The 115,343-nt window shown below is 53.2% G+C and carries 106 protein-coding genes, 1 tRNA gene, 1 other RNA gene, 1 pseudogene and 1 other annotated feature (2 of these 110 cut by a window edge); of the genes and pseudogenes, 50 read left to right on the plus strand and 59 right to left on the minus strand.

Annotated elements, in window-relative coordinates; all coding sequences use genetic code 11:
* The 9 genes from AC07UY_RS03190 to AC07UY_RS03230 all read right to left on the minus strand — a co-directional run.
* Positions 1–222: the 5' end (the start) of an ankyrin repeat domain-containing protein gene (locus AC07UY_RS03190; protein WP_494700754.1), read on the minus strand. The gene continues 2,223 nt to the left of window position 1, outside the view; the window shows 222 of its 2,445 coding nt (coding positions 1–222); it begins with the start codon at positions 220–222; the stop codon falls past the left edge of the window.
* Between the two features lie 67 nt (positions 223–289).
* Positions 290–1,495: a glycosyltransferase family protein gene (locus tag AC07UY_RS03195; protein ID WP_494700753.1), complete on the minus strand. Its 1,206-nt coding sequence runs from the start codon at positions 1,493–1,495 to the stop codon at positions 290–292.
* Positions 1,496–2,062 carry a hypothetical protein gene (locus AC07UY_RS03200; RefSeq protein ID WP_494659298.1) on the minus strand — a complete coding sequence of 189 codons (567 nt, stop codon included), beginning with the start codon at positions 2,060–2,062 and terminating at the stop codon, positions 1,496–1,498. It abuts the gene before it with no gap.
* Entirely contained in the window at positions 2,059–3,183 is a 1,125-nt protein-coding gene (locus AC07UY_RS03205) for a glycosyltransferase (protein ID WP_494700752.1), read from the minus strand. The genes AC07UY_RS03200 and AC07UY_RS03205 overlap by 4 nt, the downstream gene beginning before the upstream one ends.
* Positions 3,174–4,145: an NAD-dependent epimerase/dehydratase family protein gene (locus tag AC07UY_RS03210; RefSeq protein ID WP_494700751.1), complete on the minus strand. Its 972-nt coding sequence runs from the start codon at positions 4,143–4,145 to the stop codon at positions 3,174–3,176. Before AC07UY_RS03210 ends, AC07UY_RS03205 begins: the two co-directional genes overlap by 10 nt.
* A 64-nt stretch (positions 4,146–4,209) precedes the next feature.
* Positions 4,210–5,496, minus strand: coding sequence for a F390 synthetase-related protein (locus AC07UY_RS03215; protein ID WP_494659295.1), 1,287 nt, complete (start codon positions 5,494–5,496; stop codon positions 4,210–4,212).
* Positions 5,493–6,299 (minus strand): MBL fold metallo-hydrolase, encoded by an 807-nt coding sequence (locus AC07UY_RS03220; protein WP_494659294.1) that lies wholly within the window; start codon positions 6,297–6,299, stop codon positions 5,493–5,495. The genes AC07UY_RS03215 and AC07UY_RS03220 overlap by 4 nt, the downstream gene beginning before the upstream one ends.
* The gene (locus AC07UY_RS03225) at positions 6,277–7,293 is read right to left on the minus strand and encodes an NAD-dependent epimerase/dehydratase family protein (RefSeq protein WP_494659293.1); all 1,017 of its coding nucleotides are present in this window, start codon (positions 7,291–7,293) and stop codon (positions 6,277–6,279) included. Before AC07UY_RS03225 ends, AC07UY_RS03220 begins: the two co-directional genes overlap by 23 nt.
* A complete protein-coding gene (locus AC07UY_RS03230; RefSeq protein WP_494659292.1) occupies positions 7,290–8,297 on the minus strand; it encodes a 3-oxoacyl-[acyl-carrier-protein] synthase III C-terminal domain-containing protein in 1,008 nt (335 codons plus the stop codon). The genes AC07UY_RS03225 and AC07UY_RS03230 overlap by 4 nt, the downstream gene beginning before the upstream one ends.
* Positions 8,298–8,727: 430 nt before the next feature.
* Here AC07UY_RS03230 and AC07UY_RS03235 point away from each other — a divergent pair, with 430 nt between their 5' ends.
* The 5 genes from AC07UY_RS03235 to AC07UY_RS03255 all read left to right on the plus strand — a co-directional run bounded on the left by AC07UY_RS03235 (position 8,728) and on the right by AC07UY_RS03255 (position 15,265).
* Positions 8,728–10,395: an ATP-binding protein gene (locus AC07UY_RS03235; protein ID WP_494700750.1), complete on the plus strand. Its 1,668-nt coding sequence runs from the start codon at positions 8,728–8,730 to the stop codon at positions 10,393–10,395.
* Positions 10,373–11,074, plus strand: a complete 702-nt coding sequence (locus AC07UY_RS03240) for a response regulator (RefSeq protein WP_494659290.1) — start codon at positions 10,373–10,375, stop codon at positions 11,072–11,074. Before AC07UY_RS03235 ends, AC07UY_RS03240 begins: the two co-directional genes overlap by 23 nt.
* Positions 11,075–11,252: 178 nt before the next feature.
* The gene (locus tag AC07UY_RS03245) at positions 11,253–12,341 is read left to right on the plus strand and encodes an ABC transporter substrate-binding protein (protein WP_494700749.1); all 1,089 of its coding nucleotides are present in this window, start codon (positions 11,253–11,255) and stop codon (positions 12,339–12,341) included.
* Positions 12,342–12,432: 91 nt separating this feature from the next.
* Positions 12,433–14,202 (plus strand): ABC transporter permease, encoded by a 1,770-nt coding sequence (locus AC07UY_RS03250; protein WP_494659288.1) that lies wholly within the window; start codon positions 12,433–12,435, stop codon positions 14,200–14,202.
* Entirely contained in the window at positions 14,195–15,265 is a 1,071-nt protein-coding gene (locus tag AC07UY_RS03255; RefSeq protein WP_494700748.1) for an ABC transporter ATP-binding protein, read from the plus strand. Before AC07UY_RS03250 ends, AC07UY_RS03255 begins: the two co-directional genes overlap by 8 nt.
* Positions 15,266–15,526: 261 nt before the next feature.
* On the opposite strand, the gene AC07UY_RS03260 is transcribed toward AC07UY_RS03255, so the two are convergent.
* The 3 genes from AC07UY_RS03260 to AC07UY_RS03270 are packed head-to-tail and all read right to left on the minus strand — an operon-like array spanning position 15,527 to position 18,109.
* Complete coding sequence (locus tag AC07UY_RS03260) at positions 15,527–16,591, minus strand: DUF2955 domain-containing protein (protein ID WP_276292507.1); 1,065 nt, start codon at positions 16,589–16,591, stop codon at positions 15,527–15,529.
* Complete coding sequence (locus AC07UY_RS03265) at positions 16,581–17,648, minus strand: HlyD family secretion protein (protein ID WP_276292508.1); 1,068 nt, start codon at positions 17,646–17,648, stop codon at positions 16,581–16,583. The genes AC07UY_RS03260 and AC07UY_RS03265 overlap by 11 nt, the downstream gene beginning before the upstream one ends.
* Positions 17,645–18,109 carry a MarR family transcriptional regulator gene (locus AC07UY_RS03270; protein WP_494659287.1) on the minus strand — a complete coding sequence of 155 codons (465 nt, stop codon included), beginning with the start codon at positions 18,107–18,109 and terminating at the stop codon, positions 17,645–17,647. The genes AC07UY_RS03265 and AC07UY_RS03270 overlap by 4 nt, the downstream gene beginning before the upstream one ends.
* Positions 18,110–18,373: 264 nt before the next feature.
* Here AC07UY_RS03270 and AC07UY_RS03275 point away from each other — a divergent pair.
* Positions 18,374–18,523 (plus strand): annotated as a pseudogene (locus AC07UY_RS03275) (DUF4942 domain-containing protein); the annotation flags it as partial.
* Positions 18,524–18,618: 95 nt separating this feature from the next.
* On the opposite strand, the gene AC07UY_RS03280 reads toward AC07UY_RS03275, so the two are convergent.
* Positions 18,619–18,695: transfer RNA gene (locus AC07UY_RS03280), tRNA-Arg, on the minus strand.
* A gap of 254 nt (positions 18,696–18,949) precedes the next feature.
* Here AC07UY_RS03280 and fimW point away from each other — a divergent pair.
* The 4 genes from fimW to fimZ all read left to right on the plus strand — a co-directional run bounded on the left by fimW (position 18,950) and on the right by fimZ (position 22,411).
* A complete protein-coding gene (gene fimW, locus AC07UY_RS03285) occupies positions 18,950–19,543 on the plus strand; it encodes a fimbria biosynthesis transcriptional regulator FimW (RefSeq protein WP_494659548.1) in 594 nt (197 codons plus the stop codon).
* A 177-nt stretch (positions 19,544–19,720) separates the two neighbouring features.
* The gene (locus AC07UY_RS03290; RefSeq protein WP_494700747.1) at positions 19,721–20,446 is read left to right on the plus strand and encodes an EAL domain-containing protein; all 726 of its coding nucleotides are present in this window, start codon (positions 19,721–19,723) and stop codon (positions 20,444–20,446) included.
* An 18-nt stretch (positions 20,447–20,464) separates the two neighbouring features.
* On the plus strand, positions 20,465–21,175 hold the full coding sequence (gene fimY / locus AC07UY_RS03295) for a fimbria biosynthesis regulator FimY (RefSeq protein WP_494700746.1): 711 nt from the start codon (positions 20,465–20,467) through the stop codon (positions 21,173–21,175).
* A 603-nt stretch (positions 21,176–21,778) separates the two neighbouring features.
* Entirely contained in the window at positions 21,779–22,411 is a 633-nt protein-coding gene (gene fimZ / locus AC07UY_RS03300; RefSeq protein WP_203358593.1) for a fimbria biosynthesis transcriptional regulator FimZ, read from the plus strand.
* Between the two features lie 48 nt (positions 22,412–22,459).
* Here the strand turns inward: fimZ and sfmF are convergent, their stop codons facing one another.
* The 6 genes from sfmF to fimA form a co-directional block, all read right to left on the minus strand.
* A complete protein-coding gene (gene sfmF, locus AC07UY_RS03305; protein ID WP_494700745.1) occupies positions 22,460–22,978 on the minus strand; it encodes a fimbria assembly protein in 519 nt (172 codons plus the stop codon).
* A gap of 9 nt (positions 22,979–22,987) precedes the next feature.
* Complete coding sequence (fimH, locus tag AC07UY_RS03310; protein WP_203358595.1) at positions 22,988–23,995, minus strand: type 1 fimbria D-mannose specific adhesin FimH; 1,008 nt, start codon at positions 23,993–23,995, stop codon at positions 22,988–22,990.
* A gap of 13 nt (positions 23,996–24,008) precedes the next feature.
* A complete protein-coding gene (locus AC07UY_RS03315) occupies positions 24,009–26,621 on the minus strand; it encodes a fimbrial biogenesis usher protein (protein WP_494700800.1) in 2,613 nt (870 codons plus the stop codon).
* 14 nt (positions 26,622–26,635) lie between these two features.
* Complete coding sequence (gene fimC, locus AC07UY_RS03320; RefSeq protein WP_494700744.1) at positions 26,636–27,328, minus strand: type 1 fimbria chaperone FimC; 693 nt, start codon at positions 27,326–27,328, stop codon at positions 26,636–26,638.
* A 44-nt stretch (positions 27,329–27,372) separates the two neighbouring features.
* Positions 27,373–27,906 carry a type 1 fimbrial protein subunit FimI gene (gene fimI / locus AC07UY_RS03325; protein WP_203358597.1) on the minus strand — a complete coding sequence of 178 codons (534 nt, stop codon included), beginning with the start codon at positions 27,904–27,906 and terminating at the stop codon, positions 27,373–27,375.
* Positions 27,907–27,981: 75 nt separating this feature from the next.
* Positions 27,982–28,536, minus strand: a complete 555-nt coding sequence (gene fimA / locus AC07UY_RS03330) for a type 1 fimbrial major subunit FimA (RefSeq protein WP_203358598.1) — start codon at positions 28,534–28,536, stop codon at positions 27,982–27,984.
* 573 nt (positions 28,537–29,109) lie between these two features.
* Here fimA and folD point away from each other — a divergent pair.
* The 3 genes from folD to AC07UY_RS03345 all read left to right on the plus strand — a co-directional run bounded on the left by folD (position 29,110) and on the right by AC07UY_RS03345 (position 30,842).
* Positions 29,110–29,976, plus strand: coding sequence for a bifunctional methylenetetrahydrofolate dehydrogenase/methenyltetrahydrofolate cyclohydrolase FolD (gene folD / locus AC07UY_RS03335; protein WP_203358599.1), 867 nt, complete (start codon positions 29,110–29,112; stop codon positions 29,974–29,976).
* A gap of 1 nt (position 29,977) precedes the next feature.
* Entirely contained in the window at positions 29,978–30,190 is a 213-nt protein-coding gene (gene ybcJ, locus AC07UY_RS03340) for a ribosome-associated protein YbcJ (RefSeq protein ID WP_494659279.1), read from the plus strand.
* Positions 30,191–30,320: 130 nt separating this feature from the next.
* A complete protein-coding gene (locus AC07UY_RS03345) occupies positions 30,321–30,842 on the plus strand; it encodes a metal-dependent hydrolase (RefSeq protein WP_494659278.1) in 522 nt (173 codons plus the stop codon).
* Between the two features lie 90 nt (positions 30,843–30,932).
* Here the strand turns inward: AC07UY_RS03345 and cysS are convergent, their stop codons facing one another.
* Positions 30,933–32,318 (minus strand): cysteine--tRNA ligase, encoded by a 1,386-nt coding sequence (gene cysS, locus AC07UY_RS03350; protein ID WP_494659277.1) that lies wholly within the window; start codon positions 32,316–32,318, stop codon positions 30,933–30,935.
* A 173-nt stretch (positions 32,319–32,491) separates the two neighbouring features.
* On the opposite strand from cysS, the gene ppiB reads away from it, so the two are divergent.
* The 5 genes from ppiB to mnmH all read left to right on the plus strand — a co-directional run bounded on the left by ppiB (position 32,492) and on the right by mnmH (position 36,584).
* Positions 32,492–32,986 carry a peptidylprolyl isomerase B gene (gene ppiB, locus AC07UY_RS03355; RefSeq protein ID WP_203358602.1) on the plus strand — a complete coding sequence of 165 codons (495 nt, stop codon included), beginning with the start codon at positions 32,492–32,494 and terminating at the stop codon, positions 32,984–32,986.
* A gap of 2 nt (positions 32,987–32,988) precedes the next feature.
* Positions 32,989–33,711, plus strand: coding sequence for a UDP-2,3-diacylglucosamine diphosphatase (gene lpxH / locus AC07UY_RS03360; RefSeq protein ID WP_494659276.1), 723 nt, complete (start codon positions 32,989–32,991; stop codon positions 33,709–33,711).
* A 118-nt stretch (positions 33,712–33,829) separates the two neighbouring features.
* Complete coding sequence (gene purE / locus AC07UY_RS03365; RefSeq protein WP_203358604.1) at positions 33,830–34,339, plus strand: 5-(carboxyamino)imidazole ribonucleotide mutase; 510 nt, start codon at positions 33,830–33,832, stop codon at positions 34,337–34,339.
* Positions 34,336–35,403, plus strand: coding sequence for a 5-(carboxyamino)imidazole ribonucleotide synthase (gene purK, locus AC07UY_RS03370; RefSeq protein WP_301696598.1), 1,068 nt, complete (start codon positions 34,336–34,338; stop codon positions 35,401–35,403). The genes purE and purK overlap by 4 nt, the downstream gene beginning before the upstream one ends.
* A gap of 98 nt (positions 35,404–35,501) precedes the next feature.
* On the plus strand, positions 35,502–36,584 hold the full coding sequence (gene mnmH / locus AC07UY_RS03375; RefSeq protein WP_494700743.1) for a tRNA 2-selenouridine(34) synthase MnmH: 1,083 nt from the start codon (positions 35,502–35,504) through the stop codon (positions 36,582–36,584).
* An 86-nt stretch (positions 36,585–36,670) separates the two neighbouring features.
* On the opposite strand, the gene AC07UY_RS03380 is transcribed toward mnmH, so the two are convergent.
* From AC07UY_RS03380 to ybbA, 3 genes are all read right to left on the minus strand, one after another.
* Positions 36,671–37,804, minus strand: coding sequence for a porin (locus AC07UY_RS03380; RefSeq protein ID WP_494659547.1), 1,134 nt, complete (start codon positions 37,802–37,804; stop codon positions 36,671–36,673).
* 252 nt (positions 37,805–38,056) lie between these two features.
* Positions 38,057–40,471 carry a putative ABC transporter permease subunit YbbP gene (gene ybbP, locus AC07UY_RS03385; RefSeq protein ID WP_494659274.1) on the minus strand — a complete coding sequence of 805 codons (2,415 nt, stop codon included), beginning with the start codon at positions 40,469–40,471 and terminating at the stop codon, positions 38,057–38,059.
* Positions 40,468–41,154 carry a putative ABC transporter ATP-binding protein YbbA gene (gene ybbA / locus AC07UY_RS03390; protein ID WP_203358608.1) on the minus strand — a complete coding sequence of 229 codons (687 nt, stop codon included), beginning with the start codon at positions 41,152–41,154 and terminating at the stop codon, positions 40,468–40,470. The genes ybbP and ybbA overlap by 4 nt, the downstream gene beginning before the upstream one ends.
* On the opposite strand from ybbA, the gene tesA reads away from it, so the two are divergent.
* Genes tesA through AC07UY_RS03405 form a run of 3 tightly spaced genes read left to right on the plus strand, consistent with a single transcriptional unit; the run spans position 41,122 to position 43,462 of the window.
* Entirely contained in the window at positions 41,122–41,748 is a 627-nt protein-coding gene (gene tesA / locus AC07UY_RS03395; protein WP_494659273.1) for a multifunctional acyl-CoA thioesterase I/protease I/lysophospholipase L1, read from the plus strand. The genes ybbA and tesA overlap by 33 nt on opposite strands.
* A 28-nt stretch (positions 41,749–41,776) precedes the next feature.
* Positions 41,777–42,547: an SDR family oxidoreductase gene (locus AC07UY_RS03400; protein ID WP_494659272.1), complete on the plus strand. Its 771-nt coding sequence runs from the start codon at positions 41,777–41,779 to the stop codon at positions 42,545–42,547.
* Between the two features lie 60 nt (positions 42,548–42,607).
* Positions 42,608–43,462: a co-chaperone YbbN gene (locus AC07UY_RS03405; RefSeq protein ID WP_203358611.1), complete on the plus strand. Its 855-nt coding sequence runs from the start codon at positions 42,608–42,610 to the stop codon at positions 43,460–43,462.
* Positions 43,463–43,537: 75 nt separating this feature from the next.
* Here the strand turns inward: AC07UY_RS03405 and fetB are convergent, their stop codons facing one another.
* Both fetB and fetA read right to left on the minus strand, forming a co-directional pair.
* Positions 43,538–44,317, minus strand: a complete 780-nt coding sequence (fetB, locus tag AC07UY_RS03410; RefSeq protein ID WP_494659271.1) for an iron efflux ABC transporter permease subunit FetB — start codon at positions 44,315–44,317, stop codon at positions 43,538–43,540.
* Positions 44,304–44,981 carry an iron efflux ABC transporter ATP-binding subunit FetA gene (fetA, locus tag AC07UY_RS03415; RefSeq protein WP_494659270.1) on the minus strand — a complete coding sequence of 226 codons (678 nt, stop codon included), beginning with the start codon at positions 44,979–44,981 and terminating at the stop codon, positions 44,304–44,306. Before fetA ends, fetB begins: the two co-directional genes overlap by 14 nt.
* 149 nt (positions 44,982–45,130) lie before the next feature.
* Between fetA and AC07UY_RS03420 the strand changes: the two genes are divergently transcribed.
* The 4 genes from AC07UY_RS03420 to AC07UY_RS03435 are packed head-to-tail and all read left to right on the plus strand — an operon-like array spanning position 45,131 to position 49,413.
* Positions 45,131–46,048, plus strand: coding sequence for an SPFH domain-containing protein (locus tag AC07UY_RS03420; RefSeq protein ID WP_203358614.1), 918 nt, complete (start codon positions 45,131–45,133; stop codon positions 46,046–46,048).
* Positions 46,045–46,509 carry an NfeD family protein gene (locus AC07UY_RS03425; protein ID WP_494659269.1) on the plus strand — a complete coding sequence of 155 codons (465 nt, stop codon included), beginning with the start codon at positions 46,045–46,047 and terminating at the stop codon, positions 46,507–46,509. The genes AC07UY_RS03420 and AC07UY_RS03425 overlap by 4 nt, the downstream gene beginning before the upstream one ends.
* A gap of 22 nt (positions 46,510–46,531) precedes the next feature.
* Positions 46,532–48,685: a PA5441 family protein gene (locus AC07UY_RS03430; RefSeq protein ID WP_494700742.1), complete on the plus strand. Its 2,154-nt coding sequence runs from the start codon at positions 46,532–46,534 to the stop codon at positions 48,683–48,685.
* Positions 48,655–49,413, plus strand: a complete 759-nt coding sequence (locus tag AC07UY_RS03435) for a DUF3142 domain-containing protein (RefSeq protein WP_494700741.1) — start codon at positions 48,655–48,657, stop codon at positions 49,411–49,413. Before AC07UY_RS03430 ends, AC07UY_RS03435 begins: the two co-directional genes overlap by 31 nt.
* Here the strand turns inward: AC07UY_RS03435 and cueR are convergent.
* Both cueR and AC07UY_RS03445 read right to left on the minus strand, forming a co-directional pair.
* Positions 49,367–49,777: a Cu(I)-responsive transcriptional regulator gene (gene cueR, locus AC07UY_RS03440; RefSeq protein ID WP_494659266.1), complete on the minus strand. Its 411-nt coding sequence runs from the start codon at positions 49,775–49,777 to the stop codon at positions 49,367–49,369. The two genes, AC07UY_RS03435 and cueR, sit on opposite strands and share 47 nt — an antisense overlap.
* A gap of 172 nt (positions 49,778–49,949) precedes the next feature.
* Positions 49,950–50,606: a FadR/GntR family transcriptional regulator gene (locus AC07UY_RS03445; RefSeq protein WP_494659265.1), complete on the minus strand. Its 657-nt coding sequence runs from the start codon at positions 50,604–50,606 to the stop codon at positions 49,950–49,952.
* Between the two features lie 145 nt (positions 50,607–50,751).
* On the opposite strand from AC07UY_RS03445, the gene AC07UY_RS03450 reads away from it, so the two are divergent.
* Positions 50,752–52,065, plus strand: coding sequence for an anaerobic C4-dicarboxylate transporter family protein (locus tag AC07UY_RS03450; RefSeq protein WP_494700740.1), 1,314 nt, complete (start codon positions 50,752–50,754; stop codon positions 52,063–52,065).
* A 101-nt stretch (positions 52,066–52,166) separates the two neighbouring features.
* Here the strand turns inward: AC07UY_RS03450 and AC07UY_RS03455 are convergent, their stop codons facing one another.
* Together AC07UY_RS03455 and argH are read right to left on the minus strand one after the other, a co-directional pair.
* A complete protein-coding gene (locus AC07UY_RS03455; RefSeq protein WP_494659263.1) occupies positions 52,167–53,483 on the minus strand; it encodes an anaerobic C4-dicarboxylate transporter family protein in 1,317 nt (438 codons plus the stop codon).
* Positions 53,484–53,546: 63 nt separating this feature from the next.
* Complete coding sequence (gene argH, locus AC07UY_RS03460) at positions 53,547–54,923, minus strand: argininosuccinate lyase (protein ID WP_494659262.1); 1,377 nt, start codon at positions 54,921–54,923, stop codon at positions 53,547–53,549.
* Between the two features lie 457 nt (positions 54,924–55,380).
* Here argH and copA point away from each other — a divergent pair, with 457 nt between their 5' ends.
* The 4 genes from copA (at position 55,381) to AC07UY_RS03480 (ending at position 60,449) form a co-directional block, all read left to right on the plus strand.
* Entirely contained in the window at positions 55,381–57,882 is a 2,502-nt protein-coding gene (gene copA, locus AC07UY_RS03465; RefSeq protein WP_494700739.1) for a copper-exporting P-type ATPase CopA, read from the plus strand.
* Between the two features lie 102 nt (positions 57,883–57,984).
* Positions 57,985–58,779 (plus strand): TraB/GumN family protein, encoded by a 795-nt coding sequence (locus AC07UY_RS03470; RefSeq protein ID WP_494659260.1) that lies wholly within the window; start codon positions 57,985–57,987, stop codon positions 58,777–58,779.
* 200 nt (positions 58,780–58,979) lie between these two features.
* Positions 58,980–59,459, plus strand: coding sequence for a Cys-tRNA(Pro)/Cys-tRNA(Cys) deacylase YbaK (ybaK, locus tag AC07UY_RS03475; RefSeq protein WP_192611429.1), 480 nt, complete (start codon positions 58,980–58,982; stop codon positions 59,457–59,459).
* Positions 59,460–59,564: 105 nt separating this feature from the next.
* Positions 59,565–60,449 carry an AraC family transcriptional regulator gene (locus tag AC07UY_RS03480; RefSeq protein WP_494700738.1) on the plus strand — a complete coding sequence of 295 codons (885 nt, stop codon included), beginning with the start codon at positions 59,565–59,567 and terminating at the stop codon, positions 60,447–60,449.
* Between the two features lie 194 nt (positions 60,450–60,643).
* Here the strand turns inward: AC07UY_RS03480 and ushA are convergent, their stop codons facing one another.
* A complete protein-coding gene (ushA, locus tag AC07UY_RS03485) occupies positions 60,644–62,296 on the minus strand; it encodes a bifunctional UDP-sugar hydrolase/5'-nucleotidase UshA (RefSeq protein ID WP_494659258.1) in 1,653 nt (550 codons plus the stop codon).
* A gap of 177 nt (positions 62,297–62,473) precedes the next feature.
* Between ushA and AC07UY_RS03490 the strand changes: the two genes are divergently transcribed.
* Positions 62,474–63,694 (plus strand): MFS transporter, encoded by a 1,221-nt coding sequence (locus tag AC07UY_RS03490; protein WP_494700737.1) that lies wholly within the window; start codon positions 62,474–62,476, stop codon positions 63,692–63,694.
* Between the two features lie 235 nt (positions 63,695–63,929).
* Positions 63,930–65,606, plus strand: coding sequence for a YbaL family putative K(+) efflux transporter (gene ybaL / locus AC07UY_RS03495; protein ID WP_203358625.1), 1,677 nt, complete (start codon positions 63,930–63,932; stop codon positions 65,604–65,606).
* A gap of 114 nt (positions 65,607–65,720) precedes the next feature.
* On the opposite strand, the gene AC07UY_RS03500 is transcribed toward ybaL, so the two are convergent.
* The gene (locus AC07UY_RS03500; protein ID WP_494700736.1) at positions 65,721–67,025 is read right to left on the minus strand and encodes an inosine/guanosine kinase; all 1,305 of its coding nucleotides are present in this window, start codon (positions 67,023–67,025) and stop codon (positions 65,721–65,723) included.
* 153 nt (positions 67,026–67,178) lie between these two features.
* On the opposite strand from AC07UY_RS03500, the gene aes reads away from it, so the two are divergent.
* The gene (gene aes / locus AC07UY_RS03505) at positions 67,179–68,153 is read left to right on the plus strand and encodes an acetyl esterase (protein ID WP_494700735.1); all 975 of its coding nucleotides are present in this window, start codon (positions 67,179–67,181) and stop codon (positions 68,151–68,153) included.
* Here aes and hemH read toward each other — a convergent pair.
* From hemH to AC07UY_RS03525, 4 genes are all read right to left on the minus strand, one after another.
* Complete coding sequence (gene hemH, locus AC07UY_RS03510) at positions 68,144–69,106, minus strand: ferrochelatase (protein WP_494700734.1); 963 nt, start codon at positions 69,104–69,106, stop codon at positions 68,144–68,146. The genes aes and hemH overlap by 10 nt on opposite strands.
* A 118-nt stretch (positions 69,107–69,224) precedes the next feature.
* Positions 69,225–69,869 carry an adenylate kinase gene (gene adk / locus AC07UY_RS03515; protein WP_276292543.1) on the minus strand — a complete coding sequence of 215 codons (645 nt, stop codon included), beginning with the start codon at positions 69,867–69,869 and terminating at the stop codon, positions 69,225–69,227.
* 177 nt (positions 69,870–70,046) lie between these two features.
* A complete protein-coding gene (locus AC07UY_RS03520) occupies positions 70,047–70,952 on the minus strand; it encodes a glycyl-radical enzyme activating protein (protein WP_494700733.1) in 906 nt (301 codons plus the stop codon).
* A gap of 8 nt (positions 70,953–70,960) precedes the next feature.
* Complete coding sequence (locus AC07UY_RS03525; protein WP_494700732.1) at positions 70,961–73,252, minus strand: pyruvate formate lyase family protein; 2,292 nt, start codon at positions 73,250–73,252, stop codon at positions 70,961–70,963.
* 241 nt (positions 73,253–73,493) lie between these two features.
* On the opposite strand from AC07UY_RS03525, the gene AC07UY_RS03530 reads away from it, so the two are divergent.
* Both AC07UY_RS03530 and AC07UY_RS03535 read left to right on the plus strand, forming a co-directional pair.
* Positions 73,494–75,407 (plus strand): PTS fructose transporter subunit IIABC, encoded by a 1,914-nt coding sequence (locus AC07UY_RS03530; RefSeq protein WP_494700731.1) that lies wholly within the window; start codon positions 73,494–73,496, stop codon positions 75,405–75,407.
* A gap of 37 nt (positions 75,408–75,444) precedes the next feature.
* A complete protein-coding gene (locus AC07UY_RS03535) occupies positions 75,445–76,131 on the plus strand; it encodes a GntR family transcriptional regulator (protein WP_203358633.1) in 687 nt (228 codons plus the stop codon).
* Between the two features lie 59 nt (positions 76,132–76,190).
* Here the strand turns inward: AC07UY_RS03535 and htpG are convergent, their stop codons facing one another.
* The 6 genes from htpG to AC07UY_RS03565 all read right to left on the minus strand — a co-directional run bounded on the left by htpG (position 76,191) and on the right by AC07UY_RS03565 (position 82,288).
* Entirely contained in the window at positions 76,191–78,065 is a 1,875-nt protein-coding gene (gene htpG, locus AC07UY_RS03540; RefSeq protein ID WP_494659250.1) for a molecular chaperone HtpG, read from the minus strand.
* Between the two features lie 111 nt (positions 78,066–78,176).
* Complete coding sequence (gene recR / locus AC07UY_RS03545) at positions 78,177–78,782, minus strand: recombination mediator RecR (protein ID WP_192611416.1); 606 nt, start codon at positions 78,780–78,782, stop codon at positions 78,177–78,179.
* Entirely contained in the window at positions 78,782–79,111 is a 330-nt protein-coding gene (locus AC07UY_RS03550; protein ID WP_003021764.1) for a YbaB/EbfC family nucleoid-associated protein, read from the minus strand. Before AC07UY_RS03550 ends, recR begins: the two co-directional genes overlap by 1 nt.
* 53 nt (positions 79,112–79,164) lie before the next feature.
* Positions 79,165–81,093: a DNA polymerase III subunit gamma/tau gene (gene dnaX / locus AC07UY_RS03555; RefSeq protein ID WP_494659249.1), complete on the minus strand. Its 1,929-nt coding sequence runs from the start codon at positions 81,091–81,093 to the stop codon at positions 79,165–79,167.
* Positions 79,768–79,832, minus strand: a sequence feature (DnaX frameshifting element). Its footprint overlaps the gene before it by 65 nt.
* Before the next feature lie 114 nt (positions 81,094–81,207).
* Complete coding sequence (gene apt / locus AC07UY_RS03560) at positions 81,208–81,759, minus strand: adenine phosphoribosyltransferase (RefSeq protein ID WP_192611414.1); 552 nt, start codon at positions 81,757–81,759, stop codon at positions 81,208–81,210.
* 151 nt (positions 81,760–81,910) lie between these two features.
* Positions 81,911–82,288 carry a DUF454 family protein gene (locus AC07UY_RS03565; protein WP_494700730.1) on the minus strand — a complete coding sequence of 126 codons (378 nt, stop codon included), beginning with the start codon at positions 82,286–82,288 and terminating at the stop codon, positions 81,911–81,913.
* Positions 82,289–82,357: 69 nt separating this feature from the next.
* Here AC07UY_RS03565 and priC point away from each other — a divergent pair, with 69 nt between their 5' ends.
* Positions 82,358–82,885, plus strand: coding sequence for a primosomal replication protein N'' (priC, locus tag AC07UY_RS03570; RefSeq protein ID WP_494659248.1), 528 nt, complete (start codon positions 82,358–82,360; stop codon positions 82,883–82,885).
* A 14-nt stretch (positions 82,886–82,899) separates the two neighbouring features.
* Positions 82,900–83,055: a pleiotropic regulatory protein RsmS gene (gene rsmS, locus AC07UY_RS03575; protein WP_276292553.1), complete on the plus strand. Its 156-nt coding sequence runs from the start codon at positions 82,900–82,902 to the stop codon at positions 83,053–83,055.
* A 30-nt stretch (positions 83,056–83,085) separates the two neighbouring features.
* On the opposite strand, the gene mscK is transcribed toward rsmS, so the two are convergent.
* Both mscK and acrR read right to left on the minus strand, forming a co-directional pair.
* Positions 83,086–86,448: a mechanosensitive channel MscK gene (mscK, locus tag AC07UY_RS03580; RefSeq protein ID WP_203358641.1), complete on the minus strand. Its 3,363-nt coding sequence runs from the start codon at positions 86,446–86,448 to the stop codon at positions 83,086–83,088.
* 120 nt (positions 86,449–86,568) lie between these two features.
* Positions 86,569–87,222, minus strand: coding sequence for a multidrug efflux transporter transcriptional repressor AcrR (acrR, locus tag AC07UY_RS03585; RefSeq protein WP_494659247.1), 654 nt, complete (start codon positions 87,220–87,222; stop codon positions 86,569–86,571).
* Positions 87,223–87,361: 139 nt separating this feature from the next.
* Here acrR and acrA point away from each other — a divergent pair, with 139 nt between their 5' ends.
* The 6 genes from acrA (at position 87,362) to AC07UY_RS03615 (ending at position 94,168) form a co-directional block, all read left to right on the plus strand.
* Entirely contained in the window at positions 87,362–88,555 is a 1,194-nt protein-coding gene (gene acrA / locus AC07UY_RS03590; protein ID WP_203358643.1) for a multidrug efflux RND transporter periplasmic adaptor subunit AcrA, read from the plus strand.
* Positions 88,556–88,577: 22 nt separating this feature from the next.
* Positions 88,578–91,727: an efflux RND transporter permease AcrB gene (gene acrB, locus AC07UY_RS03595; protein WP_203358644.1), complete on the plus strand. Its 3,150-nt coding sequence runs from the start codon at positions 88,578–88,580 to the stop codon at positions 91,725–91,727.
* Positions 91,728–92,227: 500 nt separating this feature from the next.
* Positions 92,228–92,602 (plus strand): Hha toxicity modulator TomB, encoded by a 375-nt coding sequence (tomB, locus tag AC07UY_RS03600; RefSeq protein WP_012133514.1) that lies wholly within the window; start codon positions 92,228–92,230, stop codon positions 92,600–92,602.
* 27 nt (positions 92,603–92,629) lie between these two features.
* Entirely contained in the window at positions 92,630–92,848 is a 219-nt protein-coding gene (gene hha / locus AC07UY_RS03605) for a hemolysin expression-modulating protein Hha (RefSeq protein ID WP_002892050.1), read from the plus strand.
* 183 nt (positions 92,849–93,031) lie between these two features.
* Positions 93,032–93,583: a maltose O-acetyltransferase gene (maa, locus tag AC07UY_RS03610; RefSeq protein WP_494700729.1), complete on the plus strand. Its 552-nt coding sequence runs from the start codon at positions 93,032–93,034 to the stop codon at positions 93,581–93,583.
* Between the two features lie 114 nt (positions 93,584–93,697).
* Entirely contained in the window at positions 93,698–94,168 is a 471-nt protein-coding gene (locus tag AC07UY_RS03615) for a YlaC family protein (RefSeq protein ID WP_301696623.1), read from the plus strand.
* Positions 94,169–94,240: 72 nt separating this feature from the next.
* On the opposite strand, the gene ykgO is transcribed toward AC07UY_RS03615, so the two are convergent.
* Together ykgO and AC07UY_RS03625 are read right to left on the minus strand one after the other, a co-directional pair.
* Positions 94,241–94,381 carry a type B 50S ribosomal protein L36 gene (gene ykgO / locus AC07UY_RS03620; RefSeq protein WP_192611404.1) on the minus strand — a complete coding sequence of 47 codons (141 nt, stop codon included), beginning with the start codon at positions 94,379–94,381 and terminating at the stop codon, positions 94,241–94,243.
* A gap of 1 nt (position 94,382) precedes the next feature.
* A complete protein-coding gene (locus AC07UY_RS03625) occupies positions 94,383–94,643 on the minus strand; it encodes a type B 50S ribosomal protein L31 (RefSeq protein WP_494659245.1) in 261 nt (86 codons plus the stop codon).
* Between the two features lie 213 nt (positions 94,644–94,856).
* Here AC07UY_RS03625 and AC07UY_RS03630 point away from each other — a divergent pair, with 213 nt between their 5' ends.
* A complete protein-coding gene (locus tag AC07UY_RS03630) occupies positions 94,857–96,407 on the plus strand; it encodes an EAL domain-containing protein (RefSeq protein WP_494659244.1) in 1,551 nt (516 codons plus the stop codon).
* 39 nt (positions 96,408–96,446) lie between these two features.
* Here AC07UY_RS03630 and AC07UY_RS03635 read toward each other — a convergent pair whose 3' ends face one another.
* Both AC07UY_RS03635 and yczE read right to left on the minus strand, forming a co-directional pair.
* Positions 96,447–96,800: a DUF1428 domain-containing protein gene (locus AC07UY_RS03635; protein WP_192611401.1), complete on the minus strand. Its 354-nt coding sequence runs from the start codon at positions 96,798–96,800 to the stop codon at positions 96,447–96,449.
* Between the two features lie 65 nt (positions 96,801–96,865).
* Positions 96,866–97,495, minus strand: coding sequence for a membrane protein YczE (gene yczE / locus AC07UY_RS03640; RefSeq protein ID WP_494659243.1), 630 nt, complete (start codon positions 97,493–97,495; stop codon positions 96,866–96,868).
* An 84-nt stretch (positions 97,496–97,579) separates the two neighbouring features.
* On the opposite strand from yczE, the gene yczR reads away from it, so the two are divergent.
* Complete coding sequence (gene yczR, locus AC07UY_RS03645; protein WP_494700728.1) at positions 97,580–99,007, plus strand: MocR-like transcription factor YczR; 1,428 nt, start codon at positions 97,580–97,582, stop codon at positions 99,005–99,007.
* 28 nt (positions 99,008–99,035) lie between these two features.
* On the opposite strand, the gene ffs is transcribed toward yczR, so the two are convergent.
* An RNA gene (ffs, locus tag AC07UY_RS03650) (signal recognition particle sRNA small type) lies at positions 99,036–99,132 on the minus strand.
* 84 nt (positions 99,133–99,216) lie between these two features.
* On the opposite strand from ffs, the gene AC07UY_RS03655 reads away from it, so the two are divergent.
* Positions 99,217–99,606, plus strand: coding sequence for an MGMT family protein (locus AC07UY_RS03655; RefSeq protein ID WP_301696783.1), 390 nt, complete (start codon positions 99,217–99,219; stop codon positions 99,604–99,606).
* A gap of 32 nt (positions 99,607–99,638) precedes the next feature.
* Here AC07UY_RS03655 and AC07UY_RS03660 read toward each other — a convergent pair whose 3' ends face one another.
* Entirely contained in the window at positions 99,639–100,160 is a 522-nt protein-coding gene (locus AC07UY_RS03660; protein WP_494700727.1) for a YbaY family lipoprotein, read from the minus strand.
* A gap of 212 nt (positions 100,161–100,372) precedes the next feature.
* Here AC07UY_RS03660 and tesB point away from each other — a divergent pair, with 212 nt between their 5' ends.
* Positions 100,373–101,233, plus strand: coding sequence for an acyl-CoA thioesterase II (tesB, locus tag AC07UY_RS03665; protein ID WP_203358652.1), 861 nt, complete (start codon positions 100,373–100,375; stop codon positions 101,231–101,233).
* A 76-nt stretch (positions 101,234–101,309) separates the two neighbouring features.
* Here tesB and amtB read toward each other — a convergent pair whose 3' ends face one another.
* The 5 genes from amtB to decR form a co-directional block, all read right to left on the minus strand.
* Positions 101,310–102,596, minus strand: a complete 1,287-nt coding sequence (gene amtB, locus AC07UY_RS03670) for an ammonium transporter AmtB (RefSeq protein ID WP_276292565.1) — start codon at positions 102,594–102,596, stop codon at positions 101,310–101,312.
* A gap of 32 nt (positions 102,597–102,628) precedes the next feature.
* Entirely contained in the window at positions 102,629–102,967 is a 339-nt protein-coding gene (gene glnK / locus AC07UY_RS03675) for a P-II family nitrogen regulator (protein WP_192611395.1), read from the minus strand.
* A 244-nt stretch (positions 102,968–103,211) separates the two neighbouring features.
* Complete coding sequence (locus AC07UY_RS03680) at positions 103,212–104,990, minus strand: SmdB family multidrug efflux ABC transporter permease/ATP-binding protein (RefSeq protein WP_494700726.1); 1,779 nt, start codon at positions 104,988–104,990, stop codon at positions 103,212–103,214.
* Positions 104,983–106,755, minus strand: coding sequence for a SmdA family multidrug ABC transporter permease/ATP-binding protein (locus AC07UY_RS03685; RefSeq protein WP_494700725.1), 1,773 nt, complete (start codon positions 106,753–106,755; stop codon positions 104,983–104,985). The genes AC07UY_RS03680 and AC07UY_RS03685 overlap by 8 nt, the downstream gene beginning before the upstream one ends.
* Before the next feature lie 44 nt (positions 106,756–106,799).
* Positions 106,800–107,258, minus strand: coding sequence for a DNA-binding transcriptional regulator DecR (gene decR / locus AC07UY_RS03690; RefSeq protein ID WP_192611392.1), 459 nt, complete (start codon positions 107,256–107,258; stop codon positions 106,800–106,802).
* 115 nt (positions 107,259–107,373) lie between these two features.
* On the opposite strand from decR, the gene AC07UY_RS03695 reads away from it, so the two are divergent.
* On the plus strand, positions 107,374–108,426 hold the full coding sequence (locus AC07UY_RS03695) for a PLP-dependent cysteine synthase family protein (protein WP_494700724.1): 1,053 nt from the start codon (positions 107,374–107,376) through the stop codon (positions 108,424–108,426).
* A gap of 59 nt (positions 108,427–108,485) precedes the next feature.
* On the opposite strand, the gene cof is transcribed toward AC07UY_RS03695, so the two are convergent.
* Positions 108,486–109,304 carry an HMP-PP phosphatase gene (gene cof / locus AC07UY_RS03700; protein WP_494659236.1) on the minus strand — a complete coding sequence of 273 codons (819 nt, stop codon included), beginning with the start codon at positions 109,302–109,304 and terminating at the stop codon, positions 108,486–108,488.
* Positions 109,305–109,402: 98 nt separating this feature from the next.
* On the opposite strand from cof, the gene AC07UY_RS03705 reads away from it, so the two are divergent.
* Positions 109,403–111,139, plus strand: a complete 1,737-nt coding sequence (locus AC07UY_RS03705; protein ID WP_494700723.1) for an SgrR family transcriptional regulator — start codon at positions 109,403–109,405, stop codon at positions 111,137–111,139.
* Positions 111,140–111,165: 26 nt separating this feature from the next.
* On the plus strand, positions 111,166–111,861 hold the full coding sequence (gene queC, locus AC07UY_RS03710; RefSeq protein WP_494659234.1) for a 7-cyano-7-deazaguanine synthase QueC: 696 nt from the start codon (positions 111,166–111,168) through the stop codon (positions 111,859–111,861).
* A 101-nt stretch (positions 111,862–111,962) separates the two neighbouring features.
* Here the strand turns inward: queC and fadM are convergent, their stop codons facing one another.
* From fadM to hupB, 4 genes are all read right to left on the minus strand, one after another.
* Entirely contained in the window at positions 111,963–112,361 is a 399-nt protein-coding gene (gene fadM, locus AC07UY_RS03715; RefSeq protein WP_203358661.1) for a long-chain acyl-CoA thioesterase FadM, read from the minus strand.
* Between the two features lie 103 nt (positions 112,362–112,464).
* A complete protein-coding gene (locus tag AC07UY_RS03720; RefSeq protein ID WP_494700722.1) occupies positions 112,465–112,839 on the minus strand; it encodes a helix-hairpin-helix domain-containing protein in 375 nt (124 codons plus the stop codon).
* Between the two features lie 145 nt (positions 112,840–112,984).
* Complete coding sequence (ppiD, locus tag AC07UY_RS03725; protein ID WP_494700721.1) at positions 112,985–114,859, minus strand: peptidylprolyl isomerase; 1,875 nt, start codon at positions 114,857–114,859, stop codon at positions 112,985–112,987.
* Between the two features lie 202 nt (positions 114,860–115,061).
* Positions 115,062–115,343 carry the 3' portion of a nucleoid-associated protein HU-beta gene (gene hupB / locus AC07UY_RS03730; RefSeq protein WP_219352570.1) on the minus strand. It continues 9 nt past the right edge of the window, so the window shows 282 of its 291 coding nt (coding positions 10–291); its start codon lies beyond the right edge, outside the window; it ends in the stop codon at positions 115,062–115,064.

Genomic DNA, 115,343 nt, shown 5'->3' on the forward strand with positions numbered 1-115,343 from the left:
TTTATCGAGCAGGTATTGCACCAGAGAGACATCTGACTCCGGGTTACGCGTCAGGGGAACCAGCACGTTACACGGAGAAATTTCGGGGTCAATAAAATTAATATCACCGCCATTCGCCAGGTACTTATCGATTTTCTGTATTTTTTTAGCGGTCGATAGTTTGCTGTCCAGGCAAATTTGCCGTAGCGTGAGTTTATTATCATTAAAAATCCAGTTTAGCATAGAATTCCTTATAACCTGTTAATAATAAAGAGTTTTCATACATTCAGGTAAATCGTAGCTTTGCTTATTATTGCGGGTCTGAAACATCTGCATCAACCAGCGCCATTAATAACGGTCCCGCCGTTGCCAGTCCTTTTAATCCGTCCTTAATCCAGACTCCTTTCCCGCTCCAGTCTAACCGTGCTGCATGATCAAACTGGTCATAATCCACCGGATACACCAGCGCCGGAATATTCTTCTCCAGGCAATGCCACATAATCCCGGCACCACCGTGGTGAATGACCGCATCATAGCGCGTCAGCCAGTTGTCATAATTCACCCAGGACAGGCGGTAAACATTGTCCTGTTGCTGCTGTCCCGCAACGGTCTGATGCCCATCGGTGAAATGGAATACCCAGTCCGGCAGGGTGCTCGCCAGCGCAATAACCGCGTTCATCACCGCATCTTTATGCCAGTCCAGATGTGTACCGAGCGTCACCAGTACGTGGCGCTTATTGGCTTCGAATGGCGGTGCCACGCACTGGGTTGGCGGCGTGTAGAGTGCCGGGCCGATAAAACTGACAGCTGCAGGCCAGCTGCGCGGGAATTCGAATGTTTCTTCGCTGAGCGCCAGAATGCGCAGCGGCGAGTAAGCGCTTTCGCTGCCATCCTGCCGATACAGGCTTTCGATACCTGTCTGGCGAATAACGTCGCGAAACAGCCAGAATACGGCGTGTTTAAACAGCCGCACTTTTTTTCGTTGCAAGGCGTGCCACAAACGCTGATACCCGTTCTGCGCAGGCATTAACCCGCCGCAGTACGCAGGCGCGCCATCGGGAGTGTCAAGCACGCAGGGTGACGGCAAACTGCTCCACCACAGAACGTCACGCCGGCGACAAACTTCACCGACAATCGGCAGTGTAAAATCAGCGATCGCCAGATCGGGCGCACCTTCACGCAGCCACAACTGTTCCAGTTCATCGCCGAAGCTTTTCAATAACCCCACAACCCGGCGAAACTGCCGATACAACCGCAGCGGATGGGAGCCTACCGCATATTTCGGATTCACGACCGACAACAGCGGCGTATCGTAATCGCCAGGCAGCGACAGCCCCATCAGCCCCGCCGCCGCGACAGAAGACGCAACACCTCGGGTGCTGATAATGCGTACCTGATAACGTTCCGACAGCACGCGCCCCATCGCCAGCACGGGATGTAGATGGCCGGAAAACGGCGGCGCCAGCAAATCAATACGGGTAACCCCCGCAGGAATCAGATCGAATAAACGCTGCATCTACGCTCCCTGTCTGCCTGGTTCATCAATAAACTGGCGACACAGCGCCGCCAGTTGCGGCTGTTCAAGATAATTCATATGACCGCAGGCAATGCGTCTGTCCGCGTGTCGAAACCAGCAGCGCGAAATCCAGTCCTGCTCTCCTTGTACCAGCAAATGGCGGCAGTCCGGTCGGCGACGGGCAACCGGACCAAAGGCAAAAACACTGATACGCGCCAGCCACTCAGGCGGTAAGCGCAACTGATTAAACAACTCCAGTCCACAACTGCCACAGAGCAGTACCGTATGGTTTGCTGACGCCAGCATCTCCAGCGCCTGTTGCTGGTAGCGCAGGGCAAAGCCAGCTTGTCGCGCACCAAGATATTCCCGTGCATTATTGACGCTGGCGCGCAGCAGGCCGGTTGCCAGCCACGGCTCGGGTTGAGCACTCCACGGAAAATTCACCGCAACCGGCTGATGATGGCCGACAACCCGCTGTATAAATGCCGACTGCAAAGGACTGAGCGACGCGTTATCCGGACGGCTACGGCCGGTAATAAATGCAATCTGCAGATCAGGTTTTTTCATAGCGACGTAAAACAATCGTTGCTGAAAATACGGTAGCGACGCGAACGCCAGTAAATGGTGCGATTAACCAGCGCATGCAGCAGATGGACTGGCTGGAGTAACTCGGACAACAATGACAGCAACGGATGCGCGGGAATTTCCGGTGCGACGGCGCGCTGGACACCACGCAGCGCCAGATGGCGTATCACCACGATTCCCACCAGCAGCGCGCCGTGTGCCGCGCTGCCGAACGCCAGAATCAACAGCGTCCAAAGTAGCAGCGGGTGCAGCCCCTGCAGCAGAAAAATCGACAGATTAACTGCCGCGCTTTTTTCACGCATCAGCAGCGTGGCAAACAGGAACCAGCGATGCATCTGGCGGAAATAGCGTGTACCGTCGGCCACGCTGGTCTGCACACGCACCGCCGCAGTCGACTGCACAATGCGTACACCATGATGCGTTAACAGCGTCGCCATCGCCAGATCGTCAGTCAGGTGACGCAGCACTGGCGCAAAACCGCCAGCGCGCGCCAGCGTTTCACCGCGGATGGCATAACACATCCCATTCAGCGTCAGCGGCGGTGCGAACGTTAACAGCGGCAAATAGGTCAGTGCAGAATTATCGTTTACAAACTGCGCCAGCAAACGAGAAGGCAGGTTGTCCGCCGCACGATACCAGGGAAGCGCGGTCACCAGAGTATTATCCGTCAGCTCACCCAGCATGCGGCGCAATGACGCCGCGCTCAATACCGCATCATCGTCCAGCACCAGAATAACGTCGCGGGCGACCTGCGCCCTCGCCTGCTCCAGCTTAAACAGCTTGGGATTAACGCCTTCCGGCGCCGGAGGAAAGGAGAAAACCGCAATATTCTGCTGTGGATAGCGCTGTTGCAGACACTGCGTCACCTGCGCGGCTTCTGCATCGTCATCATCGATAAGCCAGAAAAATGCCGCGCCGCGTAACTGCTCAACGGTTGACGCCAGGACGCTTTCCAGCGCCGGATCGCCGCTGAGGATCGGTTGCATCACCGTCACCGCTTCAAGTTCGCCATGACAACCACGATCTGCTGTACGTAACACCCTGAGCGCAAAAAAGAGCTTAAAGAGCTGGATAAGCAGCCAGAGGAGAGCAATCAGCAGCATGCGTTCACCGTCCGATAATGTTGTAAAAAATCCTGCACACTTTGCGAAAGGGTGCCGTCCGGCGCGCCAAAGTCCTCGCGCATTGCAGTGATATCCAGCGTAGCGGCATAACTAAACACCCCGACGCCAAAACGGGTGATCGGCGGTTCACCCGCCAGAGGAAGCCAGCGCCATAGCCACTCCAGCGCCCCCGCAACGCGCAACGCGGTGCCAGGAGGCACTGTTTTTACCGGTAACGGCAGATCCAGTTGTCGCAACACATCATCCAAAAAGGCAGCCGTCTCAACGGGTTGTCCCGCCGAAATGTTATAGCAGCTTCTCAACTGCGGGTGGCGAGCCGCCCGCAGCAGATAATCACACAGCATCCCCACCGGCATAATATCGGCCTGCGCTGGCGTGACATCGTTTCGCAGCCTGACAAGCTGCCCTTTTTTGGCCGCGCTCAGCAATGGCGGGAACAGCAATCGATCGCCCGCACCGAACACCGCGCAGGGGCGAAAAATTGTTTTCTCACCACGGTAGGCCTTCACTAACGCTTCAGCCTGATACTTACTGCGGCCATACTCACTGGTGAACTGCGGCCCGATTTCCGCGTTTTCACGCACGTTGAATTGATGGGCAAAGCGCGAATAGACCGCTGAACTCGACAGCAGTATCAAGCGGGGAAAACCGCGCTGAATGCAAAAGTCGATCACCTGCCGGGTCGTTTCAACATTATCGCGTTCATAGTCCTGTGGCGTTCCCCAGGGCGAGGTTCTGCCTGCGGCGTGGATAACCACATCCGGCATAACGTTGAGTTCTGCAAGCCTCTCCAACGGCAACGCGTGATAACGCACGGTGGGCGGGAAATCGTTTACCGCTCGCCGTCCAACACCACAGAGTTCAAGATCGGCACGGTCAGCAAAGCGGCGCAGAAACGTGCTGCCAATAAACCCCGATGCGCCGGTCAGCAATATCTTCACCCTCACACTCCTGACGTGCGCAACCGCGCTTCACGACAACCGGGCAAACACCGTGCAGTCAGTCTCATTCCCGTCTCCACTGGCAAATAATTCGTCGACGTTTACTGTCAAATTGCGTCGGGGGTGTTTGCGATATTAACGACCAGCTCAGACGTGAAGTGTCGATGCCCTGACGGACAAACAGTTGCTCCAGCGCACGACGGCACTGTTCCAGACGTGGCAGGTCGCAATCGGCCATCAACCGGAGATGATCGGCTGCGGTTTGCACCAGCCGATAATCCGCCGTCAACGGTAACACCTGCGCCAGCACACGGCTGCACGGGTCGGCAAACACCGTATGCGCGCCGCCACCGTCACCCGGCATTAAGAGTTGGTCATCCTGCCGCCCTTCAATCCGTTCAAGAGTCCGCGTCACGCTGCCGCACGCGCAAGGCGTATCGCTGGCAACCAATACATCATCCAGTCGGTAACGGACAATCGGCTGCGTGGTGCGGGTAAAGTCGGTAATAATCGGTACAAAACGCCGCTCATCAAGCCATTCAGGCTCGATATACATAAACTCTTCATTCAGATGCAGCGTGCCACAGCGACAGGTTGTAGCCAGAAAACCTTCAGTGGCCTGATAGATTTCCCCTACGTCGCCAAACACTTGCTGCAACAGCTCACGATCTTGCGCTTCCAGCACTTCCGCCACGGAAATAACCTTTTTGACGTTCAGCGACAATTCCCCCGCCATCACCGCCAGCGCCAGCGCACGCAACACCTGGGCGGGCGCGACAAGCAACGTCGGCGATTGCTGCTCTAGCTGTGACCACTGCTGGCGAAACGGCGCAAACAGATCGTAGAACATCAGGCTTAACCAACGGTTGTTGACGCTATGATAGAGATGGTTGTCTGCACGCAGAAATAGCGCGACGCGCTCTCCGGCAAACAGGCCGTCTGGCAGCACTTTCGCCAGCATGCCCGCCGCCCAAATTTGTTGCTCCTGCGGGCTGACGACAAACAAGCCGCGCCTGCCGGAACTGCCTGACGATAACCCGACGCTGAATCGGCCCACCTTCGGCGTAAAATCGCGGCTGCGCTCACTGCTCAGCGCACAGTCCATCAACGCCTGCTGGCGCAAACCGGCCGTATTCATCTCGTCAAAGTGCGTCATCATTAGCGCTTTATCCATCAGCGGCCATTGCTCAAACGGCAGCGAGAGCCAGCGCCGGAACCACGGACTGTTTTTCAGCACCCGACGCCGAAATGCACGCAGTTTTTTTTCCTGCCACGCCTCCAGCTGTTCGCGTCGGGTAAAGCGTAGCTGGCGAAAACGAAAATATCGCCACAGCGTCATCAGCGGGATCACAGATCCCCCTCGTGACACAGACGAATGGTTACAGCGCCTGCACGCCACAACTGGTTCATTTTCTCGAGGGTGCGCCCGTAAACGGCAGAATCGGCCAGCACCAGCCTGGCCAGTCGCGACGGGCCGCGAAGTTCCTGATAGTTAGCGGGTGCCCATGCGGCATCGCCTGCCAGCAATGTCCAGCCCTCATCCGTCAACACAAACGCGCCGATGTGGCCCACCGCATGCCCGGGGAGATCGACTAATATGATTTGCCCATCGCTATCGGGCAGCAAGTAACCCCGTTCAAACGGCGCCAACGCTGCGGGGAGCGTCAGGGTGTCGAAGCTTTCGATAAAGCGTAATGACGTTTCAAAGTCAGGGGGGATCAACCCCGGAATAAACGCTTCGCGTAACGCCGCCAGACCCCGTAACGGGCGTACATGGTGCCATCCCTCACCGGAACAGACACAGGCAACATCCGGGAAATCACGCAGCCCGGCAATATGATCGGCATGAAAGTGCGAAAGAATAATGCCGTCGATATCGTTGCCAGCCAGCCCGAGCGCATCCAGTTGATTGACTAACGACAGTTTCTCGTCGAAATAGACCGGGGTAAGGTGGCGGTAGACACGAAAAATACCGGTGCGAGTGTAGCGATCAAACCAGGACGAATAGCCCGTATCCCATAGCCAGCGGCGATCGCCGACTTCCAGCAGCCAGACTCGTGCAGGAAATTTACACACCCGAAATCCGGCGCCTTTCACCGCCATACAACCGATGTGTGTACAGTACCCTATTTCAAATTCGCTGATTTTTGCCATGTGTCCTTAGCCACTCACCGGTTAGGGCTACCCCTTCTTCCATTGAAAATCGGGGCCGGTATCCCAGCTCATTCATTGCGTTTTCCGCGCTCAGCGTCATATCAAAACTAAGGGTTCCCGCACTATAGCGGGTGACCGGCGGTTCCCTGTCGAGACATTTCCCGACCAGTTCCATGCCACGCGCCACCAGCGACAGCAACGGCCAGGGCACGGTTTTGATCTGATAATTCAGCTGCAGTTGCTGATGCAGTAGCGCGTCCAGCATCGCGTTAAGCCGCTGCGGCTGATGATTCGTCACGTTATACACACCGCCGGAACGCAGCGCCGGTTTGCGCGTCGCCAGTTCCATGGCATACACCACGTTTTGAACAAAGGTTAAATCCAGCAACGTCTCACCGCCGCGCGGCAAACGCAGCACCCCGCCATCACGCTGCAGTTGCTGCAATAAGCGCGGGATGATGACGTTATCGTGCGGGCCAAACAGACCACGTGGGCGCAGCCGTACAAAGGTGGTTGCAGGGAAACGCGTTACGGCGGCGCTAATCTCCTGCTCCGCCAGCCATTTGCTGTGGGCATAATGGCTGGAAAAAGATCGCGCGCGGTAGCTTTCCGTAAGATTGTGATGATGCTGAAAATCAAAGTAGACTGCGGGGGTCGAAATATGGATAAAACGCGGTGTCTGAGCGTGCCCGGCGGCCTGTGCCAACATGCGCGAAGCGTGAACGTTCGCCATGAAAAATTCGGACTGTTTCCCCCACGGTGACGATTTAGCAGCACAGTGCCACACCGCGTCGCAGTCCGCCATCAACCGGATGCAGTCATTCTGATGCGCCTGCGTCAGATCCAGCGGAGTAAAATGCGCACCCGCTTGTGCCAGCTGTTTCCCCACCTCCCGGTTACGTCCTGTCGCCACGACATGATGACCGTTTTCCAGCAAATATTGCGCCGCATTGCGCCCGAGGCCGCTGGTTGCGCCAGTCACCAGTATTTTCATGGCAGTATAACCATACCAGCCAGCGTAAGACCCGCGGCAGTGCCAATCAGCATCACTGGATTACCCGGCGTAAACCGACCGCTGTTAACGGCTTCATGCAGCGCTGTTGGGATTGAGGCGGCAACCTGATTGCCATAGTAACGATAAATATCCACCAGCGCTGTAGCGGGCACATGCAGGCGTTTGCGCATATGTTCGAGGGAAAGGTGGCTCGCCTGGTGGGGCACCACGGTGGCTATATCCGCCAGTGTCAGCCCGCTTTTTTGCAGCAGCCGGGCGAAATAGCCCTCAATCAGCGAGGAGGCATAACGAAACAACGGCTTGCCCTGCATTTGAAAGAGAAAATCGCTTTCAGTCATACCGACGCGCGGATTACACCGGGTGCCACCCGCACGGATTTCGCAAAACTCGCTGCCGTCGGGATACATTTCAATCAGGCTGGCGACAATACCGCTGCGCCCGTTGCCGCGTTCGACAATCGCGCATGCCGCGCCATCACCAAAAATGAGTGAGGATTCTTCGTGATTCCAGTCGATACCGCGCGAGGCCAGATCCGCAGAGACAATCGCTACCCGTCGGTAAGCACCGCTGTTCAGTAATCCGGCGGCCACTTCCAGCGCCGAAATAAAGCTGACGCAGCTGCTATTAATATCAAATCCCGCTACACCGGGCGGCATACCCGCCGCTTTCAGAATATGAATAGCACTGCACGGCAGCGCCTGAACAGCCACCGCAGAGGCGCAAATCAACAGATCAATAGAGGAAGGTGCAAGGCTACCTGCTTTTAGCGCCTGATGTAGCGCCTCTGCCGCCAGCCCTGCCTGGCTGTCATGATGCGCGGCGTGATAACGGTGGACAATCCCACAACGTTTTTCCACATAACCCGCCGCTTTGCCGAGTCGGCTATCCAGTTCGGCAGACGTGACGCACGTCGACGGTAAGGCAATCCCTGTCGCAACAATTTTACACATTGTGACCGGCGAGTCTGAGTGTGTTTTTTCCATTAAACCAACCGTCGCCTTATTCTGTTCAATCAGTAAAAAAATCAATTCTGTCAGGCAGTTATTCTCGCCAAGGCAGAATAAGCACTATACCGTCAGAAGGCTTAAAAGCAACTATGAAACATGATGATTGCCGTGCGTAAATATTTTTTATATACCGTGATTATTGAATCAACTACAAACTATCCTGGGCTGACTTTCACCGCTAATCGTGCCCTGCTGCAATACCGTATTTACCGGGATATCCATTGCTCTCTAATTTATTTAGCACGTCATAGATGTGGACAATAGAAAATAGCATCATTGCGCATCACCCTGTAATGGCTCAGAGAGTCTAGCCAGCTCACAACTCTGCTTTCGCCTGATTACGCCCTGCATTGGAGCATGGTAGGCTCCGCGGATGTCTCTTTTTTGTATTCCTGCCGCAGGTCGTATGAAACGCAGACTCCCTTTTCAGGTGAAACTTTTTTTGTCTCTGGTGGCCTTTTCCTGCCTGTTATTAATTCTGCTGGGCGCGATCCTGTTTCATTTTATTGACCGGCAACTGCACCACGATCTCGGGCAGCGAGCGCGCGTTCAGGCCAGCGAAATTGCGCTAATGCCGGGGCTTGCAGAAAAAATCGCCGCCCGGGATATCGCCGGCATTGCCCGCTTAATTCAGCCGCTGCGCGCGCAAAGCGACGCCAGTTATATTGTCATTGGCGACGTCAACGAACAGCATCTCTACCATTCAGAGTCCCCGGAGCGTCTTAATTTACCCATGATCGGTGGGGATAATGCGGAAGTTTTACAGGGGAAAACCATTATTTCGGTGCGTAAAGGTGGGATAGGCGTTTCATTGCGCAGCAAATCCCCGGTCTTCAATGCCGATCATCAGGTCATCGGTATCGTCTCGGTAGGCTATCTCACGTCATATATCGCTAATATTAATGCCCGCATTCTCTGGCAGGCGGGATTATATGGCATCGCCCTTTTGCTTCTGTTGTTTCTCTTTTCCTGGATGTTTACCCGCAATCTCAAAAAACAGATGTTCCGGCTCGAGCCCAAAGACATTGCCCTGTTGGTCCGCCAACAAAAAGCGTTGCTTGAAGCTATGTATGAAGGCGTATTTGCGGTTAACGGCGAACGGCAGCTGATATTAATCAACCGTGCCGCCAGAGAATTACTGGATATTCACCAGTCGGAAAAAGAGCTCATCGGTAAACCGCTGGAGAATGTATTACAGACCTCTCCGGACTTTTTTTCTCAGCCTCCGGCCTCAAAAAGCAGCGACCGCCACGACCACATTGCCGTGCTCAATCAGCGCCAGGTGATCGTCAATCGCGTCGCCATTGAACTGGAGCCCGGCATTGAAAGCGGCTGGGTATTTAGTTTCCGCGATAAAAACGACATCAACACCCTCAGCAGTCAGTTAAGCCAGGTAAAACGCTACGCCGACAACTTGCGCATCATGCGCCATGAACAGTTGAACTGGACCGCAACGCTGGTGGGCCTGTTGCAGATGCAGCATTATGACGAAGCCATCCGCTATATTCAGGTGCAGTCAGAAGGGGCGCAGAAAGTGCTGGATTTTGTCTCGGCCCATTTCGCGTCTCCGGCACTGTGCGGACTGCTGTTGGGAAAATACGTCAGCGCACGAGAGAAAGGCATCGAACTCCAGTTTGACCCCGCCTGCCAGTTGACCCGCCCTCCGGCCATGCTCAGCGAAACAGAACTGATGTCTGTCATTGGTAACCTGGTGGACAATGCCGTCGATGCTACGCTTAAAGCCGCCAATTCCGCCGCACCCGTGGAACTGTATATTTCGGACAGAAATCAGGAACTGCTGATCGAGGTCGCCGACAGAGGTTGCGGGGTGGATGATGCGGCAAAACCCCATCTCTTCAGGCAGGGGTTCAGCAGTAAACCCGCAAACGAAGATGACATCATAGGATCAGAACACGGTATCGGCCTGTATCTGGCGGCAGGCTATATTAATAAGGCGGGCGGCAGCATCGAAATCACCAACAACATACCGCAAGGCACTATTTTTTCGGTGTTTATTCCCTACACACATTCCAGTTCAACAGGGCTAAAGCATGACAAATTCGCGGGCGCTTGATGTCGTCATTGTTGAGGACGAACCCCATCTCGCCGAACTCCATCGCGAGTATATCGAACAGCATTTTCATTTACGCGTTGTGGGTATCGCCACCACTCTCGAAGAGGCCCGCACTTTGATTAGCCGACATCGGCCGCGTCTGGTCCTGTTGGATAACTATTTGCCGGATGGTCAGGGCGTCGAACTCATCGACAGCCCATTGCTGAAAAGTTTTGAGTGTTCAGTGATTTTCATTACCGCGGCAAGCGACATGCAAACCTGCAGTCATGCGATGCGCAGTGGCGCGTTTGATTACCTCATTAAACCGGTATTCTTCCAGCGTCTGCGCGCATCACTGGAACGTTTTATGCTGCTGGTCAACGCCATGCGTCAGGTGAAGGTAGTCGATCAGCATGCCCTGGATCGGTTGTTCAACCTGCCCACTGGCGAGGTATCCCCCACTCCGTCCACCAAAGGGATTGAATCCAATACGCTGGAGCGCATTAAGCGCTTTTTTACCGACAACCCGGAAAACAACTGGTCGGTGGAAGAGGTGGTGGAAAACGTGGGGATCAGCAAAACCACCGGCCGTCGCTACCTGGAATATTGCGTGGAGGTGGGGTTTATCCGCGTCGAAATGCTGTATGGCAACATCGGCCATCCGAGGCGGCTGTATCTTAAAGCGCCTGGCACAGAATAAACGGCGACACAACGCGTCAGTCTGCCGATGATTTTTCGTGGTTTTAATGGTGTTAATTGTCTAAACAATGCCCATAATCACACTTCAGAAACGGAACCCTTGCCCCCCTATTGTCTGACTGACGACATACGCTATGTTGACCATTAGTTCCTCAAATGTAACTAAAAGGTTAATTATAATGTCGAACACATTCCGTATCTCTCTGATCGCTACTGCTGTGCTGATCTCTACTTCTGCAATGTCTGCATTACCGCAAGGCTACCCGGCTGACTATCAAAACGTCGTCGATGCTGCGACCAAAGAAGGCAAATTGGTGGTCTACTCCACTACCGATACCAAATCCGCCGCCCCGCTGATTAAGGGTTTCGAAGCCACTTATCCCGGCATTAAAGTTGAATACAACGATATGAACAGTACCGAACTGTACAACCGTTTTATCAGCGAACAGGCTTCCGGTAGCAGTAGCGGTGACGTGGTCTGGAGTTCATCGATGGATACCGCATTGAAGCTCGCCGCCGATTACGCGCAGGAATACACCTCCCCCGAGCAAAGCCAGTTGCCGAAATGGTCCATCTGGAATAATAAGGCGTATGGCACCACCTACGAGCCGGTGGTTTTCATCTATAACAAACGCCTGATCCCGGCAAATGAAGTTCCCGACTCCCACGCTGCGCTGGCGAAACTTGTCGCCAGCCAGGCAGACAAATTCAAAAGCAAAGTGACCACCTACGATGTTGAGAAATCCGGTGTTGGCTTTATGCTCTCTGTTCAGGATTCCAAAGCCGATCCGAACTACTTCAAAACGCTGGCAGAGGTCGCCAAAGGTGGCTTAGCGGTGCAGTCTTCCACCGGTACCATGATGGAAAGGGTCTCCTCGGGCGAAAACCTGATTGGTTACAATATCCTGGGTTCCTACTCTGAAGCGCGTGCTAAGACGGATCCCTCGTTAGGTATCTCGTATCCAAAGGATTACACCCTGGTCCTGTCACGCGTTTCCTTTATCAGTCAGCAGGCGCAAAACAGCAATGCCGCCAAACTGTGGCTGGACTATGTGTTGTCTGAAAAAGGGCAAAGTATTCTGGCGAATCAGGCTGATATCCCGTCAATTCGTAACGATATCGAAGGGGATAATGACATCAACGGGATGACCAAAATGCTCGGCCAGGCCCTGAAACCGATCCCGGTGGATGAAAGCCTGCTGGAATACCTGCAGCCGAAAAAACGTCTGGAATACATCAAATTGTGGCGCGAAGCCGCCGCCAAATAAGACCAACCTTCACAGAAGCGCGGCCCACCCGGCGCGCTTCGCTTCGCTTTCCTGATGTCGTTATTCTGGGTTTCGGAACCAGGGATACACTATGAATGCAATACACAGAAAGTGGCAAAGTCTGCCGCGTGGCGCGGTGGTACTGATAACGGCATTGGTTATCTATATTCCACTGTCGTTCATTATGATACAGAGTTTCTTGTCGGCCCCCTTCTTTTCCCCGACAAAAGCCTGGAGCCTTGAATCCTTTGGCTTCATTTTCACCGATCCTGATTTCTATAAAGCCCTCAAAAGCGGCTTTATTCTCGCCTTCGGCCTGGTGGCCATCGCTATTCCGCTCGGCGGCGTGCTGGCCTTTCTGATGGTACGCACCGATTTGCCCGGTCGACGTCTCATTGAACCGCTGATTCTGGTACCGATTTTTGTTTCTCCTATGGTGCTGGGATTTGGTTATGTGGTGGCGGCCGGACCGGTGGGATTCCTCTCTTTATGGGCGCAGTCGCTGATTGGCTTTGTGCCGTGGAATATCTACGACATGTCGAGCATCGTGGTGATTGCGGGTCTGACGCATGTCCCCCACGCCTATCTTTATATCTCCTCGGCATTGCGCAGCGTGGGTTCCGATGTTGAGGAAGCCGCGCGTATTACAGGCGCATCGCCGCTTCAGGTGATGACGTCAGTCAGTCTGCCGATGGTTCGCCCGTCGATTCTGTACGCGACCGTGCTACTGTTTTTCCTCGGGCTGGAAGTGTTTGGTCTGATGCTGGTGCTGGGCGATCCGGAAGGCAATATGGTGCTGGCGACCTATTTGTATCAATTGACCAATAAACTCGGCACGCCGTCTTATCACCTGATGGCCGCCGTGGCGGTGGTGTTGATTTGCATTACTGTTCCGTTGGTCATGCTACAGCGTCGCCTGATGCGCACCGCCAACCGCTTTGTCACCATGAAAGGCAAAGCCTCCCAGGCGCGCGCGTTACCCCTGGGGAAATGGCGCTGGGTTGCCGGTGGCGTCGTGGCGTTCTGGCTGACCGTGACCATCGGCGTTCCGTTGCTGGGGGTCGTGCTGCGCGCCTTTATCTCCAACTGGGGCGTTGGGGTATCCCTGTGGGATGAACTCTCACTCAGCACCTTCCGCACTATCTGGTCACAGCCCAACCTGCTGCGCGCCATTGTGAACTCCATGTCCATCGGCGTGGTTGGCGGCGCGCTGGCGGTTGCCTGTTATCTGTTTGTCGGCATCGCCATGCACCGTAAACCCGACAGCACCACCCGATTTTTGGATTACAGCGTACTGGTGCCACGCGCAGTACCCGGTCTTCTCGCGGGCCTGGCATTTCTGTGGGTGTTTCTGTTCCTGCCGATGTGGCTCGATAACGCCCTGAAATCCGGCTGGCTTTCCGGTATGCCGTGGTCGCAGTGGCTGCGCGATAACCTGATTGTCTGGCTTCGTGGGATTCGCAGTACCATTTTCAGCGTTTGGCTGGCGTATACCGTGGTGTGGATGGCATACGGGCTTCGACTGATCTCCTCAACCCTACTGCAAGTGGGGCCAGAGCTTGAAGAGGCCGCACGCAGCACCGGCGCCACACGCGGGCAAATTACCCGTCATGTGACGATCCCATTATCGCGCTACGGTCTTATCGGCTCGTGGCTACTGATGTTCCTGATCTTCGAGCGTGAATATTCAACCGGTGTATACCTGCTTTCGCCAGGCACGGAAACCATTGGCTCAATGCTGGTTTCTCTGTGGGCGGCGGGCGCGATTGATATCGTGGCGGCGCTCTCCTTTATTAACATCCTGCTGGTGGTGGTAGGTCTGGGTATTGCCCTTCGCTTTGGAGTCAAATTACATGATTGAATTATCGGTCGAGAACCTGCACTTAACTTACGGCGACAATCCGGTGTTAAAAGGGGTGTCCATGAACCTGAAGCGCGGCGAGGTTGTCTCTTTGCTCGGCCCTTCAGGCAGCGGCAAAACGACGTTGCTGCGGGCGGTCGCCGGGCTGGAAAAACCCACCCAGGGCGCAATTGTCATTGGTAAAAACAAAGTTTACGACGGCACGCCGCGCAGCGAGATCCCTGCTGAAGAGCGTAATCTTGGGCTGGTATTCCAGTCCTATGCGCTGTGGCCCCATAAGACCGTTTTTGAGAACGTGGCATATCCGTTGAAGCTTCGCAAAGTTGCCGCAAAAGAGATCACCCAGCGGGTTCAGGATGTCCTGGATCAGCTGGGTCTCGGTCATCTGGGTAAACGTCATCCGCATCAGCTTTCCGGTGGTCAACAGCAGCGTGTCGCCATTGGCCGGGCACTGGTCTACAACCCCCCCGTCATCCTGCTCGATGAACCGCTGTCGAATCTGGATGCCAAACTGCGGGAAGAGGCCCGCGTATTCCTGCGTGAACTGATCATCAATCTGGGCTTATCAGCGCTGATGGTGACGCACGACCAAAACGAAGCGATGTCCATTTCTGACCGGATCCTGCTGCTTAATAACGGCAAGATTGAACAGCAGGGTACGCCGCAGGAGATGTACGGTAACCCGAAAACGTTATTTACGGCGGAATTCATGGGCAGCAATAACCGCCTGCACGGCAAAATCACTGAACTCCGTGACGGCAGAGCGCGCATTGAAGGGTCCGACTGGACATTATGGGGACACGCGGGTGAAGGTGTGCAAGTGGGTCAACCCGGTACGGCGGTGATTCGTGTAGAGCGTGTCGCGTTAGTCGACGGTCCTGGCGAAAATCAGCTTGAGCTGCCTCTGCTCACCAGCATGTACCTTGGCGATCGCTGGGAATATCTTTTCCGCACCTCAGGGGATGATTTTGTCATCCGGGCCTATGGCAATGAGGTTCGCGATCCGCAGCACTGCCACCTGGCGTTGCCGGAAAAACATGTCTGGATCTTCCCGAAATCCTGATACCGCAAGGGAGCGGTATTTGCCGCTCCCTGACATTGCTGGCGATGGGGCACGTTTTTATTGAACGGGGATGTACCCGCACATAGACCAACAGGTACGACTTGATGCGGGTAGAGGCAGGTATGTAAATTGACCCATTTTAGCGCCATGCACTTTTTGAGATCACGACCACACAGCACACGGGTATTTATCGGCATTAATTTGCCGGAAGACGAGATCAGAGCGGCGTTTGCGCCGCCATCCGGCACGGTAATCCCCTCATCACTCGGTAATCACAAAGCGTGTCGCCGCAAGGCAATTCAAAATCCGGTGCACCAGAAACACCATCGTTAATGTTGCCACTAACGCGACGGTCACCGAGGTGATGCGGTACAGATCGCTGAACACCAGGTCCTGATCCGGGTGCAGGTTCTGACCGAACATAATGCCGATAGTGGTGATGCTGGCAAAGCCAACGCCTGCGCCGACTTTCTCCATCACATGCAGTCGGGCACTGAAGGCCAGCCCAAGACCGATAAGCGGCATCATCAGCACCATATGGTTACTGAAATCATAAATAAGCAACTGCACCAGCAGAATATAAAAGCAGGCCAGCACCACACCGACCACGCGCCAGACTGAGCTTATCACTGCGCCGCGATAGTGCATCGGAAAGAGGATCAAAATTCCCGCCATCAGCGCCGACAGGGAATCGCTCAGATCGCAAATCTGGAAAATCACAAAGATCATGGTTGCCACCGTACCAGAGAGCAGCGACTCATGACGAACCCGGGCGGCATCTTTCTCAATACGCGGCGGTGGCTGTCGCGGCTCTACATCCGGAATCAAATAGTGCAACAGCGCGCTCAGCGCCACCGCCATCACGCAAGCTTCCATATTGGAGAACACCAGCGTATGCCAGTTCGTGGTGGGATAGCTCATAAAATTGAGCATCGTGCTTTGACACACCACGCCCATCGAGCCGAGCAGAAACAGCGGTCCTTTACTCATAAAACGAAAACGCATCACATACAGTCCAAACACCACCAGCGTCATAATCAGCGGCCACTGTGAAAGATAGCCGACGATTAGTACCATTTCGACGCAGTTCACCGCTGCGCTGAAAACAAACTGTCTTGCGACATGGCGGTTGAATACCGGCACCAGCGACAGCAGCATCAGCGGATAAACCACAAAGAACACGCCGTACTGGACGTTGTAGAACGTCGAGATGCTCAGTGCTATCGTCCCGGCAACGGAGATGCGCAGGGTCTGGCGAAAATCATTGGGGGTGTAGACAATGTTCCCATGCGGGGTAAATGCATGGGCCAGCGTATTAATAGACATAGTGAAGCCAGCTTACCAGGTGGATCTGTGCCCCGGCAAAGGTGCGGGCAAACATCCCTTCGCTGTTGTAAAGCTGCACAGTAGCACGCGCGCCGGTCGGGAGCGGTGTATCGAGCGGTTCGTTCAGCGCTACGTGAATACGCATACGCTGAGCATCGCGCACCCAGCGGGTGGACTGTTCCGGCTGCGACAGCTGGCCGTTGACCTGTTCCTGGCCGGCCAGAATACCGGCATCCCTGCTGGCCACCCGCGCGGAGAAAACCTTGCCCGGCATGGCGTCAAAGACCACGTCTGCATCGGTATCTACGCGGGTATGGCGCAAGCTTTTCTCGCGAAAATCAGCCACTATATCCGTCTGGTGGCTGACCAGCGCTAACACCGGCGTAGCGGCGGTGGCGTAAAGTCCGGGGCTAAGCTGGAGGTTACTCACCGTACCGTCGGTCTCCGCATGCACTTTGCTCCAGTTGAGATTCAACTGAGCTTCTTCCAGCGCGTTACGATATTTTTGCAGCGTTACGTTGCGGTTGTTGTCGCGCTCACCACGCTGAATCAGCAGATTCTGGATACTGGCATTGAGTGCCGCAACCGACTGCTCGCTGGTCTGCCAGGTGGTGCGCACCTTGTCGAGATCCGACTGCGACACATTCTGCATGGTGCTTAATCGCTGATAGCGATCAAAGGTCGTCTTATCATTTCGGGCGGTGAATTGCGCAGTGCGCAGGTTGGCACGTGCAGAAGCGAGCTGCGCATCCAGCTGTTGGTTGCTCAGCTTCGCCTGCTCAAAAGCAATCTGCGCAGCCTCAACCTTATTGATAAACGGCGCTGGATCCAGCTCGTACAGCAGGTCACCCTTCTTCACCTGGCTATTGTTGTGCACATAAACCTGTGAGACATAGCCGGAAACGCGCGAGGAGACAGGCGTTACCACTCGCATCACCGTAGAGTCCGGCGTCAGCGGGATCCAGATATCGGCAACGATAAACCAGGCGAATATTACCAGGAAAGCGGCAATACTCACCCTTACCCAACGGGCAAATTTTTGTTCTGGGGTCATCATAGTTGATTGTCTTCTTCGCGGATTGTCCGCAAATTGGAGGCGATTTGATTTAACGTTGCGCTGAACGAAGCGAGCTCTACCTCAGGAATGGTGCAGGTGACACTATGTTGACAGGCCTCAATCACCCGGTTTAGTTCTTCCAGCTTTGAGCGACCTTGCGTGGTAAGCGTCAGCTGACGGATGCGTTTGTCATAAGGCGATGTTGAACGCACCAGATAGCCCTGTTTTTCCAGTTGCGTGAGGGTACGCATCAGCGGCGGCAGTTCAATACCCTGCGCTTCCGCCAGCTCACTGACCGAGACGTTGTCCCCCAACTGATGCAGTTGCATTAGAACCGTCCAGCTTGACTGTGTCAGGCCGGTACCGGTGATAGCACCATCAATAATGGCACGCCACTGGCGCACCACCATTGCCATGCGCATCCCCATCGGGCGGCGGGCAAAAAGTTCATCTTCAGTCATATTTCTTCCCCCTGATAGCAGGTTAGAAAATAATACTTATCAAGATAAGTATCAAGAAACAAAGTATCCCTAAGCATGAATCGATAAATTTAGTGAATACAAAAGAGGCTGGATGCGCTATCGCCCGGCCTCTGTAAATTGACAACGCATCACGCCACCTGAACGCGTCGCAGCCCCGGCAGGGAGCCGGGGTTTATCACGTCATAGCTGTGACGCAGCATCACCCAACTGGCGGAGGCAATCGTCTCTGGCCGATGGGCCACAAATATTTACGAAGAGGGGTTCTTTAGCATTCGTGACTTTCAGAAGGGGACAGCACACTTAACTTTTAAACGTCCGGAACTGATTGAGAAGATGAACGATATGATCGCTAAACACTATCCGGGAATGCTGGCTAATCCACGCTATCGTTGATTGGCGTTGAGAAAATTGACTTACACCAGCCGTTACATAAACTTTTTGGATATGTGGCTTTTAGTGAAGGGATTTACGTAATTCATTGAGTTTAATGGTGCGCCCTGCAGGATTCGAACCTGCGACCCACGGCTTAGAAGGCCGTTGCTCTATCCGACTGAGCTAAGGGCGCATTGTGAAGTTGTGACTTCATGCGGGTGAAACGCGTGAATTATACGGTCAGCACCTGCCGAGTCAATGGCTTTCGTTCTGGTTGCTGATGAAGTGTACGAATGTCTCTACTTTCTTGTCATTTCCAGGGTTCCAGGAAATCACCTGGTAAGATCTCAGCCCCTGTAAAGAGGGATTTAAGGATATAAAGTATTTTAAAATTAATAAATTTAATTAATATTTGGCCTACCCTCTCTGCTGTTTTGGATGTTTTCTATGCTGAGTGTCGCTATCAAGGAACAAAATAGTCACTTCGAACATGGTCTGAAAATCATTATTACCCGTCTGGCTGAACAGTGGCATCAGGAAATTCAGTTTCTCCCTGTCGGCTTTCTGGATACTGCGGAAATCGCCTTCGTATCACTTGATGAAGACTGGTTTAGTGCAGGTTGCTATCAGGTTCCGGTGCATACACGACATCAGCAAAGGATCATTATTTGCAACAAAAATGAAAAAGAAAAATTGATGTTCAGGCCCTGTCTCTACATGCTTCCGCATATTTATCGTGAAGATGATGTGGAGGAGATCACCCGCAAAATGGTCCTTATTCTGCAAAAACGCGCGCTCCGTCATCGTGTTCCCCCGGCAATCTGTCATTACTGTACTACTCGCCACTTTTCTATTTTAGAACGCCAGTTATTAAAACTTCTCGCTCAAGGCTATCCCTTAGCAGAAAGCGCAGAACGCCTCTCGCTGAGCGAACATCAAGCCAAATCTATTCGCCATCGCATTATGAAAAAACTGCATCTTAAAAACGACCAACAATTTCTGCACTACATTAGAGTCAATTTAGATTTTCTGCAGGAGTAGACACCTGGCCGTTTTTCTTAGCATGTTGCGAAATGTCTCATCAATAATTAAGTAGTCTCGCCTACAGATGCGCTTTTGATGCTGCCACACTAACGCACTGGAAATATTTCAATGTACTGAAATATTCAGGAGCCGGAGATATCCAGCGGCGTTGACTCTGTTTACAGGAGCTGCTTTGTGGCAAAGAGCCCGTCAATACAGGACAGTAATTTCGGCTATACTGCTTTTCCCACCAATACAGGTCGTGCCCTTCACTCCGAATTTAGGTTAAAGCTAGAACCGATTGTTAATCTGTCTTCTGCACAAACGTTCGGCTATGAAGTGTTAACACAACTTCATCCCCCCGGGAATGCTGAACATTTTTTTGGCGAACTTCCGCCTGAACGTCTGCTGGCGCATTTTTTCCAGCAACTCACCGCTATTGCGCATTATCCCCAGGACCGTTGGTATTTCCTTAATCTCCCGATGAATGCGCTGCTGCATTGGGATTTGTTTAATTTGGCAATGGCACTCTACCCGCCGAATGTGATTATTGAAATCCAGGACCCGGAAACATTTTTCACCCTCAATTTGTCACAACGATCTCTGCTATATGAAAAAGTTCAGCATATTGAAGCAAATGGTATCCCGGTGTGGCTGGATGATGTCGATGAGTCATTAATCGCAACATTTGCTGCCGCAAACTGGCGTCTGAGCGGCATAAAACTGGATAAGAATGCGTTCTGGGCGCTGAGCGCATCCCCTCATAAACTGCATCAGGTTGTCCTTATGGGGTATAACATTGCAACGGCTGTACTGATTGAAGGTATTGAAAATCATCAGCAAAAGGAAATTGCCTATCGCTCTGGCGCAGACCTGGGTCAGGGATATTTATGGCCAGCGCTTTTGCCGGATAGAAAGTAAAAAACGGAAAAAGAAAGGATGCGCAGAGAACGGCATCGTCGTTTAAGGAACGCCAGTTGCACACGCAATCCCTCCCGGACAACACAACAGGTCGTTGACCAGATTGAATATCTGGATCAAAGACTCAATTATGCGTTGCCGGACAGCGCCTTCTCACAAGCGATTGTGACGACCGATCGCTATCTGGGCTATACGCTCAACCGCTATCTCTTTTCCGGTAAACGCACTGCAGTATTCAGCACGCTCGATTCCCCTTCGCTTAGACCTGAAGGATCACACCTTCGCCAACTGGTGATCGATATGGAAGGGCTGGCGATTTCCTGCTATGAAACGCTCGAGCGTTTACGCCTGCTTATTCGCGAGCGAAACGAGATTCACATCTATCTTCTGGTTTCTGGCAAAGACGCCAGCCTGGTTCAGTTTATGCGAATGGCCGGGAATTTTCAGATCCTGCCCCGCCGTCAGGATCTCCCCTCTCTGCGCAAGGCATTATTATCCCCGCCAGAAGGTTCTCTCCAGCCAGACATCTTCAGCCACACCGACTGGGCGATAATTTCGGCCTTATCGCAAGGTGTTACATTAAAGACAATCGCCCGTTTGCAAAATACGCCATACCATCGGGTAATCTATCGAATTAATCGCCTGACGGCACGGCTAGAACTTCCCCATCGCCAAAGTTTACTGCATCTGATTCATCGTCTCAGCATTACTTCTCTTCACTTAATTTAACACCCTAAGCCACTATGCCGTAAGAATTTTTAAGAAATTACTTATTTTACATACGGACTAAATGTAAATTTTTCACAAAAAATTAATATTTACAACTATTCCTGGTATTCTCCTACGCCAGCAATATTCGAAAAACGCTTAATTTATAGGGGTTTTTTATTTTACCTTCTGAAAAAACAGCATAATCACACATAACACACGTTAAACAATTGGTTTTTTGTTTTGTTTTTTACATTTAAAAAAACACTTTAACCCACGATAAGGCAAACCTTAAGACAATAATTCCAGCGACTGTTAAGCTGCCTAAATCGTGCAGAATATTGTAACTGACTGGGGCGATGACCGTTCTATAAGCCTTTTCCGAAAAAACAGACCAGGTATAATCATTCCTGTTCTTTGGTTAAAAATTAAATTTCTTTTGTTGGTGCGAAATGGATATTCCACACACTCATTGCTCTTACGCAAAATAGCCAGCTAACAGGGATGTCATTGCATTTGCCATGATCTTATTTCATGGGGAGAGTTTCTGGCTATTTGACAATATCTACGACGTCCCATTTACCTACAAATGCAAGACGCACGAACAGTCTGAGGCATACAACAATGAAACCAGCATCCGTTATTATTATGGACGAGCACCCTATTGTCAGAATGTCGATAGAAGTGCTTCTCGAAAAAAATAACAATATCCAGGTTGTCCTGAAAACCGATGACAATCGCACAGCGATCGATTATCTGCGCACTTACCCCGTGGATCTCGTTATTCTGGACATCGAACTGCCTGGTACGGACGGCTTTACGCTGCTAAAGAGGATCAAATCGATACAGGAAAACACGCGGGTTTTGTTTTTATCGTCAAAATCGGAGTCTTTTTATGCAGGTCGGGCAATCCGGGCTGGCGCGAATGGTTTTGTCAGCAAAAGAAAAGATCTGAACGACATTTATAATGCGGTAAAAATGATCCTCGCGGGATATTCCTTTTTCCCTTCGGATACACTTAATTTCATCAGCAATATTAACATGCGAAAAGGAGAGCTAAATGATATGCCGCTCTCAAACCGAGAGGTCACGGTTTTACGTTATCTGGCAAACGGATTATCAAATAAAGAAATCGCCGAGCAGCTCTTACTCAGCAACAAAACCATCAGCGCTCACAAAGCCAACATTTTTTCTAAGCTCGGTCTGAACACGATAGTGGAGCTTATTGATTACGCGAAAGTACACGAACTCTTGTAATGACACTCCCGGCGAGACATCGTTCGGGAGTGCTGAGAACGCGTTACCTCAGTTGTAGTTAATCATAAATGTCGCATCTGCCTTTGCCCTGCCTGGCTGAACGCCGTCGGCTAATGCGATGTAATTGGCAAAAAAGGTCAGCGTCGCATTGCCGTTTTCATCAATACTGACGGGCTGACTGGCTTGCTCAAGCGGCAGCCGGGCTCTACCGCTGTCGCGAATTTCAATCGCCACCTTCTGCGCCATCACCGCATCGTCCAGAGCCAACAGCGACGTTCCCGGCGCGGGCGTTCCAGAAAACGTCATTGAGGCGGAACCGGGCGGACAACCTTCCAGTTTTAAGCTAAAGGGGACCGGCTGTGTCGTGTCCCCCGTTGTGCGCAGCTGTTTCGTCGGCCAGCTGCCGAGCTCAACCGTTTTATTGCTGTCACCGGCAATGACCGCGCAGGTAAAATCCACCACATTCCCGCGCAGTTCAATGTTGATCTCCCCCAGCGATGACTCTGCCAGGCAAAACGGACTGATCAGCGCGCTACACACCATGACACAAAAGAGCCGGATCATCATGCGTTCTCCTTAGTCATAATCCACGCGCAGATACCCTCGCGCGGTGAAGGGACCTTCCGTGGGCTTACTTCCGGTCACGCTCACTGGCCACGCGCGGATCCCGACATTCGCCTGAGCATTATCATCAAGGCGAAACGGAATTTTGCTCGCCAGATCGTTGGGGGTCAGCGGTACGCCGCTGCCATCCGACACGATAAACCCTAAGTCAGGATTATCAGAGACCATCGCTTTCCCCGACACTTTCTCCGCTTCCAGGCGCATGGATAAATAGGCTTGCGCCGCCACATTGGTGCATTTAATGGCGATCGTTTTCGTTTGCGGCGTGATCCCCTCCGGACGATTCCCCGCACCCGCTTTGCTAAACAACGCCGCGCCAATATCGCCGAAATCAAACTCCACCACTTCTCCGGCATTCACTTTGCAGCTTTGCGGCACTTCCACTTTGCCGCTGTAGCTGATGGTGTAAACCGGCGTACTCAGCGCATCGCCGTTGCTGGTCGTCACATAGACCGTGAACATGGTCTGACGGGGAATCGGCACCATATTGATAAAGGGACGAATCACCTTCAGTTTGAAGATAAGCTTTGAATCCATCACCCCAAAAGGTTTCTGTTTTGAAACGTTAGGATGCGTCCCCATACGGATATAGCTGCGGGGCGGATAAAACAGCCCCGCATAGCTGTCTGTAATACTCATGGCCCCCAGCAGGTAGTCATTGAGTTTCAGATACTGAAATCCGCCTTCCGTGCTTTGTACAGGGAGTTCGCTCACATAGCTGCGGTAGGTATAGTTCACCGTGGTCCCGGCAGGACAGGTGGCATTCACGCCAACCCAACCTGACTTTTCCGGTAGCGTCACCACTTGCCCCACCTGGTTATTACTGCTGGTAAAGACATTCGACAGATCGTAAAAAACATCTGTCGGCGTACCGTTTGAGTTATAACAAACCGTCGCCAATGCCGGGTTTGCCAGCAACAACGCCGCGCCACCCAGCAGTAATCCTGTATGTCGTTTCATCTTCTTTTTCCTTTCATGGCGACGGGCGTTCACAGGTCGCATTGCTCAGCGTGACCGCTTGTTTCAGGCTCTCTTCCGGTAAGGCGTAGTGCGCCACGCAGCGTGAGTTTGCCCCCTCCCCCCATTGAATAAGCAGGTCACCGCTCAGCGGTAATCCGCTCAGGTAGATTTGCCCGTCGTCGCCGACCATGCTGGTAACGCCACTGGCGGTCTCACGGACAACGGAGCCAAATGGAACAGGCCGGTCCCCCTGTTTCACCGTGATCATCGCGCGTACGCCAATGCGCGTTTCAAACGCCGCACGGACCAGCGCCCCTTGCGTCGGTACCACGCTGCTGACGTTGTTTTCCACGTCGGTGTGGTTATTCATGGAGTTAGTATCCAGCGCCACACGGTTATAGCGGTACACCGTGGCATAGGGCATCACCGCGTAGCCACGCCAGTCGGTCTGTATCCCGGTCTGGTTTTCGATGTGCACCCCTTCCGCCCCTGGCGCTTTAATCAGTACGTTGGTGTCGCCCAGTGGCTGACTGAGGGTAATGCCGTCGGCATGCCCGACCATGCCGCCAGAAAGCTGCCAGTTGTAATCATGCTGGTCGCGATCGTAGTTGTAGCCCACCCCGAGCGTGCCATAAGCGGCTTGCCAGTTCGCACTGGCGCTACCGCTGTAACCGTTGGTGCTGCTGCGTCCCTGGTTCACGCTGTAGCTCAGGTTGCGTCCCTCCAGCAATGTACCGCCGACACCGGTTTGCCAGCTGTTCTGTCCATCGCTGTTGCGACTGCCGTTGAAGGTGGCGTAGGTACGATCCAGCGCGTTATCACGCGAGTAACGCCGTCCGGTGAGGACGCTAAACGGAACAGACATGTTGAACGCCAGAATACGGTCGGTGCCGGAAATGCCGACGGATTCGTTCCACGACCACGAGAGGGAATAGCTTATTCCCTGCCAGCCACTGGCATAGCCAAGCTGATACCAGCTGTTGGCTTCCGACGTATTCCAGTAAGTTTGCTGGCTGCCAGAAACATACAGCGAGCCGTAATCCCCCAGATTCTGTGAAATATTGACCTGAAAACGCCCTTTTTTGCTGTAGCTCAGATTGTGATAGCTCTGCACCACCGGCACTTCATGGCGATTGCCTTCACTGTCATATTCATATTCGTAACCTTCCATGCTGCGGTACGCCACATCATCAAGGGTGTAAAACCCCCGGGTGGAATAGCGATAGCCCAGCAACTGGAAGTTCGTGCCGAAATTATTGAGCGATTTGGCGTACAGAAAACGCAGCGACTGCCCTTCGTGCGTACTGTCATCCGCCAGTTGGCTGCGCGCATGGGTGACGTCGACAGACACTGCCCCCCAGTCGCCCAGATTTCGCCCGGCGCCCAGCACCATGGCGCTATAGCGCGACGCCAGCTGCGTCCCGCCATAGGCGGTGAAACCTTCTGGCAACCCGGCGATGACGGTGCCCTGAAAAAAGAACGGCGACGATTGCTGGCTATTGCCGCTACGATAATCCCCGGCCACCAGATCATATTTGATTCGCCCTTCACGCTGCAGAAGCGGCACGGTGGAATACGGCACGGTGTAGCGCTGCTGACTGCCGTCTTTTTCATCTACCGTCACCTCAAGGTCGCCGCTTGAAGAGGTCGGGTTAAGGTCGGTAATGGCAAACGCGCCTGGCGAAACATAACTCTGATAAATCACGTACCCATTCTGGCGAATGGTCAGTTTTGCGGGCGTGCGGGCGATCCCTCTGACAGTCGGGGCGTAACCTTGCAGGCTATCGGGATACATATTGTCGGAAGAGTAGAGCCGCGCCCCGCGAAAGCCCACGCTGTCGAACACGTCGTTGCCCGTATTGCTGTCGCCCATCACCAGTTCTCCCTTGAGGGGAATGATGGCGCGTTGCAGCCAGGTGCCGATGTTTTTCCAGCTCTGTGAGTGGTATCCGTCGCCTTTGTTGTAACTCCATGCGCCGTTATTGCGCAGCCGCCAGGGACCGTAATTGAGACCGCTCATCAGGCTTAAAAAATAGCTGTCGCTGTCGTTTCCGCGGCTGCCGGTAAAGCTGTAGTTGATCAACGCCGCGGGGATACCCTCATCCCACTCTTCCGGTGGGATGTATCCGCGCGCGCTATTGAGCATTGATGCCTGCGGCAGGCTCACGTTGAGTCGCAGGGTAGCAAAATCGAAGGCGATTTCCGTGCCCGGTATCGCCTCCGGTAAATTGATGCAGGCGTTGTCCTTTTCCTGACTCAACGCAGGAAACGCGGCGGTGTTAATCCCCAGGCGCTTAACCCACTCCAGGTTAAAGCAGGGCATTAACCCTCCCGACTTTTCACCGGTCTTCACCGTTGTCGTTTCAAAGCGAATATCCTGGGTGGCGACAAATTCGTCATTGCGCCAGATATCGACACGGTAAACGCCGGGAGGCTGATGATTGCCTTTCTCAAAGCGTGACAAATCCGCCACGGATGCCGCATCCGATGATAAAAAAGCCGGGTTAAAGTAACTTTCCCCCTGACTTAAGGAGGGATAGAGTGCCGCCAGCGTCGACAGCGCCACCCCCGTCAGATGTGGCGTAAACCCCGGAAGCAGGCCGGGAATATACGTTTTCTTCTTCATCATTTTCTCACGGTTCAGCGCAGGCTAACCGTTTTGGCCGGGGTCACTGCGCCATAATCATTGACCGTCTGGAACGTCACGTTTCCCTGCGCGCCGCCAGGCAACAGGATCTGGGTGTCACTTTTCGGCGCCACCATGACGTTATCCACTTTTTGGCTTCCCACTTTCAGGTTGACCAGCGTGAGGTAATAGGCAGATGGGTTGGCGATTTTCAGGTGGTTGCCGCTACGGGAGAATTGCAGCAGACCTGGCGCTTCTTCTGAGATCTGCGGCAGATTGCCCGGGCGAACAAACAGCTTAATGCGCGACAAAATCGCCAGTTGCAGGACGTTCTTCCCTTCGAGATTGGTTTTATCCACCGACGGTATCGCTTTCACATTCATCCAGAACAGCGATTCGCGGTCAGTCGGCAGCGGTTGTCCGGCGTAGATGATACGCAGCGCGTTTTCACTTTTGGGTTCGCTGACAAAAAGAGGCGGCGTGACAACAAACGTTTTTTCTTTGACACCCGCGCTGTTCTCAACCCAGGAATTGACCAGATAACGTTCTTTGCTGTCGCTATTGCTAATGGCTAACGACGTTTGTTTCGCATCCGCCGGATAAATAACACGCGTCGCACCTAATGCGATGCCTCCCGCGGCCTGTGCGCTAAACGAGGAAATTAAGGCAATAAAAATAATAAGGCCTGATTTAATGAATGTAAGCATGGCAAAAAATACCTTTTGCGTTTTATTAGCGTCGCGGAAATAAATCAGGGGTAAACCAGCGTAAACCACACATCTGAATGAATACTTCCCGGCGTCATATTTTCCGAGATTGCCCGATAGCGAGCAGTGAAATGGAAAGTCATCTCTTGCGTTAAAATAGGGGCGTAATGGAGCGGCAAGGCGTTCGGTATAATTTGCCGTTGTTGCTCATCAAATAAGGCAAGGCCGATTCCGGATGCAGAACCGGCGTCGCTGCTGGCAAGGAATACCTGCGGGTCTTCCACTGGCGTTACGCCTGAAAACGCAATGCCGACGTGGTCATAAACATCTGAACTGCATGACGTTAAACGTAACGAGAAAGGCACACTGACAGGGGCGAAACTGCCGGGGCCCGCAAATGCATTCGTGCGGTATTGCCCCATTTGCACACGTAAATCCTCACTTTCCGAGGCGACCGTGCAGGCACCGTTCACCAGTTTTCCGCGCAAATGGAGACGTCCGCTCTCCAGTATTACCGTATGCGCACTGACAGACATCGCGCAGAGCACTCCCGCCAACGCCACGCCTTTCCTCATCATCAACCACATCCCTTATCATCCCCGGTGTTGCCTCATCCATTGAGGCACGCGTCATCCTTGCTCAAACCTGAACGCTTACTCGTACTTCATGATGAAGGTGGCATCAGCATTAGCCTGACCCGGCGTTGCGCTTGCTGCGGTGGCTTTATAGCGTGCAGAGAAACGCAGGGTGTTCGTGCCTTCTACCAGCGCCTGAGCCGTTGAGAACGTCGCGCCATCCGGCTTCAACGCAGACGATTTGCTGTCCAGAATTTCGATACCCACACCGCCTGCCGTTGTGCTGTTATCGGAGGAGGAAACCGCCAGCAGGGCATCGTTGCTCAGGTCGCTTTGACCGGAGAACGCAACCGCAGCGGTCGCCGCTACGCTGGGATCACAGTCATTCAGGACAATGCTGAACGGGATCTGTGCCGTGGTGTCACCCACTGCGGCAAAGCTGGCTGTACGGTACTGGCCCAGCGTCACTACCTGATCCGCAGACTGAGTGCTAACGGCACATGCCGCATTGACCAGTTCACCTTCAAAGTGAACGGTGCCGCCGCTGACGCTCACCGGATCTGCCGCAACAGCGGAGCCCGCAACGAGCATCAGGCCAGCAATAACAGAAGAGGTCATTAATTTAAGTTTCATGGGTTTCCCTTGCATTACACACATTCGGTTCCGGCTTCCTGCGGGATCCGTTTGAATCAATATCGACATAAAATGTCAGGCAAATTATCTCTGCATCCTGTAAAGATATATTCCGAAAGAGAATTAGCTAATCTTTCCTCCAACTCTCCTGAGTAGCAGATTCACTAATTAATCTTTACGAATATGACAATTCGTCACAGCGATAAATTAAACATTTCAATAAATGAAAAATACCCGCAAACCCTTTTATTGACCTAAGCCAATTCTTATTGGGATATAGGACCATTCCAGGATGTTTTTATATAAATAAGGGTTCTGGAGCAGATAACAGTCTGGTTTTTGGGGGATTCATTCGCAAAATGCCAGGGTGATGAATTGTTTCGACAAGGTTAAATTTAATTAGCCTGCGTACAAAAATGCACCGCCATTTCCCCTGAAACTGGGCCACAACGTGAAGGCCACACCGCCACGATCGCATCTAAATACGCAAACGAAAACTGACAGCGCGCCCCGCTTCTGACAAAATAGTCACATCCCCTTTGACTTAACGTAACAGATGGAATCTTCTCTCTGATGGTAGCAAAGATTATTGACGGTAAAACGATTGCGCAGCAGGTGCGCTCTGAGGTTGCTCAAAAAGTTCAGGCACGTTTAGCGGCCGGACTTCGCGCCCCAGGACTGGCTGTTGTGCTGGTAGGTAGCAACCCGGCTTCGCAAATTTATGTCGCAAGCAAGCGTAAAGCCTGTGATGAGGTGGGGTTCGTCTCCCGCTCTTATGACCTGCCTGAAACCACCAGCGAGGCGGAACTGCTTGAGCTTATCGATACGCTTAACGCAGACAACACCATCGACGGTATTCTGGTGCAACTGCCGTTACCGGCGGGCATCGACAACGTCAAAGTGCTCGAGCGCATCGCGCCAGACAAAGACGTGGATGGCTTTCATCCATACAACGTAGGTCGTTTGTGCCAGCGCGCGCCACGTCTGCGTCCGTGTACTCCGCGCGGTATTGTTACCCTGCTTGAGCGTTACAATATCGATACCTACGGGCTGAATGCCGTGGTGATTGGCGCCTCCAACATCGTCGGTCGCCCGATGAGCATGGAACTGCTGCTGGCAGGCTGCACCACCACCGTCACTCACCGCTTTACCAAAAACCTGCGTCATCACGTCGAAAATGCCGACCTGTTGATCGTGGCCGTCGGCAAACCCGGATTTATTCCCGGCGAGTGGATAAAAGAAGGCGCCATCGTAATCGATGTCGGCATTAACCGTCTGGAAAATGGTAAAGTTGTCGGCGACGTCGTCTTTGACGATGCGGCGGCACGTGCGTCATACATCACGCCAGTGCCGGGCGGAGTCGGTCCGATGACCGTCGCAACACTTATCGAAAACACGCTGCAGGCGTGTGTTGAATATCACGATCCACAAGGTAATTAATATGGCGAATTTTTCTTTAGGCAAGCATCCGCACGTGGAGCTGTGCGATTTGCTCAAACTGGAAGGCTGGTGTGAAAGCGGCGCCCAGGCGAAAATAGCCATTGCTGAAGGTTTAGTTAAGGTCGATGGCGCGGTGGAAACCCGTAAACGCTGCAAAATCGTCGCGGGACACACCGTGAGCTATGAAGGTCACAACATTAACGTCGTCGCGTGATCTCAGCTGCCGGATAACGGTTAACCCCTTATCCGGCCAGTTCCCCCATATTTCAGATAATTAACTTCATCGTCCCTTCACAGTAAACAGTAAACTGTTAGCATGTTGTTTTTCATACGAAGCGAACCTCATGCCAACCATTGTTACCCACGCCGCCGTTCCTCTTTGTCTTGGATTAGGCCTCGGCCTCAAGGTTATTCCCCCTCGCCTGCTGTTTGCCGGGATCGTGCTGGCGATGCTGCCCGATGCCGACGTACTGGCGTTTAAGTTTGGGATTGCCTACGGCAACGTATTTGGCCATCGTGGTTTTACCCACTCACTGTTATTTGCCTTTGTCATACCCTTTTTATGTGTACTGATCGGGCGACGATGGTTTAGGGCGGGGCTGGTTCGCTGTTGGCTGTTCCTGACGGTTTCACTGCTGTCGCACAGTTTGCTGGATTCAGTCACCTCCGGTGGAAAAGGCGTCGGCTGGTTGTGGCCGTGGTCTGACGAACGCTTCTTTGCCCCCTGGCAGGTGATCAAAGTCGCACCGTTTGCACTCTCACGCTATGCCACGCCGTACGGGCATCAGGTGATGCTGTCTGAGTTGATGTGGGTGTGGTTGCCGGGTGTGGTGGTGATGGGAATGTTGTGGTGGCGTAGACGTTAAAAAGCCGGGTGGCGGCTTCGCCTTACCCGGCCTACGAGCGGATCATACTTTGTAGGCCGGGCACGCATCAGCGCATCCGGCAATAGACGATTATTTACGACGCCAGGTGGTCCCTTGCGGGCCATCTTCCAGCACGATCCCCATCTCGTTCAGACGGTCACGCGCCGCATCTGCCGCCGCCCAGTCTTTCGCTTTACGGGCATCGAGACGCTGTTGAATCAACGCTTCAATCTCAGCAACTTCGCCATCGTCCGCCTGCGCGCCGCTTTGTAAGAACGCTTCTGGATCTTGTTCCAGCAGACCCAGCACGCCAGAGAGCTTACGCAGATGCGAGGCCATCGCGTTCGCCGCCGCCATATCTTCACCCTTCAGGCGATTCACTTCACGCGCCATATCAAACAATACCGAGTAGGCTTCCGGCGTGTTGAAATCGTCGTTCATCGCCTCAACAAAACGCGCTTCAAACGCTTCGCCACCCGCAGGAGCAACGGATTTGTCCGTTCCGCGCAGCGCAGTGTAAAGACGTTCCAGCGCCGAACGCGCCTGTTTCAGGTTCTCTTCGCTGTAGTTCAGCTGGCTACGATAGTGGCCGGACATCAGGAAGTAGCGAATGGTTTCGGCGTCGTAGTATTTCAGGACGTCGCGCACGGTGAAGAAATTGCCCAGGGATTTAGACATTTTCTCGCGGTCAATCATCACCATGCCGGAGTGCATCCAGTAGTTCACGTACTCGCCGTCATGCGCGCAGGTGGACTGGGCGATTTCGTTTTCATGGTGCGGGAACATCAGGTCAGAACCGCCGCCGTGAATATCAAAATGGTTGCCTAACTGTTTGCAGTTCATCGCCGAACATTCGATATGCCAGCCCGGACGCCCTGCGCCCCACGGTGACGGCCAGCTCGGCTCGCCCTCTTTGGACATCTTCCACAACACGAAATCCATCGGGTTGCGTTTCACGTCAACGACGTCCACACGAGCCCCGGCCTGGAGCTGGTCGAGATCCTGGCGTGACAGCAGGCCATAGTTCGGGTCCGTCGGGACATCAAACATCACATCGCCGTTATCTGCCACGTAGGCGTGACCTTTGGCAATCAACTGTTCAGTAATTTCAATGATTTCGTGGATATGGTGCGTTGCGCGCGGTTCGAGGTCCGGGCGCAAAATGTTCAACGCATCGAAATCGTTGTGCATCTCGGCAATCATGCGATCGACCAGCGCCACAAAGTTTTCGCCGTTTTCGTTGGCGCGTTTGATGATTTTGTCATCGATATCGGTAATGTTACGCACGTATTTCAGTTTGTAGCCGAGGAAACGCAGGTAGCGCGCCACCACATCGAAGGCAACAAATGTACGTCCGTGACCAATATGACAGAGATCGTAAACGGTAATACCACACACGTACATGCCGACTTCCCCGGCATGAATAGGCTTAAATTCCTCTTTCTGGCGCGTCAGTGTATTAAAGATTTTTAACATCGAAGATTCCGTATAGACGTGTGTGGATAATAAAGTCTGTATAATACCCATAATTCAGACTGGAATCAGCACACATTGCAAGATGATCCCGTCTTACGGTTATGCTATAACACCCCACTATCTGTGACCCAGCGTTGGGTCGAAGCACCACTATATCGGAACAGGATGCAAAAATGGTTACTTTCCACACTAATCACGGCGATATCGTAATCAAAACCTTTGATGACAAAGCGCCTGAAACAGTTAAAAACTTCCTGGACTACTGCCGCGAAGGTTTTTACAACAACACCATTTTCCACCGTGTCATTAACGGTTTTATGATTCAGGGCGGCGGTTTTGAACCGGGCATGAAGCAAAAAGACACCAAAGAGGCGATCAAAAACGAAGCCAACAACGGTCTGAAAAACACCCGTGGTACGCTGGCAATGGCGCGTACTCAGGCTCCGCACTCCGCAACTGCCCAGTTCTTTATTAACGTTGTCGACAACGACTTCCTGAACTTCTCTGCTGAAAGCATGCAGGGCTGGGGCTACTGCGTATTTGCTGAAGTCGTTGAAGGCATGGACGTTGTAGACAAAATTAAAGCGGTGTCCACCGGTCGCAGCGGCATGCATCAGGACGTACCAAAAGAAGACGTCATCGTCGAAAACGTGACCGTCAGCGAGTAATCGTGGCGACACTGTTTATTGCAGATCTTCACCTCTGCACAGAAGAACCGGCGATCACCGCCGGTTTTCTGCGTTTTTTAGCCGGTGAAGCGCGTCAGGCAGACGCACTGTACATTTTGGGCGATCTTTTCGAAGCCTGGATAGGCGACGACGATCCCAATCCCCTGCACCACGAAATAGCCGCGGCGATTAAAGCGGTGGTCGATTCCGGCGTGCCCTGTTTTTTCATTCACGGTAACCGCGACTTTCTGCTCGGAAAACGTTTTGCCCGTGAAAGCGGCATGACCCTGCTACCGCAGGAAAAGGTGCCTGACCTGTATGGCCGACGCGTGTTGATCATGCATGGCGATACCTTGTGTACCGACGATGTCGGTTACCAGGCGTTTCGCGCCAAAGTGCACAAACCCTGGCTGCAAACGCTGTTTCTTGCCCTGCCGCTGTTTATTCGTAGCCGCATTGCCGCCAAAATGCGGGCTGGCAGCAAATCCGCCAACAGCAGTAAATCACTGGAAATTATGGATGTTAATCAGCAGGCCGTGGTGGCTGAGATGGAAAAACATCAGGTTCAGTGGTTGGTTCACGGTCATACCCATCGCCCGGCGGTGCATGAACTCACTATTAACGGAAAACCTGCTTTTCGTGTCGTTTTAGGTGCCTGGCACCACGAAGGCTCGATGGTAAAAGTCACGCCAGACAACGTTGAACTGATCGCCTTCCCGTTTTAAATTCTCACAGCTATTCGCCGCAACTTTAACCGCGCAACCGTTTTCCTTGCCGGATTATCATGCTATTCTCTGTGGCCTCAAAAGCAGTGTGTCCCGCACCACAGGAGTTTTCAGACGCATGTCTTCCCGCAATAATCCGGCGCGTGTCGCCATCGTGATGGGGTCCAAAAGCGACTGGGCTACCATGCAGTTTGCCGCCGAAATCTTTGAAATCCTGAACGTTCCACACCACGTTGAAGTTATTTCCGCTCACCGCACCCCCGACAAATTGTTCAGCTTCGCCGAAAGCGCCGAAGAGAACGGTTATCAGGTGATTATTGCCGGTGCTGGCGGTGCCGCACATTTGCCGGGCATGATTGCGGCGAAGACGCTGGTGCCCGTGCTGGGCGTTCCGGTACAGAGCGCGGCGCTGAGCGGCGTTGACAGCCTCTACTCTATTGTTCAGATGCCACGCGGTATTCCGGTCGGTACACTGGCGATTGGCAAAGCGGGCGCGGCGAACGCAGCACTGCTGGCAGCACAAATTCTGGCGACCCATGACAGCGCGCTGCATCAGCGCTTGAATGACTGGCGTAAAGCGCAAACGGATGAGGTGCTGGAGAATCCAGATCCGCGGGGTGCGGCATGAAGCAGGTCTGCGTGCTGGGTAACGGACAGTTAGGGCGGATGCTGCGCCAGGCCGGTGAACCGTTAGGGATAGCCGTCTGGCCAGTGGGACTGGACGCCGAACCTGCCGCTGTTCCTTTTCAGCAAAGCGTAATTACCGCAGAAATTGAGCGCTGGCCAGAAACCGCGTTGACCCGCGAACTGGCGCGCCACCCGGCCTTTGTCAACCGCGATGTATTCCCAATTATCGCTGACCGACTCACGCAAAAGCAGCTTTTTGACAAACTCTCCCTTGCCACCGCACCGTGGCAACTGCTGGCCGGGAGCGACGAATGGCCGCACATTTTCGAACGCTTAGGCGAACTGGCGATTGTCAAACGCCGCGTCGGGGGTTATGACGGTCGCGGGCAGTGGCGCTTGCGCAATGATGAAACTGACCAACTCCCGAATGACTGCTACGGCGAGTGTATTGTCGAGCAGGGGATCAACTTCTCCGGGGAAGTGTCATTAGTTGGCGCACGCGGTCACGACGGCAGCACCGTATTTTATCCGCTGACGCACAACCTGCATCAGGACGGAATTCTGCGCACCAGCGTGGCGTTTCCGCAGGCTAACACCCGATTGCAGGAACAGGCGGAAGCCATGCTTTCCGCCATCATGCAGGAGTTGGGTTACGTTGGCGTGATGGCGATGGAGTGCTTTATCACCTCAGAAGGGCTGTTGATCAACGAACTGGCCCCGCGCGTGCATAACAGCGGGCACTGGACGCAAAACGGCGCCAGCATCAGTCAGTTTGAGCTGCACCTGCGCGCCATCACGGGACTGCCATTACCGACACCGGTGGTGAACAGCCCATCGGTGATGGTGAATTTGATTGGCAGTCCTTTGAATTATGACTGGCTGAAACTGCCGTTAGTGCATCTGCACTGGTACGACAAAGAGGTTCGCCCGGGGCGTAAGGTGGGTCACCTGAACCTGACCGACAGCGACACCGCGCGCCTTAACGCCACGCTGGAGGCACTGGCGCCATTACTGCCGCCAGACTACGCCAGCGGCATCATTTGGGCGCAAAGTAAGCTCATATAACCCAGAAAAATGCCGGGAAATAGAACTTATCCTTTCCCGGCCCCTCTCTCAGCGCGTAAAATCCTGCCCATTGCTGTTTTGTTTTATCAGGATCTCCCATGAACGATGGAACGGATTATCGCGCGATCCTCACCGCCGACACGCCTTTAATCGATGTACGCGCCCCAGGCGAATTCACCCAGGGCGCCATGCCCGCAGCCATTAACCTGCCCTTGATGAATGATGAAGAGCGCGCCGCCGTCGGCACCTGCTACAAGCGCCAGGGACCAGAGGCCGCACTCAAGCTTGGTCATCAACTGGTGTCCGGCGAACTTCGCCAACAGCGGCTGGATGGCTGGCGAGAAGCGTGTCAACAACGGCCCACCGGCTATCTTTGCTGCGCGCGCGGCGGCCAACGCTCGCACATTGTTCAGCAATGGCTGCGTGAGTCAGGTATTGACTACCCGCTGATCAAGGGCGGCTATAAAGCGTTACGCCAGTCTGCCATCCGCCTCACCGTAGAACTGGTGCAAAAGCCCATCGTCTTAATTGGCGGCTGTACCGGCAGCGGCAAGACGCAACTGGTACAACAGCAGCCCAACGGTATCGATCTCGAAGGGCTGGCGCACCATCGCGGCTCCTCATTTGGCCGTACGCTGTTGCCGCAACTCAGTCAGGCCAGTTTTGAAAACCTGCTGGCAAGTGAGTTGCTCAAGGTCGATGCGCGCCAGACGCCGCGTTTATGGGTGCTGGAGGACGAAGGCCGGATGATTGGCTCGAACCATCTGCCGGAATGCTTGCGCGAGCGTATGGCACAGGCGGTCATTGCGGTGGTTAACGATCCCTTTGAATTGCGTCTGGAACGGCTGCGTGAAGAGTATTTCGTGCGTATGCATCATGACTTTACTCACGCGTACGGCGAAGAGCACGGTTGGCAGGAATACAGCGAATATTTGCACCACGGGCTGTCAGCCATTCAGCGTCGGCTGGGTCTGCAACGATTTAAAGAATTGACCACCGCGCTCGATATTGCCCTGGCTGAACAGCAGAGCACCGGCAGCACCGAGGCGCATTTCAGTTGGCTGGTTCCGCTGCTGGAAGAGTATTACGACCCGATGTATCGCTATCAGCTCGAAAAGAAAGCAGAGAAAATTGTTTTTCGCGGCACGTTTGATGACGTCGGAGAGTGGCTAAGCCACTAAAAAAATGCCGGATGGCAGCAATTGCCTCATCCGGCATATATTTTGTAGGCCCGGTAAGCGTAGCGCCACCGGGCACAGTGTCAGACTTAGAAGTCGTAACGCAGACGCACCAGGTTCATATCACCCAGATCGTCGGTGCTGGAGGTAAAGACGTGTTCGTAATCAACACGGAAACCATAATCCAGCTGGAAGCTGATCCCCACACCGTTGTCGGTGCGCAGATAATCACGACCATTCACGTATTCAATACGATCGCCCATAAAGTAAGGCTGGATGGATTTCACCGCATACTGGCCAATCGGGAATGTATAGCCCGCAAAGTATTCCAGACCCCACGCATCACCGGCAAAGTAATCATTAACAGACACTTTTTTGGTGGTCATGAAGTTCTGATACCAGCCGCCACCCATGGAGAAGGTCCAGTTGTCAGGCGTCCAGCTAAATGCTGTACCGACGATGTTCTGGTCGTAGGTTTTGCTGTCGTTGCCACGCATCTCCGCACGGGTGTAGTTCCACGCCGTACCCCAGGTCAGATCGTCTGTGATGTGATAATCCACACCCAGAGAGCCGCCGCCTTTACGTTTGTATTTCAGGCCATTGTTCGGGTTGTAGTCGTCGCTGAACAGATAAGACGCGTAGAGATCAACATCCCCCACCGCTTTCTTATATTTCAGAGATTTACGGGTGCGGTACGAACCATCGTAGTCGCCGTTAATCCCGTTACCCGGTGCCTGACCGATCATGTCATAGTCCCAGATATCGGTTTTCGCCCCGACCACATCATAGTAAATGCTGTTCTGTTGACCGAAGGTCAGCGTACCCCAGGTATCACTTTTCAGACCGGTGTATAACATACGACGGGTCGTGTCGTTGGCACCATCCGCGTAGTGGTTGTCCCAGTTGAACATCGCCGGGAAGTTCACGCCCAGCTCGTAGTAGCTGACCCAGCTAATGTCATCAAACAGGTAGTAATCGGCGGCGAAACGGAAACGTGTACCGCCGTCAAACCCATTACGCTTATACCCATTTGCACCATCATCGCCAGCCATATTCTGGAACTGCGGACGAATACTCCCGCCGACGGTGAAGTTGAGACGGCTCAGAGGATTACCCGCCTGAGGATCCTGTTTCAGAACCGTGATTTCCGCCTGAGAGGCGAAAGACGTCAATGCCACTGCTGCGCCGATCGATGCCGCCAGCGCTGTTGTTTTTATATTCATCATTGTTCCTTGATAGATTTACCCTGAAAAATTCACGCGATTGGCTGACGCACACGCGTCACCAGGCGACATGAGTTCTGACGGGGATAGCCTGCTAATTATTCATCAAGTGAATATTAACTTTTATTGATACTGCTGTGTTGGCGGGTTTTTAATGATTTGTGCTACTAAATATCAAGGAGTTATCAATTTGTGCCACATAATGGGTACGCGCCAGTATAAAAACCGGCGCGCAACCATCACACATATGAATTAATTACTGAATTGACGGAACAGCGCTTTACCTTTCAAAAGACGAACGCCTAGCCATCCGCCGCAAACGGAGAGTAACAGCGCGCCACAAAAGGGCAGCACGATCCACAGTCGCCAGTCAGGCTCCCACGGGAAGTCAAAAACGCGGGTTTGCAACACGGCCAGCGCCGTTTCAGCGCCAATGGCCGCCACCAGCCCGGAAACCAGTCCCAGCATGGCAAACTCGCACCACAGCGTGGTTCGCAGCAGTTTTTTACCCGCCCCCAGCGTTCGCCAGACCACCAGCTCCTGATGACGCTGGCGCATACCAACCTGCACCTGCGCCAGTAACAGCAGCATGCCGCAGGCGGTCACCAGAACCACCATCACCTCCAGCGCCCGACTCACCTGATCCAGTACCTGGGCCACCTGTTTGAGGATCGCGCCAATATCCAGCAGACTGACAGTGGGAAACTCCCGGTTCAACTGTGTCAGCATGCCGTTGCCGTTCTCCCAGCGAAAACTGGTGAGCCAGCTTTGCGGCTGCCCATCCAGCGCGCCAGAGGGGAAAATAAAGAAGAAATTGGGGCGCAGACTTTCCCAGTCCACCCGGCGCAAACTGGTGACTTTCGCGCTGAACTCCTGGGTATCGCCCATAAAGGTCACGGAATCCCCGAGGCCTATCTTCAGGCGTTTCGCCAGCCCCTCTTCGATCGAGACTTCCCCAACCTTTGGTGGCCAGTTTCCGGCCGTGATCGGATTATGGTTTGGGCGAATATCCTGCCAGGTCAGATTCAGTTCGCGGTTAAGCGCTTCATCCTGATTCCCCTCCGTGGGTTTCCCGTTAATGGCCGTCAGTCGCGCCCGCACAATCGGGTAGAACGCTTCGGGGATCACCTGATGCTCCGAGAGGAACGCTTTCAGCGGCGTCACTTGTTCAGTCGCAATGTTTAACAGAAAGTAATTTGGGCTTTCCGGCGGCATTTGTTGCTGCCAGCGATCCAGTAAATCGCCGCGCAGCACCAGCAGTAGCGCCAGTAGCATGAAGGAGAGCGAAAACGCGGAGAGCTGGCTCAGCGTGGACCAGGGCTGGCGCAGCAGTCGACTCACTGCTAACCGTAACGGCAGCGAGGTTAATGTCAGGCCACGCAGGACATTCAGCAACATCCAGCCTAATACCCCGCACAGGAGCGCTAGCACCACCGCACCCGCCAGAACCGCCCACAGCAGCATGCTGCCGCCCATTAACCCGGCAAGCAGAGCGACGACCACCATGCTCACGACCGGAAGATAGATTTTCAGCGGCCAGACGTTCGCCACCACATCACGGCGTAACACCCGCAGCGGCTGTGTCGCTAACAGCAGTCGGTAGGGACGTAGCCCGACCAACAGAGAGATGACGGTCATCGTCCCAAGTGCCCAAAGCCATGGCCAGGGACTGGCTGGGGGCAACTCAGCAGGCAAAACGGGCCTGAGCAATACCATCAGCACCTTTTCGAACAGCAGCCCAACGCCACCGCCCGTGACCGCAGAAAGCGCCAGCACCATTAACCACTGACCGATGATCAGCTTACGTAATTGCGCGCGACCGGCCCCCAGCGTTTTGAGAATGGCGACCAGATCGTAGCGGCTACGACAGTAATGGCTCATCGCAACGGCAACGGCAGCCACCGCCAGCAACAGCGTTAACAGCGCCGAAAGCAGCAGGAATTGTTGCGAGCGTTCCAGCGATTTACCCAGCGCCCCGTCGTCCTGCTCCAGTCCGTACCAGCGATGCTCTGGCTTAAGCTGCGGCAGCAGCCATTTTTCATAACCGTCGAGCTGCTGCGCCGTTCCACCAAATTTATAGCGCCACGTGACGCGACTCCCCGGCTGCACCGCCCCCGTTTTTTCAACATCGGCGATATTCATCATCAGCCGCGGCGCCATCTGGAAAGGGTTAAAACCAGAATCCGGCTCCTGAACCACCTCCCCGGCAATGCGCAGCGTTGCGTCACCGACATCAAGGGTGTCGCCGATTTTCAGATTGAGAAGCACCATCAGGCGCGGTGCCAGCAGTACAAAACCGGGTTGTGGTTTTAGCCCTGGCGGGTCGGTTTGTAGTTCGCCGTACATCGGATAGACACTGTCTACCGCTTTGACATTCGCCAGTTGCGGCGTATCGCCTGCGAAGGTCATGGTGGCGAACGTCAGTTGTTCTCCCACCTTCAGCCCGCATTTGCGCGCTTGCTCAATCCACGCCTGCGGCACCTCGCGAGAACTGCGCAGCGCCCTGTCTCCCGCCATAAACTCGCGACTTTGCTGACTGAGCCCCTTTTCCATGCGATCGCTGACCTTGCCAAGCGCCAGCACACACGCCACCGCCAGACTCAGCGCCAGCCAGACAATCAGTAATGACGGGGAGCGCCATTCGCGCCAGAACCAGCGTGCAATCATGCCTCCTCCTGCAACTGCCCATTGACCAGCCGCAGACGCCTGTCGCAGCGTGCCGCCAGTTGCGGATCGTGCGTCACCAGAATCAGCGTCGTGCCATGTTCGCGATTGAGTGAGAACAACAAATCGGCAATCTTATCGCCGGTTTGTCTGTCGAGATTGCCTGTTGGCTCGTCGGCAAACAGCACGTCCGGACGACCATTGAAGGCCCGCGCCAGCGCCACGCGCTGTTGTTCTCCGCCGGAAAGCTGCGCCGGGAGGTGGTCCAGCCGTTTTCCCAATCCTAGCTGTTCGAGTAGCGCTTTCGCGCCTGCGCGGCTTTGACCGCTGTTCTCACCGCGCAACAACGCGGGCAGCTCGACGTTTTCCAGCGCGTTCAGCGTGGGGATCAGCATAAAGGACTGAAAAACAAACCCAACATGCTGTGCGCGTAGCTGCGCCCGCGCTTCTTCGTCCATCGCGTGCAACGGTTTGCCTACAAGGCTCACCTCGCCGCTACTGCCGTCATCGAGGCCTGCCAGAATCGCCAGTAAGGTGGATTTCCCCGACCCCGACTCACCAATCAGCGCAAGGGTATCGCCGCGTTTGACAACCAGTTCAACTCCGGTAAGGATGGAAAGCTCATGCTCCCCCTGACCGACGGACTTCTTAAGATGATGAACTTCAACAATGTTTTCCGCTGGCATCTGCCCTTCCTGTTCCTGATTCTGTTAACCTTCCGCGCCGCCGCAGCGGATACGTTACTGATTCTGGGCGACAGCCTGAGCGCCGGATACCGCATGTCGGCCAATGCCGCCTGGCCGGCGCTCCTGCATGATAAATGGCAGACCAAAACAACGGTGGTCAACGCCAGTATCAGTGGTGATACCTCGCAACAAGCGCTGGCGCGCCTGCCCGGGTTACTACAACAACATCAACCCCGTTGGGTGCTGGTAGAACTGGGCGGCAATGACGGTTTACGCGGGTTCCAGCCTCAGCAAACGGAGCAAACGCTGCGTAAATTATTGCAAGACGTCAAAGCCGCAAACGCCAAACCGCTGCTGATGCAAATACGTCTGCCCGCAAACTACGGTCGTCGGTATAATGAAACCTTTAGCGCCATCTATCCCAGACTTGCCAAAGAGTTCGATATTCCACTCCTGCCCTTTTTTATGGAAGAGGTTTATCTGAAACCCCAATGGATGCAGGACGACGGCATTCACCCTAATCGCGACGCTCAACCGTTTATCGCCGACTGGATGGCGAAACAATTGACGCCATTAGTTAACCACGACTCGTAAGTCAACGGAGATCCTGACAGGTAAAGTTATGCAAAAATCGGTCTTAATAACAGGATGTTCCAGCGGAATCGGTCTGGAAAGCGCCCTGGAACTCAAGCGCCAGGGTTTCCAAATCCTGGCGGGCTGCCGCAAACCCGAAGACGTCGCTCGCATGAACAGTATGGGCTTCACCGGTATTCTGCTGGATCTGGATTCCCCCGAAAGCGTGGATTGCGCCGCCCAGGAAGTGCTCGCCCTGACCGATAATTGTTTGTATGGGATCTTTAATAATGCCGGTTATGGCGTTTATGGCCCGCTCTCAACCATCAGCCGCGAGCAGATGGAACAACAGTTTTCCACCAATTTCTTCGGCGCACATCAGCTCACCATGCGTCTGCTGCCCGCCATGTTGCCCCACCGCGAAGGGCGCATTGTCATGACCTCCTCGGTGATGGGACTGATTTCCACACCAGGTCGCGGCGCTTACGCGGCCAGCAAATACGCGCTGGAGGCCTGGTCAGACGCGCTGCGTATGGAACTGCGCCACACCGGGATCAAAGTCAGTCTGATCGAACCCGGCCCCATTCGCACCCGCTTCACAGAAAATGTTAACCAGACGCAAAATGACCAACCGGTAGAAAACCCCGGTATCGCCGCACGTTTTACGCTGGGGCCGGAGGCCGTTGTCGCCAAAGTGCGCCGCGCGTTTGAAAGCGATAAACCGAAATTACGCTACCCCGTTACGATGGTGACGTGGGCCGTCATGCTACTTAAACGCCTGCTGCCAGGGCGCATAATGGACAAAATTTTACAGGGGTGAGTTGAAGCACGCGTCTCAGCCCCCATGTAAAAGGAAATATAGACAAAAGAGAGCGACTCCATGTCCGTACAGAATATTGTTAACATTAACGAATCCAATTTGCAGCAGACCCTTGAACAGTCAATGACCACCCCGGTCCTGTTCTATTTCTGGTCTGAGCGTAGTCAGCACTGCCTGCAACTGACGCCCGTGCTGGAAAGCCTGGTTGCGCAATACAACGGTCAGTTTATTCTGGCGAAACTGGACTGCGACGCGGAGCAGATGATCGCCTCCCAGTTTGGTCTGCGCGCCATCCCAACTGTGTATCTGTTCCAGAACGGTCAACCGGTAGATGGTTTCCAGGGGCCGCAGCCGGAAGAAGTCATCCGCGCGCTGCTCGACAAAGTGCTGCCGCGTGAAGAAGAGCTGAAAGCGCAGCAGGCGATACAGCTGATGCAGGAAGGCAACTACGCAGAGGCGCTGCCGCTGCTGAAAGACGCCTGGCAGCTCTCCAGCCAGAACAGTGAAATCGGTCTGCTGCTGGCGGAAACGCAAATTGCCCTCAACCGCTCTGAAGATGCCGAAGCGGTATTGAAGACCGTGCCATTGCAGGATCAGGACACCCGTTATCAGGGGCTGGTCGCACAAATTGAACTGCTGAAACAGGCAGCGGACACCCCGGAAATTCAGCATTTGCAGCAACAAGTTGCAGAACACCCGCAGGATGCCGCGCTGGCCGCGCAACTGGCGCTACAGCTGCATCAGGTGGGGCGTAATGAAGAAGCGCTGGAACTGTTGTTCAGCCATCTGAAAAAAGATCTCTCTGCCGCTGAGGGTCAGGCCCGTAAAACGTTCCAGGAAATTCTCGCGGCGCTGGGGACTGGCGACGCGCTGGCCTCAAAATACCGCCGCCAGCTGTACGCCCTGCTCTATTGATTGATGCCGGATGGCGCTATCGCTTATCCGGCCTACAGGATTATGCCTGTCTGCAGGCCGCCATCCGCTAAACCATCACGACTTCTTCAGTTGCGCCACCACCAGCTGGTGGCGCGAATTGTAAAACTTCCGGTAGGTTAAATAGCAGGCGATAATGGTCGACAGGCTGGCGGTTGAGAGCAGCATAAAGGTCACCATTATCTGATATTTAATCGCTTTCACCGGGTCGATACCGGCAAAAATAAGCCCCGACATCATCCCCGGTAAACTCACCAGGCCCACCGTTTTCGCCGAATCTATGGTCGGAATAAGCGACGCGCGAATGCTGTCGCGGATAAGTCCGGCAGACGCCATTTTCGGCGTTGCGCCCAGGCTGAGTTTTTCCTGAATCTGCTGTTGTTCGCCAGTGAATCGCTGACCGAGATTGTTGTAACACAGACCGACGGCCACCATCGCGTTCCCCGCAATCATGCCGGAAATGGGGATCACCTGCATGGGAACAAATTCAATGGAGCCAGAAAGCACTAATACTGCCAGCGTTAAACCTGCGCCGGACGTAATAGCGATAAACGATGAGATAAAGGCTTTGCCGATATATTTACTGCGTTTTTGCGCGTTATACGCCGCGTTAAAACAGATGAATAACACCATCAAAATGGTCAAAACGGCATGATTAACGCCGAATATGTATTTTAAGACATACCCCACAATAACAAGCTGAACCACCGCCCGGCAGATGCTCCAGAGAATCTCTTTCTCCAGCGCCAGTTTTTCTTTGTGGCTAATCATTATCGCCACCACTACCAGCATCATCGCGAATGCCAGAGATTCATTCGTAATATTATGCTCGTTCATAGGTTGCCTCCTGCATTTCTCCAGCATGAGGCTGGAGTGTGATCACTTTATCCGCATGGTTTATTTCATCTTTATCGTGAGTGACCCATAACACGCCGATATTTTTATCGCGGACATAATGATGGATAAGATCGTTCACATTGCGTTTATTACTCTCATCCAACGCGCTGGTAATTTCATCCAGCAGCAGTATTTTAGGCAGAAACTGTAAGTTGCGGATTAAGGCGATCCGTTGTTTCTCACCACCCGAAAGTTCAGTAATACTCTTGGTCAGGATCGCTTGCGGTAATTCAACGCGCGCCAGATCGGCGGCAAATGCGTCAGGATCCGGCCGTTGATGGCGGATCTGCCACGGGAAGATCAGATTATCGTAAACCGTGTCGCCAAACAGCGCGGGCGTCTGGGCGCAATAAGAGACTTGCTGGCGATAGTGCTCGGGATTCAGGGTTGTTATCTCATCCCCGGCAAAATAGATCTCGCCATGGCTTGGGCTTATCAGCGATGCTACAATTTTTAGCAGCGTGCTCTTACCACATCCTGAAGGGCCGGTAATCAGCTTAAACTCCCCCGCCCTAAGATTAAAACTGATGTTATTCAGAATGTTGGTAGCTCCGGCCTGGTATCCCACCCTTTTTAGCTGGAGCAAAATGCTTTCTTCTTTCATTACACATCCGTTTTTCATGTTTCTGGCAAAAATGTAGTGTATCCCTCTAATGACCAGGAGGTAACTCACTATGATTAATCAGGTATAATTGATTAACAGAGACAATAAAAATCGTTTTTGACATGGACAACACTACAGGAGGTTTATCGATGCTTATCTTTATCCCGATTCTTATTTTCGTCGCACTGGTGATTGTCGGTGCTGGCGTCAAAATCGTTCCGCAAGGATACCAGTGGACCGTAGAGCGGTTTGGTCGCTATACCAATACACTGCAGCCGGGTCTGAGTCTCGTGGTCCCGTTTATGGATCGCATTGGCCGAAAAATCAATATGATGGAACAGGTGCTCGATATTCCATCTCAGGAAGTCATCTCGAAAGATAACGCCAACGTTTCGATTGATGCGGTCTGTTTTATCCAGGTGATTGATGCGCCGAAAGCCGCATATGAAGTCAGTAATCTGGAGCTGGCCATCATCAATCTAACCATGACGAACATCCGTACCGTGCTGGGCTCAATGGAGCTTGATGAAATGCTCTCCCAGCGCGACAACATCAATACGCGCCTGTTACACATTGTTGATGAAGCCACCAACCCGTGGGGTATCAAAATTACCCGCATTGAGATCCGCGATGTTCGTCCTCCGGCGGAGTTGATCGACGCCATGAACGCGCAGATGAAAGCGGAACGTACCAAACGTGCCTATATCCTGGAAGCCGAGGGGATCCGCCAGGCGGAGATCGTCAAAGCCGAGGGTGAGAAACAGTCAAAAATTTTGATCGCCGAAGGTGACCGTCAGTCGGCATTTTTACAGGCAGAAGCCCGCGAACGCTCCGCCGAAGCGGAAGCCCGCGCCACGCAAATGGTTTCTGAGGCTATCGCCTCCGGAAACATTCAGGCCGTTAACTATTTCGTGGCGCAGAAATACACCGAAGCGCTGCAAAAAATTGGTTCGGCTAACAACAGTAAAGTGGTGATGATGCCGCTCGATGCCAGCAGTCTGATGGGCTCCATTGCCGGGATCACCGAACTGATTAAGGACAGCGCCAGCGAACGGAAAAACCCATGATTGAAATGATTCTGGTACATCCGCATCTTTTCTGGCTCAGCCTCGGCGGTCTGTTACTGGCCGCTGAGATGCTCGGCGGTAACGGCTATCTGCTCTGGAGCGGCGTGGCGGCGGTGATCACCGGATTAACGGTCTGGCTCCTACCTCTCGGCTGGGAGTGGCAGGGAACGCTGTTTTCTGTGTTAACCCTGCTGGCAGCGTGGTTCTGGTGGAAGTGGCTGACGCGGCGCGTCGGTGAGAAAAAACCGTCAGACAACCATCTCAATCAACGCGGACAACAATTGGTTGGGCGTCGGTTTATTCTGGACACTACGCTGGTCAACGGGCATGGGCACATGCGGGTCGGCGACAGCTCCTGGCCCGTCAGCGCCGATCAGGATCTCACTGCCGGTACACATGTCGAAGTGATCGCTGTAGAAGGCATTACGTTGAAAATCAAATCGGTATTATCAGAACAATAATCATCAGGGAATAAATACTATTATGGCCAGGAAGACTCCTCTTACACTCGCCCTCTGCGCGCTGCTGGCGGGTGCGCCACAGGCATTCGCCTCTTTCGATATCGAAGACTGCACGTGGAGCAGCAAAAATTGCCTGCTGAAAGGCGTCCCCGTACTCACTCCCGGAAATGATACCCGCGACAACCTGCTGCGGTTATTCAGCGAAGCAAAATCATTCGAACTCCCCGTGCAGTCGATGCCTGCGGATATCACTCGTTCCCGCGATTACTATTTTGCCTATCATCCGCAATGGGATGCCGTGAGCGCCCCCTCTTCGCCAACCGTGGTATCCAGCGAGAACCCAACGCTGACTCAGCAAGCAACGGCGTTGCAAATCGATCCGGCGGAGATCGCGCGTCTGAGCGAAAACGACAGCGGCCTGGAAAACCGCTACGTCTCGAATAGCAGCGACGGCGTGAGTCAGTTTTTCACGGCGCTTATCAATGACGCTACGCTTACGCCGGAACAACGTCATGCGCTGGCGCAGGCGCGCATGGCAATCTGGGGTGGCGCCACAACAGGGCAGGTCTCTGAAGCGCTTGCAACGCTTCCGGCAGATTCCTCCGCCCTGCTGTACAAAACGTATCTGACTGGCGCCACCTATTTCTACACTGAAGACTACAAATCCGCAGAGCAGGATTTCACCGCCCTGGCGAACAGCAAAAATCCCTGGCTGGAAGAGACGGCGCAATACATGCTGATGCGTACGGCGCTGAACAAAAGTAGCCAGCACAGTACCGGCGAATACGGCGATTTTGATATCAGCAAGATAGACCAGCAGTTCGCAAACCAGGCGCAAGAAGCCGCACAGCGCTATCTGCAACGCTGGCCGCAAGGCCTGTATGCCGATTCGGCTCGCGGCATGCTGCGCCGTATCAACTGGTATCAGCAAGCGTGGCCACAACTGGCGGCATTGTATGAGCAGACATTCCAGCAGGCAAAAGATCCTGACGCACTGCGTCGTCTGGTGACTGAATACGATAATGTGTACGGCATGCGCTTCTACAACGCCCCGTTCACGGAAGCATTCCCTGATGCGCTCCAGATAAGCTACATCGAATTATTACGCGCGCTGCGCCCGAACAGCGACAATAAACCAACGCTGACGCAAGCCTTCCTCGACAGCAGCAAACCGGCATTTGAGAAAGGTGGAAAAGCGCCGCTGTGGCACAACCTGCAGCTCAATCTGTGGATGACGACGGGCAACCACGCCGCGATCGTTCAGGCCATCACCCCGGCAAAACAGCTCCCGGCCCATGATATTCTCGCCTTCAGTGAGCAGGTGCTGTACGGCGAAGCGATGATGGGACAACAACAGTGGCAGGCGGCGCGTGATTTCTGGCAACAGCTGCTGAAACTCAGCCAGGATAACGAGCAGCAGCAGTATCTCCAGGCAAAACTGGCGGCAACGCTGGTTTATAACAACGAGATTAACGCGATTTTTGCCCCGCAAAGTCCGGTGACCAACCTGCGATTCCGCTCCCGGGTTCTGAAAACGCAGGCTCCACTTGAGCTGTTGCGCCAGCAGGCGACCCAGGGAACGAATAATGAAGAACGCACCATCGCCCTGCACACCCTGCTGGTTCGCGATCTTACCGAAAACCGTTTTAGCGACTGGTTAACCGACATCAAACTTGTGAAGGCGATTACACCGCCGGTCATCGGCGAGGCGTTCGACGATGTGAATCTGAGCGTCTTTGACTGGAATGGCAGCGCGGCGGATGCCGGATACGTCTGTCGTGGCCTGAGCGAAACGGTAGGCGTCCTGAGCAAAAAAGCCAACGACGCGCATGCCCTCAATTGCCTCGGCGAATTTTTCCGCACCACGCAAACCCATGTCGATTTATGGAAAGACGGTGAGGGAAACGCGGCGCTGGAGGCAGCCATCGACCGCAAACATCCGTATGGCCAGTTTGATCGCCAGAGCTACTACCAGCAGGTTATCGCCTCACCGAAAGCGGAACCCGAGGATAAAAGCTACGCCCTCTACCGGGCCATCATGTGCTATTCGCCGTCCGGGATGAACGAGTGTGGCGGCGAAGAGGTCGATAAAGTACAGCGCAAAGGCTGGTTCACGCAGTTGAAAACAGAGTATCCGGGTAGCCCGTGGGCACAAAAGCTCAAGTATTACTGGTAGTCGCACTGCTGACAGGTCAGTCGCAGGCGGCAGAGACGGTCAATGCCCGCGAACACCAGGCGTTCTGGCTGTGGTCTGGCGTCAAAGCCAGCGCTGACCTGAAAAATGCGCAAACGGTCTACCTGCATCAGGGCGAGGTACTGACACGCTCAGGCGAGGTGGTCTTTCAGCGCCTGGGATTGCCGGTGAGTCGTCTGACGTTTCCGACGATCTGGCTCACCGTGCGTTTTACGACGCTTGACGTGCCGGAAGCGATCCCGGCGCGGATTATCCACCTGATGCAGCGCTGGCAAAAAATGGGCAACCAGGTCATTGGCTTGCAGGTCGATTTTGACGCCGCCACTCATCAACTGGCGGACTATGCGGTTTTTTTGCGTCAGTTGCGCCAGCAGTTACCGCCCGAGTTTGCCCTTGGCGTGACCGGGCTGCTGGACTGGGCGAAAACGGGTGATATCGACACCCTCAACGCGCTGCCGGTGGATGAACTGGTGGTGCAAAGCTATCAGGGGCGTCATACGGTCGACAACTATGCGCACTATTTGCCCGCGCTGCAGCGGCTGCGCATTCCCTTTAAGCTCGGGCTGGTGCAAAACGGAAGTTGGGACGCGCAGGACGACGCGCAACTCAGAACCTCTCCCTGGTATCGCGGCACCGTGGTGTTTATGCTCAAACAGCTGGCAACTAAGCCTGAGTTTTGTGATGACAGCAGCCAGAAAGATTATCGATAATCGGGCACTCTGCGCTGTCGTCGCCAGGACAGGAATCCGCCAGCGCCAGCAGTTGCCCGCGCATCGCCTGTAGCTCGCTGATGTGCCGTTCAATTTCGGCGACTTTCTCCAGCGTACGCTTTTTTACATCTGCGCTGTGCCGTCCCGGGTCGTTAAATAAATTCACCAGTTCGCCGCACTCTTCCAGGTTAAATCCCACCTGACGCGCCTGACGCAATAACGTCAGTTCATTCAGATGTTGCTGGGTGTACGTGCGATATCCATTTTCGCTACGCAGCGGCGGCGTCACCAGCCCTTTCTCTTCATAAAATCGAATCGCTTTGCTGGTTAACCCGGTTTTTTTCGCCACATCGCTAATATTCACATTTCCCCCATCAGATCATTGAAGAGCCGAGTCTCATTATAACGCACATCCTTCTCCCTTATAGTTCTGATACGATCCGAGTCAACCTCGCAGCAGGAAAGCCACTAAAGGACGGGTCGATAAATAAAGAAATTCTCCAACCTGACGTCCCATTTTTTTGAACACAAACAATTTATAATTTCTTCTCCAGCAGATGGGTGCGCATTAGTTCTGAAGCCATCTGCGCATCACCTTTTCTAATGTATGACAATATTTCCCTCTGTTTTGTCGCGCTATCCAGGAAATATTGACGATCGTTAGCCGGTAATGACTCTCTCGTTTTCTCAAAGTAAGTAATTAATACATCAGAGAAAACCTGCAGAACGCGATTGCCGCTTGCCTGTAGCAAGAGCAGATGAAAATCCCGATCGTGTTGATCGGCTTCTTGCGGATTGTCTGCATTTTCCTCTATCAGCCTCAGTTCATTTTCAAGTTTCGAGAGCATGGCCGGAAATATTCGGCGGGTTGCCAGTGGAATGATCGCACACTCAATCAGGATCCTCGCCTCTGTAAATTCTGTGATGTCAAAACCAGACAGATCGAACTGCATCAGCAGCTGATTGTTAATGCTGCTTTGTCCCACATTTTTCAACACGCTGCCTCGGCGAGGGGCACGCTCAAGCATACCCATCTGCGCAAGGGTACTGAGCGCCTGACGGATTTTATATCGTGATGTATTAAAACGAGTTGCGAGTTCAGTTTCTGTTTCAATACGGCCATCAGCTTTACGGTTAGCATCATCAAGTAGATAATCTTTAATACTTTCAAACAGTTCGTTTTTCTTATCCATAAACACTCTCTGATTACAGTGTTACTACATTCATAAGTATAAATAATATAATAAATTAGGTTACTTTATACACTATCATGATAAAATTATAACCAATCATTATTAGAATAATATTAAAATATTTGTTAACAAAAAGGAATTAATTATGGTTTTATTCGTAATTCAGTTTGCGATAGTTCTTACATGTATTGGTATAGGCGGGCGCTTTGGGGGGATTGGGTTAGGCGCTGCTGGCGGATTAGGGCTCGCTATTCTGACCTTTGGATTTGGCCTCCCTCCCGACTCCCCTCCTATTACTGTCATTTCTATTATTCTTGCAGTTATTACTTGTATCACTATCCTTCAGGCGGCTGGTGGCCTTGATCTCTTCGTTACGATGGCTGAAAGAGTTCTGAGAAAATGGCCTGGTGCAATCACTTTTCTGGGGCCAGCGGTCGCTTATCTTTTTACGGCTATATGTGGAACAGGATACGTCGCCTTTTCCGTTTACCCGGTCATTGCAGAAATCGCAGCAGATGCCCGAGTGCGGCCGGAGCGAGCAATGTCGATGTCAGTTATTGCCGCCAATTTTGGACTCATTGCCAGCCCGGTCAGTGCAGTCGTAACGGGAACAATTGCAGTCCTTGCCGGATTGCACATATCTGCTTTGGATATTTTGTTAGTCACCGTACCCGGAACCTTTCTTGGCTGCCTTGTTGGCTGTCTTTTTGTCTTTAAAAGAGGTCATGAGCTTGAAAATGATCCGGAATTTCAACGCAGGGTTGCTGAAGGTGAATTTGAGTCAGTAAAGGCTGAAGAACGTACGGCAAACATAGTGACAAAAGAAGCGAAGAGAGGATTGCTGATTTTTCTTACCGGCATCATTTTGGTTGTTATTATGGGATCTATTCCTCAATTACGACCGGTATGGAACACCGGTTCCGGCATAGAGCGCATGAGCATCCCAACCGCATTGCAAATAATCATGCTGACAACAGCGTGTATCATTATGATGGTGTGTCGAATTTCTCCTTCGAAACTTGATTCAGGTTCTGTTTTTAAGGCAGGCCTGGTCGGTGTCGTTGCTATATTTGGCCTTTCATGGATGATGAACTCTTTCTTTGAAGCATGGCATGAATTATTTAATACAGCTTTCCACGGTTTTCATAACCCCGTGCTATTCGGTGTGATTGTGTTTGGTCTTTCCGCTGTGATTTACAGCCCTGCAGCAACTGCAGTGGCATTATTACCTGCTGGCGTATTAATGGGATACCCGGCTGAAACGTTGATAGCATTACTTCCGGTAACGTGTGGATCGTTTATTATTCCAGGTGGAGCACAAATTGGATGCGTGGCGTTTGACAGGACTGGAACAACTCGCATTGGTAAGTATGTGGTAAATCACAGTTACATGTTACCTGGTCTGGTCACCGTTCTGGCGTCTACCCTTTTCTGCTTCCTCTTTGCCAAAATCATATAGTGCCGAAATATTATCCCTGCGACATCCCCTTCTGAATAAAACAGAGGGGATGCCAGTCATTCACGTCAACGTACAATCACTGTATCTCTCTTCGCCCAGAACTAAAGGACAACCTGCGCAATTAAATAAGCAAAGATTACCTGTGAGAGAACCATGACGAAACCAGGACGAATATAACTATGATTAACAACAAAGCGTCCAATTTTGGTCGTGCCCGTTCTGTCAAACGCCACGCAACCAATCTGATTTGCCCCTGGTATAATAAAATCACCGCAAGTACAGGCAAAAATAGCGATAAGATACGGAGCCGGAATACCCAAAGTGACGCCTAATGGCATAATTGCCGCTACCGTCGCAGCCGGACTCATGATCACCAGAGAAAACAAGAATACGACTACGCCAAACAGCATTGGCGCACCATTCACAAGACCGCCAAAAACATTGATCAGTTCTGCCTGGTAAGCATCAAAAAAGGTTGCAGTCATCCACGAAACACCAAGTATTGCTACAACCCCCATCAAACCAGCACGGAATACAGAACCGCTATTCAGCGTACTGCTCGGAACTTTACCCACAATCATGATAAATAAAGCGGCGGTCAGCATGATCATCTGAATGACCATTGGGGTTGATAGTCTTTTTCCATCCCATGAAGGAAGAAGTTCAGTAAAAGATCCGAGAATAAGGACTAGCACCACAGCAATGGCAAAGATAGCGACCCCTTTTCTTGCGCCTGGTGTAGCGACATACTCTTTTTTCTGCTCGTCGTGCATGAACTCATACTCACCTGCCGCAACACGCCGTTGAAATTCAGGATCGTCTTCCAGCTCTTTACCGCGCTTGTAGACTGAAAAGCTGGTAACAATTGCAGCCATAAAAAATGAAGGGAGAGCAATCGATAGTATTTGTCCAAGCGTGATCCCAGCATATTCATGCAGAATAGCCAGCATACCGGCCGTCGCCGCGCTCATAGGACTGGCAGCAACTGCCACACTGGCTGCAATTACCGTTGCGGATAACGCACGCTCCGGACGTACTTTTGCTTCAGCGGCAACTTCAGCAATCACAGGATACAAGGAGAACGCGACATAAGTCGTTCCACAAAATAGCGTAAATACGGAAGTTAATATTGGTGCAACAAAAGTTATCGCCTGTGGTTTCTTGCGAAGTAACTTTTCGGCGACTCTTACCAAATAATCTAATCCTCCGGCGGCCTGCAATATACTAACAGCACCAATAACACAAATAATAATTAACATTGCAGTTATGGATGGTGAAGAAGGTTTTAGTCCAAAGCCCAAAACTAATATTACAACCCCTAACCCCCCACCAGCGCCAAGCCCCATTCCGCCGTATCTTCCACCGATACCAATACAGGCTAGTACAATAAACAATTGTATAAAAAATAAAGCGTCCATTTCTTCACCTCAAAGAGACTCCCGGACATTGCATCCGGGAGGCATTGATTATTATATTCTGAATTATTTTAAATATGATTTGGCAATCTCAATCTGCTTTTTAACAGCATCAGGCCCGGTTCCACCATAAGACATTCTGGCTTTAATGCAGGCTTCCAGAGAAATACTCTCATAAATATCACTTTCGATTTTATTATCAAATGCGGAGAACTCTTCCATAGTGAGCTCTTCTAACATTTTCTTATGTTTAATACAATAATTCACCGCACTGCCAACGACATGGTGAGCCTCCCTGAAAGGAATACCTTTACGGACCAGGTAATCGGCCATATCTGTTGCATTCGAGAACCCCCGGGCTGCTGCAGCACGAGTATTTTCGGCAAGAATAACCATTTTATCGAGCATAGGAGCCATAATTTTTAGGCTAGTCTGTAGTGTATCCATAGAATCATAGACCTGCTCTTTATCCTCGCTCATGTCCGTATTATACGCGAGCGGTATCCCTTTCATAATGGTCAGCATGGCCATCAGATTTCCGTACATACGGCCACCTTTCCCGCGCATTTTTTCAGCCACATCAGGGTTCTTTTTCTGCGGCATGATGCTGGAACCAGTACAGAAATCATCAGAAAGTTCAATAAACTTAAAGTCCTGGCTAGAGAATAAAACCAGCTCCTCTGAAAGGCGAGTAAGATGCATAAAGCACATCGCTGCTGCAGCGGTGAATTCGACCATATGGTCGCGATCGCTGACGGAATCAATGCTGTTCTCAGTCGGTTTATCAAAACCAAGCTCATGGGCCGTAAAGTCACGATCAATAGGGAAAGTCGTACCGGCAAGAGCCGCTGCGCCTAAGGGACACTCACCCATACGCTGATAGAGATCTTCAAATCGATTCCAGTCACGACGTAGCATCCAGTAATATGCCATAATCCAGTGAGATAAAAGAATGGGCTGACCAGTTTGTAAATGGGTATAGCCCGGCATTATCGCATTAATATTATTTTCGGCTTTGTTAATTATTATTTTTTGTAGGTTAGTAATATCCTGTTGAATTTCACGAATGGTTGCTCGCATATGCATTTTAGAATCAACGGTAGTCTGGTCATTACGACTCCGCCCCGTATGGAGTTTTCCACCAACGGGTCCGATAATTTCAGTCATCCGCCTTTCAATAGCCATATGAATATCTTCATCAACAGTATCGAAAATGAATTGACCGTCGTCAATCTCCTTATTTACCTGTTTTAATCCGCCAATAATTGCATTGGCTTCATCCTGCGTGATTATTCCCTGACGCCCCAACATCGTGGCATGAGCTATGCTCCCCTGAATATCAAAGGGACACAAGCGTTGTTCCAACATAATAGTTGCATTATAGGATTCAACTAATTTATTTGTTGGCATATCAAAACGCCCGCCCCATAACTTTGTAGACATAAAGCCTCCTGCTTAATTGTTACAGAATAGTCAAATTGCTAGATAATCGGTTTTAATTCAGTTTCAGATTACAAAATTTGGCCTTTAATTGTCAACAAATAGACTTATTAAATCGACTTATAATGAAATTAATTGCATTTATTAAATCATTCTGTTTGCTAATCTTTTAAGCTAAATAAAGAGATCTTCATCACATTTAAAACACCATTTTAAGAGAAATACATTCAGCATATTTAGATGTGTAAAAATACAATCTGCTAAACAGAAGAAAACAGCGACAATTACTTGATAAAAATCAAGAAATATCCATCAGTACAGTGAATGATTTGATATCCCATATACAAATGCAAACTCCGGGCTTGACCTTCCCCTTGATGGAAGGTTTAACCTTTATAACAGTTAGTCAATACGATTACTCAGGTCAATAACTATCTGACCATTTTAAAGGAGTTTTGTTATGTCTCACACCATCGACCTGACCCTGGACGGCCTGTCCTGTGGTCACTGCGTCAAACGCGTAAAAGAGAGTCTTGAGCAGCGCCCGGACGTGGAACAGGCGGACGTCACCGTGACTGAAGCGCACGTCACCGGTAGCGCCAGCGCCGAAGCCTTGATCGAAACCATCAAACAAGCTGGCTATGGTGCGGAGTTAAGCCACCCAAAGGCTAAACCGCTGGCGGAGTCATCAACCCCGTCGGAAGCGCTGGCAGCGGTCCCTCCTGAGCTTCCGGCAGCAACGGTCGATGATGACAGCCAACAACTGCTGTTGAGCGGCATGAGCTGCGCCAGCTGTGTTTCCCGGGTACAAAATGCGTTGCAAAACGTACCGGGCGTCACGCAGGCACGGGTAAACCTGGCGGAACGCACTGCGCTGGTCATGGGCAGCGCGTCCGCCGCAGATTTAGTGCAGGCGGTGGAAAAAGCTGGCTACGGCGCAGAAGCCATTGAAGATGACGCGAAACGCCGTGAACGTCAGCAGGAGACCGCCGTCGCCACCATGAAGCGCTTTCGCTGGCAGGCGATTGTCGCGCTGCTGGTCGGCGTACCGGTGATGGTCTGGGGGATGATCGGCGACAACATGATGGTCACCGCCGATAACCGCAGCCTGTGGCTCGCAATTGGTCTCGCCACCCTCGCCGTGATGGTCTTTGCGGGCGGCCATTTCTATCGCAGCGCGCGGAAGAGCCTGATGAACGGCGCCGCCACGATGGATACACTGGTCGCCCTCGGTACCGGGGTGGCCTGGCTCTATTCAATGAGCGTCAACCTGTGGCCGCAGTGGTTCCCGATGGAAGCGCGCCATCTCTATTATGAAGCGAGCGCCATGATCATCGGTCTGATTAACCTCGGACACATGCTGGAAGCGCGCGCCCGTCAGCGCTCTTCGAAGGCGCTGGAAAAACTTCTCGATTTAACGCCGCCGACAGCGCGCGTCGTCACCGAAGAGGGTGAAAAAAGCGTACCACTGGCCGACGTTCAGGCCGGTATGTTACTGCGACTGACCACCGGCGATCGGGTGCCGGTAGACGGTGAAATCACCCAGGGCGAAGCCTGGCTGGATGAAGCAATGCTCACCGGTGAACCGATCCCGCAACAAAAAGGCGAAGGCGACAACGTGCATGCCGGAACGGTCGTTCAGGACGGCAGTGTGTTGTTCCGCGCCAGCGCGGTCGGCAGTCACACCACCCTGTCGCGGATTATCCGCATGGTACGCCAGGCGCAGAGCAGCAAACCGGAAATCGGTCAGTTGGCCGATAAAATTTCTGCCGTCTTTGTGCCCGTCGTGGTGGTGATTGCGCTGGTCAGCGCCGCTATCTGGTATTTCTTTGGCCCGGCACCGCAAATTGTCTACACGCTGGTGATTGCCACGACGGTGCTGATCATCGCCTGTCCGTGTGCGCTGGGGCTGGCAACGCCGATGTCGATTATTTCCGGTGTGGGCCGCGCCGCCGAATTTGGCGTGCTGGTCCGGGATGCCGATGCCTTACAACGCGCCAGTACGCTGGATACGGTGGTCTTTGATAAAACCGGCACGCTGACCGAAGGGAAACCGCAGGTGGTGGCAATCAAAACCTTTGGCACAACAGATGAAGCCCAGGCGCTGCGCCTGGCGGCAGCCCTTGAACAAGGCTCAAGCCACCCGCTGGCCCGCGCCATTCTGGAAAAAGCCGCAGAGGCAACGCTGCCGCAGGTGAATGGTTTTCGGACACTGCGCGGTTTAGGCGTGAGTGGTGAAGCGGAGGGGCATACCCTGCTGCTGGGCAACCAGGCGCTGTTAAATGAACAGCAGGTGGATACCACTGAAATGGACGCGGAGATTTCAGCCCGTGCGTCACAGGGTTCAACCCCGGTACTGCTGGCGATTGACGGCAAAGCGGCGGCATTACTGGCGGTACGTGACCCTCTGCGCAGCGACAGCGTGGCGGCGCTCCAGCGTTTGCATCGTGCGGGCTACCGTCTGGTGATGTTAACCGGTGATAACCCCACAACCGCCAACGCGATTGCCAAAGAGGCGGGCATTGATGAGGTGATTGCGGGCGTCTTACCGGACGGCAAAGCCGATGCAATCAAGCGCCTGCAAAGTCAGGGGCGTCAGGTCGCCATGGTGGGCGATGGTATCAACGATGCACCGGCGCTGGCGCAGGCCGATGTGGGTATTGCGATGGGCGGCGGCAGCGATGTGGCCATTGAAACCGCAGCCATCACGTTGATGCGCCATAGTCTGATGGGGGTGGCGGATGCGCTTGCCATCTCACGCGCCACGCTGCGTAACATGAAGCAGAACCTGCTGGGGGCATTTATCTATAACAGTATCGGTATCCCGGTGGCCGCCGGTATTTTGTGGCCACTCACCGGTACATTGCTCAACCCGGTCGTCGCCGGTGCGGCAATGGCGCTCTCTTCGATTACCGTAGTGAGCAATGCCAACCGTCTGTTACGGTTTAAACCGAAAGAGTAAATCTTTGCCGGATGGCGACGCCAAAGCATCGCCATCCGGCAATTCACGCATTGCACCTTCCCGGACCACGCGCTAGCATGGAGTTCTACTAAGGGAGGTCGTATGGATCTGATGTACTGGGTAAAATCGTTCTGGCGCGCATTGCGCGGTAACCATTATACCTGGCCTGCCATCGACGTTGTCTTGCCCGGTAATCGTCATTTTCATCTGGTCGGCAGTATCCATATGGGCAGTCGCGATATGGCTCCCCTCCCCGCTAAATTACTGAAAAAGCTCAGACAGGCCGATGCGTTGATCGTCGAAGCCGATGTCTCCGGCGACGATACCCCGTTTGTGAATCTCCCCACGTTTGCCGCGCTGGAAGAACGTATCAGCGAAGAGCAGTTGCGTCATCTGCATAAAGTCACCGATGAACTGGGGATCTCTGCGTCTCTTTTCTCAACCCAGCCGCTGTGGCAAATCGCCATGGTCTTACAGGCCACTCAGGCGCAACAGCTGGGATTGCGCGCTGAATATGGTATTGATTACCAATTGCTGCAGGCGGCGAAGCAGGCACAAAAATCCATTATTGAGCTGGAAGGGGCGTCCAGCCAGATAGCGCTTCTGTGCCAGCTGCCCGATAACGGTCTGGCGTTGCTGAACGATACGCTGGCGCACTGGCATACCAACGCCAGGTTGCTGCAGCAGATGATGAGCTGGTGGCTGAAAACACCGCCGCAAAATAACGATCTCACACTGCCGAATACCTTCAGTCAGTCGTTATATGATGTGCTTATGCATCAGCGTAATATCGCCTGGCGGGATCAACTCTACGCCATGCCACCCGGCCAGTATGTCGTCGCGGTGGGGGCGCTGCATCTTTATGGAGAAGGAAATTTACCGGAACTGATGCGCTAAAAAAAATGGCCAATATCTCTATTGGCCCGTCAAAGAGGAATTTCATCTTTATTATTATGCCGGACTCAGGTCCGGATCTTCCGATTGTCGCTCAAAGTTGCTGCAACTGCCAATACCTATTGCGCAAGATTGTACTATTTTTTCGTCCACCTTCGGACGTATTCTGATGGCATATCACGTTTGTAGTAAGAAGGAACGTTATGACTCCCGCAGTTAAGTTACTCGAAAAGAACAAGATCCCGTTTAACATCCATACCTACGATCACGATCCGCATGAAACAAATTTTGGTGACGAGGTGGTGCGTAAATTAGGATTAAATGCCGATCAGGTTTACAAAACACTGTTGGTTGCCGTGAATGGCGACATGAAACAGCTGGCCGTTGCCGTCACACCGGTGGCCGGACAGTTGGATCTGAAAAAGGTCGCCAAAGCGCTGGGTGCCAAAAAGGTCGATATGGCTGACCCGATGGTGGCGCAACGTACAACAGGATATCTGGTGGGCGGCATTAGTCCACTGGGGCAAAAAAAACGGCTGCCGACGCTGATTGACGCCCCCGCCCAGACGTTCGCCACTATTTATGTTTCAGGCGGCAAACGCGGGCTGGATATTGAACTCGCGGCAGGCGATCTGGCGAAAATCCTTGATGCGAAATTTGCGGATATTGCCCGCCGGGACTAATAAACGAAACGCCCCTCCCGAAAAATACCTGCAGCCGAAAGAGCAATTTCAGTCAGGACACTAACATGCCTCTCAGGCAAAGTGAGTATCCAGAGGGAGGGGAAAATGAGTAACAAAAAAACGGATCTTTACGCCAGACGCTTCGCTCAAGTGTTCGCATTTATCGAACAGCATCTGGATAGCCCTTTGACGGTTGAGCAACTCAGTGAAGTCGCCTGCTTTTCACGGTTTCACTTTCACCGCCAGTTTAGCCTGTATTGCGGCATCAGCATCAGCCGCTACGTCATGCTGATGCGTCTGAAAAGAGCATCACTCCGGTTAATCAATAAATCGCAGGATAAGGTGATTGATATTGCTTTAGACGCCGGTTTTGAAAACCCGGAATCATTTTCCCGCGCCTTCAAAAACACTTTCGGCCTGACCCCAAGCCGCTTTCGCAAGGAACCGGTGTGGATTGACTGGCAGATGCATTTCCAGTTTCCCGTACGGGAAATTCAGCAGAGGATGGAAAAGATGGACGTGAAAATCATTACAGTGGAACCGATAAAGGTGGCCGTGCTGGAACATGTCGGCGATCCGTTACGGATAAATAAGACCGTAGAATCATTTATTGAATGGCGCATCGCGTCCGGGCTGTCAGATTACACAATCCAGGGAACATATGGCGTACCCTATAGTGACCCGCTGACCACGCCAGGCGAAGATTTTCGCTTCGATGTGTGCGGTGAACTGAGTAAAGCTAACGACCATGTTCCGGCTAACCCGCAAGGCGTTATTTGCAAAACTCTGCCCGGCGGACGCTGCGCGGTGGTAAGGCATGTCGGAGCCTATGACCGAATCAGCGACAGCGTTTATTATTTATATCGCCAGTGGCTGCCGCAAAGCGGTGAGGAATTGCGTGATTTTCCGGTCTATTTCCGTTATTTGCAGCTCGACCAGCAGTTGCCGGAACATGAATTGCAGACAGATGTCTTATTGCCATTGAAATAAGCAAAATGCCCGGTAGCGGCTAAATTCGTGGATATTGCGCGCCGGGACTAATTTTTTGCCGGATGGCGACGCAAGCGTCTTATCCGGCCTACAGATTCATACCCGCACCGTGGTTGTTTTTTGCTGAATGGCAGCTTACACGCAGTGCCCCCCGTAGGCCGGATAAGCGCAAGCGCCATCCGGCACAACGGCCATTATTGCCAGCTCACTTCCCCTGTCGGTTCGTAAGTACTCGCATCCAGCGGTGAGTTCTGCTCAATGTACTGTTTGAGCACTTCCGCATCGATAAATCCGGTATTCACATAACCGGGTTTATTATCAATTCGCGGATAACCGTCACCGCCCGTGGCGTTAAAACTCAGCGTCGCCATTCGGTAGGTTTTCGCCGGGTCAACGGGTTCATCCTTGATTTTTAAATCATTGAGCTTGCCGTCCTTCGCCACAAAACTGACGTTGGCGAACTGAGGATAAGCGCCAGAGTCCGGCTTCATTTGCGCCACGGCGGTCAGATAATCAATCACCTCTTTCCCGCTCATGTCGGCATACACCACGATGTTGCCGAACGGTTGTACCTTCAGCACGCTTTTATAGGTGATATTGCCGCCTTCAATGGAATCACGAATACCGCCACCGCTCATCACGCCAAAGTCAGCGCTGGTGCGCGCCATCTGCGCCGCGAGCAGAAGATGTCCCATGTTGGTCTGTACAAAACGGACTTTACTGCGATCGCCTTCAAGACGGCTATTCACACTGCCAATTTTCACATCCAGCTGCGCTTTGCCTTTATTCTGGAACGGCGTCAGCAAAGAGAGCATCTGTTGGTTCTCGACGATTTCCGGTGTGTAAAGTACGTGCTCACTTTTCCCGTTATCCCAGGTCACTTTCTTCTTCAGGTTTACGGGAATGAGCTGATAGCCCACCATTTTCATCTCGCCATTACGGAACTCAAAATCGGCCCGCCCGACGTATTTCCCCCACTCATGCGCCTGCACAATCCAGATGCCATTCTGTTTGTCCGGCGCGCAGGGCGTACCCGGCACATAATCAACCTGCTTTTTATTTTCCGCTGCCATACACACCGGATCTTGTGAGTGACCACCCACAATCATCGCCAGCGCCCCTGCCGGTAGGCTTCGCGCCATTTCGACATCGCCCGGCGCGTTCGACCCGTGATTCCCGTTGTCATAGTGCCCCATGTGTGTGGTGGCGATAATGACATCCGGCTTTTCGTTGATCTGCAATTCCTGAATCACCACGTTGGCTTCTTCAGCGGGTTTGCGGAACTCAATGTCGGTGAAAAACTCCGGGTTGCCAATTTTTGCCGTATCATCCGTGGTTAAACCGATAACGGCGATTTTCAGATCCTGTCGCTTAAAAATAGCCCAGGGTTTGAACAGGCGTTCACCGGTACTTTTCTGATAGATATTGGCAGAGAGAAAAGGAAACTTAGCCCACTTTTCCTGCTGGCGGAGGACGGTAAGCGGGTTATCAAATTCGTGGTTACCGACGGCCATCGCATCATAGCCAATCAGATTCATCCCCCGGAAATCAGGCTCCGCATCCTGCAGGTCGGACTCCGGAACGCCTGTGTTAATATCACCACCAGAGAGCAACAGCACGCTGCCGCCTTCCTCCGCCACCTCTTTACGAATGCCGTCCACCAGCGTTTTTTGTGCTGAAAGACCGTATTCGCCGTATTCGCTACGCCAGAAGTGACCATGATGATCGTTGGTGTGCAGAACCGTTATTTTATAGGTTTTATCTTTCTCATAAGCCTGCGCAGGCTGGCTCGCCAGTGCGAACGCGGCGAACACGGCCAGCGCCACACCCCGCTTCAAAAATTTCATGCTTCTCTCCCTGACCCAATATCAACCGCTGAAATTACAATGATATGAAATAATAGCCGAAAATGTTTTCAGAATTGAGACTTCCTTCAAACACCATCCACAGGTATGTTAGTCAGGTAATAATTACAACGCAGACTATCTCCAACATCGCAACCAAAACAACAGAAGTGACGTTCTATGGCAATGAGTGAACCAACCCAGCCGTTAACGAGCGCGTCTGCGCCCGTTGCTCAGGCACGCACATCGTTTGGCATTTTAGGCGCCATCAGCCTTTCCCACTTACTGAACGATATGATCCAGTCGCTGATCCTGGCGATTTACCCGCTATTGCAGTCCGAATTCTCGCTGACCTTTATGCAGATTGGGATGATCACCCTCACCTTCCAGCTAACCTCATCGCTCTTCCAGCCGGTGGTCGGTTACTGGACGGACAAATATCCCATGCCGTGGTCGCTGCCGATTGGAATGTGTTTCACGCTGAGCGGCCTGGTATTACTGGCAATGGCCGGTAGTTTTGGCGAGGTACTGTTAGCAGCGGCGCTGGTCGGCACGGGTTCATCGGTGTTTCATCCGGAATCCTCCCGTGTGGCGCGCATGGCGTCTGGCGGGCGTCACGGCCTCGCGCAGTCGATCTTCCAAGTGGGTGGTAATTTTGGCAGCTCGCTTGGCCCCTTGCTGGCTGCGATTATCATCGCGCCTTATGGCAAAGGTAATGTGGCCTGGTTTGTGCTGGCCGCACTGCTGGCGATTGTGGTGCTGGCGCAAATAAGCCGCTGGTACGCCGCGCAGCACCGGATGAGTAAAGGTAAACCTAAAGCGGTGATTATCAATCCGCTCCCACGCAACAAAGTGGTGCTCGCCGTTGGCATCCTGTTAATCCTGATATTCTCCAAATACTTCTATATGGCGAGCATCAGCAGCTATTACACCTTTTATCTGATGCAAAAATTCGGATTATCGGTACAAAACGCACAAATACATCTGTTTGCCTTCCTGTTTGCCGTTGCCGCAGGCACGGTAATTGGCGGGCCTTTGGGTGATAAGATCGGCAGAAAATATGTTATTTGGGGCTCTATTCTGGGGGGTGCGCCTTTTACCCTCTTTTTACCCTATGCAACCCTCTACTGGACGGGCATTTTAACCGTGATCATTGGTTTTATCCTCGCCTCTGCGTTTTCTGCCATCCTGGTCTATGCTCAGGAGCTGCTTCCGGGGCGTATCGGCATGGTTTCTGGTCTGTTTTTCGGTTTTGCCTTTGGCATGGGCGGCCTTGGCGCGGCGGTGTTAGGGCTGGTTGCCGACCATACCAGTATCGATTTGGTCTACAAAATCTGTGCTTTCCTGCCACTTCTGGGGATACTGACCATATTCTTACCTGATAACCGACATAAAGCCTGATTTTCCTGCGGCCAAAGCTAAACTTTGGCCGCACTCACTTCCAGTCACTGTAAGCCTTTGCTGCTCATAAGCTCCCTTCGTTTTCCGATCCGTGCGTTTTTCTGCTTAAATTCCATTTTTCATCAAATTTCAACAATTATTCATAAACATAAACATCGAAATTGTCATAAACTATTACCTGGAATTTTGGTTTCCAGACCAAAAATGGATCAACACAACCCAGAAAGGAGACGGAATGCATCACGCCACACCGCTTATCACCACCATTGTAGGTGGCCTTGTGCTCGCTTTTATATTCGGCATGCTTGCCAATAAACTGCGTATTTCTCCTCTGGTGGGATATCTGTTAGCGGGCGTTCTGGCCGGTCCTTTTACTCCTGGTTTTGTGGCTGATACTAAACTTGCGCCTGAACTGGCGGAACTTGGCGTTATCCTGCTGATGTTCGGCGTGGGGTTGCACTTCTCTCTGAAGGATTTGATGGCGGTAAAGGCCATCGCCATTCCCGGTGCGATCGCCCAGATAGCCGTGGCGACGTTACTGGGTATGGCGCTTTCCGCTGTGCTGGGCTGGTCGCCGATGACCGGTATCGTCTTTGGGTTATGTCTTTCCACCGCCAGTACCGTGGTACTGTTGCGGGCGCTTGAAGAGCGACAGCTTATCGACAGTCAGCGTGGGCAAATCGCCATTGGCTGGCTGATTGTTGAAGATCTGGTGATGGTGCTGACGCTGGTTCTGCTGCCCGCCGTTGCCGGTATGATGGAAAAGGACAACGTCGGTTTTGCGTCACTGGCAATCGACATGGGCATTACCATCGGTAAAGTGGTCGCGTTTATCGCGATTATGATGCTGGTCGGGCGTCGTCTGGTGCCGTGGATCATGGCGCGTAGCGCAGCAACCGGCTCAAGGGAGTTGTTTACCCTCTCCGTGCTGGCGCTGGCGCTGGGGATCGCGTTTGGCGCGGTCGAACTGTTTGACGTCTCCTTTGCGCTGGGGGCTTTCTTCGCCGGGATGGTGCTGAACGAGTCAGAACTGAGCCACCGAGCGGCGCATGACACGTTGCCGCTGCGTGATGCGTTTGCCGTACTGTTCTTTGTTTCCGTCGGCATGCTGTTTGATCCACTGATCCTGATTCAGCAACCACTGGCTGTTCTGGCGACGCTGGCGATCATTATTTTCGGTAAATCCGTCGCCGCCTTTTTCCTCGTGCGCCTGTTTGGCCACTCGCAGCGTACCGCATTAACCATCGCCACCAGCCTGGCGCAAATCGGTGAGTTTGCGTTTATTCTGGCAGGGCTGGGGATGGCGCTGAATCTGCTGCCGCAAGCCGGGCAGAATCTTGTTCTGGCGGGGGCGATCCTCTCTATTATGCTCAATCCGGTGCTGTTTGCGCTGCTGGAAAAATATCTCGCAAAAACCGAAACCCTCGAAGAGCAAACGCTGGAAGAAGCCATCGAAGAAGAGAAGCAGATCCCGGTGGATATCTGTAACCACGCGCTGCTGGTCGGCTTTGGCCGCGTCGGTAGCCTGCTGGGCGAGAAGTTAATGGCGGCCGGTATTCCGCTGGTGGTCATCGAAACCTCGCGTACTCGTGTTGATGAGCTGCGTGAACGCGGGATCCGCGCCGTGTTAGGTAACGCCGCCAATGAAGAGATCATGAATCTGGCGCATCTGGACTGCGCCCGCTGGCTGCTTCTGACCATTCCAAACGGTTATGAAGCCGGTGAGATTGTCGCGTCCGCGCGCGAAAAATGTCCGGATATCGAAATTATCGCCCGCGCGCATTATGACGATGAAGTGGAATACATTACCGAACGGGGTGCGAATCAGGTGGTCATGGGCGAGCGTGAAATCGCGCGCACCATGCTGGAACTGCTGGAAACGCCACCGGCGGGCGAAGTCGTGACGGGTTAATCCCGTGCCTGGCGCGGTTTGTAGGCCCGGTAAGCGTTAGCGCCACCGGGCAATATTGCCGGATGGCGGCGAAAACGCCTTATCCGGCCTACGTGACAGCATGTGGGTCAGATCTTAACGATCCCAGTACGACTCTTCGAGACTATCCTCACGCTCCGGCAGACCGCGCGTTAAGCGTGGCGAATGCTGGTTCAGTACCTGATAGCTCACGCGGTTGGCATATTTACACACCTGCGCCAACGACGAATAGGTCAGCCAGCTGAATTGGTGTTTGCTGGAGTTCGGCACGCTGGCGCGGTGATAACTGTTGGCAGTGATATCGTGCAACAACGCCGCCAGCGCGCCATCGCCTGCCCCGTTGGTGTTCATGATTTTTTCCGGTCCCCCCATGTACGGCGCAATATGCGAATAAATACGCAGTGGGGTAATGCAATCTTTGTGGCGCATCGCACGGCTAAACTCGTACTGGTTAAACTCGGCAATCGCGCCCGGCAGCAGCGGATGCTGCGTTTTGCGCTTGACGGAATCTTCCGTAAAACCGGCCATATACAGACCGACCGGACCGGCAGTGCAGAGCACCAAATCCACCCAATCCAACGCTTTATCGGATGCCAGCAGCGGATCGTTTTCCCCGGTCAGCGCCTGCGCTTCTTCTTCGTTCATCGCGAGGATAGAGACATTCTCTTTCAGGAACGCCTGCCACCACTGTGGATTGTCGGCAATGACAAACTTCGTTCCCAGGGTCAGCACCACCGGGACATTGTATTTTTTGGCGTATTCAATCGCCTTCATGGTGGCTTCCGGCATCGGCTCACCCGGTTTGCAGCGCACCAGATAAGAGGTCAGCACCAGCGCGGAGGCTCCGGCAATCACCGACTCCGGAATACTGTCCGCATGCAGTTGGTTCATGTATCCAGGGCTTATCGCAAAGGTGCGTTCGCCAGACTCGCCAATCAACGTAAAGCAACGGCCAATCGGCCCATCAACGCCCTGCAGATAGTTCAGGTCGGTACGGCTGGAGGTGTTGCACAAATAGCGATAGGCATAGCCGCCAATCTCGATATTGCTGCACATCACGCCAAGCAGAACGGAACGGTCATCGGCCAGCACCGAGTAGTTGTGCATGGTATTGCCGATGGTGCCGCCCGCAAATTGATGGGTAATCAGATCCTCGCGGACCAGTTCCTGATACAGCGCTTCCGCAACTTCATCTTCAATAACCAGCGAATGTCCGGCACTCAATCCATAACGTTGTACAAAGTCGTCATCGACTTTGGCTTCAATGTCCACCAGGGTCTGATCGATGCCCACGACCCATGACGCGCTGGTCTCGTTTTCGGGTTGAATTTGCTGCAGCAGCGGATCGCGCGCATTAACGGGGAAATAGTGTTTGGATTTGCGTTTACCGGGAAATTTCATGGTCGTTTTTTAAGGGTGGCTAACGGAGCGAAGAATGGTAGCACATTCCCTCCTTATCGCGCGACGTGAGGCAGAGTTTCAATATCGGGCGACGGGATCGCAGTTTATCGGGCGACAGTTTCTACAATGGGTTCCTTTCACAAGGAGCGTTTTATGAAACCGGAAAACAAAATCCCCGTCCTCGAGCGCATTTCAGCGGAAATGAACGTCGTGGCGAACTTTCAGCAAGAAAACCTGCCGCCCTGGCCCGTCAACGGCGATATCAACGCTCAACGCCAGCACTACACCCGCGAACGGCAGTTCTGGAACGCCGATGCGCCAGAAATGAACACCCAAGAGTGCACCGTTCCGACCCCGTTTGGGGCGATCGCCACGCGCCTTTACTTTCCACAGCCCGAGAGCAAAGCCACTCTGTTTTACCTGCACGGCGGTGGATTTATTCTTGGCAATCTGGACACCCACGACCGGATTATGCGGCTACTGGCGCGTTACACCCAGTGTACGGTCATTGGTATTGATTACACCCTGTCGCCGGAAGCCCGGTTCCCGCAGGCGATCGAAGAGACCGCCGCCGTCTGTCAGTTCTTCCATCAACAGGCGGACGCGTTCTCGCTCAACATGCAGAAAATCGGTTTTGCCGGAGATTCGGCAGGCGCCATGCTGTCGCTCGCCAGTGCGCTTTGGTTGCGCGACAGGCAAATTGTCTGCGGTGATGTAGTCGGAATTCTGCTCTGGTACGGACTGTATGGATTGCAGGATTCGGTCAGCCGCCGTTTGTTTGGCGGCCACTGGGATGGGTTAACCCGTCAGGATCTACAGAATTATGAACAGGCGTATCTGCGTGACGCAGACGATCGCGAGTCGCCGTACTACTGCCTGTTTAACAACGACCTGACGCGTGATGTGCCGCCCTGCTTTATTGCCGGAGCAGAGTTTGATCCCTTAATTGATGACAGCCGTCTGCTGCACCAGACGTTACAAGCGCATCAGCAGCCCTGCGAATACAAAATGTACCCCGGCACGCTCCACGCCTTCCTGCACTACTCACGGATGATGAAAGCCGCTGATGATGCTCTGCGCGATGGCGCACACTACTTCATGCAGCAACTGGATGATGCTCAGCGATAAGCCGCCGTCAGTTTCACCATCATTTCGATATGTTCTGGCGCATCGTTAAGCGCCGGAATATATTCATATTTTTTACCGCCCGCCTCGAGGAAGATCTCTTTATTCTGTACCGCAATTTCTTCCAGCGTCTCCAGACAGTCTGCCGAAAATCCCGGGCACATGACCTGAATATGTCCCACGCCCTTTTCAGCCAGCATTTTCAACGTCTCGTCGGTGTACGGCGTCAACCACGGTTCACGTCCAAAGCGAGACTGGAAAGTCATCATCACTTTTTCAGGCGCGACGCCGAGAGCAGAAACCAGTTCGCGGGTGGTGTCACGACAACGCTGAGGGTAGTCGTCACCTTCATCGGCGTAACGCTGGGGAATACCGTGATAAGAGAGCAGCAGTAAATCCGGCTCGCCATGCTGTGAAAAAGAGGCGCGCGCACTGTTTGCCAGAGCCTCGATATACGCGCTGTCGTCGGCGTAATCGCGAATCAAAGAGATCGCCGGAATACGCCGTTTCCCCGCCAGAATACGCGCCAGTTCGTCCCAGACCGCGGCGACCGTCGAGCAGGAGTATTGCGGGTAAAGCGGCAGGACCACAATGTTTTCCACATGATTGGCCAGCAGTTCGTCAACCGCGCTTTCCAGCGAGGGCGAACCGTAGCTCATCCCCAATGCGACAGGCGTGTCAGGAAGTCGTTCGGCCAGCGCCTGCTGTTGCCTGCGGCTGTAGACCATCAGCGGAGAGCCCTCTTCCAGCCAGACAGACTGGTAGAGTTTCGCCACGCGCGGTGCACGCAGCGGCAAAATCACACCACGCAGCAGCGGCCACCATAACAGCCGGGGGGTATCGACTACGCGTTTGTCGCTTAAAAATTGCTTGAGATAGCGTTTGACCGCTTCAGGCGTTGGGGCATCGGGAGTGCCAAGGTTAGCCAGTAGAATACCGGTTTTCGTCTGACGCATTACCGCCTCTTGTCCATTCATTTTGCGGAGAATTGTAGCGGAAAAGTGAGGAAGAAGAACTAATTGCTGTGAGAGGTATAAAAATTCACCCGGCGGGTGCCGGGTGAAGATATGGCGATTAACCGAGGATTTTTTCCAGGTCAGCACGCACGGAAGCCACGGCCTGAGTACCGTCAACTTTCGCGTATTGGGTGTTACCCGCTTCGGCTTCTTTCTGGTAGTAACCGATCAGCGGCGCGGTCATCTGATGGTATTCGACCAGACGCTTACGTACGGTTTCTTCCTGGTCGTCTTTACGCGTGGTCAGCTCGTCGCCGGTCACATCGTCTTTACCTTCCACTTTTGGCGGATTGAATTTGACGTGGTATACACGGCCAGATGCCGCATGAACACGACGACCCACGATGCGATCAACAATCAGCTCGTCCGGTACGGCAAATTCGAGAACATAATCGACCACGATGCCCGCATCTTTCATGGCGTCAGCCTGCGGAATCGTGCGAGGGAAACCGTCGAGCAGAAAACCGTTGCGGCAGTCTTCCTGAGCGATGCGTTCTTTCACCAGTGCAATAACCAGCTCATCGGTCACCAGTTTACCGGCGTCCATGATGTCTTTTGCTTGTTTGCCCAGCTCGGAACCCGACTTCACTGCGGCACGCAGCATATCACCGGTGGAGATTTGCGGAATACCATACTTCTCCATGATGAACTGAGCCTGAGTGCCTTTACCCGCGCCCGGAGCGCCAAGCAGAATGATACGCATTACGAAAATCCCCTTAAAGGTTGTCGATATTTTTTAAAAAGCGCTAAACGATACCACCATCACGCAATTGGCTCAAGAAAGGCGCCTTCCGCTGAAACGGTTAACAGTAGGATATCGTGAAATATTTTGAATCACGCCTTTTAAATCCTGCGGATATTCTGCTTGCGGAATCTGCCCCTACCCCCGACGCACCGCTTTTCCTCCCCCCTGATTCAGAACGTCCAGAGCCTTCGCCACGGTCGCGTCGTCCGGTACGGCAATCGTGCAAACCGGGATCTGCCCCAGCTCACGATGTTTCGCCATCCCTAAATTATGGTATGGCAATATTTCGGCATGCTGGATCGCGTCGTAACGGGCGGTGATCGCGCGGATCGCCGCAAGATGCTCGTCATTGAAGTTATACCCCGGAATGAGCGGGCAGCGCAGGACAACCTTTGCGCCAATCTCATTGAGCGTTTCCAGCGTCGTCTCCACCACACGTTTGGCGATCCCGGTATGCGATTTATGCGCACGCACATCGGTCACTTTATAATCGAGTAGAAAAAGATCCACCCACGGCGCTATCTCGCGATAGCGCTCAGGGCGCGATGCGCCGTTGGTTTCAATACAGACGTGCAAACCCGCGGCTTTCGCCGCTTTTGCAAGGGCTAACGCAAAGGGGAACTGGAACATCGCCTCTCCCCCGGATAACGTTATTCCGCCCCCCGTTTTCTCAAAGTAGGGCTTATCCTTGATGACCTCGGCGATGATATCGTCAACATCCCGGGTCTGACCGTAGATTTTAAGCGCTTGCGCCGGGCACGCCTCAACGCAGCGTCCGCACGCCTGACAGGCAGAGTAGTCAATCTCATGCCGCCCTTGTGCAAACTGGTGGCAACCGTGCGGGCAAACCTCAGCACATCGCTGACATTGCAGGCACTTATGCTCCATAAACGCCAGTTGCTTTTCCGCTCTCAGCGATTCTGGGTTGTGGCACCAGACGCAGCGCATCTGGCAGCCTTTCAGAAATACCGTGGTGCGGATCCCTGGCCCATCGTGGAGAGAAAATTTCTGAATATCAAAAATCGTGCCCGTCTCGCTCATCGCGCACCTCAGTCGTTCAGCGTACGGTTGAGGATTTCCTGCTGAACATCTCTGTCCAGATTGACGAAGCGCGCGCTGAACCCGCCGACTCGCACAATCAGATTGGGGTATTTTTCCGGGTGCTGATACGCCGCCTCCAGTTCGCCCTTGCCCACCACACTGACCATCAGTTGCGGCCCGCCCCGCTCAAAATACGAGTGCATTAACGCCTCAACCAGCGGGCGACGGGTGTTGAACAACCCTTTACTGAATTTGATGTTTTGTACCGAACCGGCGTGATATTTCGCGTCCAGTTTCAACAACGAGTTAAGCATCGCCGTCGGGCCATTTTTATCCGCGCCGCTTTGTGGGTTGTTGGCATTGCTCATATAAATGCCTTTGTGTCGCCCATCCGCTGACGCGCTGGTGGCACGCCCCCATTCGGTATTCACCTGGTTGTTGATAATAACCACCAGATAGCTGTCCAGCCCAACCCGCTTCGCCGCGTCACGCACGCCGTTGCAGACATAGCGATGCTGCATTACCGCAAGGTCATCGGCAGCGTCGTCATCATTACCGAACTTCGTCGCGGCAATCAGCGCGCGCTTCAGGTCGTCGTACCCCTGGAAATCCGCTTGCAGCGCCGCAATCAGCGTCATGTAGCTGTAGCGTTGCTCGGTAAAAATGACCTGTTTGATCGCGGTCAGGGAATCCGCTGCATTGGTGTTTCCGTAGGTTTCGTTAGTCCCCCCCAGGTAACGCGCGCCGCCATCAAGAAGGGCTTTACCGCGCGCCACGCAGTCTGCCGTCAGCAGTGAGGTGAATAAAAATCCGACTTGCTCATTCATCACCTGATAAGACAACGCCTGGGCGCGCGCCGTGGTGTCAATGTAGTAATCCAGTAAGCGCTGGTAGTTACTGAGCACATCCTCAAAGCAGGTTATCTGTGCTGGCTGAATTAATGCAACACCACCGCTTTTCTCTTTGCCATCCCAAAAATCAATGCCGCCGCTGAGCGAAATATTGAGAATTTTAAGTAAGTTCATGCAGGTATTCGGCGTGCCGACGCTTCTTCCGGCCAGCACGAACTCGCCGCAGCCAAAGGGGACGTACTGCTCAGCTTCCACTTCCGGCACCTGCATAGCATTCATCACTGCCGGAATATTCACGTCATCGTTATACAGAATGGGATAGGTCAAACCGGTGCCAATTACCGCCAGCGCCTGTTGCCAGATAGCACTATCCATCCCCTCATAGATACGCAATGTAAATTGCGGTTCCGTATCGCCATTTTCTTCGACGGCCTGAATCGCCAGGCGGCAATAGACATCGGCATTTTTCGGGTTGCGTCGCCCTTTCCCGCCGACAACAACGCGGCCGTTCACCGTGGTTTTACGCGCTTCAATCAGACGATAGTGGGAGCGAATACAGTCAATGGCCTGCCGTTCGGTCAGTCTTCCGGCCTGAAGATCCGCCACCAGCAGATCCCCAAGATAGTCATCCATGCGCCCATAGTTCACCACGCCCGCACACAGGCTATACAGCCAGCTCAACTCAATCCCCTGAATAAAGGTGGCCGGTTTATCATTGCGGATGGCAGCCAGTTCACTCATTAACAGCACCAGATGCTGGCAGCGATCGGTATCCGTGCAATTCACCATTTCGTCTGCGGCAAGCTGAATGTGTCGGTCAATCACCTGCTGCAAAATGCCCAGCACATCGCGGAAGGCGTGATACAACTGAACCGCCGTCTCATCCTTCACGCTTTCAGCCAGTTTCTGCTGTTGGTCAATGCGCAAAAGCAGCCCGCCGATCCCCAGATCCATCAGCTGCGGATAATCCAGATACATCCCGCTTAAGCGCGCGGTGGCGATCGCCGGAAAGTTAACATCGACAAACTTGCCCAACGTGTCGTCGGTGAGCGCCTGGCGGAAATAGACCGTACGGGTGTCATGCTCGCGCCAGAAGTGCTCAAGCGCATCGACTCTCTCCCGCTGGGCTTCTGTTTCCAGCGTTTCACGCAGCTGGCTTAACTTCGCAAAATGGCAGTAGTGGCCAACGCCGCCCACCGAGGTGACGCAACCAAAGCCAATCGGTAGCGCATCGACACGTCCGAGAATAAGATCGTCGGCAAAAGGACGGCGGAACAGCGTGGGATAGAGTTCCTGCAGGCAGCGAACTTCGCGTGCAAAGCGCTCCGGCGTTGACTGAAATGCCCGGGTGTAGGCTTCCATGATCGCGAGTTGCTCTTCCGGGCTTTTTTCACACGGGATCTTTTTATTCACGTCGACTTGTTCGGCGATAATCGGTTGTTTGCTCACTGTCCTGCCTCCATAAAAATCGTCCCTCTATTAACTTGTAATTACAAATAACCGTCTTTGACCTAAATCAAGAATCCTGAAATGAACAAATCATCACCAGGTGTATTGTGTGAAATCGCCAGCAAATCCAAATAAACGGCGTCATACGTGGCTCAAGTCATGATCAATATCAAGATCCCCTACAGGGTAAACTTTTAGCCTCTGCGAAAGTTGTAAATACAAATAATCGTGAGAGTCTACTGTGAAGATAAACGACCTTATTCATCCGGCGTTGATTTGTCTGGATCTCAAATCAAGCCAAAAAGAGGCAGCGCTGACTGAACTCGCAGACCTTTTATTCAGCGAGAATAAAATTCGCCACACAGGGGAATTTATCCAGGAGATATGGGCAAGAGAAGAGACGGGAAATACCGGATTTGAAGGCGGTGTTGCACTTCCGCACGCCCGTAGCAGCTGTGTTTTATCGCCTGCCGTCGCGATTGGCATCAGTCGCCAGGGTATTGATTATGGCGCTGAAGATGGGCAACCCACCCACCTGATCCTGATGATCGCCTCGGCGGAACAGGCCAGTGAAGCCCACATAGAGGTTCTGGCGCAGATCTCTTCCCGACTGGTGGAAGATGACAGCGTCAGCCAGATCCTCGCCTGTCAGGATGCTCAGGCGGTCACGGATTATTTCTGCCAGTCCAGTGAAGCGTCTACCGAAACGATAAGCACCGCCGCCTCACGCGGACTGATCATCGGCGTGACGGGTTGCCCGGTGGGGATTGCACACACCTACCTGGCCGCAGAGATGCTGGAAAAAGCGGCCGCTGAAATGGGCTATGAGGCCATTGTCGAAACCAACGGCTCCATTGGCGTAAAAAATGCGCCGACCGGGGACGATATCGCCCGGGCTGACGCCATAATTGTCGCCTGTGATAAGCAGGTCGATCTGGATCGCTTTAACGGTAAGAAAGTGGTCATCACAGGCGTCAAAGCCGCCATCAAAGATGCGCAAGGGTTAATTAACCAGGCGTTGGCGGCACAACCTTACCAGGCAAAAGGCACAGCCAAAACGCAGGCATCGACCACATCGGTACGTAGCCAGTTATACAAATCGCTGATGAACGGTGTCTCGTACATGATCCCGTTTGTCGTGACCGGCGGGCTGATGATCGCCCTGGCGCTGGCGCTGGGCGGTGTGCCGACGCCGTCAGGACTGGCTATCCCGGAGGGCAGTTTATGGAACCAGGTGCTGAACGTCGGCGTCGTCGGGTTCACTCTAATGATCCCAGTCCTCGCCGGGTATATCGCTTACGCGATTGGTGAACGGCCAGCGCTCGCGCCAGGACTTATCGGCGGCTGGATTGCCAATACCGGTTCGTTTTACGGCGCCAGCGCAGGATGTGGGTTTATCGGTGCGATCATTGCCGGGCTGCTGGTGGGCTATTTCATCCGCTGGTTGACCCATCTTTCCTGGCACAAAATGTTGCTACCGCTGGTGCCGATCATGATCGCTCCTATTGCGGGCACCGCGTTTATCGCCGCGTTATTTATCTTTGTCATCGGCGCGCCGGTCGCCGACTTGATGGCCTTCCTTAACCATATGCTGACCAACCTTTCCACCGGCAATATCATTCTGATTGGCCTGGTGATGGGACTGATGCAGGGCTTTGACATGGGCGGTCCCTTTGGCAAAGTGGTCTTTATGTTCAGCGTGGGTCTTATCGCCCAGGGGCAAACGCAGTTTATGGGCGCACAGGCGGCAGCCATCCCGGTTGCTCCGCTGGGCATGGCGTTGGCGGCCTTTATCGGCAGGCGTTTCAGTTTGTTTGACGAGGAAGAGTACGAAAACGGTAAGGCCGCAGCAGCGATGGGGCTGGTCGGGATTTCGGAAGGCGCGATTCCCTTTGCCGCCCGCGATCCGCTGTCGGTGATCCCGGCTAACATGATTGGCTCTGCGGTGGCATGCATACTGGGCTTTGTTTTCAGCCTGCACTGCAATGTCGCGCATGGCGGCCCGATCATTGTGCTGCTGGGCGGTTTTGATCAGCCGTTAATGGCGCTCATCGCAATGGGCAGCGGCATTATCACCACTGCTGCAATTGCTATTGCGCTCAAACGACTTAGAATGACGAAAAAGCAGCAATTTCTCGTTCAACCGCAAGCCTAACAAAGGGCGCGTCGTAAGACGCGCCACAACGGACGCCATGAAGTATCTTGATATCTATCTGTTGTTAAGAGAGAAAATCCTTAAAGGTGAATACGCTGCCGGTGAGCCGGTAGAAGGTGAACATGCCCTTGCAGAGCGCTACGGCGTCAGCCGCCCCACCATTCAGAAAGCCGTTGCGCGCCTGAAAAGGGAATCGTTCGTCCATACCCGACAAGGTTCAGGGATCTTCGTTAATCCACCCGAGTTTTACCAGGACAACAATGTCATTACGCTGTCGGAACGTATTCACCGGGATCAAACGCTGGATAACGTGGTGCTCAGTTATGATATTCAGTCGACCTTTACTGAGGTAGCAGCGCAGTTCGACTTACCGCCAGAGACCGCGTTGATTCACTATCGTCGAATGCGGATCATCAACCAACAGCCCGCTATCATTGAAGAAACCTGGATGCCGCAGGCGTTATTCCCGGCGTTTACTCAGGAAAACTGCCGCCAGTCAGTGCTTCACTACATTGAGCAAACCTGTGGTTACGCCATCAGTCACGACGTCAAAATATGGTCGGGAAAAATACTCAATGCGGATGAAGCCTGGCTTTTGCGGTTACCGGAAGGGCAAGTGAGTCTCTGCATCACCCACAAGGTCTATTTACAAAGCGGTGAACTGGCGCAGTACACGCAGGAAACGTTGGCGACAAATAGCGTGACGACGGTGTCGATGCGCTAAAACGAAAAAAGGGCAACCTGCGTTGCCCTTTTGTGGTGATGCTCAGTGTCTTGTAAAAATTACGACACCAGCAGCTGATTCATACGGCGGATGAACTGGTTAGGATCTTCCAGCGTGCCACGTTCGGCGAACAGCGCCTGATCCAGCAACAATTCAACCCACTCTTTGAACTGTGCTTCATCCTGGGTATCCGCCGTGCGTTTCACCAGCACGTGATCCGGGTTGAGTTCAAAGATGTATTTCACCTCTGGTACCGCCTGGCCCGCAGCAGCGAACAGTTTCGCCATCTGGGTGCTCATTTCGTCCGCATCGGTGGTCACGATGGCCGGCGTATCCGTCAGACGGTGCGTCAGACGCACTTCTTTCACACGGTCACCCAGCAGGGTCTTCACTCGCTCAACGAACGGGGTCAGCGCTTTTTCCGCTTCTTTCGCGCTTTCATCCACTTCATCCGCCAGCTTATCGATAGACTCGTCAGCTTTGGCAACGGACTGGAACGACTTGCCGTCGAATTCGGTCAGGTAGTTCATCATCCACTCATCGATGCGGTCAGAAAGCAGCAGCACTTCGATGCCTTTCTTACGCAGCAGTTCCAGATGCGGGCTGCTCTTCGCTGCCGCATAGCTGTCTGCGGTGATGTAGTAGATCTTCTCCTGCCCTTCTTTCATCCGGGAGATGTACTCTTCCAGTGAAACGGTCTGCGCGGAAGAGTCGGTGTGCGTAGAGGCGAAACGCATCAGTTTGGCGATCGTTTCCTGGTTAGCGTTGTCTTCCGCCGGGCCTTCTTTCAGCACCAGACCGAACTGCTTCCAGAATGTCTGGTATTTTTCAGCGTCGTCTTTCGCCAGTTTTTCCAGCATCTGCAATACGCGTTTGGTCAGCGCGCTGCGCAGATTGCGGGTCACCGTGCTGTCTTGGAGAATTTCGCGGGAAACGTTCAGCGGCAGATCGTTGGAGTCTATCAGGCCACGGACGAAGCGCAGGTAGTTCGGCATGAACTGCTCAGCGTCATCCATAATAAACACGCGCTGAACGTACAGTTTCAGGCCGTGCTTGTGATCGCGGTTCCACATATCCCACGGCGCCTGCGACGGGATGTACAGCAGGCTGGTGTACTCCTGCTTCCCTTCCACGCGGTTGTGACTCCAGGTCAGCGGGTCAGTGAAGTCGTGAGCAATGTGCTTATAGAATTCGTTGTATTCGTCGTCTTTAATGTCAGACTTGTTACGCGTCCACAACGCCTGCGCTTTGTTGATTTTTTCCCAGGAAACCACGGTTTCACCGTCTTTCTCTTCCTGTTTTTCAATCTCTACCGGCAGTGCGATATGGTCAGAATATTTGCTGATGATGGAACGTACGCGCCAGTCATCGAGGAACTCGTCTTCCCCTTCACGCAGGTGCAGGGTGATTTCCGTTCCGCGATCCGCTTTCGTGATATCAGCAACCGTATATTCACCTTCACCGGCAGATTCCCAGAACACGCCATTTTCCGGCTTGTCGCCCGCCGCACGGGTGCGTACGGTCACTTTATCGGCAACGATAAACGCGGAGTAGAAACCGACCCCGAACTGACCGATAAGCTGGCTGTCTTTCGCCTGATCGGAGCCCATGGATTCGAGGAAGGACTTGGTGCCGGACTTCGCGATGGTCCCCAGATGATCGATAACATCGTCACGGTTCATCCCCACGCCGTTATCGGCAATGGTCAACGTACGCTTATCTTTATCGAAGGAGACACGCACACGCAGCTCACCGTCGCCTTCGTACAGGTCCGGGTTAGACAGCGCGCGAAAACGCAGCTTGTCTGCCGCATCCGAGGCGTTAGAGATAAGCTCACGCAGGAAGATTTCTTTATTGGAATACAGAGAATGGATCATCAGGTGCAGAAGCTGTTTTACTTCTGACTGAAAACCGCGGGTTTCTTGTCCTTTCATGTAGATCTACCTCAACAATGCCATTTTTAATGGTAAAAAACACGTTGAGAGGGAAATGGGGACGAGCGTGAGGGATTTCAAGCGGAGGCCGCGGGCACGACCTCCGTTTGTTTAGAATTTAATCTTATGACGCCCGGCAAGAGAGTGCGAAAGCGTAGTGCCATCAACCATCTCCAGCTCGCCGCCGACCGGTACGCCATGGGCGATACGGCTGGCTTCAACGTCATATTGTGCGCAAAGCTCGGCAATATAGTTTGCCGTGGCTTCCCCTTCGACCGTTGGGTTGGTCGCGAGGATCACTTCACTGAGTTGCTCGGCTGCCAGTCGCTGCTCCAGACGGTCAAGACCGATATCATCCGGTCCAATACCGTCCAGCGGCGACAGATGCCCCATCAGCACGAAGTAACGCCCGGAAAACTGCCCGGTCTGCTCAATGGCGTAGATGTCCGCAGGACTCTCTACGACACAAATTTGACCGTTCTCCTGACGACGCGGATTCGAACAGATGTTACACACGTCCTGCTCGGTGAAGGTGCGGCAATCGGCGCAGTGGCCGATCTCCGACATCGCCTTCGTCAGCGCCTGCGCCAGACGCATCCCGCCGCTGCGATCGCGTTGCAGTAACGTGAACGCCATACGCTGCGCTGACTTGGGGCCAACGCCCGGCAGGCAACGCAGCGCTTCCATCAGCTGTGTTAACAGCGGGCTGGTTTGCATCAGAACGGCATCTTAAAGCCTGGCGGCAGTTGCATGCCGGAGGAGACGGATGCCATTTTCTCTTTCTGGGTCTCTTCAATGCGACGAGCCGCATCGTTGAATGCCGCAGCAACCAAATCTTCCAGCATCTCTTTGTCGTCTTCCAGCAGGCTTGGATCGATCTCCACGCGACGGCAGTTATGCGCGCCGTTAATGGTCACTTTCACAAGGCCAGCACCAGATTCGCCAGTCACTTCCAGCTTGGCGACTTCTTCCTGCATCTGCTGCATTTTTTCTTGCATCTGCTGGGCCTGTTTCATCAGGTTACCCAGACCGCCTTTACCAAACATAGGCTTCTCTCTCAATCACGTTAAGGGATGACGACCATAAGCACAGCTTACGATCAAATGGGGCGGATACTCTCTTCGTCCAGATCTGCGTCGAAGAAACGGCGCAACGTCTGAATGTTATTATCCGCAATAATCGACTCACGCGCCTGCGCGAGTTTCTCTTCATAAATCGCCTGACGCCACTCCAGCGGCGTTCGCACCGCAGGATTATCGTCTTCAACGATGGTCAGTTCAACCGGTGAGCCCGTTAAGGCGCTTAACGCCTCAGCTAACTTTTGCTGCGCACCGCTGGAATTGAGGTGCCGCTGCGTAGAACGCAGGTGCAAACACACGACATTGCCGTTTTCCTCTTTCCACGCGTTTAACGCGACCTGCTCCACCAGTTTTGGCAGTGAAAGCTGGCTCACCTGCGCAGCCCACGGGTCGCGCTCAATCGCTTCCGCCGCCAGTTTGGCCGCCAGCTCTGGCGTTTTTTCATGCTCCAGCGCTTTTTTCAGCGCTTTCGGCGTGGCGACCGCCTCTTTCACTTCAACAACGGGATTGGTTGTCTTCCAGCGATAGGCTTCTTTCTTCGCGGGCGTCTTTTCCAGCGCAGAGACTGCCGGGCGCGCCTGAACACGTTCAGAAACGGAGGCCAGTCTTTCCAGCGCAGCATTATTCACCGGCCGCGCGCGGGTAGCGGCTGCCGGTTCACTCTTTTTTGCTTTGGTTGCTCCCTGAGCACGCTGCAGCTGACTACGCGCCGCCAGCACCTGACTGGTAGATTCCGGTAGCGGAGCCGCAGGTGCCTGATACGCAGGCGCTGCGTGTTGTGACACCGGAGTCGGGGTCACGACCGCTGTCGGGGCGACCGGTGCAAAAGCGGGTTGCGAAACCTCTGGCTCCGGGAGCGGCATACGCGGGTGGAATGCCAGCGCACGCAGTAGCGTCATTTCAACGCCCATCCGCCGGTCCGGCGCATAAGGCAGCTCTTTACGACCAATTAAGAGCGTTTGATAGTAGAGCTGAATATCGGTTGGCGGCACGACCCGCGCCAGTTCACGCATACGCTGTTCAATGGCCGCCATGTCGCTACCGAGCGCCGCAGGCGAAAGCTGCACCATCGCAATGCGGTGCAGCAGACCCAGCATCTCAACCAACAATGCTTCCCATTCGATACCCCGCGCGGCCGCCTCATTGACCAGCGACATCACACGCTCGCCGTTGGCTTCCACCACGGCTTCAACAAGAGAAAGCGCCTGGTCATCGTCCAGCGTACCGAGCATCGCGCTCACCGCCTGAGTGGAGACCAGACCGTCGCCGCTGGCGATCGCCTGGTCCGTCAGACTCAGCGCATCGCGCAAACTGCCGTCCGCCGCGCGGGACAACAATTGCAGTGCGCGCGGTTCATGGCTGATGTGCTCTTCGTTGAGAATATGCTCAAGCTGATGGCGGATTTGATCGACATCCAGCGCTTTGAGATGAAATTGCAGACAGCGCGAGAGGATCGTCACCGGCAGTTTCTGCGGATCGGTGGTCGCCAGCAGAAACTTCACATGGGCTGGCGGTTCTTCAAGGGTTTTGAGCAGCGCGTTGAAGCTGTGGCGCGACAGCATGTGCACTTCATCGATCAGGTAGACCTTGAAACGACCACGCGCAGGCGCGTACTGGACGTTATCCAGCAGGTCACGGGTGTCTTCAACTTTGGTGCGCGACGCGGCATCGATCTCAATCAGATCGACAAAACGCCCCTGCTCGATTTCACGACAGTTATCACACACGCCGCATGGGGTGGCGGTAATGCCGGTTTCACAATTCAGCCCTTTCGCCAGCAAACGGGCGATAGAGGTTTTCCCGACGCCACGGGTGCCGGAAAAAAGATAAGCATGATGAATACGCCCTAACGACAAGCCGTTCGCCAGTGCGGTCAGCACATGTTCCTGGCCGACGACGTCAGCAAAGGTTTGTGGGCGCCATTTTCGGGCTAAGACCTGATAACTCATTGGCAGGCTCTGAAACGCTGGAAGGTGGATTCACGAAGGGGTAATGCTAACACAACCTCGCAGATACAGCGAGGTCATGTCTCTTGCTAATGCTTCAGACGCAGATAGCCTGAATCAGTGTCCCGGGAAAGGCACCAGGCTATAGCACGTCAGTCCCTGTTTTTCCAGGCGCTGCTCGCCGCCGAGATCGAACAGATTGATGATGAAGGCCGCATCCGTCACTTCACCGCCCAGACGACGGATCAGTTTTACGGTCGCTTCAATGGTTCCACCGGTTGCCAGCAGATCATCAACCACCAGAACTTTGTCGCCCGGTTTGATGGCATCGACATGAATTTCAAGCTGATCGGTACCGTACTCCAGTTCATAGCTCTCAGCGATCGTTTCACGTGGCAATTTACGTGGTTTACGCACGGGAATAAAGCCCACGTTCAGGCCCAGTGCTACCGGCGCGCCAAACAGGAAGCCACGCGCTTCAGTGCCGACGACTTTGGTGATGCCCGCATCTTTGTATCGCTCAACCAGCAATTCAATGCTAAGCGCGTACGCTTTCGGGTCTTCCAGTAAGCTGGTGACATCACGGAAAAGAATGCCCGGTTTTGGGTAGTCGTGAATGCTTTTGATGCTATTTTTAAGAAACTCAAGCTGCTGTGCAGTCGCGGTCATGGATGTATGCCTGCTAAGAACGGTGTTACTCACGGCGCAATCATATCAGGTCAAGGTAACGATTGTTTAACCTTTGACCGCCTGCGCCTGTGCTCGAAAACGGTCGAATTTACTGGCTGTTGGCAACAATTGCAACAGCGATTATGGTGCTTCAGTGCTTTTGTTGCTTTTCATCAATCACCGGGATCCGCCACAGAAAAATCAGCAGACAGCTTAAAATTGCCAGTAACAGGATCCGGACCCACATCATATTGACCAGCCAAAGAGAAACGCCGAAGGTAATCAAAATAAATATGATCGCCCGAGGTTTGGCGCCAGGAGGCATCGCGTGATGCTGTTGCCAATAGCGAAGGTATCCGCCAAACCACGAACGATAGAGTAACCAGTCGTGAAAGCGTGGCGAGGAACGGGCGAAGCACCAGGCCGCCAGCAAGATAAAAGGCGTGGTGGGCAACAGCGGCAGTACAACACCCAATGTTCCCAGCACTACCGCCAGCCAGCCAATAATGATTAAAATAATACGTTGCATAATAAGAGTATCTGGAACACCTGAATGCTACTTTAGCATAACGGTTATCATTTTCATCGGAGTGTTAAATTGAAAACCGACATGCTGTTACAGAAGCTGGAAGAGCAACTCATTGACCTGCGCCAGCGTTGCGCTCCGCAGGCGTTGCATGCAACCCTCAGCCCTCGCTTTGACCGCCATCTTTTTCATACACGCAGCACATTGCTACAGGCCTATCTCGAGGAAGCCGGGGAAAACCTGACCGCCCTGCGCCATGCCGTTGATCAGCAGCAGTTGCCCCAAATCGCCTGGCTCGCTGAGCATCTTGCCTCCCAGATGGAAGCGATCTCTCGTGAAACCGCCTCGTGGTCCCTCCGGGAATGGGACAGTGGCTCTCCGGCTCTCACCCGTTGGCAACGCAAACGGGTTCAGCACCAGCAATTTGAACGCCGTTTGCTGGAAATGACCCAAGAGCGTAAAGCCCTGCTCGCCAGGGCAACTCGCCTGGATGAACAACAGAGATTGCATCGTGAAGTTGAAGCCTATGAGGCCCGTCTGGCGCGCTGTCGCCACGCGCTGGAAAAAATAGAAAACGTTCTGGCACGTTTAACCCGCTAACCCCCGGAGACGCTATGTCGCTTGAAAACGCCCCTGATGAGGTCAAACTGGCCGTTGATTTGATTATGTTATTAGAAGAGCACAACGTCGCGCCCGACACGGTGCTGAAAGCGCTGGAGATTATAAAGCGGGACTATGAAAGGAAAACTCAGCAGCTCGCCTCCTCATAGGAAGAGAGCTGCTGGAAGAAGAGAACGTGTTTACCCTATCGCTGGCGTCGGATCGTCGCCTTTGATCTCGCGTTTCACTTCTGTCACCTCATCCCCTTTCTCGTTGCGCAGATGCACTTCAAGCTGGTTAAAGGCGATGTCGATATTGTTTTCACGGCACAGACGATCGATAGCACGGTTCAGTTCATCTACCGTATGGCTACGATCGCGCAGTTCACGCACATATAAACGCAGCTCGTGATCCAGCGTGCTGGGGCCAAAGGTGGTAAAGAATACCGCCGGTTCCGGATCGTGCATCACTTTCGGGTGTTCCGCCGCGGCCTGCAACAGCACTTTTTTCACTTTGTCCAGATCCGAACCGTAGGCCACGCCAAGACGGATCACCAGACGTGTGGTGGTATCCGAGAGCGACCAGTTGATCAGACGCTCGGTCACAAACGCTTTGTTCGGGATGATCACCTCTTTACGATCAAAGTCAGTAATGGTAGTAGCGCGAATGCGGATCTTGCTTACCGTTCCCGAGAAGGTACCGATCGTGACCGTATCCCCAATACGTACCGGGCGTTCGAACAGAATAATCAGACCCGAAACAAAGTTACCGAAGATCTCCTGCAAACCAAAACCAAGACCGACCGACAGGGCCGCTGCCAGCCACTGCAGTTTGTCCCACGATACGCCGAGCGATCCAAACACCGTCATTGCGCCAATGGCAATGATCGCATAATTGAGGATCGTGGTGATGGCGTAAGACGCACCCTGGCGCATTTTCAGGCGCGAAAGCACCAGCACTTCCAGCAGCCCCGGCAAGTTTCGGATCAGCGCCCAGGCCACCATGGAGGCAATAATGGCAAACAGCAGACTGCCCATGGTGACGTTTTTCACCACCGCCGCGCCCGCTTCCGTACCGTTGTAATGCCAGAGCGTAATGCTATCGAGATAGCTGAACACGGTAATCAAATCAGACCAAATTGCCCAGAACAGCACGCCGAACAGCGCGATCATCAGCAACATGGTGATACGCAGCGTTTGCTGGTTAACCTGTTCGAGCGCAATGGTCGGCTCTTCCTGCGGCTCGGCACCTTCCGCGCCTTCTTTGACCAGATTCTGACGACGCGCCAGCGCGCGACGCCAGGCAATACGGCGGGCGGCAACGCTCAATCCACGCAATACCGTCTGATACAGCAGATTCCAGATAATCACCAGATAGACCGTTTCAATCCAGCGACCTGACAGACGCAGCGTCGTATAGAAATAACCGGTCGCCGTTAAGACCATCAGCGCAATAGGCACGATTGATAACACCGTGATGGTGACCAGTCGCAGGCCATGCGATTCTTTGTCGCGCCAGCTTTCGCGGCACATCGGCCACACCAGGAAAGCAATCAGCAGCAGGTTCAGGAAAATGACTACCTGACCCAGCACATCGTCCATCAGATGCAGGGGCGAAAGCTCCGCCACCACAGACCAAAAATTCAGGGGCAGTAACGCGAGGCTGATACGCACGATCTGGCGGCGCCAGTGGCTGGTCAGCTGTGCTGGCATACCAAAGTGGCGTACTGCGACGCCCTCTTTCTCCAGCACTTTCCAGCACAAACCAAACACCAGCCAGAAAAGCGCCATTTTTTTACTGAACGCCCACAGGAGATCGCTGATGTTAAGCTGCATGGTGAGCAGGATCAGACCGGCGGCAAGGATGACCAGACACACCGGTAAGGCGCGAATCAGATCAATGAGAATCGCTTTTGGCGTGTTGAGCTGGCTGTCATTACGCAATGACCCCACCGCTGCGGCTAATTTTTGCTGGTAAGCTTTGAGCCAACCCAGCCGCCAGCGTATGAGACCGGCGATCAGTAATAAGGGTAATCCCGCCAGAAAAGCAATAAACACCGCAGGCCAGGCCTTTTCCCAGTTTACGGTGATTTTCATCGACTTAAACTGATCTTTCAGCGTCTGCGGGAAGGCTTTAATCCAGTCCCAGTCCATCGGGCGGTTACTGTTAACCCAGAAAATCTGCTGAGTGAGGATCTCTTTCAGGTTTTTGGAGACGCTCATTAACTGCTGCTGATTGATCTGCAGGTTAATGGCCATCATCAATTGATTGCCCAGCTGTTTGTTCAGTTGATCAAGCAGTTCGCGGCGCATTTCGACCACCTGTAGCAGCGCGTCGTGAACCTCATCATTAACCTCTTTGGCGTGCCCTTCTTCCAGTTTGGCGACAAAGGCATCGCTCTGAAACAGCGCGTCACGCTGCTGGTTGACTTCAAATTGCTCAAGACGCAAATCCGCAATGCGGTTGGTCATGTCTTTCAATTCGTCGGCTGACGGCAGGGTTTGCTGTTGCTGATAAAGGATACGAGACAGCAGCAGGCTGCCTTTGAGAACCGCGATTTGTTCCTTAATATTGCGTTCCGATTGCAGCGCGCGGTCAAGCCAGTTTTTGACCTTAATATTTTGCTGCATCAGCGAGTTGCCGTTTTCCGTGGCCGAGATCAGCCGCTGGCTCAGTTGGTGGTTGATCTCCAGCTCCTGATTCACCAGCGGGTTCGCCTGAATACGCGTTGTCTCATCCGGATTGACCGCTTCCTGCGCCGTTTTTTCCGTCAACGTAAGGCGTTTACTGTTTACCGCTTCCTGTAACAGCTGAAGCTGGTGTTCCAGTCGGTTGCTGTTTGCCGTCACATAATCACGCTGCTTTTGCAGGGTATCCTGCAAGACCGTATTGCCTTCCAGACTCTTACGCTGTTGATCTATCTGCGCATTGAGCAACACTTGCTGCGTCAGGAGCAGCACCTGCTGGCTTGGGCGGAGCGCCGCTTCGCCCACATTGGTGCCATCCAGTCGATTACGAATTTGTTGCAGCTGCTGTGAGGCGGTGTACATGGCGTTTTGTACCCGCTCTGGCTGCGTCTGGAGGGAAACGAGTTGGCTGTTATAGGCCGCCAGATCGTTTTGCGCGCTTTGCAAATCATCCAGTAATTGCGCAACGCGCAATTCAAGCTGACGCAATGAGAGTGTGCTAAGTGTTTTTCGCGTTTCATCATCGTTGTCGACGTCGCTCAACGCATTGAGCGCATCTGACGCCTGGCGCATTTTTTCCGGAGCCTGCGCCACTTTCTGACGCAACTGAACGGTCTCATCTTTCACCCGCTCAATTTTATCGAGCGTCTCCAGTGTCTCAAGAAGATCCTGCTGTACCAGCTTGTCCTGCGCAGAGAGGTCTTTTTGTTTGCTCAGCGCGTCCAGTTGGCTTTGCACATCGGCTTTCGTCGGCAGGTCACCATTCGATTGCGCGCGCGCAAATGCAGATGACTGGCAGGACAGCAGCAGGATGAAGAAAAAAAAGGTTATAAAAACAAGATGCTGTAAACGTTTATTAAGCTGCAACATAGTCATGAGAATGAAGGTTTCTGAACCGAAAGAACGACCGAAAATAGTCAGGCCGCAAGAATAACACGGCTCAGACAGACAAAATAGCAGGATGAAAAGCGTCCAGGAAAATTCCTGGAAAGGGTTTCAGGGCGTTTCGCCAGATAACTGAACCCGCAGCGTTGGACAAAATTGATACATCTCCAACAGAATAGCGACATAATCGCGCGCCTCCTTTTTAAGGTCAAAAGACTGCGGGGCGAATAACCAGTTTTCCATTATGCCGGAGATATAACTGCGCATTAATATCGCCGCCCGGCGGGTGTTAAGATTTTCGGGTAGCATTTGCGAATTAATACAATGCATTAGCGTTTGTTCAATGCGATCATAACTTTCCAGACAGATGCTTCGCTGGGCCTGCTGAACGACAACCATCTCCCCAACAAACTCGCATTTATGGAATATAATCTCCATCAGCAGCCGTCGGCGCTCTTCTGTCACAGTGGCTTCAAGAAGATAGACTAGAATCTCTCTTAATACTGATAGTGGATCGTCGGGGAATTTTGCCTGATACTCAATCTCAAGCTCACCAATATTGGATTCTGATAGTTCCCAGATTTCGCTAAATAAATCCGACTTGTTTTTGAAATGCCAATAGATTGCACCGCGCGTGACGCCAGCAGCTTTTGCAATCTCCACGAGCGAGGTGGATGATACACCTTGTTGCGAGAACAGACGCAGAGCTACATCCAGTATGTGTTGTCGTGTTACCAGCGCTTGTTGTTTGGTTTTTCGTGCCATATGTTGGTGAATTTACAGGCGTTAGATTTACATACATTTGTGAATGTATGTACCATAGCACGACGATAATATAAACGCAGTAATGGGTTTATGGGCTAGACCATTGATCAATTTGAAATCGGACACTCGAGGTTTACATATGAACAAAAACAGAGGGTTAACGCCTCTGGCGGTCGTTCTGATGCTCTCAGGCAGCTTAGCGCTAACAGGATGTGACGACAAAGAGGCCCAAAAAGGGGGCCAGCAGAAGCCAGAAGTTGGAGTTGTGACGCTCAAAACTGAACCTCTGCAGATAACGACTGAACTCCCGGGTCGCACCAGCGCTTTCCGTATTGCGGAAGTTCGCCCTCAGGTAAGCGGTATTATCCTGAAGCGTAATTTCACGGAAGGCGGTGACGTCGAAGCAGGTGTGTCTCTCTATCAGATTGATCCTGCGACTTATCAGGCAGCTTACGAAAGTGCAAAAGGTGATTTAGCCAAAGCGCAGGCGGCGGCGAACATCGCACAGCTGACCGTTAAGCGTTACCAGAAACTGTTGGGCACGAAGTACATCAGTCAACAGGATTACGATACCGCGCAGGCGGATGCACAACAGGCGAATGCCGCTGTTGTGGCCGCAAAAGCCGCCGTCGAATCCGCACGTATCAATCTGGCCTACACCAAAGTGACTTCGCCTATCAGCGGTCGCATTGGTAAATCGTCTGTCACTGAAGGTGCACTGGTACAGAATGGCCAGGCCACTGCGCTTGCCACCGTCCAGCAACTCGATCCTATCTATGTCGATGTGACACAGTCGAGCAATGATTTCCTGCGTCTCAAGCAAGAGTTGGCGAATGGCACGCTGAAGCAGGAGAACGGGAAAGCCAAGGTCGATCTGGTTACCAACGACGGAATTAAATTCCCGCAATCCGGTACGCTGGAGTTCTCTGACGTGACCGTTGACCAAACCACTGGGTCGATTACGTTACGCGCTATCTTCCCGAACCCGGATCACACCTTGCTGCCAGGCATGTTCGTTCGTGCGCGTCTGGAAGAAGGGACGAATCCAACCGCACTTCTGGTTCCGCAACAGGGTGTGACGCGTACCCCGCGTGGTGAAGCCAGTGCGTTGGTTGTTGGTGCGGATGACAAAGTGGAAACCCGTCAGATCGTCGCCACTCAGGCGATCGGCGACAAGTGGTTGGTGACTGAAGGTCTTAAGTCGGGCGACCGCGTGATTGTAAGTGGGCTGCAAAAAGTGCGTCCTGGCGCGCAGGTAAAAGCACAAGAAGTGGCTGCTGATAACGAACAGCAAGCCGCGAGCGGAAGCCAGCCTGAACAGTCTAAGTCTTAACTTAAACAGGAGCCGTTAAGACATGCCTAATTTCTTTATCGATCGCCCTATATTTGCGTGGGTGATCGCCATCATCATCATGTTGGCAGGGGGACTCGCGATCCTCAAGCTGCCGGTAGCGCAATATCCTACGATTGCGCCGCCAGCAGTATCGATATCCGCGACCTACCCTGGCGCGGATGCCAAAACAGTGCAGGACACTGTGACACAGGTTATCGAACAGAATATGAACGGTATCGATAACCTGATGTACATGTCCTCAAACAGTGACTCCACGGGTACCGTGCAGATCATCTTAACCTTCCAGTCTGGTACCGATGCGGATATCGCACAGGTTCAGGTGCAGAACAAACTGCAACTGGCAATGCCGTTACTTCCTCAGGAAGTTCAGCAACAGGGTGTTAGCGTTGAGAAATCATCCAGTAGCTTCCTGATGGTCGTGGGCGTCATTAACACTGACGGCACCATGACTCAGGAAGATATCTCGGATTACGTCGGTGCCAACATGAAAGACGCCATCAGCCGTACGTCCGGTGTGGGTGACGTTCAGCTGTTCGGTTCTCAGTACGCAATGCGTATCTGGATGGACCCGAACAAACTGAACGACTTCCAGCTGACGCCGGTTGATGTGATTACCGCAATCAAAGCGCAAAACGCCCAGGTTGCTGCCGGTCAGTTGGGTGGTACGCCGCCGGTGAAAGGCCAGCAACTTAACGCATCAATTATCGCGCAAACGCGTCTGACCTCCGCCGATGAGTTCAGCAAAATTCTGCTGAAAGTGAATCAGGATGGTTCTCAGGTTCGCCTGCGTGACGTCGCGAAAGTGGAGCTGGGTGGCGAGAACTACGACATTATTGCTAAGTTCAACGGTAAACCAGCCTCCGGTCTGGGGATCAAACTGGCGACCGGCGCAAACGCGCTGGATACCGCTGCGGCGATCCGTGCCGAACTGAAAAAGATGGAGCCGTTCTTCCCATCGGGTCTGAAGATTGTTTACCCGTATGACACCACCCCCTTCGTGAAGATCTCTATTCACGAAGTGGTGAAAACGCTTGCGGAAGCTATCATCCTCGTGTTCCTGGTAATGTATCTGTTCCTGCAGAACTTCCGCGCGACGCTGATTCCGACCATTGCTGTTCCGGTGGTCCTGTTGGGTACCTTCGCCATCCTCGCGATATTCGGCTTCTCGATAAACACCCTAACGATGTTCGGGATGGTGCTCGCCATCGGCCTGTTGGTGGATGACGCCATCGTGGTGGTCGAGAACGTTGAACGTGTTATGGCGGAAGAAGGCCTGCCGCCAAAAGAAGCCACGCGTAAATCCATGAGCCAGATTCAAGGCGCACTGGTCGGTATCGCGATGGTACTGTCTGCGGTATTTATTCCGATGGCCTTCTTTGGCGGCTCCACCGGTGCAATTTATCGTCAGTTCTCTATCACCATCGTTTCGGCAATGGCCTTGTCGGTACTGGTGGCCTTGATCCTGACGCCAGCCCTGTGCGCCACCATGCTCAAACCTATCGCCAAAGGCGATCACGGCGAAGGCAAGAAAGGCTTCTTCGGCTGGTTTAACCGCATGTTTGATAAGAGTACGAACCATTACACCGACAGCGTAGGCAACATTCTGCGCAGCACCGGTCGTTATCTGCTGCTCTATCTGATCATTGTGGTTGGTATGGCATACCTGTTCGTTCGCCTGCCAAGCTCCTTCTTACCTGATGAAGACCAGGGCGTATTCATGACGATGGCCCAGCTACCAGCGGGTGCGACTCAGGAGCGTACGCAGAAGGTGCTGGACGAAGTCTCGGACTACTATCTGACCAAAGAAAAAGACAACGTTGAATCGGTCTTTGCCGTTAACGGCTTTGGTTTTGCGGGTCGTGGTCAGAACACCGGTATCGCGTTCGTCTCTCTGAAAGACTGGAGTCAACGTCCGGGTAAAGAGAACAAGGTAGAGGCGATTACAGGTCGTGCCATGGGGGCGTTTTCGAAGATTAAAGACGCCATGGTATTTGCCTTTAACCTGCCTGCGATTGTTGAACTGGGTACAGCGACCGGCTTCGACTTCCAGCTGATTGACCAGGCGGGGTTAGGTCACGAGAAACTGACCCAGGCGCGTAACCAGCTGTTTGGCGAAGTGGCTAAGCATCCTGATTTGTTGGTTGGCGTACGTCCTAACGGTCTGGAAGATACGCCGCAATTCAAGATCGACATCGATCAGGAAAAAGCGCAGGCACTTGGCGTTTCTATCAGTGACATTAATACAACGCTTGGCGCAGCTTGGGGCGGAAGCTACGTAAACGACTTTATCGACCGCGGTCGTGTGAAGAAAGTTTACGTCATGTCTGAAGCCAAATACCGTATGTTGCCGGAAGATATTGGTAACTGGTATGTGCGTGGTAGCAATGGACAGATGGTACCGTTCTCCGCCTTCTCCACTTCTCGCTGGGAATACGGTTCACCGCGTCTGGAACGCTATAACGGCCTGCCTTCAATGGAAATTCTCGGCCAGGCTGCAGAAGGTAAGAGTACCGGTGAAGCCATGGCGATGATGGAACAGCTGGCCAGTAAACTGCCATCCGGTATCGGTTATGACTGGACAGGTATGTCTTATCAGGAACGCTTGTCAGGCAACCAGGCCCCTGCCCTGTATGCAATTTCACTGATTGTCGTGTTCTTGTGTCTGGCAGCGCTGTACGAGAGCTGGTCAATTCCGTTCTCCGTCATGCTGGTGGTTCCGCTGGGTGTTATCGGTGCATTGCTTGCCGCCACCTTCCGCGGCCTGACCAACGACGTTTACTTCCAGGTAGGCCTGTTGACAACCATTGGGTTGTCGGCGAAGAACGCGATATTGATCGTCGAATTCGCCAAAGACTTAATGGATAAAGAAGGTAAAGGTCTGATTGAGGCAACGCTGGACGCCGTTCGTATGCGTTTACGCCCCATTCTGATGACGTCTCTGGCGTTTATCCTGGGGGTTATGCCGCTGGTAATCAGCTCCGGCGCAGGCTCCGGCGCGCAGAACGCCGTCGGTACAGGCGTAATGGGCGGGATGGTTACCGCAACCGTTCTGGCAATCTTCTTCGTGCCGGTCTTCTTTGTGGTGGTTCGCCGCCGCTTTAGCCGCAAGAATGAAGACATTGAACATAGCCATTCGGTAGAGAATCACTAATTCATCCTCTTAACAAAGGCCGCGCAAGCGGCCTTTTTATTGGATAAAATTCATAAAAAACGCTTATTGTCAGTTCATTTATTTTATCCAGGATAAATAAGGCATATAATCCATAGATTGCCAAAGGCTATTCCTGAACTGTTTGGTAATTTTTTATATTCTTATTAATTAAGAAATATTAAGACTATTCCTGGTACTTTCTACGTTGCGACAAGCAGTTAGCACAAGTTGTGACGTCCAAAGGGGGTAACTTGATGAATTGCAAACGTAATAAAGATTTTTCCTCATTCCGCGCCAGCGCATATGTCTGCTAAAATGGGTAAAATTGGCTGCTGTGACCTAATTCGCCCTAATTGTAATTTTTCGTAATATGACGATGAAATCTTTTTTAGAGTGGATTATAGTTAAATCATCAAGAGAGAGGGTAAGTTCCAGGTCAGTAAGTTGTATCCATCCCGAAGGTGTTCGGTTAGTTCAAGCCACTAAGAAGGGGATGCGTTATGGATGAATACTCACCCAAAAGACATGATATCGCACAGCTTAAGTTTCTCTGTGAAACCCTGTATCATGACTGCCTTGCAAACCTTGAAGAAAGTAACCATGGCTGGGTTAACGACCCAACATCGGCGATCAATCTCCAGCTTAATGAGCTGATAGAGCATATTGCAACCTTCGCACTTAATTATAAAATTAAGTACAATGAGGACAATAAGCTGATTGCGCAGATAGATGAATATCTGGACGACACGTTTATGTTGTTCAGCAGTTATGGCATTAATGCGCAGGATCTTCAGAAATGGCGAAAATCGGGAAACCGCCTGTTTCGCTGTTTTGTCAACGCCACCAGGGCTAATCCTGTTAGTTTGTCTTGTTAAAAACTATTACAATCATAGGTAAGATTTATGTCCGATAAACCATTAACTAAAACTGATTATTTGATGCGCTTGCGACGCTGTCAGACTATTGACACGCTTGAACGTGTTATTGAGAAAAATAAATATGAATTATCTGACAATGAACTGGCTGTATTTTACTCAGCAGCAGACCACCGCCTCGCAGAATTGACGATGAATAAGCTTTACGACAAGATCCCCACCTCGGTCTGGAAATTTATTCGTTAATTGGTTATGCATTTCTCAGGGAAGACATGCGTGCAGCCAGACAGGCTAATTTTCCGTATTTACTGTTAATTCTTACGTTTATTCACGTGAGCTGGATCACACCGGCCTAATGGGAACGTTCCCTTTCGACGTGCTGCGTTTTACTGTATTGCGACATTCAGGCAAACCACAGGAGAGCGCGTGATGAGTGAAGAAAAACAAAAGATGATTGCTGGCGAGATGTATCGCCCGGCAGACGAGACCTTACGCAGAGACAGTCTGCGGGCGCGTCAGTTAACCCATCGATACAATCACACCTCGCCTGATGAAAAGCATGAACGTCAGGCAATCCTGAATGAATTACTGGGGCGCGCAAATGGCGCCTGGATCGAACCCTCGTTTCGCTGCGACTACGGCTATAACATTTATCTCGGGAAAGAATTCTACGCTAACTTCGACTGCGTGATGCTTGATGTCTGCCCCATTCATATCGGCGATAACTGCATGCTTGCCCCCGGTGTGCATATCTACACGGCCACACATCCGCTGGACGCCACTGAACGCAACAGCGGCAGGGAATTGGGAAAACCCGTCACTATCGGAAACAACGTCTGGATCGGCGGACGCGCCGTGATTAATCCTGGCGTGACCATCGGTGATAATGTGGTTGTTGCGTCAGGCGCGGTGGTGACTAAAGACGTTCCGGCAAATGTGGTGGTTGGCGGGAATCCGGCTCGCGTCATCAAAACGCTGTAAAGTGAAATGTAACTGTTATGCTAAATTGAGGTTAATCTGTTACTTTTTTCATCCGGTACACCCTTTTAAAATGGGCTGTTCCCCTGAATGTTGCTGAAATCACGAAGGCAAAAGATGACAGAAATACAACGCCTGCTTACCGAAACCATTGACGATCTCAACACGCGTGAAAAGCGCGATAACAGACCGCGTTTTAGCATTAGCTTCATTCGCAAACATCCTGGACTGTTTGTCGGCATGTATATCGCCTGGTTTGCCACGCTGGCCGTGATGCTCCAGTCCGAAACTCTGGTGGATTCCGTCTGGTTGCTGGTGGTCTTGTTTGTATTGTTAAATGGCTTTTTCTTTTTTGACGTCGCGCCACGCTACCGTTACGAAGATATCGACGTGCTGGATTTTAGAGTTTGTTATAACGGTGAGTGGTATAACACACGCTTTGTTCCCCCCACGCTTATCACCGCCATTCTCCATTCCCCGCGTGTAGACAGCGACCATAAAGCGCAACTGCAAAAAATGATATCGCGTAAAGGTGAACTCTCTTTCTACGATATTTTTACGCTTACACGCGCTCAGGCAACCCCTTAGCCCTCATGTTGCCAGAAAAAGTGCGCCCCTTCCCTGGTGCGCACCGGGTTCCCTGAAATGTTGGCAATACCGTTAACGTCTTTTTTTACGCCCCTGTACCGCTTTAAAACGCGGATTCGTTTTACAAATCACATACACGCGTCCTTTGCGTCTGACGACCTGGCAATCCGGATGCCGTTGCTTTGCACTGCGAAGTGAATTCACTACTTTCATCTTATCCCCGCTTTGTTCCAATAAAATGCCCAAAACGTTTCTGGAAACGCGCTGCGCTGCCCTCATTGTCGAACGTTTTCTGTTTTCCGGTGTAGTACGGATGTGATTTGGAAGAAACATCAATAGTGACATACGGGTATGTCACGCCCTCCAGTTCGATTTCCCGTTCAGTTCGGATGGTCGAACCGACTTTAAAATATGCATTCACGCTGGTGTCATGGAATACCACAGTGCGATAAACAGGATGAATATCAGGTTTCATAGCAGCCCCATATATAATGTTATAACATCACATTACTTTATCGACAGCGACAATTCAACCTTGCTAACACAGGGGGAATTAAACCAAAATGACGCTTTTTCTGACGATGGAAGACACGTTATCCCAAAAAATCATAGAATAACGACATCAACGAAAGGAGATCTTTCGCGATCAGATATACTTTGCCTACGCTTCGTTAATAGAGGTAGCAACGTGACGACACGACATCTGGCCGGCCTGGTGACGGGTGTGCTTATTTTATCTGTCCTTGTTCCTGTTGGATTAAGCCTTTGGCTGGCACATCGTCAGGTTGAACAGAAATTTATTGAAGAGCTGAATACCTATTCATCAGGTGTCGCTTTACGTGCAAATAAAGTCGCCTCTCAGGGAAAACTCGCGCTAAAGCAGATGGAGCGCTTCGAGGGCGAGCCTTGCAGCAATGCGCATTTACTGGCGATGCGCCGGGTATCCTATAGCAACCGCTACATTCAGGAAGTCCTATATCTGGAGAATAATGTTCCTGCCTGTTCATCGCTGGAGCAAAAAAGCCACGCCGCCGCACTGCCTGAACCTGGCAAAATCTTCCGGGGTGGCTACCGTGCATGGCTAACGGCACAGAATGATTTAGGGATAAAGCGCTATATGGTTGCGTTGGGCACAGATCGCTACATCGTGATGATTGACCCTGCATCATTCATTGACGTGATCCCTTTTGGTTCCTCGCAAATTGATGCGGCCATTATTGGGGAAGCACACAACATCGTGATCGCCAGCAGCGATCGCCTCAAACCCGAGATTATTCAGCAATTGCAGCAAGCCGCGAACCAGCATATGGAGAATAATGGGACGCTCTATAATATCCAGCCTTTCCCGGAAATGCGCATTTCTATTGTGACCTGGTCTTCCGCGCTTTCGCTGCAAAAAAACTGGTATCGTCAGGCCCTTATTTGGCTCCCGGTAGGTCTTGTAATAGGTCTACTGAGCGCCGCGTTTATTCTGCGCATTCTGCGCCGTATTCAGTCGCCCCATCATCGCCTGCAGGATGCCATTCAAAATCGTGATATAAAAGTCCACTACCAGCCTATTGTTTCATTAAGAACCGGTAAAGTTGTCGGCGCAGAAGCGCTGGCGCGTTGGCCGCAAACCGATGGCAGCTACCTGTCGCCAGACATTTTTATCGCGCTGGCAGAAGAGACAGGACTGTCAGAATCGCTCAGCCATCTGATTATCGACACCGTCTTTGAGGAGATGGGGAAATGGTTGCAACAGCATCCCGGACTGCATATTTCGATCAACCTTGAGTCCAGCGATCTGACCTCACAGACGCTGCCGTCGCATTTAAGCAAGCTGCTGAATCGGTATCACGTTGCCCCCTCACAAATCGCGCTGGAACTGACAGAACGCGAGTTTGCCGACCCGAAAACCTGCGCACCGATCATTACCCAATACCGTAAAGCAGGACACGCAATCTATATCGACGATTTTGGTACGGGCTATTCCAGCCTTAGCTACTTACAGAATCTGGAAGTGGATATCCTCAAAATCGACAAGTCGTTTGTCGATGCGCTGGAATATAAAAATGTCACGACGCACATCATTGAGATGGCAAAAACCCTCAAGCTGGAGATGGTAGCCGAAGGTATTGAGACTCCCCGTCAGGAGAGCTGGTTGCGTGAGCACGGTGTGCAATACGGTCAGGGTTGGCTCTACAGTAAAGCCCTCCCAAAATCAGAGTTTATCCTGTGGGTTGAACAACATCGGTGATGTCGGGGTGGCTGGCGGCACGCCGCACAGCCAGTCACATCAGTCATCCAGAATGGGAGAGAATCCGCCATAAATCATGCGTTTGCCGTCAAACGGCATCGACTCGCCAAACTCTTTCATTCGTGGATCCGACATCATCTTTTGATTCGCCGCGTCGCGAACCTCTTTCGAGGGGTATTCAATCCAGCTAAAGACCACTTCTTCGTGCTCTTCTGCTTTCACCGCCATCCGGAAATCGGTCAGTTTGCCGTCCGGAACATCATCGGCCCAGCACTCAACGACGCGTAATGCCCCAAACTCCTTAAAGAGCGGGACAGCTTTTGCCGCCATTGCTACGTAGGCCTCCTTGTTTTCGGCAGGCACGGCAACCACAAAACCATCAACATACTTCATGAGATAAACCTCCGAAGTGTTACTGCACGGCAAGACAATTCTGGCCGCGTCAGTCGCAGTTAAGTTTAGTCGCCATTGCGATACTGTGCCGTAGAAGCATTGCGCAGCGGAATGCGCGCCGCTGGAGAATAACGAAACCAAGGCAGGCAAATCTGGATCAACGGTCCAATCGCCAGCGCATACAGCACGGTTCCGACACCCAATGCGCCCCCAAGGAGCCAGCCGCTCAACAAGACGGAAACTTCAATCGCCGTACGAATAGTGCGCACGGGCCAACCGGTGCGCGCATGAATCCCTGTCATCAGGCCGTCACGCGGACCGGCGCCAAAGCCTGCGCCAATATACATACTGGTTGCCAGCGCATTGACGATCACCGCAGAAACTAACAAAACCGTGCGCACGAGCAGAGATTCAAATCCCGGCAGGATCGCCAGGGCGGCATCTGCCGCCAGGCCGATGACAATAACGTTGCTCAATGTTCCAAGCCCTGGACGTTGTCGCAGGGGTATCCATAACAGCAAGACCAGAACGCCAACACCAATCATCACAATACCGATGTTCATCGACAGCAGATTCGCCACCCCGAGATGAAAGACATTCCAGGGGTCGGCACCTAAATCCGCGCGCACAAACATGGCGGTTGAAACACCGTAAAGCGCCAGCCCCAGATACAATTGAACCAATCGACGCAGCATAATTTTCCCCCCTTGCCAGATAACGTTCATCTTCTCCGCAATTGGCACTATGATTAATGTCCAGTTTTCAAAAAGTGGACTGTTATGTCATCTCGCCGTCATGGAAGCCAATCTCTGCAGCGCTTGCTCGGACACTGGCAGGAAACCGCTTCACGTATCCCTCTCTGGCGCCAGCTTGCGAGTGCGCTGCGTCTGCTCATTCTGGATGGTCGTCTGGCACTTGATAGCCGTCTTCCCGGCGAGCGCGAACTGGCCACCGTGCTGGACGTGAGCCGAACCACCATTGCCAGCGCGCTGGCGCAACTGCGTGAAGAAGGTTATCTGGAAAGCCGACAGGGGAGTGGCTCGCGAGTTATCCTGCCAGAACATATCCACCGGGTGCCCACCCGCACCAGTACCAGCATGGCGCTGGATCTGTCCACCGCCGCACTGAGTGCCGGTCCGGAGATTCACCAGGCCTACCACCAGGCGCTGTGTGCAATGCCTCAGCATCTGCTGAGTTCGGGCTATTTGCCGCAGGGATTATTGTCGCTACGTGAAACCATTGCCGGGCACTACTGCGAACGAGGGCTGCCCACTCACCCGGATGAGATTATAGTCGTCAATGGCTCGGTGAGTGGCCTGGCATTGATCCTGCGTCTGCTGACAGGACCAGGCGATCGTGTCGTCGTGGATCACCCCACCTACCCGCTCGCTATCGCGGCTATTCAGGGTGCGTCGTGTCGTCCGGTAGGTGTCTCTTTACCTGAGCATGGCTGGGATACCGCCGGTCTGGTCGCCACTATTGCGCAAACGTCGCCAAGAATGGCCTATCTGATACCGGATTTTCATAACCCAACCGGGCGCTGTATGGACGCCGCGACACGTCAGACAGTGGCGGATATTGCCGCCAGAACGCGCACAACCCTGGTGGTGGATGAAACGATGGTGAATCTTTGGTTTGATGCCCCTCCACCACCGCCGCTCCCCTGCTACAACGCCGATGCGCCCATTATTATGCTGGGGTCAGCAGGTAAGAGTTTCTGGGGAGGACTGCGTCTGGGCTGGGTTCGCGCATCGTCACGCACCATTGCCGCGCTGGTGCAAACCCGTGATACGTTCGACCTGGGTTCACCCGTGCTGGAACAACTGGCGACCGCCTGGCTGATTGAAAACGCCGGAACCTTTCTTCCTGAACGACGGCAACAACTGGCCAGACGGCGCGCGTTATGCGGTGAACTGATGCGTACACACTTTCCGGAATGGACGTTTTCCCAGCCTGCGGGAGGACTCTCTTTTTGGGTGGAATTGCCTGATACTTTAGCCACCCAGTTCGCTACGCATGCCGAAAGCGCAGGTATTCAGCTCGGCACGGGCACCCGCTTTGGTCTGGCAGGCGCCTTCGATCGCTTCTTGCGGATGCCATTTACCCACCCGGACGACACATTACGCGCAGCATTCAGCACGTTACAGCCCCTGTGGGACGGGTTGCGTTTTCAAACCGGTGTGGGGAAAATGCGTAAGATTATTTGATGTGCCGGACGGCAGAATTGGGTGGGGGCCCTGCCAGCTACATCCCGGCACACACGTCGTCTGCTCTGGCTGCTTCCTTCCGGATCTGACCTGGTAAACAGAGTAGCGTTGCGGGAGAACCAACAGAGCCCCCATTGAGAGCGTTGTTAACCAACGCGCAGGCGCATTATCACTGCTGTCCCCGGTAAATGCAACCGATCCTGCATCGGATGCTGCTTTCTTGCGCAATGAGGCTTCACTCCGCCTCTATTGAGGATTATGCTGAAAGATTAGCGCAGGAATACACCATGGATATACAAGACTCTTTCCCCCAACGCGTCTGGCAAATTGTCGCCTCTATTCCCGAAGGATTTGTGACCACTTACGGTGATGTCGCACGGCTCGCGGGTTCACCCCGTGCCGCTCGCCAGGTCGGCGGCGTGTTAAAACGGTTGCCGGAAGGCAGCACTCTCCCCTGGCACAGGGTCGTTAACCGCCACGGCGCGATCTCGCTGACCGGTCCAGATCTTCAGCGTCAACGCCAGGCTTTATTGTCGGAAGGGGTGATGGTTTCAGGGAGCGGGCAGATCGATTTACAACGATACCGCTGGGTGTATTAACCCTCTCCGTGTCGAAGAGGGTTTATTTCAGATCAGTAATCTGTAGGTGGCGTTGCTATCGCCCCACTGCCAGCCTGCACCGGCACTGCCGTTTGCTGGACCGGAACCAGCGTCAGATCGGCCTTGGTCCCACCCCGATTAATCACTTCCTGCACGGTATCAGTAATGAATACCAGTTTGTCATTAACGGTGATCGCTGCACTCAGCAGGATCCGGGCGTTTGGCTGTACATCTGCCGGGTTGAATGGGAGAACGAAGCTAAACGGCGCCTGTTTGCCTTCAGTACGGACCGCCTGCTGCGACAACACTTTCGACGGCGCATCAGCCAGTGAGGCATCCGACAGTGTCACGGTTAATACAGCATCCGGTGGCAGAGCCACTTTCTGACGGATCCAGACGGTACCTGAAACCGAGGGTTGCTGAATTGCAGGCTTCGCAGCCACACCAGAAGTGCTTGGGTTTGGCGCGGGTGTCTGGACATCTGCGCTTTTGTCTGCGCAGGCCGTCAGAGCAACCGCCATCGCTAAACCACTGACCATGTGCACAAGTTTCATTAAATTCTCCTTCTCACCCGTGCTCCGGCGCGGTTTTTTCCTCGACAGAGCACGGTTAACAAACACATAACGTGATTAAGTTTGGCACAAATTACCTATTTTTTCCTGAAATAAGTCAGTTATTCAGACTATTGCACCCATCGGACCACTTTTAAAATTGCGTTATACTGTGGCTATCTCGCTGCGGCGCCGTCATTACCTGGAGAGTAAGTATGAGTCTGGCACTGAAAAATCTGCTGACATTGTTAAATCTTGAAAAAATTGAAGAAGGACTCTTTCGGGGACAAAGTGAAGACCTGGGGTTACGTCAGGTTTTTGGTGGACAGGTTGTCGGCCAGGCGCTGTGTGCCGCCAAGGAAACCGTCGCCGAGGAGCGCCATGTACACTCTTTCCACAGCTATTTCTTACGCCCGGGTGATAGTCAGAAACCGATTATTTACGATGTAGAAGTGCTGCGTGATGGCAACAGTTTTAGCGCCCGCCGGGTGGCCGCAATCCAGAACGGAAAGCCCATCTTTTACATGACCGCGTCTTTCCAGGGCCAGGAAGAGGGATTTGAGCACCAGAAAAAAATGCCCGCCGCACCAGGGCCGGAATCTCTGAAATCGGAAACCGAAATTGCTCGCTCGGTGGCGCATTTGCTGCCGCCGATGTTAAAAGAGAAATTTCTCTGCGATCGTCCCTTAGAGATTCGCCCGGTCGAATTTCATAATCCGCTAAAAGGCCATGTTTCGGAGCCGACGCGTCAGGTCTGGATCCGCGCAAACGGCACGATGCCGGATAGCCTCCGCGCACATCAGTATTTGCTGGGCTATGCCTCCGATCTTAATTTCCTGCCCGTGGCGTTGCAGCCTTACGGTATTGGTTTTCTCGAAAAAGGGATCCAGATTGCCACCATCGATCATTCGATGTGGTTCCATCGTCCATTCAATATGAATGAATGGCTGCTGTACAGCGTAGAGAGCACCTCTGCTTCCAGCGCCCGCGGCTTTGTGCGCGGTGAGTTTTACACGCAGGACGGTGTGTTGGTTGCGTCTACCGTGCAGGAAGGGGTCATGCGTAATCACAATTGAAAAAAGCCGGATGGCGCTAACGCTTATCCGGCTTTTTGTAGGCCCGGTAAGCGATAACGCCACCGGGCAGTCTGCGTTACGCGTTATAGGCATTCTCGCCGTGACTGTTCACATCCAGCCCCTCGCGCTCTTGTTCTTCCGGTACGCGCAGCCCCACGGTTAAATCCGCCAGTTTGTAACCGATAAACGCGACCACGCCGGACCAGAGGATTGTAATCCCAATACTTTCTAACTGGACCAGCACCTGATGCCCCATCGTGACGCCTTCGGCAAAGCCCACGCCGCCGAGCGAGCGAGAGGCGAAAACCCCGGTCAGGATACACCCAACGATGCCGCATACGCCGTGAACGCCGAACACATCGCAAGGATCGTCAACGCGCAGCAAGCGTTTAAGCATGGTCACGCCCCATAATCCCGCCAGACCCGCCACAACGCCAATAATTAACGCGCCGCCGACCCCGATGTAGCCACAGGCAGGCGTGACCCCAACCAGACCGGCAATCGCGCCAGAACAGGCCCCCAGTAGAGACGGTTTACCGCGCAGCGCCCATTCGCCAAATATCCATCCGAGGATCGCCGCCGCCGTTGCCACCACGGTGTTGACGAAAGCCAGCGCCGCGATCTCATTCGCCGCACTGGCGGAGCCGGCGTTAAAACCGAACCAGCCAACATACAGGATCGCCGTACCGGTAAAGACCATCGGCAGGTTATGCGGTTTAAACGCCTCTTTGCCAAAACCGACGCGTTTGCCAATCAGATAGGCGCCAACCAGACCGGCAATCGCCGCGTTAATATGCACCACGGTACCGCCCGCGAAATCCAGCGCGCCATGCGATGCCAGCAAACCGCCGCCCCACACCATGTGCGCAATAGGAATGTAGGAAAGCGTCAGCCAGACCACCACGAAAATCAGCACCGCCGAAAAACGAATACGCTCAGCCAATGCCCCCACGATAAGCCCAACAGTGATACAGGCGAACGAACCCTGGAACGCAACGTGAATATACTGATAGAAACTGCCCATCACCGCCGTGAGTTCAATATTCTTCAGCATCGTCCAGTGGAAGTTACCGAAGAAATTATTGCCTTCGCCAAAGGCCAGCGAATAGCCGTAAACAACCCATAAAATACAGACCAGCGCAAACGTCACGGTGACCTGGGTGAGCATTGACAGCACGTTCTTTCCACGAATCAAACCACCGTAGAACAGGGCAATGCCGGGGATCGTCATGAACAGCACCAGCGCGGTACAAATCATCATAAAGGCATTATCGGCTTTGTCGGCGACCGCAGGAGCCGCCATCGCCAGACCTGGCAGCAGCGCCAGTGAAGCCAGGCCCGTTTTCATCGTTGCTATCTTCATTTTTTCGTTCCTATCACTGTGTAGCCTGAAAGTTACAGTGCCGCTTCGTCGGCTTCACCGGTACGAATACGAATAACGCGTTGCAGTTCAGCAACGAAAATTTTGCCGTCGCCAATTTTTCCGGTCCACGCAGACTTGCTGATGATATCGATCACCTCCTCAAGCTGATCGTCCGCGATGGCCACATCAATTTTTACCTTTGGTAGAAAGTTGACGCTGTATTCCGCGCCGCGGTACAGCTCGGCATGCCCTTTCTGACGCCCAAAACCTTTCACTTCAGTGACCGTTAACCCCTGAATGCCTATGGAAGACAGCGCTTCACGAACGTCTTCCAGTTTGAACGGTTTGATTACCACGGTAACCAGCTTCATAGATCCCCTCCTGTCTGAAATGGGTAATAGCTGCAGCGACACGAAGGAACTGTTGCAAGGGGTGTGCCACATTGAGAAATGCGCCATTCCGGCACGAGACTGCACAAAAAACAGGCAACAAACCAGAGAGGGAGAAATGTAAAGTGCGTCATAAGCGAAGCGGGAAACAAAAAACGCACCATGCCAGTGCATGATGCGTTTCATTTTTGCACCGCCCGCGGGAGTGGCGGGCAACGCTGGTGCATCAGGCGGTAAGCGATTCCTCACGCGCGCTGGCGGCCAGCTCTTCCCCGGCTAACTGTAATTGATACATTTGCCAGTAACGCCCCTGCGCTGCCAGCAATTGTTGATGGGTGCCACATTCAACCGCCTGACCGCGATGCAGCACCAGAATGGTGTCAGCCTCGACGATCGTCGACAACCGGTGCGCAATCACCACCAGCGTTGTGTGCTCACGAACAGCCGCCAGCGCCTGCTGAATCGCTTGTTCGGTCCCCGAGTCAATACTGGCCGTCGCTTCATCCAGGATCAGCACTTGAGGCGTCTCAACCAGCACGCGCGCCAGCGCCAGCAGTTGCTTTTGACCCACCGACAAGGTGTTTCCCTGCTCGCCCAGACGCGTATGGATACCGTCGCTCAGGCCGCGCGCCAGTTCCGCCAGTTGGACGGTTTCCAGCGCCTGCCAGACGCGCGCTTCCGAGATATCGCGGCCCAGCGTGACGTTTGCCAGGAAAGTATCGGCCATCACCACCGGATCCTGCTGCACCATCGCCACCCCCTGACGCAGAACGCTGTGACCCAGCGTAGAGAGTGGCCTCCCGTCCAGACGAATCTCGCCCTGAGTCAGCGGATAGTAGCCCATTAACAGGCTGGCGAGCGTACTCTTACCGCTCCCGGTATGCCCGACCAGTGCCACAAAACCACGTGAAGGCACTGACAGGCTGACGTCCTGCAGCACCAGATTATTGTCACGGTAGGAGAAAGAAACTTGATCAACGTCGATTCGCCCGCTCCGCAGCGGTCTGTTATCGTCACCATAACGCTGACGGGGGCCATCCATCAGTTCAAAAACGCGCTCCCCCGCCACAACCGCCTGCTGCAACATGGATTGTTGCGTCGTCAGTTCAATTAACGGCTCGTTCAGCCGCCCGAGGTAGCTAATAAACGCATATAACACCCCGACTTCGATGGTGCCCGCCGACGTAAAACTGAACAACATCAGCAGTCCACACAGAATCAGCGCCGAGAACAGGCTCAGCAACGGGCGCAGTAAAAAGCCATCCAGCCTCAGGGTCTGCATCCGCGCCATGTAGTGCGAACGGCTGGCCTCTCCCATGCGTTCCCCAAAGCGCGCCTGTTGGCGAAACTGCTGAATAACGCTCATGCCGTTGATGACTTCATTGAAACCGTCATTGATATCCGCCAGATACGCTCGCACACGGCGAACGATCGGCGTGCTGTAACGCTGGTAAATCACCATCACCACCAGCACGGCGGGGAAAATCGCCATCGCCACCAGCGCCATGCGCCAGTCCAGGCTGAACATCGCCACTAACATCGCGCCAATCAGCGCGGCGCTGCGCAACACCGTCGCCACCACCGTAACGTAAAGGTCACGGATCACTTCGGTGTCATTGGTGACGCGAGAGATCAACTGCCCGACAGGTTGGGTATCAAACTCGCTCAACGGCTGGCGGAGCGCCGCATCCATCACGTCGGTACGCAGTTGTTGCACGACGCCAACGGCAGCCTGATTAAACAACAGCGACTGCGCATAATGCAGACCGGCCGCCAACAGCTGTAAGCCAATGTAGGCCGCTACCAACCCCGCCACCATTGCCAACGGCAGATTGTTTTTCGCCACCAGATGGTCAATGAAATAGCTGATCAGCAGCGGTCCACTCACCTCCGCCACCGCAGCGACCCAGAGCATGACCACCGCAATAGAAAGCGGTTTTCGCCACGGAGAACCGTACGCCAACAGTCTTTTTAGCGTTGGCCATAACTGTCCAAAACTACGCATTCGCCGCCTCCTCTGACATTTCAGGGGCGTCCGTCAGCGCGGCTTCTAACTGCTGATAGCGGTACATGTCGCGATACCAGCCGGGTTGCTGGATTAAATCGTCATGCTCGCCCCGCTGAGCAATGTGCCCATGCTGCATCACGATAATTTCGCTGGCTTCCGTCAGGGCGGACAAGCGGTGCGCGCTAATGATCACCGTACGCCCCTCTCCCCACTGGCGCAGGTTATGCAAAATCTGATGTTCCGTACGGCCATCCACTGCCGACAGGGCATCATCCAGAATCAGGATCTCCGCATTGAGCAACAACGCACGGGCAATGGAAATACGCTGTTTTTGCCCGCCGGAAAGCATGACCCCACGTTCGCCGACTTCGGTGTCGTAACCCTGCGGCAGACGTAAAATATCCTCATGAACGCTGGCTAAACGTGCAACATGTTCAATTTCGTCCTGCGTCGCGTTTGGGCGCCCCAGCGCAATGTTGTTGGCGACCGTATCTGAAAACAGAAACGGTGTCTGGCTGACTACAGCCAGTCGGCTACGCCAGCTATCCAGTTGTAAATGCGTTAGCGGAATACCGTGAAAACGAATATCGCCTTGCGTGACGTCAAAATGACGCTGGATCAACGAAAGTACCGTGCTTTTCCCGGCGCCGGTAGGTCCACAAATCCCCAGCATTTGGCCGGGCTTGAGGTGAAAATGGACCTCACCCAGCGCAGGATGCGCCGCCTGCGGATAACGAAACTCGCCAATCGCTGCTGTCAGCTCACCACGCCCTTCCGGTACGGGCTCTGCGCCGTCATTCACCACCGGTGCTTCCGCCAGCATGGCGCGAATTCGGCTATAAGCGGCACTGCCTCGCTCAACGATATTAAACATCCACGCCAGCGCCAGCATCGGCCAGATCATCAGACCGAGATACATCATGAAGCTGGTCAGTTGTCCGAGCGTTAACGCGCCATGGACCACCATCCAACTGCCACCGCCAATCGCCAACAGGTTTGCCATACCAATGGCGATATAAATCGTCGGATCAAATCGGGCGTCGATACGGGCGACCCGCAGGTTTTTCTTGCCGGTATCCGCCGCGTCAGCCGCAAAAAGCGCCGACTGCCGGTCCTCCAGACCAAACGCTTTGATCATCCGAATGCTGGTCAGGCTCTCCTGAGTCCGATTGTTAAGGCTGGAAAATGCCGCCTGCGCAAGCTTGAAACGCTCGTGTAGCCGGTCGCCGTAGCGCTTAATCATCAGCGCCATAATCGGCATCGGTAACAAGGCAAACAGCGTCAGCTGCCAGCTGATTTGCGTGGACATCACAATCAATACGGCGCAACCCATGACCAATGAGTCCACCAGCGTTAACACCCCTTCCCCGGCGGCAAAGACCACGCGGTCCACATCATTGGTGGCGCGCGCCATTAAATCCCCGGTGCGATGTCGTAGATAAAATTCAGGATGCTGACGACTGAGCTGACGGTAATAATCTTCACGCAGCTCAACGGCCAGTTGATAGGACGCCCCAAACAGCAGCACACGCCAGACGTAGCGTAATAGATAGACCACGACGGCAATCAGCGCGATGGTTCCCACCCACATCAACACCTGCTCGGTGGTAAAGCGTTGTGCGCTTACGCCATCCACAACAATGCCGACCACCTTAGGCGGGATCAGTTGCAGGATAGCAATGATGATAAGCAGGGCAACAGCACCGAGATAGCGACGCCACTCCCGGCGAAAGTACCAGCTTAATTGAACAAATAATCGCACGTATTCTTTCCTGACATGATTTCCGGCAATCAACGCCGGGAGAATTATTCAATGGGTAGAGCGGTAGTATATTTAATCTGTTCCATCGCAAAGCTTGATGTGACATCTGACAGTCCGGGAACACTGTTCACCAGGCGTTTGTAGAAATCGTCATAGCGTTTCATGTCCGCCACCTGGACCCGCATCAGATAGTCGTATTCACCCGCCATGCGCCAAAAGCCCAGAACTTCCGGCATCTCGGTGACCACGGTCACGAATCGACAGTACCATTCACTGCTGTGATGCTGCGTTTTTATCAGCACGAAGGCCGTTAAGCCCAACCCCAGCTTTTCAGGGTCCAGCAACGCGACTTTGCCCACCAGAACGCCGTCATCTTCCAGACGTTTTAGTCGTTTCCAGCAGGGTGTGGTGGTCAGATTAACGGCATCGGCTAACGCCTGCAAAGAGAGGGTACAGTCCTGCTGCAGCAAGGCGAGCAGCTTACGGTCAATTTTATCTAACATGCCCACCTCACAGAGAAGAATTTTCTCCTTACATTCTATTTTAAAGGTTAAATGGCAACAATTTTTTCTGTGCTTTCCGCTAATCTGGGCACAAAATGACAAATGGAAAACACCGATGAATAACGCCTGGGTTAAAAACGCCATTAATGAAATTAACGCTGACTACCAGCGTTCAGCAGATACGCATCTCATCCGGCTGTCACTGCCTGCGTTCCCGGGGATTCAGCTCTATCTGAAAGATGAAAGTACGCACCCCACCGGCAGTCTGAAGCATCGACTGGCGCGTTCACTGTTCCTGTACGGACTGTGTAACGGCTGGATCAAAGAAGGCACGCCAATCATTGAATCATCATCGGGTTCAACCGCAGTTTCTGAGGCCTATTTCGCTCGCCTTCTGGGTCTGCCCTTTATCGCCGTCATGCCTTCCTGTACGGCAAAACGCAAAGTTGAACAAATAGAGTTTTACGGCGGTCGCTGCCATTTTGTAGAAAGCGCCTGCGAGATTTACGCCGCCTCAGAACAGCTGGCGCGTGAACTGAACGGTCACTATATGGATCAGTTCACCTATGCTGAACGCGCAACTGACTGGCGCGGGAATAACAACATTGCCGACAGTATTTTTCGTCAGATGCAGTGCGAGCCAAACCCGGTGCCCAAACACATTGTCATGAGCGCAGGTACGGGCGGGACCTCGGCCACCATTGGCCGTTACATTCGCTGCCAGGGCTACGATACCCGTCTGATGGTCGTTGACCCGGAAAACTCGGTCTTTTTACCCTACTGGCAGGAACGTGATGCCACATTGCGCAGTCCGGTCGGCAGCAAAATCGAAGGTATCGGCCGCCCACGCGTAGAGCCGTCTTTCATTCCGGATGTGGTGGATGAGATGTTACGCGTGCCGGATGCTGCCAGCATCGCGACCGCGCACTGGCTGGAAACGCAGTTGGGTCGTAAAGTGGGCGCCTCAACCGGCACCAATATGTGGGGAACGCTGCAACTCGCGACCCGTATGCGCGAAGCCGGAGAAACAGGTTCTCTCGTTACGTTGCTGTGCGACAGCGGCGAACGTTATCTCGACACTTACTACAATCCGGCCTGGGTCAGCGCGCAGATCGGCGATTTAGCGCCGTGGCAGGCTGAACTTACCGGGATGCTGAACGTCCGCTAAAGCAGTATAAAAAAAGCCAGACAATGACTGTTCATGTCTGGCTTGCTGGAAGGGATCTCTCATTCGGGGGAATAAGGTAGATGTGGATTATCCAGCCAATGCGTTAAATAGTGAGAGACGGCCTGATTACGGCAATGTCCAATCACCGATAAATGCGGTAGTTCGGCAATCAGTTGCGGCATGGCGTTACCCATGATCAAACCGCGTCCGACGCTCCCCAGCATTTCACGATCGTTCATGGCATCGCCAAACGCCATACACTCCGCCATTGTAAAACCCAGATGATTGCTCAGTACCTTCAGGGCGGCACCTTTATTGCAGCCTAACGGTAACACTTCCAGGCAATCGACTGCGGAAAAACAGAGGTTTGCCCGCTCGCCCAGCGCGTCGTTCAATTGAATACCAAGCCGGATCAGATCATCGTGATCGCCACAGAAACAGATCTTCGTCACCTCGTGGGCCGGGATCCGTTTGACATCCACTATCTGATACCGAAATCCGCTGTAGACGTGCGCATGCAATATCGACGGGATTTCCTGTCCGGTGAACCAGCCATTGTCATTGAAAATATGCATGCTGGCCTGCGTGTCCCACGCCTGATGCAGCACAATATCCGCGATGGCCGGGTCAAGATCCTGGCGATGCAACACTTCGCCCTCCAGCGAATGAACGCGCGTACCGTTACCGGTGATCAGGAAGGCTTCCAGCGAAAACGAGCCCAAAATATGCTGCATCTCCAGTACATGTCGACCCGTCGCAAAGGTCAGGGTAATGTCGCGTTCGCGCAACCGCGCCAGTGTTGAAAGGGTTTCATCGCCCAAATGGTGGTTTGGCATCAGTAGCGTGCCATCCATATCAAATGCTGCCAGACGAGCCATCTCTTTCTCCACTCTGTGACACGGTTAACTTGTGGTTCAGTATCACCTGAGATATACGGAAGTAATAGTGAATAGATAAAAGGAATTGTTCCGGGTTTATGCGACTTCTTAATCGACTCAAGCAATACCAGCGCCTCTGGCAACCTTCCGCTGGCGAACCTCAGTTTGTGACCGTGAGCGAACTGGCAGAACGCTGTTTTTGTAGCGAACGTCATGTGCGGACGCTGCTGCGCCAGTCGCAGGACGCAGGATGGCTGACGTGGGAGTCGCAGTCCGGGCGGGGTAAACGCGGGCAACTCCGTTTTTTGGTCACGCCAGAATCATTGCGCAATACCATGATGGAGCAAGCGCTGGAGAAAGGGCAGCAACTCAATGTGCTGGAGCTGGCGCAACTGGCGCCAGGCGAACTGCGCACAATGTTGCAACCGTTTATGGGCGGGCAATGGCAAAACGATACGCCGACGCTACGTATTCCCTATTATCGTCCGCTTGATCCGCTCCATCCTGGATTCCTCCCCGGGCGCGCGGAACAACATCTTGCCGGGCAGATTTTCTCCGGATTAACCCGCTTCGACAGTCATAATCAGCGTCCTTGCGGAGACCTGGCACATCACTGGGATGTCTCCCCCGATGGGTTACGCTGGGATTTTTATATTCGCTCGACACTTTACTGGCACAATGGCGATGTGGTGGCAACCTCGCAGCTACATGAACGGCTACTGATGCTGCTCAACCTCCCGGCGCTCAATAAATTATTCATTAGCGTGAAGCGTATTGAGATTAGCCACCCGCAATGTCTGACGTTCATTCTGCATCGACCTGATTACTGGCTGGCGCACCGCCTGGCGAGCTACTGCAGCCATCTGGCGCATCCACAGCAACCGCTGGTCGGTACCGGTCCTTTCCGGCTGGCATTATTTACGCCGGAGCTGGTCCGCCTTGAAAGTCACGATCATTATCATCGGAGCCACCCGCTGCTAAAGGCGGTTGAATACTGGATAACACCGCAACTTTTCGCACAAGACCTGGGGACCAGTTGCCGTCACCCAGTGCAGATCGCGATCGGGAAACGAGAAGAGCTGACCACGCTCACTCAGGTGAGTAGCGGCATCAGCCTCGGATTTTGCTATTTAACACTCAAGAAAGGGGCGAGGCTGAGCGTGCAACAGGCGAGAAGATTGGTGGATATCATTCATCACACATCGCTCCTGCAAACACTGCCTGTTGATGAAAATTTGATTACGCCGAGCCAGGCGTTACTGCCCGACTGGACCATGCCCCAGTGGGAAAGCCTGGATGAGGTAGAACTGCCGGAAAGGCTCACGCTGGTCTACCATCTGCCCGTTGAGCTGCATACCATGGCAGAACAGCTCAAACACTATCTGGCCACGCTCGGCTGTGAATTAACGCTTATTTTTCATAATGCTAAGAACTGGGACAACAGCGCTGTTCTGGCGGATGCCGATTTGATGATGGGCGACAGACTTATTGGCGAAGCGCCAGAGTACACGCTTGAGCAATGGCTACGCTGCGATCAGCTCTGGCCGCATGTCTTAGACGCTCCCGCCTTTTCCCATCTGCAGGCAACGCTGGATGCGCTACAGATTCAACCCGACGAAAGAGATCGTTATGCTGCACTTGCGCAGGTGTTCGCAAACCTGATGAATGATGCCACGCTCACACCGCTCTTCAATTACCACTATCGCATTAGCGCGCCACCGGGCGTCAATGGGGTCCGACTCAACGCACGAGGCTGGTTTGACTTCACCGAAGCATGGCTGCCGCCCCCTCATCATGAAGAAGCTGGTCGGCATCCTCCTCAGACGCTACCATAGCGTTTTATCATTTTTCAGGATAAGCCATGAAACGTGCCGTCGTAGTATTCAGTGGGGGTCAGGACTCCACAACCTGCCTGGCGCAAGCACTACATCAATATGATGAAGTCCATTGCGTCACCTTTGATTATGGTCAGCGCCATCGCGCTGAGATTGATGTCGCACGTGACCTGGCCTTAAAACTCGGCGCCCGTTCGCACAAAGTGCTCGATGTCACGCTACTGAACGAACTGGCGATCAGCAGCCTGACTCGCGACAACATTCCGGTGCCGGACTACGAACCGGACGCGGATGGCATTCCCAACACATTCGTGCCTGGTCGCAATATCCTGTTTTTGACGCTGGCGGCCATCTACGCCTACCAGCTAAAGGCTGAGGCGGTGATCACCGGTGTTTGTGAAACGGATTTCTCCGGTTATCCCGATTGCCGCGATGAATTTGTCAAAGCGCTAAATCACGCTGTCAGCCTGGGTATGGCAAAGGATATCCGCTTTGAAACGCCATTAATGTGGATTGATAAAGCCGAAACCTGGGCGCTGGCCGATTACTGGGGCAAACTGGATCTTGTACGTCAGGAGACGTTGACCTGCTATAACGGGATCAAAGGCGACGGCTGTGGGCACTGTGCCGCCTGTACCCTGCGAGCTAACGGACTGACCCATTATCTGGCAGATAAACCTGCAGTAATGGCGGCGATGAAGCAGAAAACCGGACTGAAGTAATTTCTGTCGGTTTTGCCAGGTGACAGCGTAAACACCTTATCCGGCCTACGAATAATGATCCCGTAGGCCTGGTAAGCAAAGCCCTCTCAGGCAATAAGACGTTACTTCACCATCTGCTCCAGCTTTTCGCGTAACTCCCCCTCCAAAGGCAGCGCTTTCTGCGTTTTCAAATCAATACACACAAACGTAATCTGCGCATCCACCACGACTTGTCCTTCTGGCTCCAACGTGATGACCTGACTTAACACACCGCTCTTACCGTTGATTTGCTGCACCTGACTGGTCACGGTCAGCAGGTCACTCAGCACCGCCGGGCGACGGTAGTTAATATTGATGTTTACCACCACAAAAGCGATGTTATGGGCCGTCATCCACTGAAAGCTGTCGCTGTTTTCCAGGCCGTCCCAGCGCGCCTCTTCCAGAAACTCAAGATAGCGGGCATTGTTGACATGCTGATAGACATCGAGATGATAACCACGGACTTTAATCTGTGTTTGCATAGCGCAGAAACCTTAGTTTGTTTTTATGGGTAAGATGACTGTATAGAGGCCACAACTGGTATGACCTCTATAGCATGGCAAATTTTTGCCACTACGCAAGTTATTAAAGTGTTAAAACTGCCAGGTTACGTTCCACCAGCGAACTCCCCATCCCAGGCACCTGTTTTAAATCATCAACGGTTTTAAACGGGCCGTACTCTTCCCGGTAGCTGACGATAGCCTGCGCCTTTTTCAACCCAACGCCATTCATTGCCCGCGCTAATTCCTCTGCTGAAGCGGTATTGATACTCACCCGGGTGCCCTCTTCATCACTGGCTTTCGCAGGGACTGACGCTTTAGTTTGCGCCGTAGCAGGTGTCTCAGCCTTAGTTTGTACTGCCGGATTTTTTGCCGCTGACTCAGCGGCCAGCGAACTGCCTGTCACGCCAGTACAGGTCAGGGACAGCGCTACCAGCAAAGTTTTGATTCCACGTTTCATACTGTTTCTCCTTGTTTATTAACAGCGAAGCCACGATAACGGGGCGAAGAAACAGGAACAAATGGCAAATATCAGAAATGGAAAAGGCCGCGAAAGCGGCCTTTGGGGATTGCAACTTTTTGCAAATTTTTGCAAAGCGTCTCGATTACTGCTGCTGTTCCAGCGCATCACCCACTTTAATTTTCGCCGCTTTACGCAGGTTACTCATCAGTGCTTCAAAGACAATTTGCGCGTTGTTCTGGGTGATCCCCTGAACCATCGCTTTTTTCTGCTCTTCCGGCATTGAACCCGCTTTTACAGCATCCAGCGCCAGCAGAACCACGTTACCCTGCATGTCATTGGCAACACCGTAGACGGGCTTATCTTTCGCAGGCAGGCTCAGACCAAATGCAGCCTGACTCACCGGATCCTGGCCCGTACGGCTCAGCGTTTTAGACTCACCAAAGCTCAGACCAGCCGCTTTCATCGCCTCATTGCCTTTACCGGCTTTCAGCTCAACCAGCAGTTTGTCCGCATCCAGTTTCGCCTGTTGCACCGCTTTGTTGTGCTTAACCAGCGCAGTCACCTGGTCCTTCACTTCAGCCAGCGGTTTAACCGCTTCTGCTTTGTGCTCGGCAACACGCAGTACGAAGGCACGATCGCCATCGACGGTGATAATGTCGGAGTTGTTACCCGGCGTACCGTTCTGCCCCACCAGACCACCATTAAAGATCGCATCAGAAACCGGTTTGAAATTCAGTTCTTCCGGTAAGCTGTCGCGGTTGAACCAGCCTGTCTCAACGGCTTTCATGCCAGCAGCTTGTTCTGCGCCCGCCAGAGATTCGTTGTCATTGCTCGCCGCATCGCTCACTTTCTGCTGCAACGCATAGTACGCATCCAGCGCTTTTTCTTGCTTCACTTTCGCGGCAATGTCGTCACGCGCTTCGCTCAGCGGCTTGACTTTCGCAGGCTGGACGTCATCCAGACGCGCTACCAGAAAACCGACAGACGATTTGATGACGCCAGACAACTGGCCTTTTTCTTTCAGGCCGGCATTTTTCAGCTCATCCGGGGTCGTGGCGTCTTCCAGCCACCCCATATCCCCGCCGTTACGGGCCGAAATGATGTCAGCGGATTTCTCTTTCGCCAGGGCGGCAAAATCACCGCCTTTGTTCAGTGCATCCAGTACTGCTTTCGCGTCATCTTCCGTTTTGGTCTGAATGATGCTGTAACGGTTACGCTGCGGCTGAGTGAACTGATCCTGGTGCTGGTCATAATACGCCTGGATATCGGCATCGCTGGCCGTCTCCTGCATCGCCGCGGCATCCAGCTTGATGTAGCTCACGCGGAACTGCTCCGGCATCATAAAGCTATTTTTATTCTGCTCGTAGTAGCTGGAAACTTCTTGATCGGTAACCTGCTGCTTCGCCGCCAGGGCATTCACATCGATCGTCGCTTCACGAACGACACGCTGCTGGGCAACCAGCTCCGCCAGTTCGTCAGTTTCGCCCTTAAGCATAAACTCGGTGCCTGCAACGCCGTTGATCACCTGTTGCGTCGTCAGTTGGTTACGCAGCGCCTGCGCGTACTGATCGGCCGTCATTCCCATCTTGTTAACAATCGCGTTGTAGCGGTTGTTATCAAATTTACCGTCGACCTGGAAAGCTGGCGTTGCGAAGATAGCCTGCTTGACCTGCTCATCGCTGATGTTCAGTTTGAGTTCGCGGGAATACTGGTCCAGCAGCGCTTCGTCGATAAGACGGTTCAGCGTCTGCTGACGCAGCGTTTTCATGTAGCTTTCGTTCGCCGCCAGTTCAGAGAACTGATCGCCTAACTGTTGCTGCATGCGGTTGCGTTCATTGTTAAACGCATTCTCAAACTGCCCGCGGCTGATTTCCTGGCCATTCACTTTTGCGGCGTAGTTATCGCTTCCGCCAATCAGGTAACCACTCACGCCGGTCAAAATGAACGACACGATAATGATACCGAAAATAATCTTGAGCACGAGACTGTTAGCAGCCGTGCGTAAGCTGTCCATCATGGTGTAACCACACTCCGCTGTAGGTGATGTAAAACCTCACGCAGCATAGCGTTTCCAGAACGCTGCGCGGAAAGACCTATTGTGACAAGAAACGGGGGCAATTGTCAGCCCACAACGTGTAGAAAGTCCCGGATCACAAATAAAAAAGGCACATCTGATGATGCGCCCTTGTACTTTGTCACATCCCCTGGGGGGATCACTCTTAGTTTACCGCGTCTTTCAGCGCTTTACCTGCACGGAAACCCGGCACTTTAGCAGCAGCGATGGTGATCTCTTTACCTGTTTGCGGGTTGCGACCAGTACGGGCAGCACGCTCTTTAACAGCAAAAGTACCAAAACCTACCAGTGCAACATCATCCCCTTCTTTCAGAGATTCAGTAACAGAAGCAATAATTGCATCTAACGCACGTCCAGCCGCAGCCTTAGAGATATCAGCCCCTGCAGCAATTTTGTCGATCAGTTGAGATTTATTCACTCTTCTCTT

The sequence above is a fragment of the Citrobacter sp. GW821-FHT02E08 genome, assembly GCF_059421685.1.

Coding starts and splice junctions, on each gene's coding strand:
- AC07UY_RS03195 (WP_494700753.1), bottom strand. CDS start 1,495: ATGCAGCGTTTATTCGATCTGATTCCTGCGGGGGTTACCCGTATTGAT.
- AC07UY_RS03200 (WP_494659298.1), bottom strand. CDS start 2,062: ATGAAAAAACCTGATCTGCAGATTGCATTTATTACCGGCCGTAGCCGT.
- AC07UY_RS03205 (WP_494700752.1), bottom strand. CDS start 3,183: ATGCTGCTGATTGCTCTCCTCTGGCTGCTTATCCAGCTCTTTAAGCTC.
- AC07UY_RS03220 (WP_494659294.1), bottom strand. CDS start 6,299: ATGGCAAAAATCAGCGAATTTGAAATAGGGTACTGTACACACATCGGT.
- AC07UY_RS03225 (WP_494659293.1), bottom strand. CDS start 7,293: ATGAAAATACTGGTGACTGGCGCAACCAGCGGCCTCGGGCGCAATGCG.
- AC07UY_RS03230 (WP_494659292.1), bottom strand. CDS start 8,297: ATGGAAAAAACACACTCAGACTCGCCGGTCACAATGTGTAAAATTGTT.
- AC07UY_RS03235 (WP_494700750.1), top strand. CDS start 8,728: ATGAAACGCAGACTCCCTTTTCAGGTGAAACTTTTTTTGTCTCTGGTG.
- AC07UY_RS03240 (WP_494659290.1), top strand. CDS start 10,373: ATGACAAATTCGCGGGCGCTTGATGTCGTCATTGTTGAGGACGAACCC.
- AC07UY_RS03245 (WP_494700749.1), top strand. CDS start 11,253: ATGTCGAACACATTCCGTATCTCTCTGATCGCTACTGCTGTGCTGATC.
- AC07UY_RS03250 (WP_494659288.1), top strand. CDS start 12,433: ATGAATGCAATACACAGAAAGTGGCAAAGTCTGCCGCGTGGCGCGGTG.
- AC07UY_RS03255 (WP_494700748.1), top strand. CDS start 14,195: ATGATTGAATTATCGGTCGAGAACCTGCACTTAACTTACGGCGACAAT.
- AC07UY_RS03260 (WP_276292507.1), bottom strand. CDS start 16,591: ATGTCTATTAATACGCTGGCCCATGCATTTACCCCGCATGGGAACATT.
- AC07UY_RS03265 (WP_276292508.1), bottom strand. CDS start 17,648: ATGATGACCCCAGAACAAAAATTTGCCCGTTGGGTAAGGGTGAGTATT.
- AC07UY_RS03270 (WP_494659287.1), bottom strand. CDS start 18,109: ATGACTGAAGATGAACTTTTTGCCCGCCGCCCGATGGGGATGCGCATG.
- fimW (WP_494659548.1), top strand. CDS start 18,950: ATGCTGAGTGTCGCTATCAAGGAACAAAATAGTCACTTCGAACATGGT.
- fimY (WP_494700746.1), top strand. CDS start 20,465: ATGCGCAGAGAACGGCATCGTCGTTTAAGGAACGCCAGTTGCACACGC.
- fimZ (WP_203358593.1), top strand. CDS start 21,779: ATGAAACCAGCATCCGTTATTATTATGGACGAGCACCCTATTGTCAGA.
- sfmF (WP_494700745.1), bottom strand. CDS start 22,978: ATGATGATCCGGCTCTTTTGTGTCATGGTGTGTAGCGCGCTGATCAGT.
- fimH (WP_203358595.1), bottom strand. CDS start 23,995: ATGAAACGACATACAGGATTACTGCTGGGTGGCGCGGCGTTGTTGCTG.
- AC07UY_RS03315 (WP_494700800.1), bottom strand. CDS start 26,621: ATGAAGAAGAAAACGTATATTCCCGGCCTGCTTCCGGGGTTTACGCCA.
- fimC (WP_494700744.1), bottom strand. CDS start 27,328: ATGCTTACATTCATTAAATCAGGCCTTATTATTTTTATTGCCTTAATT.
- fimI (WP_203358597.1), bottom strand. CDS start 27,906: ATGATGAGGAAAGGCGTGGCGTTGGCGGGAGTGCTCTGCGCGATGTCT.
- fimA (WP_203358598.1), bottom strand. CDS start 28,536: ATGAAACTTAAATTAATGACCTCTTCTGTTATTGCTGGCCTGATGCTC.
- folD (WP_203358599.1), top strand. CDS start 29,110: ATGGTAGCAAAGATTATTGACGGTAAAACGATTGCGCAGCAGGTGCGC.
- ybcJ (WP_494659279.1), top strand. CDS start 29,978: ATGGCGAATTTTTCTTTAGGCAAGCATCCGCACGTGGAGCTGTGCGAT.
- AC07UY_RS03345 (WP_494659278.1), top strand. CDS start 30,321: ATGCCAACCATTGTTACCCACGCCGCCGTTCCTCTTTGTCTTGGATTA.
- cysS (WP_494659277.1), bottom strand. CDS start 32,318: ATGTTAAAAATCTTTAATACACTGACGCGCCAGAAAGAGGAATTTAAG.
- ppiB (WP_203358602.1), top strand. CDS start 32,492: ATGGTTACTTTCCACACTAATCACGGCGATATCGTAATCAAAACCTTT.
- purE (WP_203358604.1), top strand. CDS start 33,830: ATGTCTTCCCGCAATAATCCGGCGCGTGTCGCCATCGTGATGGGGTCC.
- purK (WP_301696598.1), top strand. CDS start 34,336: ATGAAGCAGGTCTGCGTGCTGGGTAACGGACAGTTAGGGCGGATGCTG.
- mnmH (WP_494700743.1), top strand. CDS start 35,502: ATGAACGATGGAACGGATTATCGCGCGATCCTCACCGCCGACACGCCT.
- AC07UY_RS03380 (WP_494659547.1), bottom strand. CDS start 37,804: ATGAATATAAAAACAACAGCGCTGGCGGCATCGATCGGCGCAGCAGTG.
- ybbP (WP_494659274.1), bottom strand. CDS start 40,471: ATGATTGCACGCTGGTTCTGGCGCGAATGGCGCTCCCCGTCATTACTG.
- tesA (WP_494659273.1), top strand. CDS start 41,122: ATGATGAACTTCAACAATGTTTTCCGCTGGCATCTGCCCTTCCTGTTC.
- ybbA (WP_203358608.1), bottom strand. CDS start 41,154: ATGCCAGCGGAAAACATTGTTGAAGTTCATCATCTTAAGAAGTCCGTC.
- AC07UY_RS03400 (WP_494659272.1), top strand. CDS start 41,777: ATGCAAAAATCGGTCTTAATAACAGGATGTTCCAGCGGAATCGGTCTG.
- AC07UY_RS03405 (WP_203358611.1), top strand. CDS start 42,608: ATGTCCGTACAGAATATTGTTAACATTAACGAATCCAATTTGCAGCAG.
- fetB (WP_494659271.1), bottom strand. CDS start 44,317: ATGAACGAGCATAATATTACGAATGAATCTCTGGCATTCGCGATGATG.
- fetA (WP_494659270.1), bottom strand. CDS start 44,981: ATGAAAGAAGAAAGCATTTTGCTCCAGCTAAAAAGGGTGGGATACCAG.
- AC07UY_RS03420 (WP_203358614.1), top strand. CDS start 45,131: ATGCTTATCTTTATCCCGATTCTTATTTTCGTCGCACTGGTGATTGTC.
- AC07UY_RS03425 (WP_494659269.1), top strand. CDS start 46,045: ATGATTGAAATGATTCTGGTACATCCGCATCTTTTCTGGCTCAGCCTC.
- AC07UY_RS03430 (WP_494700742.1), top strand. CDS start 46,532: ATGGCCAGGAAGACTCCTCTTACACTCGCCCTCTGCGCGCTGCTGGCG.
- AC07UY_RS03445 (WP_494659265.1), bottom strand. CDS start 50,606: ATGGATAAGAAAAACGAACTGTTTGAAAGTATTAAAGATTATCTACTT.
- AC07UY_RS03450 (WP_494700740.1), top strand. CDS start 50,752: ATGGTTTTATTCGTAATTCAGTTTGCGATAGTTCTTACATGTATTGGT.
- AC07UY_RS03455 (WP_494659263.1), bottom strand. CDS start 53,483: ATGGACGCTTTATTTTTTATACAATTGTTTATTGTACTAGCCTGTATT.
- argH (WP_494659262.1), bottom strand. CDS start 54,923: ATGTCTACAAAGTTATGGGGCGGGCGTTTTGATATGCCAACAAATAAA.
- copA (WP_494700739.1), top strand. CDS start 55,381: ATGTCTCACACCATCGACCTGACCCTGGACGGCCTGTCCTGTGGTCAC.
- AC07UY_RS03470 (WP_494659260.1), top strand. CDS start 57,985: ATGGATCTGATGTACTGGGTAAAATCGTTCTGGCGCGCATTGCGCGGT.
- ybaK (WP_192611429.1), top strand. CDS start 58,980: ATGACTCCCGCAGTTAAGTTACTCGAAAAGAACAAGATCCCGTTTAAC.
- AC07UY_RS03480 (WP_494700738.1), top strand. CDS start 59,565: ATGAGTAACAAAAAAACGGATCTTTACGCCAGACGCTTCGCTCAAGTG.
- ushA (WP_494659258.1), bottom strand. CDS start 62,296: ATGAAATTTTTGAAGCGGGGTGTGGCGCTGGCCGTGTTCGCCGCGTTC.
- AC07UY_RS03490 (WP_494700737.1), top strand. CDS start 62,474: ATGGCAATGAGTGAACCAACCCAGCCGTTAACGAGCGCGTCTGCGCCC.
- ybaL (WP_203358625.1), top strand. CDS start 63,930: ATGCATCACGCCACACCGCTTATCACCACCATTGTAGGTGGCCTTGTG.
- AC07UY_RS03500 (WP_494700736.1), bottom strand. CDS start 67,025: ATGAAATTTCCCGGTAAACGCAAATCCAAACACTATTTCCCCGTTAAT.
- aes (WP_494700735.1), top strand. CDS start 67,179: ATGAAACCGGAAAACAAAATCCCCGTCCTCGAGCGCATTTCAGCGGAA.
- hemH (WP_494700734.1), bottom strand. CDS start 69,106: ATGCGTCAGACGAAAACCGGTATTCTACTGGCTAACCTTGGCACTCCC.
- adk (WP_276292543.1), bottom strand. CDS start 69,869: ATGCGTATCATTCTGCTTGGCGCTCCGGGCGCGGGTAAAGGCACTCAG.
- AC07UY_RS03520 (WP_494700733.1), bottom strand. CDS start 70,952: ATGAGCGAGACGGGCACGATTTTTGATATTCAGAAATTTTCTCTCCAC.
- AC07UY_RS03535 (WP_203358633.1), top strand. CDS start 75,445: ATGAAGTATCTTGATATCTATCTGTTGTTAAGAGAGAAAATCCTTAAA.
- htpG (WP_494659250.1), bottom strand. CDS start 78,065: ATGAAAGGACAAGAAACCCGCGGTTTTCAGTCAGAAGTAAAACAGCTT.
- recR (WP_192611416.1), bottom strand. CDS start 78,782: ATGCAAACCAGCCCGCTGTTAACACAGCTGATGGAAGCGCTGCGTTGC.
- AC07UY_RS03550 (WP_003021764.1), bottom strand. CDS start 79,111: ATGTTTGGTAAAGGCGGTCTGGGTAACCTGATGAAACAGGCCCAGCAG.
- dnaX (WP_494659249.1), bottom strand. CDS start 81,093: ATGAGTTATCAGGTCTTAGCCCGAAAATGGCGCCCACAAACCTTTGCT.
- apt (WP_192611414.1), bottom strand. CDS start 81,759: ATGACCGCGACTGCACAGCAGCTTGAGTTTCTTAAAAATAGCATCAAA.
- AC07UY_RS03565 (WP_494700730.1), bottom strand. CDS start 82,288: ATGCAACGTATTATTTTAATCATTATTGGCTGGCTGGCGGTAGTGCTG.
- rsmS (WP_276292553.1), top strand. CDS start 82,900: ATGTCGCTTGAAAACGCCCCTGATGAGGTCAAACTGGCCGTTGATTTG.
- mscK (WP_203358641.1), bottom strand. CDS start 86,448: ATGACTATGTTGCAGCTTAATAAACGTTTACAGCATCTTGTTTTTATA.
- acrR (WP_494659247.1), bottom strand. CDS start 87,222: ATGGCACGAAAAACCAAACAACAAGCGCTGGTAACACGACAACACATA.
- acrA (WP_203358643.1), top strand. CDS start 87,362: ATGAACAAAAACAGAGGGTTAACGCCTCTGGCGGTCGTTCTGATGCTC.
- acrB (WP_203358644.1), top strand. CDS start 88,578: ATGCCTAATTTCTTTATCGATCGCCCTATATTTGCGTGGGTGATCGCC.
- tomB (WP_012133514.1), top strand. CDS start 92,228: ATGGATGAATACTCACCCAAAAGACATGATATCGCACAGCTTAAGTTT.
- hha (WP_002892050.1), top strand. CDS start 92,630: ATGTCCGATAAACCATTAACTAAAACTGATTATTTGATGCGCTTGCGA.
- maa (WP_494700729.1), top strand. CDS start 93,032: ATGAGTGAAGAAAAACAAAAGATGATTGCTGGCGAGATGTATCGCCCG.
- AC07UY_RS03615 (WP_301696623.1), top strand. CDS start 93,698: ATGACAGAAATACAACGCCTGCTTACCGAAACCATTGACGATCTCAAC.
- ykgO (WP_192611404.1), bottom strand. CDS start 94,381: ATGAAAGTAGTGAATTCACTTCGCAGTGCAAAGCAACGGCATCCGGAT.
- AC07UY_RS03625 (WP_494659245.1), bottom strand. CDS start 94,643: ATGAAACCTGATATTCATCCTGTTTATCGCACTGTGGTATTCCATGAC.
- AC07UY_RS03635 (WP_192611401.1), bottom strand. CDS start 96,800: ATGAAGTATGTTGATGGTTTTGTGGTTGCCGTGCCTGCCGAAAACAAG.
- yczE (WP_494659243.1), bottom strand. CDS start 97,495: ATGCTGCGTCGATTGGTTCAATTGTATCTGGGGCTGGCGCTTTACGGT.
- yczR (WP_494700728.1), top strand. CDS start 97,580: ATGTCATCTCGCCGTCATGGAAGCCAATCTCTGCAGCGCTTGCTCGGA.
- AC07UY_RS03655 (WP_301696783.1), top strand. CDS start 99,217: ATGCTGCTTTCTTGCGCAATGAGGCTTCACTCCGCCTCTATTGAGGAT.
- AC07UY_RS03660 (WP_494700727.1), bottom strand. CDS start 100,160: ATGAAACTTGTGCACATGGTCAGTGGTTTAGCGATGGCGGTTGCTCTG.
- tesB (WP_203358652.1), top strand. CDS start 100,373: ATGAGTCTGGCACTGAAAAATCTGCTGACATTGTTAAATCTTGAAAAA.
- amtB (WP_276292565.1), bottom strand. CDS start 102,596: ATGAAGATAGCAACGATGAAAACGGGCCTGGCTTCACTGGCGCTGCTG.
- glnK (WP_192611395.1), bottom strand. CDS start 102,967: ATGAAGCTGGTTACCGTGGTAATCAAACCGTTCAAACTGGAAGACGTT.
- AC07UY_RS03680 (WP_494700726.1), bottom strand. CDS start 104,990: ATGCGTAGTTTTGGACAGTTATGGCCAACGCTAAAAAGACTGTTGGCG.
- decR (WP_192611392.1), bottom strand. CDS start 107,258: ATGTTAGATAAAATTGACCGTAAGCTGCTCGCCTTGCTGCAGCAGGAC.
- AC07UY_RS03695 (WP_494700724.1), top strand. CDS start 107,374: ATGAATAACGCCTGGGTTAAAAACGCCATTAATGAAATTAACGCTGAC.
- cof (WP_494659236.1), bottom strand. CDS start 109,304: ATGGCTCGTCTGGCAGCATTTGATATGGATGGCACGCTACTGATGCCA.
- AC07UY_RS03705 (WP_494700723.1), top strand. CDS start 109,403: ATGCGACTTCTTAATCGACTCAAGCAATACCAGCGCCTCTGGCAACCT.
- queC (WP_494659234.1), top strand. CDS start 111,166: ATGAAACGTGCCGTCGTAGTATTCAGTGGGGGTCAGGACTCCACAACC.
- fadM (WP_203358661.1), bottom strand. CDS start 112,361: ATGCAAACACAGATTAAAGTCCGTGGTTATCATCTCGATGTCTATCAG.
- AC07UY_RS03720 (WP_494700722.1), bottom strand. CDS start 112,839: ATGAAACGTGGAATCAAAACTTTGCTGGTAGCGCTGTCCCTGACCTGT.
- ppiD (WP_494700721.1), bottom strand. CDS start 114,859: ATGATGGACAGCTTACGCACGGCTGCTAACAGTCTCGTGCTCAAGATT.